General features: G+C 67.8%; 103 protein-coding genes (2 of these 103 cut by a window edge). 50 read left to right on the plus strand and 53 right to left on the minus strand.

Annotated features, from left to right (window positions below; all coding sequences use genetic code 11):
- A protein-coding gene (locus R8G01_10355) for a tetratricopeptide repeat protein (GenBank protein ID MDW3214389.1) crosses the window boundary here: on the minus strand, positions 1–24 show its start. Its footprint begins 1,728 nt before the window's first position; 24 of the gene's 1,752 nt are visible here — the first part of the coding sequence; the start codon lies at positions 22–24; the stop codon falls past the left edge of the window.
- Positions 25–138: 114 nt separating this feature from the next.
- Here R8G01_10355 and R8G01_10360 point away from each other — a divergent pair, with 114 nt between their 5' ends.
- A complete protein-coding gene (locus R8G01_10360; GenBank protein MDW3214390.1) occupies positions 139–1,038 on the plus strand; it encodes a M48 family metalloprotease in 900 nt (299 codons plus the stop codon).
- 22 nt (positions 1,039–1,060) lie between these two features.
- Here the strand turns inward: R8G01_10360 and ybaK are convergent, their stop codons facing one another.
- Positions 1,061–1,552 carry a Cys-tRNA(Pro) deacylase gene (gene ybaK / locus R8G01_10365; protein ID MDW3214391.1) on the minus strand — a complete coding sequence of 164 codons (492 nt, stop codon included), beginning with the start codon at positions 1,550–1,552 and terminating at the stop codon, positions 1,061–1,063.
- Between the two features lie 19 nt (positions 1,553–1,571).
- Here ybaK and R8G01_10370 point away from each other — a divergent pair, with 19 nt between their 5' ends.
- Together R8G01_10370 and R8G01_10375 are read left to right on the plus strand one after the other, a co-directional pair.
- A complete protein-coding gene (locus R8G01_10370; GenBank protein ID MDW3214392.1) occupies positions 1,572–1,994 on the plus strand; it encodes a thioesterase family protein in 423 nt (140 codons plus the stop codon).
- Positions 1,995–2,207: 213 nt separating this feature from the next.
- Positions 2,208–3,629 (plus strand): HNH endonuclease, encoded by a 1,422-nt coding sequence (locus R8G01_10375; protein ID MDW3214393.1) that lies wholly within the window; start codon positions 2,208–2,210, stop codon positions 3,627–3,629.
- A gap of 12 nt (positions 3,630–3,641) precedes the next feature.
- Here the strand turns inward: R8G01_10375 and R8G01_10380 are convergent, their stop codons facing one another.
- Complete coding sequence (locus tag R8G01_10380; protein ID MDW3214394.1) at positions 3,642–4,937, minus strand: DUF480 domain-containing protein; 1,296 nt, start codon at positions 4,935–4,937, stop codon at positions 3,642–3,644.
- A gap of 80 nt (positions 4,938–5,017) precedes the next feature.
- On the opposite strand from R8G01_10380, the gene R8G01_10385 reads away from it, so the two are divergent.
- Together R8G01_10385 and R8G01_10390 are read left to right on the plus strand one after the other, a co-directional pair.
- On the plus strand, positions 5,018–6,067 hold the full coding sequence (locus R8G01_10385; protein ID MDW3214395.1) for a CoA ester lyase: 1,050 nt from the start codon (positions 5,018–5,020) through the stop codon (positions 6,065–6,067).
- Position 6,068: 1 nt separating this feature from the next.
- Positions 6,069–6,935, plus strand: coding sequence for a CoA ester lyase (locus R8G01_10390; protein MDW3214396.1), 867 nt, complete (start codon positions 6,069–6,071; stop codon positions 6,933–6,935).
- 22 nt (positions 6,936–6,957) lie between these two features.
- Here R8G01_10390 and R8G01_10395 read toward each other — a convergent pair whose 3' ends face one another.
- Positions 6,958–7,794: a glucose 1-dehydrogenase gene (locus R8G01_10395; GenBank protein MDW3214397.1), complete on the minus strand. Its 837-nt coding sequence runs from the start codon at positions 7,792–7,794 to the stop codon at positions 6,958–6,960.
- A 35-nt stretch (positions 7,795–7,829) separates the two neighbouring features.
- On the opposite strand from R8G01_10395, the gene R8G01_10400 reads away from it, so the two are divergent.
- Complete coding sequence (locus R8G01_10400) at positions 7,830–8,111, plus strand: hypothetical protein (GenBank protein ID MDW3214398.1); 282 nt, start codon at positions 7,830–7,832, stop codon at positions 8,109–8,111.
- A gap of 72 nt (positions 8,112–8,183) precedes the next feature.
- Complete coding sequence (locus R8G01_10405; protein MDW3214399.1) at positions 8,184–10,859, plus strand: arylsulfotransferase family protein; 2,676 nt, start codon at positions 8,184–8,186, stop codon at positions 10,857–10,859.
- A 7-nt stretch (positions 10,860–10,866) separates the two neighbouring features.
- Here the strand turns inward: R8G01_10405 and R8G01_10410 are convergent, their stop codons facing one another.
- Complete coding sequence (locus tag R8G01_10410) at positions 10,867–11,505, minus strand: class I SAM-dependent methyltransferase (protein MDW3214400.1); 639 nt, start codon at positions 11,503–11,505, stop codon at positions 10,867–10,869.
- Between the two features lie 85 nt (positions 11,506–11,590).
- Here R8G01_10410 and R8G01_10415 point away from each other — a divergent pair, with 85 nt between their 5' ends.
- Positions 11,591–13,954, plus strand: coding sequence for a beta-propeller domain-containing protein (locus tag R8G01_10415; protein MDW3214401.1), 2,364 nt, complete (start codon positions 11,591–11,593; stop codon positions 13,952–13,954).
- On the opposite strand, the gene R8G01_10420 is transcribed toward R8G01_10415, so the two are convergent.
- A complete protein-coding gene (locus R8G01_10420) occupies positions 13,943–14,626 on the minus strand; it encodes a deaminase (protein ID MDW3214402.1) in 684 nt (227 codons plus the stop codon). The two genes, R8G01_10415 and R8G01_10420, sit on opposite strands and share 12 nt — an antisense overlap.
- A gap of 42 nt (positions 14,627–14,668) precedes the next feature.
- Between R8G01_10420 and R8G01_10425 the strand changes: the two genes are divergently transcribed.
- Together R8G01_10425 and R8G01_10430 are read left to right on the plus strand one after the other, a co-directional pair.
- A complete protein-coding gene (locus tag R8G01_10425; protein MDW3214403.1) occupies positions 14,669–15,520 on the plus strand; it encodes an acyl-CoA thioesterase II in 852 nt (283 codons plus the stop codon).
- Positions 15,520–16,818, plus strand: coding sequence for a PQQ-dependent sugar dehydrogenase (locus tag R8G01_10430; protein MDW3214404.1), 1,299 nt, complete (start codon positions 15,520–15,522; stop codon positions 16,816–16,818). The genes R8G01_10425 and R8G01_10430 overlap by 1 nt, the downstream gene beginning before the upstream one ends.
- A 3-nt stretch (positions 16,819–16,821) precedes the next feature.
- Here the strand turns inward: R8G01_10430 and R8G01_10435 are convergent, their stop codons facing one another.
- Together R8G01_10435 and R8G01_10440 are read right to left on the minus strand one after the other, a co-directional pair.
- Positions 16,822–18,210 (minus strand): RNB domain-containing ribonuclease, encoded by a 1,389-nt coding sequence (locus R8G01_10435; GenBank protein ID MDW3214405.1) that lies wholly within the window; start codon positions 18,208–18,210, stop codon positions 16,822–16,824.
- Between the two features lie 58 nt (positions 18,211–18,268).
- Positions 18,269–18,538 (minus strand): hypothetical protein, encoded by a 270-nt coding sequence (locus R8G01_10440; protein ID MDW3214406.1) that lies wholly within the window; start codon positions 18,536–18,538, stop codon positions 18,269–18,271.
- A 162-nt stretch (positions 18,539–18,700) separates the two neighbouring features.
- Here R8G01_10440 and R8G01_10445 point away from each other — a divergent pair, with 162 nt between their 5' ends.
- On the plus strand, positions 18,701–20,110 hold the full coding sequence (locus tag R8G01_10445) for an amidase (GenBank protein MDW3214407.1): 1,410 nt from the start codon (positions 18,701–18,703) through the stop codon (positions 20,108–20,110).
- A gap of 27 nt (positions 20,111–20,137) precedes the next feature.
- On the opposite strand, the gene R8G01_10450 is transcribed toward R8G01_10445, so the two are convergent.
- The 5 genes from R8G01_10450 to R8G01_10470 form a co-directional block, all read right to left on the minus strand.
- Complete coding sequence (locus R8G01_10450) at positions 20,138–22,384, minus strand: xanthine dehydrogenase family protein molybdopterin-binding subunit (GenBank protein MDW3214408.1); 2,247 nt, start codon at positions 22,382–22,384, stop codon at positions 20,138–20,140.
- The gene (locus R8G01_10455) at positions 22,384–22,809 is read right to left on the minus strand and encodes a hypothetical protein (GenBank protein ID MDW3214409.1); all 426 of its coding nucleotides are present in this window, start codon (positions 22,807–22,809) and stop codon (positions 22,384–22,386) included. Before R8G01_10455 ends, R8G01_10450 begins: the two co-directional genes overlap by 1 nt.
- A gap of 743 nt (positions 22,810–23,552) precedes the next feature.
- Entirely contained in the window at positions 23,553–24,566 is a 1,014-nt protein-coding gene (locus R8G01_10460) for a rod shape-determining protein (protein ID MDW3214410.1), read from the minus strand.
- A complete protein-coding gene (locus tag R8G01_10465; protein ID MDW3214411.1) occupies positions 24,547–24,792 on the minus strand; it encodes a hypothetical protein in 246 nt (81 codons plus the stop codon). Before R8G01_10465 ends, R8G01_10460 begins: the two co-directional genes overlap by 20 nt.
- A complete protein-coding gene (locus R8G01_10470; protein ID MDW3214412.1) occupies positions 24,789–25,286 on the minus strand; it encodes a molybdenum cofactor biosynthesis protein MoaE in 498 nt (165 codons plus the stop codon). Before R8G01_10470 ends, R8G01_10465 begins: the two co-directional genes overlap by 4 nt.
- 72 nt (positions 25,287–25,358) lie before the next feature.
- Between R8G01_10470 and R8G01_10475 the strand changes: the two genes are divergently transcribed.
- Positions 25,359–26,090 (plus strand): hypothetical protein, encoded by a 732-nt coding sequence (locus R8G01_10475; protein MDW3214413.1) that lies wholly within the window; start codon positions 25,359–25,361, stop codon positions 26,088–26,090.
- On the opposite strand, the gene R8G01_10480 is transcribed toward R8G01_10475, so the two are convergent.
- The gene (locus tag R8G01_10480) at positions 26,050–27,069 is read right to left on the minus strand and encodes an NAD-dependent epimerase/dehydratase family protein (GenBank protein ID MDW3214414.1); all 1,020 of its coding nucleotides are present in this window, start codon (positions 27,067–27,069) and stop codon (positions 26,050–26,052) included. The two genes, R8G01_10475 and R8G01_10480, sit on opposite strands and share 41 nt — an antisense overlap.
- A gap of 58 nt (positions 27,070–27,127) precedes the next feature.
- On the opposite strand from R8G01_10480, the gene R8G01_10485 reads away from it, so the two are divergent.
- A complete protein-coding gene (locus tag R8G01_10485) occupies positions 27,128–28,357 on the plus strand; it encodes a zinc-dependent metalloprotease (protein MDW3214415.1) in 1,230 nt (409 codons plus the stop codon).
- Here R8G01_10485 and R8G01_10490 read toward each other — a convergent pair.
- The gene (locus R8G01_10490; GenBank protein MDW3214416.1) at positions 28,344–29,525 is read right to left on the minus strand and encodes an MFS transporter; all 1,182 of its coding nucleotides are present in this window, start codon (positions 29,523–29,525) and stop codon (positions 28,344–28,346) included. The genes R8G01_10485 and R8G01_10490 overlap by 14 nt on opposite strands.
- 175 nt (positions 29,526–29,700) lie before the next feature.
- Here R8G01_10490 and R8G01_10495 point away from each other — a divergent pair, with 175 nt between their 5' ends.
- The 5 genes from R8G01_10495 to R8G01_10515 are packed head-to-tail and all read left to right on the plus strand — an operon-like array spanning position 29,701 to position 35,793.
- The gene (locus tag R8G01_10495) at positions 29,701–30,678 is read left to right on the plus strand and encodes a glycosyltransferase (protein ID MDW3214417.1); all 978 of its coding nucleotides are present in this window, start codon (positions 29,701–29,703) and stop codon (positions 30,676–30,678) included.
- Entirely contained in the window at positions 30,675–32,156 is a 1,482-nt protein-coding gene (locus R8G01_10500; protein ID MDW3214418.1) for a lipopolysaccharide biosynthesis protein, read from the plus strand. The genes R8G01_10495 and R8G01_10500 overlap by 4 nt, the downstream gene beginning before the upstream one ends.
- Positions 32,153–33,460 carry a hypothetical protein gene (locus tag R8G01_10505; GenBank protein ID MDW3214419.1) on the plus strand — a complete coding sequence of 436 codons (1,308 nt, stop codon included), beginning with the start codon at positions 32,153–32,155 and terminating at the stop codon, positions 33,458–33,460. Before R8G01_10500 ends, R8G01_10505 begins: the two co-directional genes overlap by 4 nt.
- Positions 33,438–34,625, plus strand: coding sequence for a glycosyltransferase family 1 protein (locus R8G01_10510; protein MDW3214420.1), 1,188 nt, complete (start codon positions 33,438–33,440; stop codon positions 34,623–34,625). The genes R8G01_10505 and R8G01_10510 overlap by 23 nt, the downstream gene beginning before the upstream one ends.
- Before the next feature lie 4 nt (positions 34,626–34,629).
- A complete protein-coding gene (locus R8G01_10515) occupies positions 34,630–35,793 on the plus strand; it encodes a glycosyltransferase (GenBank protein ID MDW3214421.1) in 1,164 nt (387 codons plus the stop codon).
- Here the strand turns inward: R8G01_10515 and R8G01_10520 are convergent.
- From R8G01_10520 to R8G01_10560, 9 genes are all read right to left on the minus strand, one after another.
- Positions 35,754–36,476, minus strand: a complete 723-nt coding sequence (locus R8G01_10520; protein MDW3214422.1) for a response regulator transcription factor — start codon at positions 36,474–36,476, stop codon at positions 35,754–35,756. The genes R8G01_10515 and R8G01_10520 overlap by 40 nt on opposite strands.
- Positions 36,473–37,669 carry an ATP-binding protein gene (locus R8G01_10525; GenBank protein MDW3214423.1) on the minus strand — a complete coding sequence of 399 codons (1,197 nt, stop codon included), beginning with the start codon at positions 37,667–37,669 and terminating at the stop codon, positions 36,473–36,475. Before R8G01_10525 ends, R8G01_10520 begins: the two co-directional genes overlap by 4 nt.
- 2 nt (positions 37,670–37,671) lie before the next feature.
- On the minus strand, positions 37,672–38,397 hold the full coding sequence (phoU, locus tag R8G01_10530; GenBank protein ID MDW3214424.1) for a phosphate signaling complex protein PhoU: 726 nt from the start codon (positions 38,395–38,397) through the stop codon (positions 37,672–37,674).
- The gene (gene pstB, locus R8G01_10535) at positions 38,397–39,263 is read right to left on the minus strand and encodes a phosphate ABC transporter ATP-binding protein PstB (protein ID MDW3214425.1); all 867 of its coding nucleotides are present in this window, start codon (positions 39,261–39,263) and stop codon (positions 38,397–38,399) included. Before pstB ends, phoU begins: the two co-directional genes overlap by 1 nt.
- Positions 39,264–39,304: 41 nt before the next feature.
- Positions 39,305–40,282 (minus strand): phosphate ABC transporter permease PstA, encoded by a 978-nt coding sequence (pstA, locus tag R8G01_10540; GenBank protein ID MDW3214426.1) that lies wholly within the window; start codon positions 40,280–40,282, stop codon positions 39,305–39,307.
- Positions 40,283–40,299: 17 nt separating this feature from the next.
- Complete coding sequence (pstC, locus tag R8G01_10545) at positions 40,300–41,244, minus strand: phosphate ABC transporter permease subunit PstC (GenBank protein ID MDW3214427.1); 945 nt, start codon at positions 41,242–41,244, stop codon at positions 40,300–40,302.
- A gap of 90 nt (positions 41,245–41,334) precedes the next feature.
- Complete coding sequence (locus tag R8G01_10550; GenBank protein MDW3214428.1) at positions 41,335–43,350, minus strand: substrate-binding domain-containing protein; 2,016 nt, start codon at positions 43,348–43,350, stop codon at positions 41,335–41,337.
- A gap of 229 nt (positions 43,351–43,579) precedes the next feature.
- Positions 43,580–45,676, minus strand: coding sequence for a polyphosphate kinase 1 (gene ppk1, locus R8G01_10555; protein MDW3214429.1), 2,097 nt, complete (start codon positions 45,674–45,676; stop codon positions 43,580–43,582).
- Between the two features lie 13 nt (positions 45,677–45,689).
- Positions 45,690–45,959 carry a hypothetical protein gene (locus tag R8G01_10560; protein ID MDW3214430.1) on the minus strand — a complete coding sequence of 90 codons (270 nt, stop codon included), beginning with the start codon at positions 45,957–45,959 and terminating at the stop codon, positions 45,690–45,692.
- Positions 45,960–46,309: 350 nt separating this feature from the next.
- On the opposite strand from R8G01_10560, the gene R8G01_10565 reads away from it, so the two are divergent.
- Positions 46,310–46,585: a WhiB family transcriptional regulator gene (locus tag R8G01_10565; GenBank protein ID MDW3214431.1), complete on the plus strand. Its 276-nt coding sequence runs from the start codon at positions 46,310–46,312 to the stop codon at positions 46,583–46,585.
- A gap of 135 nt (positions 46,586–46,720) precedes the next feature.
- On the opposite strand, the gene tatA is transcribed toward R8G01_10565, so the two are convergent.
- From tatA to R8G01_10580, 3 genes are all read right to left on the minus strand, one after another.
- Complete coding sequence (gene tatA / locus R8G01_10570) at positions 46,721–46,888, minus strand: twin-arginine translocase TatA/TatE family subunit (protein ID MDW3214432.1); 168 nt, start codon at positions 46,886–46,888, stop codon at positions 46,721–46,723.
- A 16-nt stretch (positions 46,889–46,904) separates the two neighbouring features.
- Positions 46,905–47,219 (minus strand): WhiB family transcriptional regulator, encoded by a 315-nt coding sequence (locus tag R8G01_10575; protein ID MDW3214433.1) that lies wholly within the window; start codon positions 47,217–47,219, stop codon positions 46,905–46,907.
- A 235-nt stretch (positions 47,220–47,454) separates the two neighbouring features.
- Positions 47,455–49,467: a hypothetical protein gene (locus R8G01_10580; protein MDW3214434.1), complete on the minus strand. Its 2,013-nt coding sequence runs from the start codon at positions 49,465–49,467 to the stop codon at positions 47,455–47,457.
- 121 nt (positions 49,468–49,588) lie between these two features.
- Here R8G01_10580 and R8G01_10585 point away from each other — a divergent pair, with 121 nt between their 5' ends.
- Entirely contained in the window at positions 49,589–50,134 is a 546-nt protein-coding gene (locus tag R8G01_10585) for an adenylate/guanylate cyclase domain-containing protein (protein MDW3214435.1), read from the plus strand.
- A 68-nt stretch (positions 50,135–50,202) separates the two neighbouring features.
- On the opposite strand, the gene R8G01_10590 is transcribed toward R8G01_10585, so the two are convergent.
- Positions 50,203–51,132 carry a hypothetical protein gene (locus tag R8G01_10590; protein MDW3214436.1) on the minus strand — a complete coding sequence of 310 codons (930 nt, stop codon included), beginning with the start codon at positions 51,130–51,132 and terminating at the stop codon, positions 50,203–50,205.
- Positions 51,133–51,260: 128 nt separating this feature from the next.
- On the opposite strand from R8G01_10590, the gene R8G01_10595 reads away from it, so the two are divergent.
- The gene (locus R8G01_10595) at positions 51,261–51,806 is read left to right on the plus strand and encodes an ATP-binding protein (protein MDW3214437.1); all 546 of its coding nucleotides are present in this window, start codon (positions 51,261–51,263) and stop codon (positions 51,804–51,806) included.
- Between the two features lie 82 nt (positions 51,807–51,888).
- Here R8G01_10595 and R8G01_10600 read toward each other — a convergent pair whose 3' ends face one another.
- Genes R8G01_10600 through R8G01_10610 form a run of 3 tightly spaced genes read right to left on the minus strand, consistent with a single transcriptional unit; the run spans position 51,889 to position 54,376 of the window.
- The gene (locus R8G01_10600; GenBank protein ID MDW3214438.1) at positions 51,889–53,298 is read right to left on the minus strand and encodes a sigma 54-interacting transcriptional regulator; all 1,410 of its coding nucleotides are present in this window, start codon (positions 53,296–53,298) and stop codon (positions 51,889–51,891) included.
- Positions 53,299–53,351: 53 nt separating this feature from the next.
- Positions 53,352–53,669 (minus strand): AzlD domain-containing protein, encoded by a 318-nt coding sequence (locus tag R8G01_10605; GenBank protein MDW3214439.1) that lies wholly within the window; start codon positions 53,667–53,669, stop codon positions 53,352–53,354.
- Positions 53,666–54,376: an AzlC family ABC transporter permease gene (locus tag R8G01_10610; GenBank protein MDW3214440.1), complete on the minus strand. Its 711-nt coding sequence runs from the start codon at positions 54,374–54,376 to the stop codon at positions 53,666–53,668. Before R8G01_10610 ends, R8G01_10605 begins: the two co-directional genes overlap by 4 nt.
- 43 nt (positions 54,377–54,419) lie before the next feature.
- Between R8G01_10610 and R8G01_10615 the strand changes: the two genes are divergently transcribed.
- A complete protein-coding gene (locus R8G01_10615; GenBank protein MDW3214441.1) occupies positions 54,420–56,540 on the plus strand; it encodes a hypothetical protein in 2,121 nt (706 codons plus the stop codon).
- Positions 56,541–56,758: 218 nt separating this feature from the next.
- Positions 56,759–58,099: a D-aminoacylase gene (locus tag R8G01_10620; GenBank protein ID MDW3214442.1), complete on the plus strand. Its 1,341-nt coding sequence runs from the start codon at positions 56,759–56,761 to the stop codon at positions 58,097–58,099.
- Between the two features lie 63 nt (positions 58,100–58,162).
- On the opposite strand, the gene R8G01_10625 is transcribed toward R8G01_10620, so the two are convergent.
- Together R8G01_10625 and R8G01_10630 are read right to left on the minus strand one after the other, a co-directional pair.
- On the minus strand, positions 58,163–58,882 hold the full coding sequence (locus tag R8G01_10625) for an SDR family NAD(P)-dependent oxidoreductase (protein MDW3214443.1): 720 nt from the start codon (positions 58,880–58,882) through the stop codon (positions 58,163–58,165).
- Between the two features lie 20 nt (positions 58,883–58,902).
- Positions 58,903–59,676, minus strand: coding sequence for an IclR family transcriptional regulator (locus tag R8G01_10630; protein MDW3214444.1), 774 nt, complete (start codon positions 59,674–59,676; stop codon positions 58,903–58,905).
- A 409-nt stretch (positions 59,677–60,085) separates the two neighbouring features.
- Here R8G01_10630 and R8G01_10635 point away from each other — a divergent pair, with 409 nt between their 5' ends.
- Positions 60,086–60,778, plus strand: a complete 693-nt coding sequence (locus R8G01_10635) for an acetamidase/formamidase family protein (protein ID MDW3214445.1) — start codon at positions 60,086–60,088, stop codon at positions 60,776–60,778.
- Positions 60,775–61,665, plus strand: coding sequence for an amidohydrolase family protein (locus R8G01_10640; protein MDW3214446.1), 891 nt, complete (start codon positions 60,775–60,777; stop codon positions 61,663–61,665). Before R8G01_10635 ends, R8G01_10640 begins: the two co-directional genes overlap by 4 nt.
- A gap of 22 nt (positions 61,666–61,687) precedes the next feature.
- Here R8G01_10640 and R8G01_10645 read toward each other — a convergent pair whose 3' ends face one another.
- The 4 genes from R8G01_10645 to R8G01_10660 form a co-directional block, all read right to left on the minus strand.
- Positions 61,688–63,196 carry an aldehyde dehydrogenase (NADP(+)) gene (locus R8G01_10645; protein MDW3214447.1) on the minus strand — a complete coding sequence of 503 codons (1,509 nt, stop codon included), beginning with the start codon at positions 63,194–63,196 and terminating at the stop codon, positions 61,688–61,690.
- 80 nt (positions 63,197–63,276) lie between these two features.
- Positions 63,277–64,860: a DUF6605 domain-containing protein gene (locus R8G01_10650; GenBank protein MDW3214448.1), complete on the minus strand. Its 1,584-nt coding sequence runs from the start codon at positions 64,858–64,860 to the stop codon at positions 63,277–63,279.
- Between the two features lie 11 nt (positions 64,861–64,871).
- Positions 64,872–66,527, minus strand: coding sequence for a DUF6605 domain-containing protein (locus R8G01_10655; GenBank protein MDW3214449.1), 1,656 nt, complete (start codon positions 66,525–66,527; stop codon positions 64,872–64,874).
- On the minus strand, positions 66,524–67,558 hold the full coding sequence (locus R8G01_10660; protein MDW3214450.1) for an ATP-binding cassette domain-containing protein: 1,035 nt from the start codon (positions 67,556–67,558) through the stop codon (positions 66,524–66,526). The genes R8G01_10655 and R8G01_10660 overlap by 4 nt, the downstream gene beginning before the upstream one ends.
- Positions 67,559–67,797: 239 nt before the next feature.
- Between R8G01_10660 and R8G01_10665 the strand changes: the two genes are divergently transcribed.
- The gene (locus R8G01_10665; protein ID MDW3214451.1) at positions 67,798–68,172 is read left to right on the plus strand and encodes a hypothetical protein; all 375 of its coding nucleotides are present in this window, start codon (positions 67,798–67,800) and stop codon (positions 68,170–68,172) included.
- Positions 68,173–68,552: 380 nt separating this feature from the next.
- On the opposite strand, the gene R8G01_10670 is transcribed toward R8G01_10665, so the two are convergent.
- From R8G01_10670 to R8G01_10680, 3 genes are read right to left on the minus strand one after another with little or no spacing between them, the layout of a single operon-like run.
- Positions 68,553–69,452, minus strand: coding sequence for an ABC transporter permease (locus R8G01_10670; protein ID MDW3214452.1), 900 nt, complete (start codon positions 69,450–69,452; stop codon positions 68,553–68,555).
- Entirely contained in the window at positions 69,449–70,426 is a 978-nt protein-coding gene (locus tag R8G01_10675; GenBank protein ID MDW3214453.1) for an ABC transporter permease, read from the minus strand. The genes R8G01_10670 and R8G01_10675 overlap by 4 nt, the downstream gene beginning before the upstream one ends.
- A 6-nt stretch (positions 70,427–70,432) precedes the next feature.
- The gene (locus tag R8G01_10680) at positions 70,433–72,178 is read right to left on the minus strand and encodes an ABC transporter substrate-binding protein (protein MDW3214454.1); all 1,746 of its coding nucleotides are present in this window, start codon (positions 72,176–72,178) and stop codon (positions 70,433–70,435) included.
- 410 nt (positions 72,179–72,588) lie between these two features.
- Between R8G01_10680 and R8G01_10685 the strand changes: the two genes are divergently transcribed.
- The 8 genes from R8G01_10685 (at position 72,589) to R8G01_10720 (ending at position 81,179) form a co-directional block, all read left to right on the plus strand.
- Complete coding sequence (locus R8G01_10685; protein MDW3214455.1) at positions 72,589–73,485, plus strand: hypothetical protein; 897 nt, start codon at positions 72,589–72,591, stop codon at positions 73,483–73,485.
- On the plus strand, positions 73,482–74,255 hold the full coding sequence (locus R8G01_10690) for a creatininase family protein (GenBank protein MDW3214456.1): 774 nt from the start codon (positions 73,482–73,484) through the stop codon (positions 74,253–74,255). The genes R8G01_10685 and R8G01_10690 overlap by 4 nt, the downstream gene beginning before the upstream one ends.
- The gene (locus tag R8G01_10695; GenBank protein ID MDW3214457.1) at positions 74,255–75,433 is read left to right on the plus strand and encodes a M20/M25/M40 family metallo-hydrolase; all 1,179 of its coding nucleotides are present in this window, start codon (positions 74,255–74,257) and stop codon (positions 75,431–75,433) included. The genes R8G01_10690 and R8G01_10695 overlap by 1 nt, the downstream gene beginning before the upstream one ends.
- 8 nt (positions 75,434–75,441) lie before the next feature.
- Positions 75,442–76,269, plus strand: a complete 828-nt coding sequence (locus R8G01_10700) for an amidohydrolase family protein (protein ID MDW3214458.1) — start codon at positions 75,442–75,444, stop codon at positions 76,267–76,269.
- On the plus strand, positions 76,266–77,402 hold the full coding sequence (locus tag R8G01_10705) for an enolase C-terminal domain-like protein (GenBank protein ID MDW3214459.1): 1,137 nt from the start codon (positions 76,266–76,268) through the stop codon (positions 77,400–77,402). The genes R8G01_10700 and R8G01_10705 overlap by 4 nt, the downstream gene beginning before the upstream one ends.
- On the plus strand, positions 77,399–78,511 hold the full coding sequence (locus tag R8G01_10710; GenBank protein MDW3214460.1) for an enolase C-terminal domain-like protein: 1,113 nt from the start codon (positions 77,399–77,401) through the stop codon (positions 78,509–78,511). Before R8G01_10705 ends, R8G01_10710 begins: the two co-directional genes overlap by 4 nt.
- Positions 78,512–78,539: 28 nt before the next feature.
- Positions 78,540–79,472, plus strand: a complete 933-nt coding sequence (locus tag R8G01_10715) for a dihydrodipicolinate synthase family protein (GenBank protein MDW3214461.1) — start codon at positions 78,540–78,542, stop codon at positions 79,470–79,472.
- Positions 79,473–79,598: 126 nt separating this feature from the next.
- A complete protein-coding gene (locus R8G01_10720; GenBank protein ID MDW3214462.1) occupies positions 79,599–81,179 on the plus strand; it encodes an ATP-binding cassette domain-containing protein in 1,581 nt (526 codons plus the stop codon).
- Between the two features lie 33 nt (positions 81,180–81,212).
- Here the strand turns inward: R8G01_10720 and R8G01_10725 are convergent, their stop codons facing one another.
- Genes R8G01_10725 through R8G01_10735 form a run of 3 tightly spaced genes read right to left on the minus strand, consistent with a single transcriptional unit; the run spans position 81,213 to position 84,818 of the window.
- Positions 81,213–81,989, minus strand: a complete 777-nt coding sequence (locus R8G01_10725) for a succinate dehydrogenase/fumarate reductase iron-sulfur subunit (protein MDW3214463.1) — start codon at positions 81,987–81,989, stop codon at positions 81,213–81,215.
- Positions 81,990–82,029: 40 nt separating this feature from the next.
- Positions 82,030–83,952 carry a fumarate reductase/succinate dehydrogenase flavoprotein subunit gene (locus R8G01_10730; protein ID MDW3214464.1) on the minus strand — a complete coding sequence of 641 codons (1,923 nt, stop codon included), beginning with the start codon at positions 83,950–83,952 and terminating at the stop codon, positions 82,030–82,032.
- A complete protein-coding gene (locus tag R8G01_10735; GenBank protein ID MDW3214465.1) occupies positions 83,949–84,818 on the minus strand; it encodes a succinate dehydrogenase cytochrome b subunit in 870 nt (289 codons plus the stop codon). The genes R8G01_10730 and R8G01_10735 overlap by 4 nt, the downstream gene beginning before the upstream one ends.
- Before the next feature lie 176 nt (positions 84,819–84,994).
- Between R8G01_10735 and R8G01_10740 the strand changes: the two genes are divergently transcribed.
- Positions 84,995–87,097 (plus strand): sodium-translocating pyrophosphatase, encoded by a 2,103-nt coding sequence (locus R8G01_10740; GenBank protein ID MDW3214466.1) that lies wholly within the window; start codon positions 84,995–84,997, stop codon positions 87,095–87,097.
- Between the two features lie 148 nt (positions 87,098–87,245).
- On the opposite strand, the gene R8G01_10745 is transcribed toward R8G01_10740, so the two are convergent.
- On the minus strand, positions 87,246–88,499 hold the full coding sequence (locus tag R8G01_10745; protein ID MDW3214467.1) for a diguanylate cyclase: 1,254 nt from the start codon (positions 88,497–88,499) through the stop codon (positions 87,246–87,248).
- Positions 88,500–88,692: 193 nt separating this feature from the next.
- On the opposite strand from R8G01_10745, the gene R8G01_10750 reads away from it, so the two are divergent.
- Both R8G01_10750 and R8G01_10755 read left to right on the plus strand, forming a co-directional pair.
- Entirely contained in the window at positions 88,693–89,571 is an 879-nt protein-coding gene (locus tag R8G01_10750) for a ribokinase (protein ID MDW3214468.1), read from the plus strand.
- Positions 89,572–89,631: 60 nt separating this feature from the next.
- On the plus strand, positions 89,632–90,636 hold the full coding sequence (locus R8G01_10755) for a diadenylate cyclase (GenBank protein MDW3214469.1): 1,005 nt from the start codon (positions 89,632–89,634) through the stop codon (positions 90,634–90,636).
- Between the two features lie 24 nt (positions 90,637–90,660).
- Here R8G01_10755 and R8G01_10760 read toward each other — a convergent pair whose 3' ends face one another.
- Complete coding sequence (locus R8G01_10760; GenBank protein MDW3214470.1) at positions 90,661–91,467, minus strand: DUF3097 family protein; 807 nt, start codon at positions 91,465–91,467, stop codon at positions 90,661–90,663.
- Between the two features lie 142 nt (positions 91,468–91,609).
- Between R8G01_10760 and R8G01_10765 the strand changes: the two genes are divergently transcribed.
- The gene (locus R8G01_10765) at positions 91,610–92,596 is read left to right on the plus strand and encodes a DUF4349 domain-containing protein (GenBank protein MDW3214471.1); all 987 of its coding nucleotides are present in this window, start codon (positions 91,610–91,612) and stop codon (positions 92,594–92,596) included.
- A gap of 7 nt (positions 92,597–92,603) precedes the next feature.
- Here the strand turns inward: R8G01_10765 and R8G01_10770 are convergent, their stop codons facing one another.
- Complete coding sequence (locus tag R8G01_10770) at positions 92,604–93,281, minus strand: hypothetical protein (GenBank protein MDW3214472.1); 678 nt, start codon at positions 93,279–93,281, stop codon at positions 92,604–92,606.
- A gap of 19 nt (positions 93,282–93,300) precedes the next feature.
- Here R8G01_10770 and R8G01_10775 point away from each other — a divergent pair, with 19 nt between their 5' ends.
- The 5 genes from R8G01_10775 to R8G01_10795 all read left to right on the plus strand — a co-directional run bounded on the left by R8G01_10775 (position 93,301) and on the right by R8G01_10795 (position 100,041).
- Positions 93,301–93,708 carry an SCP2 sterol-binding domain-containing protein gene (locus R8G01_10775; protein ID MDW3214473.1) on the plus strand — a complete coding sequence of 136 codons (408 nt, stop codon included), beginning with the start codon at positions 93,301–93,303 and terminating at the stop codon, positions 93,706–93,708.
- A gap of 2 nt (positions 93,709–93,710) precedes the next feature.
- A complete protein-coding gene (locus R8G01_10780; protein MDW3214474.1) occupies positions 93,711–94,550 on the plus strand; it encodes a DNA-formamidopyrimidine glycosylase family protein in 840 nt (279 codons plus the stop codon).
- A 54-nt stretch (positions 94,551–94,604) separates the two neighbouring features.
- Positions 94,605–97,781 (plus strand): valine--tRNA ligase, encoded by a 3,177-nt coding sequence (locus R8G01_10785; protein MDW3214475.1) that lies wholly within the window; start codon positions 94,605–94,607, stop codon positions 97,779–97,781.
- 114 nt (positions 97,782–97,895) lie between these two features.
- The gene (locus R8G01_10790; protein MDW3214476.1) at positions 97,896–98,681 is read left to right on the plus strand and encodes a L,D-transpeptidase; all 786 of its coding nucleotides are present in this window, start codon (positions 97,896–97,898) and stop codon (positions 98,679–98,681) included.
- 58 nt (positions 98,682–98,739) lie between these two features.
- Complete coding sequence (locus R8G01_10795; GenBank protein MDW3214477.1) at positions 98,740–100,041, plus strand: LCP family protein; 1,302 nt, start codon at positions 98,740–98,742, stop codon at positions 100,039–100,041.
- 8 nt (positions 100,042–100,049) lie between these two features.
- Here R8G01_10795 and R8G01_10800 read toward each other — a convergent pair whose 3' ends face one another.
- The 3 genes from R8G01_10800 to R8G01_10810 all read right to left on the minus strand — a co-directional run bounded on the left by R8G01_10800 (position 100,050) and on the right by R8G01_10810 (position 103,044).
- Positions 100,050–100,865, minus strand: coding sequence for a VWA domain-containing protein (locus R8G01_10800; GenBank protein MDW3214478.1), 816 nt, complete (start codon positions 100,863–100,865; stop codon positions 100,050–100,052).
- Between the two features lie 119 nt (positions 100,866–100,984).
- A complete protein-coding gene (locus R8G01_10805; GenBank protein MDW3214479.1) occupies positions 100,985–101,905 on the minus strand; it encodes a MoxR family ATPase in 921 nt (306 codons plus the stop codon).
- Between the two features lie 14 nt (positions 101,906–101,919).
- The gene (locus R8G01_10810) at positions 101,920–103,044 is read right to left on the minus strand and encodes an NDMA-dependent alcohol dehydrogenase (protein MDW3214480.1); all 1,125 of its coding nucleotides are present in this window, start codon (positions 103,042–103,044) and stop codon (positions 101,920–101,922) included.
- Positions 103,045–103,104: 60 nt separating this feature from the next.
- Between R8G01_10810 and R8G01_10815 the strand changes: the two genes are divergently transcribed.
- Both R8G01_10815 and R8G01_10820 read left to right on the plus strand, forming a co-directional pair.
- Positions 103,105–103,617: a hypothetical protein gene (locus R8G01_10815; protein ID MDW3214481.1), complete on the plus strand. Its 513-nt coding sequence runs from the start codon at positions 103,105–103,107 to the stop codon at positions 103,615–103,617.
- A gap of 47 nt (positions 103,618–103,664) precedes the next feature.
- Positions 103,665–104,498: a PhzF family phenazine biosynthesis protein gene (locus tag R8G01_10820; protein ID MDW3214482.1), complete on the plus strand. Its 834-nt coding sequence runs from the start codon at positions 103,665–103,667 to the stop codon at positions 104,496–104,498.
- A gap of 21 nt (positions 104,499–104,519) precedes the next feature.
- Here the strand turns inward: R8G01_10820 and R8G01_10825 are convergent, their stop codons facing one another.
- From R8G01_10825 to R8G01_10835, 3 genes are all read right to left on the minus strand, one after another.
- Positions 104,520–107,507, minus strand: coding sequence for an insulinase family protein (locus tag R8G01_10825; protein MDW3214483.1), 2,988 nt, complete (start codon positions 107,505–107,507; stop codon positions 104,520–104,522).
- Between the two features lie 56 nt (positions 107,508–107,563).
- Entirely contained in the window at positions 107,564–109,042 is a 1,479-nt protein-coding gene (locus R8G01_10830) for a DUF2254 domain-containing protein (protein ID MDW3214484.1), read from the minus strand.
- A gap of 109 nt (positions 109,043–109,151) precedes the next feature.
- Positions 109,152–109,424, minus strand: a complete 273-nt coding sequence (locus R8G01_10835) for a hypothetical protein (GenBank protein MDW3214485.1) — start codon at positions 109,422–109,424, stop codon at positions 109,152–109,154.
- Positions 109,425–109,740: 316 nt separating this feature from the next.
- Here R8G01_10835 and R8G01_10840 point away from each other — a divergent pair, with 316 nt between their 5' ends.
- Together R8G01_10840 and R8G01_10845 are read left to right on the plus strand one after the other, a co-directional pair.
- Complete coding sequence (locus tag R8G01_10840) at positions 109,741–109,989, plus strand: DUF6458 family protein (GenBank protein ID MDW3214486.1); 249 nt, start codon at positions 109,741–109,743, stop codon at positions 109,987–109,989.
- A 180-nt stretch (positions 109,990–110,169) separates the two neighbouring features.
- Positions 110,170–110,706 carry a DNA starvation/stationary phase protection protein gene (locus tag R8G01_10845; GenBank protein MDW3214487.1) on the plus strand — a complete coding sequence of 179 codons (537 nt, stop codon included), beginning with the start codon at positions 110,170–110,172 and terminating at the stop codon, positions 110,704–110,706.
- A gap of 85 nt (positions 110,707–110,791) precedes the next feature.
- On the opposite strand, the gene R8G01_10850 is transcribed toward R8G01_10845, so the two are convergent.
- On the minus strand, positions 110,792–112,735 hold the full coding sequence (locus tag R8G01_10850) for an AAA family ATPase (protein ID MDW3214488.1): 1,944 nt from the start codon (positions 112,733–112,735) through the stop codon (positions 110,792–110,794).
- Between the two features lie 102 nt (positions 112,736–112,837).
- Here R8G01_10850 and R8G01_10855 point away from each other — a divergent pair, with 102 nt between their 5' ends.
- The 3 genes in view from R8G01_10855 to R8G01_10865 are tightly spaced (at most 52 nt apart) and all read left to right on the plus strand, a layout consistent with a single transcriptional unit that may run on beyond the window.
- On the plus strand, positions 112,838–113,638 hold the full coding sequence (locus R8G01_10855; GenBank protein ID MDW3214489.1) for an SDR family oxidoreductase: 801 nt from the start codon (positions 112,838–112,840) through the stop codon (positions 113,636–113,638).
- A 52-nt stretch (positions 113,639–113,690) separates the two neighbouring features.
- Complete coding sequence (locus tag R8G01_10860) at positions 113,691–114,461, plus strand: ABC transporter ATP-binding protein (protein MDW3214490.1); 771 nt, start codon at positions 113,691–113,693, stop codon at positions 114,459–114,461.
- A protein-coding gene (locus R8G01_10865) for a hypothetical protein (protein ID MDW3214491.1) crosses the window boundary here: on the plus strand, positions 114,449–115,343 show its 5' portion. 695 nt of this gene lie beyond the right edge of the window; 895 of the gene's 1,590 nt are visible here — the first part of the coding sequence; the start codon lies at positions 114,449–114,451; its stop codon lies off the right edge, out of view. Before R8G01_10860 ends, R8G01_10865 begins: the two co-directional genes overlap by 13 nt.

Below are 115,343 nucleotides of genomic sequence, written 5' to 3' on the forward strand. Positions count from 1 at the left end.
CGCCGCGAGGGCATTCGATTCCACGATTTCACTTCGGCACGATCCGCGGGCGACTTGAAGGGTTCTTGACGCCAACGTGATCGTCAGCATTCTGCAAACCAGCGGTTCGCCGATCGATGAGGCTCGTATCATCGCCGCATGGGAACGGCCGTCGCGGGGAGGAGCCGGCAGATCGACCGATCCGCCGTCGCTGCACTCTTCCCCGTCGCGACCCTCGTGCCGTTCTGGCTCCTGGCCTTGGCGTTGATCTGGGTGCCGGTCTGGCTGGTGACCGGGTTGCCGTACTGGGTGGTCCCTGTGGGGTGGCTGATCGCCGGTGTCGCGCTGTTCGTCCCGAGCGTGCAGGCGCTCGTGCTCAGCCCGGTGTTCGGTGCCCGTCAACCGACGCCCGAGGAACTCGCCGTGATCACTCCGATCTGGCGCGATCTGGCGGTCGCAGCGAATCTTCCGCAGTACCGCTACACGATCCGGGTGGTCGACTCCGACGAGTTGAACGCGTTCGCGTGCGGCGGGCACCTGCTGATCGTCACCTCGTTCGCACTCGAGGAGCTGAGCTCGCGCGAGCTCTCGGGTGTGCTGGCGCACGAACTGAGCCACCATCTCGGGCTCCACACCGCTGCCTTGACGATCGGCCACTGGCTGTCACTCCCCGTGCTCGTGCTCGCCCGCATCGGGTTCTACCTCCAGAACGTCGCGCGAGCGGCGACGGATTCGTTCGCGTCGCACTCGGCGGCGTTGACGGCGGTCGGACGAGTCGTCGCGACGGTCCTGAACGCGGTGGCATGGGTGTTCCTCGCCGCGCTCCACGCGTCGGATGCCCTGTCGAACGTGGTCGCCCACAGCTCGGAGTTCGAAGCCGATCGCCGAGCGGTCCGGATGGGGTACGGGCGGCCGCTCGCCGATGCGCTGCGTCGGGTGATCCGGCTCGGCGGTGGCCACCGGGCGGCTGGGTGGCGCGGCCGCCTGACCTCGTCGCACCCGCCGGCCCGCACCCGCGTCGCCCGCATCGAGGCGATGCTGCGCCACCCGAGCCGCTGAGCCGCTCCAGACCCCGTCGGCTTCAGGCGGCGATGTCGGCGACGGTCGCCTCGAGCAGTGCCACGAGGTCATCGGGCGCCACGGCGATGTCGAGCCCCCGCTTGCCACCGCTGACGTAGATGCTGTCGAACGCGAGCGCCAGCTCGTCGATCACGGTCGGCAGGCGCTTCTTCTGGCCGAACGGGCTGATCCCGCCGCGCACGTAGCCGGTGATCCGCTCCGCGACCGCCGGGTCGCACATCTCGACTCGCTTCGCGCCGAGGGCTCGCCCGACCGCCTTCAGTGCCAGCTTGCCGCTGACCGGCACGATCGCGACCGCCTGCTCACCGTCGGCGGTGACCAGCAGCGTCTTGAAGACCTGGTCGGGGTCGAGGCCCAGCTTGTCGGCGGCTTCGGCGCCGAAGTCGTGCAGCGTGTCGCCGCGTTCGTACTCGTGGACGCTGAACGCGATCTGCGCCGCCTCGAGTTCCAGGATCGCCGGGGTCACGAGCCGAGTATGGCCGGTGTCGGACATCGCCCGTAAGGTCGCGGGCGTGCGCATCACCGACGACCCGTCGACCGACCCGCAGAAGTACGAGTTCACCCATCAGCTCCGCGTGCGGTTCGCCGAGACCGACGCGATGGGGATCGTGCACCACAGCCGCTATCTCCCGATGATGGAGGAGGCCCGCGTCGCCTTCCTGCGACACATCGGGCACCCCTACCAGGAGATCCGCGACGAGGGCATCGAGATGAACGTGCTCGAGGCGTGGGTGAAGTACCGCCGACCGCTGCTGTTCGACGACGTCGTCGACGTGCACGTGCAGCTCACGTCGGCCGAGCGGGCCTCGTTCCAGATGGGCTACCTGCTGACCGTCGACGGCGAGGTGCGGGCGACCGGCATCACCGCCCACGGCGCCGTCACCCCGGAGGGTCGCCCCGTCCGCCTGCCCGAGTGGCTCCGCGCCATGGGCTGAGTCCCACGTCGGGACCGCTACGCAAGCAGCCTCGCTGCAGCGATCGACAAATCTGCCCGGAGCGAGCGGTCCACTCGAACAACACCGGCGGCAGCTTTCTCGGCACTCCTCCCGAGACCAACTCGACCCCATGGTCATCCCGCATGGCGCGGCCCGCCTCACCTGAGAGTGGATCGTCGCAACCTGTTGTGAATCGAACGTATGTTCGATATCATGAGACCTATGTTCGAGTCGGTGATCGAGGACTGCGTGGCACTGCCCGAGTCGTCGCTCGACGAGCGGCTTCGGGCCAACGAGTTGGCCGCCCGGCGGCTGGCGGCCGAGCGGGCGGCGCTCGTCGGGGTGATCGAACAACGCGGCGTGTTCGCCGGCGAGCACCGGACGATGGCGGCGTACCTGCGGGCGACCGTCAACTGCTCGAACGGAACCGCGGCGTGTGACCGCAGACTCGCACGACTGTTGACCACCTATCCAGCGGTCGGCGACGCGCTGCACGCCGGGCACATCACCGTCGATGCCGCACTCCAGATCTGCCGGGTGCACGCCAACCGTCGCATCCGTGAATGGCTGGGTGTCGTGGTCCCGGTGCTCGTGGAGCTCGCCGAGCACACGCCACACCGGGAGTTCGCCGATCACGTCAGCGGGCTGATCGCGCAGCTCGACCAAGACGGTGCGTTCACCGACATGGACGACTCGATCGACGGGCGCAGCGCCACCGTCGTCGAGGTCGGCGGTGAGGTCGCCATCAGAGCGCACGGCGGCGACCCGGTCCAGGCCGCTCAGTTGCAGACGGTGTTCGACGCGTTCGTCGAGGGCGAATACCGCGACGATCTCGCAGCCAGGCGAGCCGAACACGGCGAGGACGCCGATCGGTTCCCACTCTCGCGCACCGGCGCCCAGCGTCGCTTCGACGCACTGGTGGCCATCTTCGCCGCGGCCGCCGGGTCGCCCGATGCGTCCGGACTGCCCGAGCCGGTCGTCCATCTCGTCGTCGACGACCGGACCACCCACGAGACGCTCGTCCGCGCGGGCATCGCCTTGCCCGGCGGCAACCAGATCGAACTCGACGACGACGGCAGCATCGCCGACGAAGCTGCGCTGCTCACCGACCTCGCCGACGAGTTGGCCGACGACCCCGAAGCCTTCCTCTCACGCCGGTGCGAAACGCAGAACGGTTCGCCGATCCATCCGAGCGTCGTACTGCGGGCCTTGCTGACCGGCCACGTCCGCCGGGTCGTCATGGACTCGCGGGGTGTCGTGATCGACTACGGCACGAAACAGCGACTCTTCACCGGGCTCGCCCGGCAGGCGGCGATGGTCATGCACCGCACGTGCGAAGCACCTGGCTGCACGATGCCGGCCGCCTGGTCGCAGGTCGACCACAACACCGAGTGGCACGAAGGCGGCCGGACCGACCAGAGCAACCGGACCATCGGCTGCGGTCACCACAACCGACGGAAACATCGAGAACGATGGCGGGTGCGTCGTGACCGGCGCGGGCGCGCCTACACGCTCCGTCCCGACGGCACGATCCTGCTCCCGGTCGGCGAACGCCCACCCGACCTCAGCGACGACGAGATCACCGAACACATTCGCCGGCGTGTCCGCGATCTCATCGCCGCACGAGCAGCGTGACACCGCAGCGTGCTACTCGGCACCGCGCCCTGACCGGACGACCACGGCGTCGCCGTGTTCGGTCATCGTCAGACCGTGCGGCTCGATCTCCCGGCGGACGTCGTCGGGCGACCAGCACCGGTACGTCGACGTGACGCTCTGTTCCGACACGAGCGTGTCGCCGTCGAGTACCCGATAGGCCATGACCCACCGCATCGTGCGACCGTCGTCCGGTTCACCCGACTGCCAGCCCTCGTAGGTGAAGCGTCCCACCTGGAGGCTCTTGTACAACGTGGGTTCCACCACGATCGGTCGGTACGGCGGCAGGATCTCGACGACCACCGGAGCACCGGCATGCATCCGTTCGGCGGCATACCGCCAGAGCAGCGATCGCTCCGATCGGTCGAGGTGACCGAGTACCGCCGACAGCACGATGGCCGAGGCGCGTTCGGGCAATGCGTCGGCGAGCGGGCGGGGATCGACGGTGACGCGACCGGCCAGAGAAGGGTCGAGGAGCAGACGGGTATGCAGCGCGGTCCGCATCGACTTGCTGGGTTCGATCGCGTAGAGATCGGCGTCGGGAACCGCAGCGCGCAGGTAGGGCAGACCGATGCCGGTGCCCGCACCCACGTCGACGATCGGGCCGGCCGTCGGATCGACACCGTCGAGCAGGTCGAGCAACTCGAGACCGGTTCGCTCCCAGTGCGCCGTCGCCAACAGCTCGTAGAACTCGGCGGTGGCGGTGCCGTAGGGGTCCGACGGATCGGGCCCGGCATCGGCAGGCGCCGGCGATGCGCTGCCCGCCTCGGGTGTGGATTCGACCGGCGACAGGAGATGCACCCATCGCGCATCCTTCTGGCCCGGCCGACGTTCCAGTTGCACCACGAGCGGCTCGTCACGTGCGGCCATCGCGGACAGGACGCCTGCGACCTCGTCGGTCGAGCCGAAGGCGTGTTGCCGTTCGGTCCTGGTCTTGAGTTCGCCGACGGTCTGTTCGCCACGGAGCATCAACACGGCGAGCACCGCCGTCTCCCCCGGTTCGAGCCCGAGCACCTCCGGCACGACGTGGCGGAACTTCATCGCCCGGTTCGAGGTGCTGTGGACCGTGCGGGTCCACCCCCTCGCCCGCAACGACGTCAACGCCTGTTCGACGTCGTGGTCGGTCATCGACATCACCGGGTCACGGCTGGTCGACTGGTTGCACGCGTTGCGCAGGCTGTTCGCCGTGAGCGGATATGCGTCGGGCGTCGTGGACTCCTTCTCGATCAGGCAACCGAGCACGCGTGCCTCACCATCGGTCAGATCGCCGTGGCGGCGCGATTCGTCCATGCCCGGTTATCGGACGTTCCGTCCACGATCTGGAGTCGTCGGCTTGCGACCCTCCTGTTACCGATCGGTAAGGTCGGATCGTGCGCTCACCCAAGGACTTCTTCCAGCCGCTCGCCGTCGGCGCTCCCGCCCCGCTCCGTGAGATCCCGATCCGCCCGAGCCGGATGATCCACTTCTTCCCGTCGTCGAACGAGAAGATGCGCGGCAAGGTGCCGGGCATGGTCGGCAAGGTCGACGTGCTGCTCGCCAACCTCGAAGACGGCGTGCCGGCCACCGACAAGGAGGCGGCCCGGGCCGGCCTGATCGAGGTCGCCAAGACGGTCGACTTCGGTGAGACCCAGTTCTGGACCCGCGTCAACAGCCTCGATTCGCCGTGGGGCCTCGACGACCTGACCGCGGCCGTCCTCGAAGCGGGCGAGGCGCTCGACGTGATCATGATCCCGAAGGTCGAAGGGCCCGAGGACATCCACTACGTCGACCGGCTCCTGGCCCAACTCGAAGCCAAGGCGGGCCTCACCGAGCCGCTGCTGGTGCACGCGATCCTCGAGACCGCACGTGGCGTCGCCAACGTCGAGGAGATCTGCCTGGCGTCGCCACGCATGCAGGGCCTGTCGCTCGGCCCCGCCGATCTCGCCGCCAACCGCCGCATGAAGACGACCCGGGTCGGTGGCGGTCACCCCGACTACGTCGTGCGCGACGACGCGAATCCCGATGCCCCCGACGCGGCGCGGGCGACCCATCAGCAGGATCTGTGGCACTACACGATCGCCCGCATGGTCGACGCCTGCGTCACGGCCGGGATCCTCCCGTTCTATGGCCCGTTCGGCGACATCGCCGACGGCGTCGCCTGCGAAGACCAGTTCCGCAACGCCTACCTGCTCGGCTGCGTCGGCGCCTGGTCGCTGCACCCCAGCCAGATCGACATCGCCAAGCGCGTGTTCTCGCCGCGACCGGCCGACGTGGCCCACGCCCAACGGGTGATCGAGGCGATGGGCGACGGCACCGGGGCGATCATGCTCGACGGCAAGATGGAGGACGACGCGTCGTGCAAGCAGTGCATGGTCGTCGTCGCGTTGGCGAAGGAACTCGCCGCCAACGATCCCGAACTCGCCGAGGCGTACGGGTTCTGACATGAGCGACCTGCGACCCCGCCGCTCCGTCCTGTACATGCCCGCCGCCAACGAGCGAGCCCTCGAGAAGGCCAAGGCGATCCCGGCCGACGCGCTGATCTTCGACCTCGAGGACGCCGTCGCCCCCGACGCCAAAGAGCAGGCGCGGGCCAACGCCGTCGCCGCAGCCGCGTCGGACGACTACGGCCATCGCGAGATCACGATCCGCTGCAACGGTCTCGACACCCCGTGGGGTGCCGACGACCTCGCCGCCGCCGCCACCTCGGGCGCCGCCGCGGTCGTGATCCCCAAGGTCGGGTCGAGCGAGTACCTCGACCAGATCGCACAGCAACTCGACGCGGCCGGCGCCCCGGCCGAGCTCGCGATCTGGGCGATGATCGAGACACCGAGCGCACTGCTCGACATCCGCTCGATCGCGCACCACCCGCGGGTCACCGTGCTCGTGATGGGCACGAACGACCTGATCAAGGAACTCCGCACGGTCGCGCTCGCCGACCGTTCACCACTGATCCCCCACCTGGCGACGGCACTCGTCGGTGCCCGGGAGGCCGACAAGGTGATCCTCGACGGCGTCTACAACGACGTCCGCGACCCCGATGGCTTCCGGGCCGAGGCCGAGCAGGGCAAGGCCTTCGGTTTCGACGGCAAGACGCTCATCCACCCGAGCCAGGTCGAGCCGACCAACGAGGTCTGGGCGCCGACCGACGACGAGGTCGAGTTCTCACGTCGCGTGATCGAAGCATTCGAGGCCGCCGAGGCCGAGGGTCGCGGCGTGATCACCGTCGACGGCCGGATGATCGAGAACCTCCACGTCGACAACGCCAGGCGCGTCCTGGCCGTCGCCGACGCGATCGCCGCGCTCGGCTGACGTCGGGCGAGCGTCGCGCCCGTCAGAGGCGGCGGATGTCGGGCTCGCGGCCGGTGTTGCCGTACGCGATGCCGGTCATCCGCTGGAGGTGCGACAGGTCGTGGTCGACGAGTCGAGGTGTCGCCGCCATCAGGCCGCCGTCGGCGGTGACGGCCTCGCCGGTGACGAACCTCGCCCCGTCACCGCCCAACCAGACCGCCACATCGGCGATCATCTCGGGCTGGCCACGGTCGGGCCACGGCTGGATCTGCTCGCGCCACCGATCGGTGAGTTCGGGTCGACCTCGGTGCAGGAGTTCGGTGTAGACGGCACCGGGGCAGACCGCATTGACGCGGATGCGGTGCGGAGCGAGTTCTGCGGCGGTCGTGCGCGTCAGGCTGATCACCGCCGCCTTGGTCGCGGAGTACGCCTGCGGGCCGCCGCCGCCGCTCAACCCGGCCACCGATGCCGTGTTGACGATCGCACCGCCGGTGCCCTGTTCGATCATCACCCGGGCCGCGTGCTTCGTGCCGAGGAACACCGAGCGCACGTTGATCGCGAACGTCGCGTCCCAGTCGTCGACCGACTGTTCGGTGATCGGCCCGAAGGCGCCACCGATCCCGGCGTTGTTGTACATCGCATCGAGGTGTCCGAAGGTCGAACACGCCGTCGCGACCAGCCGCTCGACGTCGGCCTCGTCCGCGACGTCGACCTGCTCGAATCGCACCGCGTCGGGCCGACCGATCATGTCCAGGGCGTCCCGACCGCGCTGCTCGTTCAGGTCGCCGATGACGACGGCACCCCCGGATTCGACGATCGAACGAGCGATCGCCAGACCGATCCCACCGCCCGCCCCGGTCACGACTGCCACGTTGTCCATCGACACGACCGTAGGCGTCGGCCTACGGTGGACACGTGCCCGACCACGTCCACGACGACGAGTTCACCGACGACGAGCTCGCCGCGTTGGCACTGGCCGCCGATCCCGACACCGTCGTTCCCGACGACGCCGTCCCCTTCACCGGTGTCGACGAACCCGGCCTCGGCCTGCTCCCCGAGTGGTACATGCCGATGCCTGGCGGAGGTCGGTCGACGTCGAAGCGGGTGGTGCTGACCGGCGTGGCGATCGCATTGTTCGTGATCAACGTCGGCGGTGTGTGCGTCACGTACGGCCTGCCCGACCCGGTCTGGAAGTAGTCCACCGAGACCGTCGGAGACCGCCCGAAAAGGCGACGACATCATCGACGGGAACACTGTTACGTTTCGCGGATGTCGTGTCGTCTGGTGATCTCCTGGACGTGCTTCATCACGTCCGTCGTGGCCGTCGGCGTCAGCGCTCCGGCCACCGCTGCCGACCTGGTTTCGCAGACCTGTACTCCCCTCACGTCGGGCTCCGCCGTGCGATCCGACGCGCTCGCGAGCTTCGAGGCGGTCTCCCCGCGTCGACTCGTCGACACCCGCATCGGCACCGGTGGGCGCTCCGCCCCGGTCGAGGCGGGATGCACCCTGCAGCTCGACATCGCGGCGGCATCGGTGCCCGCCGAGGCGGCCGCGGTCGCGCTGTCGGTCACGGCGCTCGGGTCGCAGCCGGGGTTCCTGACCGTGTTCCCGTGCGCGGCCGGTCGACCCGAGACCTCCAACATCAACACCCGGTCCGGCGGCTTCCCGACCCCGAACCTCGTCGTGGCGATCCCCGACGGCGCTCGCCGGGTGTGCATCTACAGCCTGTTCGAGGCCGACGTGATCGTCGACCTGACCGGATGGTGGACGGAGGAGGGCGACCAGCGCCTCACCACGATCGCGCCGGTCCGGGCGGTCGACTCCCGTGACGACCCCGGGCGGGAGCCGTTGCCACCCGGCGCCACCCGCACGATTCCGCTCTCGGCGTTCATCCCGGCCGACGCCACGGCCGTGCTCGGCAACCTCACCGTGACCGAGCCGCAGGCCGACGGCTTCATGACCGTGTTCCCGTGCGGCAGCCCGGTCCCGCTGGCATCGAACCTCAACTTCCGCCGGAACGAGTCGCGTGCGGTTGCGGTCGCCGTCGGGCTGGGCGCCGACGCGCAACTGTGTGTCGAGAGCAGCACCAACGCCCATGTCGTGTTCGACGTCAGCGGCTACTACGCACCCGCACCGCAGTTCGGTCCGGTCGCCGGGCTGCAACCGCTGAGCGGGCGCCGGATCGCCGATTCGAGGACCGGCGAGGGCGGGTGGACCGGCAAGTTCGCGGCCGCGGGCACGCGACGTCTCCGACCGACCGCGGGGCTGGTGAATGACGGACAGAGCACCGCCGTCGTCGTCAACGTGATCGTCACGCAAGCCGACGGCGACGGCTTCGTCACGCTCTATCCCTGTGGCGACGACGTCCCCAACAGCTCCGCGGTGAACTACAGCAGCGCCGGGGAGTCGACGAACATGGTCGTCGTCGACCTGTCGGCGTCCGGCGAGATCTGCGTGTTCGCACTCACGCCGGCCCACGTGGTCGTCGACCTCTTCGGGGTACTCGCGGCCGACACCGGCGAGCTCGTCGAGTCGCTGACCCTCGATGGGTTCACCTGGCCCGCGTACCACCGCGACGCAACCGACTACGCGGTCGAGTGCTCCGGGCCGTCGACCGACATCGGGCTCGAACTGCTGCGCTCGACCACCGCCCGACTCAACGGCGTCCCGGTCGGGTCGGGCTCGATCGATCTCCCGACCTCGGCCGACGACCGGTTCCGACTCGAGTTGCGTCGCGGCTCCACCGTGCAGCAACTGTCGTTCCGATGTGTGCCGGGCGACTTCCCGCGACTCGACGTCGACCGCCCCGGGAGCCCGGCACCTGGCTGGTACGTCACCACCGTGCGCACGCCCGGCACGGGTGGCGGCTACGCCACCGTCCTCGATCGATTCGGAGCACCGGTCTGGTACAAGCGTGTGCCGGGCGACCTGTCCGGCGTCGACCGTCGTGCCGACGGTCGCCTGCTGATGGTGCCGGCGCTCGGCCCGCGGTACGGAGTCGACCCCGACCGCGGTTTCGTCGTCACCAGCTTGTTCGGCACGATCGTGGACGAGATCCTGACCGTGCCTGATCCGCTCGAGCCGGGTGTGTCGTTCCCGACCGACCACCACGACTTCGTGGCGCTCACCGGCGGTGCCCGGGCGATGCTGACGTATCCGCTCCTGGCCGACCAGGACCTGACCGTGCTCGGGCCGGGCTACCTCGCCGACGACGTCATCGCCGACGGCGTGATCCAGGAGATCGCCGCCGACGACACGCTGCTCTGGCGGTGGCGCACCAGCGACCACTTCGGCTACGACGTCTCGTACCCGGTGCGGTGGGGTCCGCTCGAGGGGTACGACGGCAACGAGGTCGACGTCTTCCATCTCAACTCGCTCGAGCAGGTCGCCGACGGCAGCGGCGACTACGTGGTGTCGGCACGGCACCTGGACAACGTGTTCCGGGTCGATCGGGCCACCGGTGGCGTCGACTGGGTGCTCGGCCAGGTCCCGAGCGATTCACCGGCTGCCACGCTCGCCGCGCAGCTCACCATCGTCGACGACCCGCGAGGCGGACCGCGTCGTCCCCACGACGCCCGCCTGAACGGCGACGTCCTCACCCTGTTCGACAATCGCACCGACACCGGCGAGCCGGCGCGCGCCGTCGCCTATCGCATCGACGACGTCGCGGAGACCGCGACGTTGCTCTGGGAGATCGAGCAGGCGGCGGGCCTCACCAGCGTGGGGTTGGGGTCGGCACGGGTGACGACGGCGGGCACGGTGGTGGTGTCGTGGGGCGGGGCGATCCAGCCGGTGTTCGGCGAGTACTCGATCGACGGCGAACCGTTGATCGAGATCACCCAGGTCGCCGGCGGCAACGCCTACCGGATCGTGAAGGAGTCGCCGGGAGCGTTCTCCCTCGACCTGCTGCGGGCGACCGCAGGCGGGTCGATCGACGTCCCCTGAGGAGCGGTCAGCGCACCCGTGTCAGGATCCGCAGCGAGCCCGTGACCGCCGCGAGTTCGAAGCGGCCGCTCTCGATCGCCGGCAGGTAGATCTGCTCGTACGGCGGGCGTCCACCATCCGCCGGGTCGGGGAACACGTCGTGGATCGCGAGCGTGCCACCGGCCGCAACGTGTGGCGTCCAGCCCTCGTAGTCGGCCTGCGCCGGTTCGACCCCGTGGCCACCGTCGACGAACAGGAACGCGAGCGGGGTCGACCACGCGCTCGCGACGGTCGGGGAACGACCGACGACACCGACGACGTGATCCTCCAGCCCGGCATCGTGGATCGCGCACCGGAAGAACGGGAGGGTGTCCATCTTGCCGACCCGATCGTCGACCACGTCGGCGTCGTGGTGCTCCCAGCCCGACTGGTTCTCCTCCGACCCGCGATGGTGATCGACCGCGAACAACGTCGCACCGGTCGTGCGTGCGGCGTCGCCGAGCCAGATCGTCGACCGGCCGCAGTACGAGCCGACCTCGACCCACGGCAGACCCGGGACGGCGGCACCTGCCGCGAGGGCGGCGGCGTGGAGCGCATCGCCCTCGTCCTCGGGCATGAACCCCTTGGTCGCGAGTGCGAGTTCACGCAGGGTCGGGTCGAGCGGCACCGGGCCAGGCTAGGACTCGGGGACGGACATGTGACGAGATCGTGACGTTCGGGAACCGGACGACGGTCGGGCACGTCCAACCCTCATGCGTGCCATTCCTGCCCTCATCGCGTCACTGGCCCTGGCCGCCTCGGCGTGCTCGGCCAACGGCGAGACCGCCGATCCCCGGGTGGTCGGTTCGACGACCCCATCGTCGACCGAACCGGGCGGAACGACGAACAGCCGGACCGACGGCACCCCAGCGTCGGGTGGCACGGGTGGGTCCGCTCGCTTCCCACAGGCGCTGACGCCCTTCTCCGATTGCAGCACGTTCCTCGACCACGTCAAGGCCGAGGCCCGCGAGCGGGTCGGTCCGTACGGCCTGAATGGCAGCCCCTGGGGCTACTGGGGCGGCGAGGACGTGATCATGGACGAGATGGCGACCGCAGACGACGCGGCCGAAACGGCCGAGGCCCCCGTCGGGAACAGCGACACAACCGAGTACTCGGCCGCCGGCGACGACGGTTCCTACACCGGCACCAACGTCCAGGAGCTCGGCGTCGACGAGCCCGACATCGTGAAGACCGACGGCACGCGGATCCTCACGGTCTCCGAGAATCGCCTCAGCTACATCGACGTCACGGGCGACCCCACGCTCACCGACACGCTGGTGGTCCCCGAGGGATGGGGTCATCAGCTGTTCATCAGGGGCGACCGTGCGCTGCTGTTCACCAACGGCGGTCAGTGGGGCTACCCGATGCCGATCGACATCGAAGCGACCGACGACGCCGAGTCCGACTTCGCCTCCGGCGACATCGTCGCGGACATGCCGTTCGAGCAGTTCGGGCCCGCCACGCTGATCCTCGACGTCGATCTGAGCGATCCGACCGACCTGCGGATCGCCGCCACCATGCGGATCGAGGGCCAGTACCTCAGCGCCCGGGCGATCGACGAGCGAGTGCGCCTGGCGGTCACCAGCCCGCCGAGCCAGCTGCCCTGGCTCTTCCCGCAGAACCAGAACGGCGAGGACCGCGCCGAGGAGGCCAACCGGGCGATCATCGACGAGTCGACGCTCGCCGACTGGCTGCCCGACTACGAGCTCGACGCCGACGGTTCGACCATCTCGGGCACCCTGCTGTCGTGCGAACGGGCCCATCGCCCCGCTGAGTTCTCCGGTTTCGACATGGTCTCGATCGTCGACCTCGACCTCGACACCGGGCTCGCCGGCGCCGCCGACCGCATCGAAGCCGTCGGCGTGCTGGCCGGCGGGCAGACCGTCTACTCGTCCACCGACCGGATGTACGTCGCCACGACCAAGTGGATCGGCCAGGACCTGGTCGACGATGCCGACCGCGTCCGGGAGTGGACCGAGGAGTTCGAGACCGAACTCCACTCCTTCGCCATCGCCGCGGGTGAGCCGACCCGCTACGTCGCTTCGGGAGCGATCGCCGGGAGCCTCCTCAACCAGTTCGCACTCGACGAGCACGACGGCTACCTCCGGGCGATCACGACCGACGGCTCGCCGTGGTCCCAGGACGGTGAGAGCGAGACCCATCTCGTCGTGTTCGAGGAGCAGGGCGATCAGCTCGTCCCCGTCGGCGAGGTCGGTGGCCTCGGCAAGGGTGAGCAGCTGTACTCGGCACGCTTGATGGGCGACGTCGGCTTCGCGGTCACGTTCCGCCAGATCGACCCGTTCTACGTCCTCGACCTCAGCGACCCGACCAACCCGAGGGTCACCGGCGAACTCAAGATCCCCGGATTCTCCACGTACCTCCACCCCGTCGGTGACGACCGGGTGCTCGGCATCGGTCAGGCGGCCACCGAGGACGGTCGCACGACCGGCCTCAAGCTCAGCCTGTTCGACGTGTCCGATCCGGCCGACCCCCGCGAGGTCTCGATCTGGACGCAGCCCGACAGCAACTCGCCCGTCGAGTGGGACCACCGGGCGTTCCAGATGTTCGGCTCGACGGCGATCGTGCCGGTGCAGAGCTGGACCGGCGATTTCAACGGCGCCGTGCTCTTCGACATCGGCGACGGCATCACCGAGGTCGGCCGGGTCACCCAGGTGCCCGCCGACACGGCACCGTCATCGGACTGCCGTGAGATCACCAGCGACGACCTGACCCAAGATGCCTCCGAGCTGTACTGGATGACGACCGACGGCCACGCCCACGTGCAGCTCTGCGAGCCCGACGCGATCGGTGGCTGGGGCAGCTGGTACTGCGACCGCCTCCCGGTCGACGAGATCGCCGGGTGGTACGGCGACAGCGAGGCCACCGAACGGGACCTGGACGCGATCGGTGCCGATGGCGACGATGTGATCGAGATCTGCTGGTCGGACGGCGGCTACCAGGAGTCGATCCAGCGCAGCCTGGTGATCGGCGAGACACTCTGGACGCTCACCCCGTCGGCTGCTCAGGCCAACGCACTCGACGGCCTCGGCGTGATCACGCAGATCTCACTGCGCTGACCGCCCGCCGTCCCGAGCATCATCGTCGGCAGCGAGCGCGGCGACCTCGTCGACACACTCCCCCAGCCGGTCCCAGACCCGGTCGGCCGCCTCGACGACCGTTCGGGCGTCGTCGAGCACCCCGGAGGCATCGACCTCGGCCACGAGCTCGGCGATGCCGGGCAGCACCGATACCCAGGCCTCGCCGAGCGTGGGGTGAGGAGCGGTATGGCGCGTCGGCCCCAAGAGCGCCAGCACCGCCCACTCGTCGACCGGTCGCTGTTCGATCGTCGGCCAGCGGCGTGCCAGATACGGCGTCAGCTCCCGCATCCGTTCGATGCCGCGGAACAGCGGGTCGGGAGCGAGGACCTGGACCCACTCGACCGAACTCAGCCGGATCGCGCCGAGGCACTGAACACACGGCTGCAGCGTGGTGTGCAGTTGCAGCCCGTCGTGGGCGCGGAAGGGCAGCTTCGCCAACACGTTCAGCTCGGCGTGGGCCAGCGAGGTACCGGCGAGCACGTCGTCGCCCGGGTCGGTCTCGTGGATCCGGTTCCGACCGACGGCGAGCAGTTCCCCGTCGCGCCCCGCGGCGGCCCCGATCCCGAGGCTGCCGGCTCGGGTCGACTCCCACGCCTGCTCCAGCGCGGCCCGCATCCCCGGATCGAGTGATGCGAACGACTCGGGAGTCATCGGGGAAGGGTAGATCATGCCGTCGCGTGGCAGCATGGCGTCATGTCCGAGGCCTTGCGTGATCTGATCGAACTGCTGGACCTGGAGCCGATCGAGGTCAACATCTTCCGTGGGGTCCAACCCGACGAGGACCGCCAGCGCGTGTTCGGCGGCCAGGTCGCCGGTCAGGCGCTGGTGGCGGCGGCCCGCACCGTCGACGAGCCAGGGCGGCTCGTCCACTCGCTCCACGCCTACTTCCTGCGCCCCGGCGACCCGAGCGTGCCGATCCTCTACGAGGTCGACCGGCTCCGCGATGGCAGGAGCTTCACGACGCGCCGTGTCGTGGCGATCCAGCACGGCCGCCCCATCTTCAACCTCCAGGCGAGCTTCCACGATCCCGAGCCCGGTCTCGACTTCCAGCCGACCGCGCCGACCGACCTCCCGACCCCCGAGTCGCTCCCCGACTACAAGACCCGACTCGAGCCGCACCGGGCCCGGGTCGGCAACTGGATCGACCGACCGCGACCGATCGACACGAGGTACATCCCGCCCGACCCGGCGTTCGAGCCCGGCGTGAAGTCCGACCGCCAACTCGTGTGGATGCGTGCCGACGGCGAACTCCCCGACGACCCCGTACTCCACGCCTGCATCGTCACGTACGCCAGTGATATGACCCTGCTCGACACGGCGCTCCGACCGTCGGGCAAGTCGTCGATGACCGACGATCTGATGATGGCGAGTCTCGATCACGCCATGTGGTTCCATCGACCGTTCCGTGCCGACGAATGGCTGCTCTACGAGCAGACCGCCATGTCGAGTTCGTCGGCGAGAGGCCTCGCCGGGGGTTCGCTCTACACCGCCGACGGCGCACTCGCCGTCAACGTGGTGCAGGAAGGGCTGATCCGGGTCATCTGATGACACGCCGACCGCCCGATGTCGGCCATCTCCTCGTGTTGGTCGGACTCCTCACGCTCGCGGCGTGCGCCGACGACGACGACGCCGGGCCCGCCGGGCCCCCGTCCGCCTCGATCATCACGACCGACACGAACACGACGCCATCGCCCGCGCCGGCATCGTCCGTGACGCCGACATCCGCGCCACCGACATCCGCGCCGACGACACCGGCCGTGGCGACATCCGCGCCGCCGACGGTCGGCGCCCCGGTCGTCGCGAGCGAGGTCGTCGGCGAGTTCGACCAGCCGATCGACCTGGCGGTCCGCTCCGGCGACGACGCACTCTGGATCGTCGAGCAGGGCGGCCGCGTCGTGCGCGCCGACGACACCGCCCGGACGACCGCACTCGATCTGACGGGTCGCGTCAGCACCGCCGGCGAACAGGGCCTGCTGGGACTCGCCTTCAGCCCCGACGGCGGCACCGCGTACGTGAACTTCACCGACGCCGCCGGTGTCACGACGATCGCCGAGTACGCGGTCGCCGGCGACGCCACCCTCGACAGCGGTTCGGAACGGATCGTGCTGCAGGTCTCGCAGCCGTACTCGAACCACAACGCCGGCGACCTCGCCTTCGGTCCCGACGGGATGCTGTACATCCCGCTCGGCGACGGTGGCTCCGGTGGCGACCCCGAACGCAACGGCAGCAACCCCGAGACGCTCCTCGGTTCGCTGCTGCGGATCGACCCGGCACCCAGCGGCGACCGGCCGTACTCGATCCCGCCGGACAACCCGTTCGCGTCGGGCTCGTTCGGCGGTATCGACGGGGCACCCGAGGTGTGGGCCTGGGGCCTCCGCAACCCCTGGAAGATCGCCTTCGATCCGGTGACGGGTGAGCTCTGGATCCCCGACGTCGGCCAGAACGAGTTCGAGGAGATCAACGTGCTCGCCCCGGTCGACGGCACCACGGCTGCCCGCGGCGCCGACTTCGGTTGGAGCGCGTTCGAGGGCACCGAACGATTCGACGCCGACATCGCCGATACGGGTCGCACCACCGCGCCGGTCCTCACCTACAGCCATGCCGATGGCTGCTCGATCTCGGGCGGCGAGCCGTACCGGGGCACGGCGATCCCCGAACTGGAGCCGGCGTTCGTCTACAGCGACTTCTGTACCGGCACCATCTGGGCCCTCGATCTGGCCGGCGGACGCAACCTCACCCTGCTCGACGGGTTCGACAGCGTCGCATCGATCCGCGCGGGGCCTGACGGCGAGTTGTACGTCCTGCAGCGCAGCGGCACGGTGCACCGCCTCGTCGCCGGTTGACGCTCAGCTGACGCGTTCGAAGTCGATCTGGAACCGATCGACGTCGACCGACTCGAGTCGGACGCGCACATCGTCCCCCGGGTCGACACGGCGGGCGCTGAGCCGAGCGAGCACCGCCGGATCGACGATTTGCACCTCGACGCCCCACTCGCCTTCGTCGACGACGACCGCCTCGAAGATCTCGCCCTCGCGCCCGGAGAGCGTCACCGCTTCGGCGAGGTCGAGTGCCTGGCGGTCGGCGCGGTTCGCTCGGTTGTCGGCGGCGGCCATCGCCGACGGCAGGGTGTCGAACGCCGCCGCGATCTCGTCGGGGACCGGCACACCGGCGGCCACCGCGAGTGCGGCCTCGATCACGTAGCGATCCTGGAGCCGACGGAGGGGCGCCGTCGCCTGGGCGTACGTCGCCGCGACCGCCGAGTGCCAGGGGCGTTCGTCGGGGTCGAACGGGGCGTAGCTCGCTCCACCCGCCGCCCGTCGGACGGAGATCAGGAACGCCGACGTGCGCGGGTCGTCTCGCGGCAACGACCGCTGGAACGCGTCGAGCGACACGTCGTCGGGCCAATCGAGCCCGAACGCCCTGGCCGAGTGCTTCAACCGTCGGTGGCGGCGCTCGTCGACGTCGGGCATCACCCGGAACAGCCCGGTACCGGCCTCGTACAGTGCCGCCCCGACCGCCATGTTGGTGGCGAGCGACATCGACGCGTTCTGCTCCTCCGATTCGAGTCGCGGCCGGAACGTCAGCCCGAACGAGCCGTCGGCGTGCCGCTCGATCTCCTGCTCGGGGAACTCGACCCGCGGGGCGCCGCGCTCGATCTCGGCCGCCGTGATGCGTCGGTAGAGCTCGGCGAAACCGTCGGGTACGTCATCGCTGCTGACGGTGTCGTAGGCGAGCTTGGCGCGGTTGCGGATGATCGCCCGCTCGACACCGTCGAGGCGTGGATAACCGGCCGAGTCGACCCGCACCGTGAAGATCACGGCGGGTCGGTCGACGTCGGGCAGCAGGCTCGCCGCTCCCTCCGACAGGATCGTCGGGTACAGCGTCGACCTCTGGTCGGGGAGGTACACGGTGACGCCACGCTCGAACGCTTCGACGTCGAGCAGGTCGCCGGGCCGGACGAACCAGCCGACGTCGGCGATCGCATAGTGCAGGATGATGTCGTCGCCGGCGACCTCGATGTCGAACGCCTGGTCGAGGTCGATCGACGACGCCGGATCGAGCGTCAGGAACCGCCGGTCGGTGCGATCGGCGTGCGCGGCACCGAGCGGCTTGGCCGCGGCGGCCTCGGCCGCGGCGAGCACGTCGGCCGGGAACTCGGTCGGGATCTCGAGCTCGGCACGGATGCGGTCGAGCCCGCGCACCATCGCCTCGGGAGGAGCACCGAGCAACTTCACGACGACTCCTCCACTCCGACGACCATTCCATGTTCGGCCGACCGATCAACCCTCGGTGTCAACACGACGCCGACCCTACGACACCCTCCCGCAATCGACCCAGCGCTGACGCGTTGCGGCCGCACGCGCGCCGGCCGTCCGGCCGCGCCTCGACGTGAGTACGCAGGCGCAGATGCTCAGCCTGCTCGCCGACCTCCAGGACGAATACGGCATGGCCCACGTGTTCGTCGACCTCGACCTCGCTGTCGTGCCTCGCATCAGTGATCGCATCACCATGATGCACCAGGCCGATGTCGTCGAGACCAGGCCGGTCGACGACGTCTACCACGAGCCGATATGTCCAACCGATCTGCCGGGAGCAGACGCCGCAGTTGCGTCCACTCGGTCGGGGCGAAGTGGCCAGCCACGTCGCGGTCGAGCACAATGATCAGCGAACCCAGCAGACCAACGGCGCCGCCGACGCCGCCGACGCCACCGAGAGGACCCGATGATGACCGAAGCACGACCGCTGCTCGACCTGCCGATCGCACGACAGGCCGAACTGGTCCGGACCGGAGAGATCGGACCGAACGATCTCGCCCGGATCGCCCTCGACGAGATCGCCGAGCACGATCCCGCACTCAACTCATACCTGACGGTCGCCGACCAGCCATCGGGAAAGACGGCGGGACCGCTCGCAGGGGTACCGATTTCGATCAAGGATCTCCTGTCGACCGCGGGGATGCGCACCACCTTCGGAAGCAGCGTCTTCGCCTCGCACATTCCCGATCGGGACGCACCCGTCGTCGACCGACTTCGCCGGGCCGGTGCCGTGATCATCGGCAAGAACAACACCCCCGAGTTCGGTCTCGGGGCCGAGACGCGCACGCGCTTCGCTCCGGCCGCCAACAATCCCTGGGACGTTGCTCGAACAACTGGCGGTTCGAGCGGCGGGAGCGCGGCCGCCGTTGCTGCCGGGTTGTGCAGCGCATCAATCGGGTCGGACGCTGGAGGGTCGATTCGGCTTCCCGCCGCCTGGTGCGGTGTGGTGGGCGTCAAACCCACCTATGGACGGGTCCCGTGCGAGGTCCGGCCGGCAGGATCCGACCACCCGACCGAGACGGTCGGACCGATCACTCGCACCGTCGAGGACGCCGCACTCCTCCTCCAGGTCATGGCTGGATTCGACCCTGCGGATCCGAGTTCGGAGCGAGTCGCCGTCCCCGATTACGTCACGAGACTCGACAAACCGAGCGCGCCGCTCCGCGTCCGATGGGGACTAAATCTGGGCATGGGTCCCTGCGATCCCGACATCGGATCGGCGATCACTGCGGCCGTCGCCGCACTCGACGGCGCAGGCGCGTCGGTGACGCCATCGACGCTGGAGCTCGGCGAGCCTCACCCGTTCTTGTGCATGTGGGACATCCTCGCCGGCGCGGCCGTCGGTCGACAGGGCCCGATCGAGTCGACTCATCGGGAAGACCTGGCCGACTACACCGTCGAGTTCGTTGACGCCGGGCGCGATCTCACGGTCGCCGGCTACCTCGAAGCCGTCTATCGGGCCAAAGAGTTGCGCGTGCTGCTCGACGAGGAGCTGCACGACTGCGACGCGCTCCTGCTCCCGGCGACCGCCGTCTCGGCATGGCCGCACGGTCGACCCCCCACGGAGGTCGATGGTCAGCCGATGGCCGCCCGTGGCTTGATCGCGTACGGCGGATTGCCGTATCTCGCACTCGCCAGCGTCACCGGGCACCCGGTCGTCTCCGTGCCGGTCGGGCTCGACGACGACGGGCTACCGGTCGGAGTCCAGCTGATCGGCAGACACTGGGACGAGGCGAGGCTCCTCCAGGCGGCCTTCGCGCTCGAGAGCGCTGTCGGCGGGTTCACCCGACCGCCTGTTCGGCAGTCCGGCGGCGCCTGAGGTCGTGACCGGAGCCGGAGCTGCGAATCAGGTCCGTGCGTCGGTGATCGCCTGCCAGACCCGACCGGCGGTCAGCGGCAGGTCGATGTGTCTGACACCGAGGTGGGTGAGCGCATCGACGACAGCGTTCTGGACCGCGACCGTACTCCCGACGGTTCCCGACTCGCCGACTCCTTTCGCTCCGAGCGGGTTCTTGTGTGTCGGTGTCACGCTCGGAATCAACTCGAAGCTCGGAAGCTCGGGCGCGGAGATCACGGAGTAGTCGGCGAAGTTCGCAGTACGCGGGTTGCCGGCGGCGTCGTAGATCACCTCTTCCATCAGCGCCTGAGCGATGCCTCCGCCGATCCCCCCGTGGATCTGCCCCTCGAAGATGGCCTGGTGCAGGATCGGACCGGCATCGTCGACGGCGATGAACCTCGCGACGTCGACTCCACCCGTCTCGGTATCGACCTCGACGACGGCGATGTGGGCCCCGAACGGGAAGGTGCTGCCCTGCAGGTCGACGTCAGCGGCCTCGACCAATGGCCCGGTGGCGGCAGCCAGTTCGGCCCAGCCGATGCTGATCGAAGGCGATCCGGCGACGTGGAACGATCCCGATTCGAGGTCGAGTACGACGTCGTCGACGGCTGCCTCGAGGAGGCCCGCCGCCGCCGAGCGGGCGGAATCGACGAGCCGACACGCCGCGTCGTCGACCAGCGATCCGATGACTTGACCCGACCGCGAGCCGCCGGTGACGACCCCGTAGGGCACCTGGTCGGTATCCGATGTGACCACATCGATCCGATCGTCGGCAACGCCGAGCCTGCCCCCGATGATTCCTGCCCATACGGTCGCGTGCCCCTGGCCATGCGGTGTTCCGCTGCTGACAGCACGAAAGGTACCGTCGGATCGGAGCTCGACCGAGGCAAACTCGGCAACAGGGGTGGATGCGGTCACCTCGACGTACGAGGAGATACCGACTCCCAACTGTACGGTCGCACCCGCCGCCCGACGGTCCCGCTGCTGCGCTCGAATGCTGTCGTAGTCGACCGCGTCAAGGGCGGCTTCCAGCACCGCGTGGTAGTCGCCGCTGTCGTACTCGGCTCCACTCGCGGTGCGGTACGGGAACGCATCGCTCGGCACGAAGTTGCGCCTGCGGACATCGGCGGGATCGAGGTCACACTCGGCAGCGAACATGTCGACGGCGCGTTCGAGCGCCGTGGTCGCCTCCGGCCGACCCGCTCCGCGATACGCACCGACCGGAGTCGTGTTCGTCACGAACGATTCAGCGGCAAAGGCCGCATCCTCGATGGCATAGACGCCGGTGAGCATCGTCATGGTCAACCGCGGCAAGTACGCGGCGATCAGCGGGTAGGCGCCGGTGTCCTGCAGGACATGGTTCGAGTACTTCTCGATCGTGCCGTCACGACGGCCTCCGAGCGTCACATGTTGGATCTGGCCGCGACCATGCCCCAGACCGACCATGCTCTCCGATCGTGTCTCGGTCCAGGCCACCGGCCGGTCGAAACGTCGTGCGAACCAGCCGAGGAGTGCCTCTTCCGGATAGGCCCGGAACTTCGCTCCGAAGCTGCCCCCGACATCGGGGGAGACCACGCGAACATTCTGAGGTTCGAGCTCGTAGAGCTCGGCGAGGAGGGAACGATTCTCGTGGACCGCCTGGCTCGCGGAGTAGTGCACGAGGCGACCGGACTCCCACCACGCCAGACCGGACCTCGGTTCCATGGGCGCGGCAGAAATTCGCTGGTTGACGAGGCGTTGACGGACCACGACATCGCAGGTCGAGAAGTCGGGCTCGTCTCCGACGGCGCATCGAAAGGCGACCGGGTCGGCGATTCCGGGGAAGAGCGTGGTTCCCGCCTCGCCTGCCGATTCGAGATCGACGAATGGATCGAGATGGTCGATGTCGACGAAGACACGTTGTGTCGCGTCGGCCGCCACGGCCGCGGTCTCGGCGACGATGGCGACGATCGGTTCACCGACGAAACGCACACGGTCGTGTGCCAGCATCGGGCGGATCATCTCCGGATTCATCCCCGGAAACGGATGTGGATAGATCTTGATGTCGATGTCCTCGAAAGTGAAGACACCGAGCACGCCCTCGATCGACGCCTCCGAGACGTCGATCGAGAGGATCCGGCCGTGTGCCTCCGGCGACAGTACGTACGCGACGTGAGCTGCATCCGGACCGACCAGGTTGGCAACGAATGTTCCCTCACCCCGAAGCAGAGCTGGATCCTCCCGTCGCGCGGACGTCAACGGTGATCTCGTCGCCATCAGCCCGACGCCTCGAACTCGCGCAGCGCGGCGATGTCGAGCGTTCGGAGCACCCCGCACGAATGCTCCATCGGTTTCATGATGGGGTGGTACGCCGCATGGGCACTGACGAAGGCACCCGATTCGTAGGCCTCGACCACGTCCATCGCCGGCTCCGGTGTCAGGTTCGCCTCGCTGCCGCTCCCTCCCACGTACACCGCGACACCCGCGGCGCGGAACCGTTCGAGGTGGGCCCTGAACCCATCGTGATCGAGATCGCCAGACCCAGTGAACGGGGTGTGACTGATCACGAACCTATTGCGGGCACCGCGCGTCATGGTGTCGTACATCTGCAATCCTGGCTCCTCGTCTCGGTGGTCGGCATCGGTGTCTCGTGGAGTCCGGAATCGGTCGGCACGATCGGCCGCCAGCTCGTTCACATCCAAAGGAACATGTTGTTGCACACCGGTCGAGCATGGTGCGCAACAATTCGCGAACGCGCCGACACCGAAGTATCGGCAATATCTAAATTATTGCGATATTGACGCTTCGTCAAGGACAGGAACGACTCGGTCTGCAACGTCAACCTCGCCGCAGCGGCGCTGACGACACCCGAGGCCCCTTTCCGACCAAGCGGCGACGCCGCGGTCGCCCTGGTGTTCCCCGCAGCCCGCTCAGCTCCGTCGGCGATGACGGCGATGACGGCGATGAGATTGATGCTTCATCGGTGCTCAGCGATCGATCTCTCACACATCTGCGACTCCGGAGGCGCTCCGATCTCGATCTCCCCACAGCACTGACTTTGGCCCCACCACAGCGCCTCGAGCGCGCCGACCGTCACGCTGCCGCATTCTGCCACCAGCTGCTCGCGAGACTGTCGTGTGACACGGGCGAAGCGGGAAGCCTCGTCCACGAGACGCTCGGAGTCGAGCGACCGTCCACGTCGGGGGCGAGGCCGCCTCGATGACAGCGCCCGCGTTCGGTGCCAACGGATTCTTGTCGTCGGCGGCCAGCATGGCCGCGAGAAAGGCCGTCCTGTCGTAGTTCGGACTGCCCGGCGGCCCACCGCGTTCGTCGCACCTTGCCTTGCCGGCCGCCGAAGTCGAAGAGGTCGCTCGACAGATGGGGAGCTCGGTGTGCCGCACTTCGAGGGCTGGGAGAGCTCGCCGACCCGACTCAGAGCCTCAGCTCAGCGGCGGGCGCCCATGAACATGCCTTTGAGCGCGTCGTAGTGCTCGATCACGTGACCGGCACCCAGCACCACGGCCTCGAGCGGCACGTTCGACATCCGCACGGGCACCTCGGTCTCGCGTTCGATCCGCTCGGCGAGTCCGCGCAGGAGGCCACCACCGCCGACGAGGTACATGCCGCGCACCAGGAAGTCCTGCGACAGCTCGGGCGGCGCCTTGGACAAGCAGCGGATCACCGACGACACGATCGACGACACGACGTCTTCGATCGCGTAACGGACCTCTTCGGGCGTGAGGATGACCGTCTTGGGCAGACCGCTCATGAGGTCGCGTCCGCGGACCTCGGCCTGGGATTCCTGCGGCGTGGGATCGGCCGAGCCGATCGCCATCTTGATCTCTTCCGCGGTGCGTTCGCCGACGGCGATGCCGTGCTCGCGGCGGATGTAGTTCTGGATCGCGGCGTCGATGTCGAACGAACCGACGCGGACCGCCTCGAGTGCGACGATGCCGCCGAGGCTGATGACCGCGGTTTCGCTCGTGCCGCCGCCGATGTCGATGACCATGTTGCCGACCGGCTCGTCGATCGGCAGGTCGGCGCCGATCGCCGCGGCCATCGGCTGCTCGATCAGGTTGGCGTCGGCGGCGCCGGCACGGCGAGCGGCGTCGGTGACCGCGCGCCGTTCGACCTCGGTGATCGCCGACGGTACGCAGATGACCACCTTGGGTCGCGTGAATCGGCTGACGCCGACTCGCTGCAGCAGCAGCCGGATCATGCGTTCGGTGATCTCGAAGTCGGTGATCGCCCCACCACGGAGCGGCCGCACGGCGACGATGTAGCCGGGTGTGCGGCCGATCATCTGCCAGGCCTCGCGGCCGGTCGCGAGCACTTCGCCGGTCTGCCGGTTGAGTGCGATCACCGAGGGTTCGTTGAGGACGATGCCCCGACCCTTCATGTAGACGAGCGTGTTCGCAGTCCCCAGATCGATTGCGAGGTCACGTGCCACGGGCACCATCCTCGTCGTCGGCATCGTCGTCGACCTCATCGTCGGGCGACGCGTGCCGGCCTGCTGCGTTCTGGACCTGGTCGACGACCGGCCGGCGCGCCTCGGGTGACAGCGCGTCGATCTGGCGACGGAAGGAATCGACGCCGTCGTTGGCGCGACGCGACCTGACCAAGGCCGCCACGATGATCACGACCGCGACGGCCGAGATCAGCACCACGATCGTCGTGGTGGTCACTCCGGGGTTCCCCGGCCCGTGGCGGAACGGACCTCGGCGGCGTCGACCAGATCGGCGGCGTTGGTGCCCCAATCGGAGCCGCCCTCCCAGATCTCACGCTTCCAGACGGGCACCGAGACCTTGAGGGCGTCGATCGCGAACCGTGCGGCGGCGAATGCCTCGGGACGGTGCGGCGCCGAGACGGCGGCCACGACCGAACTCTCTCCGAGACCGAGCACACCGATCCGATGAACCAGCGCGATGCGGCCGACGTCGGACCAGCGGGCACGGGTCTCCGCGACGATCTCGGCGAGTTTCGGGACGACCATCTCGTCGTACGCCTCGTATTCGAGTTGGATCACGTCGGAGCGGCCTTCGGCGTGGTCGCGGACGGTGCCGCTGAACAGGACGACGGCGCCGCAGTCGGGTCGGACACACCACTCGTACATCTCGCCGATCGGCAGCTCGGCGTCGGTCAGACCGAGCCAATCGTCGCCGGAGTCAGGTCGTTGCACATCGGCATCGTAGCCGTGCGCGCTGGCGCGCGACGTCCGTGTCCGTTGCGTCTTCACTACGATCTCCTCTCGGTGGAGCCAGGACCCGTACCCCCTCACGAACGAACGTGGCGACACCCGTCGGAAGTCGCCGCCCAGGAACGTGCGCTGCTCGTCGCCGAGCCGTCGCCGCGCGGTGCCCGATTCCTGGCCCTGACGACCGGCGCACTCGGGCTGATCGCCGTCGGTGCGCTCATGATCGCGATCACCCCGAAGCCGTCCGACTCGCCGATCGCGCTGATCGCCAGCACCACGCCGTCGGCCGCCGCACAGGGCATCGGCCGTTCCGTGTCCGCCGCCTCGCTCGAGCCCGTGGCCACCGACCGGGTCGGGCTCCGCGCCGAGCCCGACGGTGTACTCGCCACGCCGATCGGCGACGGACGGTTCGCACTCGTCACGCGAGCCAGCCTGGCCGGTACCGAGCGGACCATCATCGACGTACGACTCCCGTCGGGCCGGACATCGGCCGGATCGATCGTCACCGCCTCGGGCGACACCGTCGTCGTGGCCCTCATGAACGCCGAACCCGGCCACGCGATCGCCAGCGATCGCCCGAGCGGGCGCGAGCTTGTGACCGTGATGGCGACGCCCCCGATCACGGTCGAGTTCGACGATGTCGACACGTTGGCGGTCGAGGAGGGCACGCCGGTGGTCGACCGCGACGGCCATCTCGTCGGCATCTGCAGCCGGCAACGGAATTCCGAGCGGGTCTGGTTGATCGAGGTCAGCGAAGCGCTCGACGACGCCACCAGCGTCGTCCCATGAGCGTCGCCACCACGCCGGCGACCACCGCGCCGCCGATCATCGCACCGAGCGCCAACTCCTGACGGCGCTTCGGCGTCACCATGGTCCACCACTTGGCCTCGGTGCCCTCGACGTAGGCCTGTTCGTTGGTCACGGTCGGCACCCAACCGGCCGCCCTCAATTTGTCGTTGGCGACGACCCACGACGCACGCGTGTACGAGCGGAGACCTGGCGGGATCGGACCGCGCTGGAAACGCCACCTCAGACGGCCGACGACGTCGGCGACCCTCGATGGCAGCGGGAGGCGGAAACGCTGGCCGGTCAGTGCACGGACGCGGTCGCCAGGGATGCTGCCGTCGGGGGCCACGTTGTAGACGTCGTCGAGTCGTTCGGTCACCGCGAGCGCGACGGCACTCGCGACGTCGTCGTGGTGGACGAACTGGGCGTCGGGGTCGGACTCACCGAACGGTTGCCCGTAGCCGGCGGTGAGCGCTCGCGCCAGTGACGATGTCCCGTCGGCGGCGATCGGTACGGCCGGACGCAGCATCGCCACGCTGCGATCGGGCTCGGCGACCCGCCACACGTCGACCGTCTCCTCCGCCGCCGCGAGCTGTCGGGCGTAGACGAACGCCGGCTCGGGACGCAGCACGGCCGCCTCGGTCAGCGGCACCGGGTTGTTGGCGACCGCTCCGTACACCATCGCCGAACTCAGCACCACGAGATGTGTCGCACTGAGGACGGCGGCGTCGGTCAGGAGTTCGGTGGCGCCGGCCGTGACGCTCGCGCCGCGCTGACCGAGCACGTCGTGGTCGGCGATCCCCACATCGACGATCGTGTCGAACGGTCCCATGTCGGGCGTTGCGGGTGAGTCACCGGACGCGATCACGACGTCGAAGCCGTCGAGGGCCGAGAGTTGGTCGGCCACGCGCCAACCCAGGTGTCCACGCACCCCACGCACGTACACCCTCCGTCGCGGTCGGTCGAGCATCGCTCCTGCCACGTCGGCGACGCTACTCCCCCGCGCGGCAAACCATCCGCCGACCCGTAGCATCGATGGCATGGCCGACGGCCCCGACAACCTCCCGAGCGACGATCGAGACGACGAGCGCGGAGACGGAGCGCCGGACCCTTCGCTCAACCCGTTCGCGGCGATGCCCATGTTCGGCGATCTCGCCAAGGCGCTGCAGGGCCAAGGGCCGCTCAACTGGGACGCTGCCCGCCAGTTCGCGATGCTCGGCGCCACCCAGGGCGAGGCCGAGCACAACGTCGATCCGACGGCACGGATCGCCTTCACCGATCTGGCTCGCATCGCGGCGATGCACGTCAACGACGTCACCGGGGCCGACACCGAGTTCCCCGAGCCGCGTGTCGTCACGCGTAGCCAGTGGGCGGCGGAGACACTCGACGCCTATCGACCGCTGTTCACCGACATGGCGACCTCGCTCGGGCAGCAGCCCGGCGGCGACGACACCGACGCATCCGGCGACCCGATGATGCAGATGATGGCCGGCCTCAACCGCATGATGGCGCCGGCGATGATGGGCATGTCGGTCGGGTCGATGGTCGGCACCCTGTCGCAACGCGTGTTCGGGTTGTTCGATCTTCCGATTCCACGTGACCGGCACGAGGTCGTGCTCGTCGGGCGCACGATCGACGAGTTCGCCGCCCAGTGGGAGATCCCGCTCGACGAGATGCGACTCTGGGTACTCGCCCACGAGCTCTCCGGTTTCCGAGTCCTCTCGATCCCGCATCTGCGTGACGAACTGACCAGCCTGGTGCGGGCCCACGTCGGCGGCTTCCGACCCGACCCGTCGGCCATCGCCGACAAACTCGGCGGGTTCGATCCGTTCGGTGGCGGCGACGACCCGATGCAGGCACTGCAGCAGGCGTTCTCCGATCCCGAGATCCTGCTCGGTGCGGTCGAATCCCCGGCGCAACGAGAGCTCCAGCCCCGACTCGATGCCGCCGTCGCTGCGGTCGTCGGCTACACCGACTGGGTGGTCGACGCGGTCGCCGTCCGGGTCGTCGGTGGCGACGCGTTGCGAATCGCCGACGCGGTGCGGCGCCAACGCTCCGGGTCGACGCCCGACGACCAGTTCGTCGAGCGGCTGCTCGGCATCCGTGTCGGCGAGTCGCAGGTCGTGCGCGGCAAGTCGTTCGTCCAAGGCGTGGTCGACCGGGTCGGCGAACACGAACTCACCCGCCTGCTCGATCTGCCCGACTCGATGCCGACACCCAACGAGATCGAGGCGCCGGGGCTCTGGATCGCTCGCGTCAGCGGCGACTGATCGGCGCGCCGGGCGGCACGTTGATCCCGGCCACGTAGTTCACGACCGCGGCGGCACAGACCGCTCCGACCAGCATGAACCCCACGCTTCCCGGCATCTCGAGCAGCACCGGGAGCACCGCGGCGATCACCCAACCGAGCTGGAACCTCGTCTCGAACCGGGCGAACGCCTGACCACGGTTGGTCTCGGGTCCGTCACGCTGCACGATGCTCTCGAACGACAGCCGGCAGATCGCCGCAGCGAAGCTCACGACGGCCGCGACGGCGATGCCTGCGTTCGACCCGCCGATGACCGCGGCCACGAGTCCGGCGACGGCCGGAAGACCGAGTGCGAGCGTGATCATGCGCTCCTCGTGGATCACACGCCTCAGCCGGGGTGCGCTCGCGTTGCCCACCATCGTGCCGAGCGACGACATACCCACCGCGACGCCGAGCAGGAACTTGTCGTCATCGCCCTCCCCACGGAACAGGAAGGCGAGGTGGAACAGCATGAAGCCCGCGGCGCCACGAAGGATGAGCATCGCCACCCAGGCCAACTGCAGGCTCGTCGTCGTGGCCTCGGCACTCGCCGCGGACGGTGCGTCGGGCCGGATCACCAGCTCGCGGGGCAGGCTGAACGAGGTGAACAGCGCCACGCCGAACAACGCGGCGCCGTAGACCAGGGTGGCCGCCGTGCCGACCCCGAACTGCAACGCCGCGGCCGGAGCGACCGCGATCGCACCGGCGACACCGGCGATCAGTCCGAGCTTCGAGTTGGCCTCCACCAGTTCGGTCTCGCTGCGCACGACCGCAGGTACGAGCGCCGACTTCGAGACCACGTACGTCTTCTGCAGCACGAGCGCCACGAACACCAGCGGGAACAGCGCGATCTCGTCGACGAAGCGGATCATCAGCAGCTGGATCACGATCCTGGCGGCTGCGGCCACCTGGACGATGAACCGCCGACCGCCCCGCACCCGATCGATCAGCGGTCCGATCATCGGGGCCACGAGCAGGAACGGCGCGAAGCTCACCAGCAGGAAGGCGAGCACCTTGGAGCGCGCACCATTGGGGTCGACGTCGAAGAAGAACGAGTCGGCGAGGGCGACGACCATCGCGGCTTCGCCGCCCATCATCGCCGCATGTGTGAAGGCGAGGCGCTGGAACCGAGATCGTCCGTGGCGCGTCACGGAAGCGATCGTAGGACCGTGGGAGTCGGCGAGGCGTCATCACCTCGTGTTCGCCCTCCCGTCGATCGGACGTGGTCGTCGCGCCACCGGAACGTCACCGAGTGGCGATCAAGTCTCCATGTCGAGGTTCGAAACTCCACACGTGTCGTTCATCTGAGGACGAGACACTCGTGCCGTGACCGAACGTCGGCTGCGAATCCACTTCGTCTGGACCGGGCGTCACTTCCCCTATCATGCGCGCCTCGCCGTCGAGTCGGCGATCGTGGCCGAACCGGATGCTGCGATCGAAATCCACATCGTCGGCGAGCCGCCGACGACCGTCGACTTCGAGGCCGTGCGGCGCCGCCCCGAGGTGACCACCAGGTGGTACACACTCCCGACGCTGTTCGAGCGCTGCCCGACGGGACAGGGCCCGCTCCTCGACCTCGTCGCCCGTATCCCCGACGGTGCGGCGTCCGCAGTGAGCAACCTCGTCCGGCTGGCGGTGCTGTGGGAGCGCGGCGGCATCTACCTCGACACCGACGTGCTCGTACGCCGGCGCCTGACTCGCCCCGGCGAGGCAGGTTCGTTCGTCGGGTGCGAACTGGTCTGGGGCCAGAATCGACGTCGAGTCGCCGGCGCGTTCGGCACTCGGGAGGCGCTCAGAGCGATCCCCTGGGCAGTCGACTGGACGGGCCGGCGCCTCGATTGCAGGCTGACGCACGGTTCGATCGGCCTCGCCGCCCGGCCCCCCGTCGGCGTGCGGCACCAGGTGAACAACGCGGTGATCGGCGCACCCGCCGGATCGTCGTTCGTCCGCCGGGCGCTCGACGGGGCGCTCGACACCGACCCCACGGTCCGGTACGCACTCGGCCCCTCGCTGCTCGACGACGTCGCCCGCTCTCACCCGGCGACGGTCACGGTCCACCCACCGTCGCGGTACTACGCCGTGCCGCCGGGACAGAGCTTCCGGTGCTTCGAGGATCGTACGCTCACCCTGCCGCCGGACGCCCACGTGATGCACTACGTCGCGAGCAACCACCGACGCCTGCTCCGAGAGCTCAGGAGCGATGATGTGCGATTCGTCAACCGCTCCGAGCCGTTCTGGCGCGAGGCTCGGCGGGTTCGCGAACAGATGCGTCGAACGTCGGACGACCGGATGCTCGTCCGGTGACGAGTGCGTTCGTTCGGCGCACCGGGATGCTGGCCGCCGGCCAGGCGGCCGTCAAGTCGACCCAGTTGGTGTTGGCCGTCGTCCTCGTCAGGATCCTCAGCCCGACGGAGTGGAACGAGACGTCGTTCCTCCTCTCGATCTACCTGGCTGCGACCGTGATCGGTTCGCTGCACCTCCACCACGGGCTCCTGTACGTCGTCCCACGGGTCGACGTCGAACTTCGACGGAGTCTCGTGCTCCGCAACATCGCCCTGCTGCTCGTCGTCGGTGTCGCGATCGCGGTCCTGCTCACCGCCGCCGCCCCGCTGGTCTCCGGCGGTCGGCTCGGCGACGCCGCTCACCTCCCTTGGCTCGGGCTGGCGATCGCGCTCGAGCTACCAGCCGCGAGCGTTGCGATGACGCTGGTCGCCGACCAGCGATTCGGCTCCGCGGCGCTCTGGGACGTCGCCGGCACCGCCCTCGTGATCGTGTCCACCGTCGTCGGCGCCACGATGTGGTCGGGAGCCGGCGGTGTGCTCGGGGGCCTGATCGCTTCAGGGACCGCCCGGCTGGTCGGGGGCCTTTGGTGTGTCTGGAGCGTGCTGCCCCGCGGCGGGCGGGCGCCGACCGCGGTGCTCGCCCGCCAGCTGCTGTACAGCATCCCGCTCGGGCTCACGGCAACCGTCTCGATCCTGAACCGGCTCGTCGACAAGTGGTTCATCGCCGTGTTCGACGCCGGGAACTTCGGCGTGTATGCGATCGCCGCCCAGGAGGTTCCCCTCCTCGCGGTGCTCCCCTACGCCGGCGGCACTGCGCTCGTCACGGCGCTCATCGGGGCGTTCCAGCACGGTGAGATCGGCGTTGCGCGTGCGCACTGGCTCCACCTGACAATGACGATGTCCGCGATCGTGGTCCCCCTCGGAACGGCCATCATCCTGATCGCTCCCGAACTCCTCACGGTCGTGTTCACCAGCGAGTTCTCGACGGGCGTGGTGCCGTTCCAGCTGTTCACGTTCGTCACGCTGCACCGGGTCGCCGAGTACGGGATGCTCCTGCGGGCGGCGGGACGCACGCGTGACCTCCTCGTCGTCGCATCGATCACGCTCGGCAGCAACGTCCTGCTCGCCGGGTTCGGCGCCTGGCTCGGCGGCATGACCGGAGCGTCGATCGGCACCGTGATCGCGAGCGGGATCGGTTGGTGGGTCGCGCTCCGGTTCATCGCTGCGGCGCTCGAGGTCCCCGTTCGCGACGCGTTCGCGTGGCGGGCGTGGTTGAGTTGTGTCGCCATCGCCACGCTGGCGGCCGTTGTCGCCCAAGTCACGGCCGACCTGTGGACCGACGGGGTGGCCGCGCGACTGATCATCAAGCTGGCCATTTTCGTCGCCGTCTTCACGAGCGGCCTTCGGTGGTGGCGAACACAACCCGGTTCCGCGCCGCCCACCGCCGTCACCGCGCCGGAGCTCCCCGACCGACGTGCTCGACCAGGAGTCCCGACATGACCGAGTGCACCCGCGTCCAACGTCGACAGAAGGTCATGCCGCACCGACCTCGGCGCCGCGTCGTCACTTCACGGCGCCAGCCCGGCGTGCTGTTCCAGTTCCTGGCCAGTCAGAGTGTCGGCCAGGCCGCCGACGCGATCACGGCGATCGTCCTCGCCCGCCTGTTGATCACCGGCGACGACGACGGGCTCGACCCGCAGGCGCTGATCCACACCCTCGGCGTGGCCGCTGTCCCGTACGCGATCGTCGGACCCCTGTCCGGCGTCGTCGCCGATCGCTGGAGCCGCCGGCGACTCTTGGGCGGCGCGCACCTTGCCCGTGCGGTGACGACCCTGGCAGCGATCATGGCGATCTCTCTCGACGACAGGGCGATCGGACTCGTGGCCGGCGGTCTGCTCCTTTCGCTCGCTCGGCTCGTCTACACGCTCAGGGCCGCCTCGCTGCCGGCTGTGGCCGCGTCGGGCCGACTCGTCGAGGCCGACGCCCGTTCGCTGCTCGTCGGCATGCTCGCCGTCCTGCTCGGCGCGTCGTTCGGAGCACTCGGCGCAGACGGCGCCCCGGTGCTGATGCTCACGATCGCCTGCTGCGGTCAGCTGATCGGCGCAGCGGGCTTCGTCACGCTCCCACGAGGGCTCGGTGGGCGTTCAACAGGCCCCGATGCGTCGATCGCCGAGATCGCCCGCCGGCTCGGCCGACTCGTCACGTCGGCTCCGACGCGTTTGGCGATCGTGCTGACGAGCCTGCATCGCAGCCTGCTCGGCGCACTGTTCGTCACGTTCGTCCTGCTGGCCGCCTCCGAGCTGGGCATGGGGTCCGACGCCTACATCTTCGCGCTCGGCGTCTCGGGGATCGGCTCGTTCGCCGGCACCCTCACGGCACCGGCCGCAGCCCGCACCCTCGGCTCGCGGCGGCTGGCCATTGCCGCATTCCTGTGCCCCGGCGTCGTGGTCGTCGCGATCACCTCGATGCGGTGGCCGCCGATCATCGCCCTCGCCGTGTGTGCATCGTTCTTCGTGTTCCAGAACCTCCGGGTGAGCACCGATGCGACGGTGCAGGCCCACATCGCGAGCGATGCCCGTGCCCGTGTGTTCTCGATCTACGACGCGGCCTACAACCTCAGCTACTTCGGTGGTGCGCTGGTCGCGGTCACGCTCGGCGCAGCCACGGCTCCGATGACCGCCTTCCTGACGATCGGCAGCATCGATCTGTTGATCGGGCTGACGCTCGCCGCCGGCCGGGTCGAGCTCTTCGTCCCCCGTGTCGCTCCGACGAAAGGAATCCATGCTGCAACGTCGAAAACGTGATCGCCTCGACCGACTCACCGACGGTCCACTCCGGGTCGCGATCGTCTCCGAGTCGTTCCTTCCGTCGGTGAACGGTGTCACCAACTCGGTGCTCCGAGTGATCGAGCACCTCCGTGAACACGGCCACGAGGTGCTCGTGATCGCACCGGGCCCTGGTGAGGAGTGGTACGGCGACGTGCCCGTCGTCCGGGTCAGAGCGTTCGACGTGCCGCGCTACGAGGATCTGCGGGTGGGCATGCCACTGGCGCGTCTGACGTCGGTGCTGCGCGACTTCCGACCCGACGTCGTGCACCTCGCGGCCCCGGCCGTGCTGGGAGCGGCGGGCCTGAGGGCAGCCCGCCGGCTCGGCGTGCCGACCGTGGCCGTGTTCCAGACCGATCTGGCAGGCTTCGCACGACGGCACGGCCTCGGACGGGTCTCGGACGGCATCTGGAACTACCTGCGGTGGGTCCACGGCCAGGCCGACCGAACGCTGGCCCCGTCGACCTCGACCGTGTGGGCCCTGCGAACCCGCGGCGTGCCGAACGTCCATCACTGGGCCAGGGGCGTCGACCTCGAACGATTCGATCCACGACACCGATCGGCCGACCTGCACCGGTTCCTCGCCCCGAACGCCGAGGTGCTCGTCGGCTACATCGGGCGGCTCGCCCGGGAGAAGCAGGTCGAGCGGCTCGCCCCGCTGGCCGACCTCGACGGCGTGCGACTGGTCGTCGTCGGCGACGGTCCGGAGCGAGCCGAACTCGAGCGGGAGCTCCCGACGACCCGCTTCGTCGGCTTCCAGAACGGGGCGGACCTCAGTCGACTCCACGCGACGCTCGACGTGTTCGTCCACACCGGAATCGATGAGACGTTCTGCCAGGCACTCCAGGAGTCAATGGCCTCGGGTGTCGCGGCCGTCGCACCGAGTGCCGGGGGCCCGATCGATCTCGTTCGGCACGGCCAGACCGGCTACTTCTGGTCGCCGGAGGCCCCCGAGACGCTCGTCGGCGCGGTCGCAGAGCTGGCCGGCGATGCCGAGCTCCGTGCCCGATTCGGTGCGGCAGCACGCGCGGATGTCGAACATCGCCCGTGGGGCTCGATCATGGACGAGTTGCTCGGTCATTACCGAACGACCGCCACGGCGGCTCTGGGCGAGGACCTCGACGCCGACTCGTTCGTCGCCTGACACCATGCACATCGTCCAGCTCGCGAACTTCCACGGGCCCCGGTCCGGCGGCTTGCGCACTGCCCTCGACGCCCTCGCCACCCGGTACGCGTCGGCCGGACATCGATGCACACTGATCGTTCCGGCCGCCGAGCATCACGTCTCGGCGACCGCGTGGGGATCGGTGATCGGCGTCGCAGCGCCGGTGATCCCCGGGCTCGGCGGCTATCGCGTGGTCACCGACGTGAAGCGGGTCGACTGGCTCCTGACGCGGCTTGCTCCCGATGTCGTCGAGCTCTCCGACAAGACGACGCTCGTGCGTGCCGCCGGCCGGGCGCGACGACGCGGCGCATCGGTCGTGCTGCTGTCCCACGAACGCCTCGACGCCGTGCTCGGGCACGTCACCCGGCTCGGCGGGTTGGTGAGCGCTCCCGTTCGCCGATTCGACCGCTGCCTGGTCGCCGACGTCGATGCCGTCGTGTGCGCATCGCGATTCGCCGCCGCGGAGTTCGACGGGGTGCCGTGCCAACGGATCGAGCACATACCGCTCGGCGTCGATCTGGAGCGGTTCACACCCCGGACCAACGGCCGGAGGCCCGGCCCGCTCCGCCTCGTCTCGGTGGTCCGCCTCTCCCCCGAGAAGTCGCCCCACCTGCTGGTCGAGACGAGTCGAGCCCTCGTCGAGCGCGGGGTGGAGCACGAATACCTCGTGCTCGGCGACGGCCCCCGTCGACGACGGCTCGTCGCTGCGGCACATGGTCTGCCGATCCGATTCGCCGGTCATTGCGCCGATCGACAGGCGGTCGCAGCGGCGATGTGCGATGCGGACATCGGCATCGCTCCCGGACCGAACGAGACGTTCGGGTTGGCCGCGCTCGAACTCCTGGCATCCGGCACGCCCGTGGTCGTTGCCGACCGGGGGGCGCTCCCCGAGGTGATCGGTACCGGCGTCGGTCTCACGGCGCCGGCGACCGGGGCCGGCTTCGCAGCGGCGATCGCCCGCTTGGCGGCAACCGTGATGTCGCCGACGGCTGAGGAAACGATCCGCGCCGACGCCCGCCGACACGCCGAGCAGTTCGACTGGGACGTGGCCGCCGGTTCGTTCCTCGATCTCTTCGCGCAGTTGCGGTCGGGCACGCCCGACGGGGCTCAGCGGGAGGCGGCGACGGTCGGGCGCTCGTACTTGTAGCCGAGCCCCCGGATCGTCACGATCCGCTGCGGGGAGCCGGGCGAGTGTTCGACCTTCGACCGAAGACGCTTGATGTGCACGTCGAGCGTCTTGGTGTCACCGACGTAGTCCGCGCCCCAGACCCGATCGATCAGCGTCTCGCGCGTCATCACTCGTCCCGCGTTGGCCAGCAGCAGGTGCAGCACCTCGAACTCCTTCAGCGGCAACGAGACCACGTCGCCGTCGACGGTGACGCGATGTTCATCGGGGTCGAGTTCGACCGTGCCGACCCGGATCGCGCTGTCGGACGGGATCTCGAGCTCGCCGGTCGGGTCCGCAGCCGAACGGCGCAGCAGGGCCCGGATTCGGGCGATCAGCTCGCGGATCCGGTACGGCTTCGCGACGTAGTCATCGGCACCGACCTCGAGTCCGACCACCGTGTCGATCTCGCTCGCCTTCGCAGTCACCATGATGATCGGCACCGCGCTCGTCGCCCGGATCTGCCGGCACACGTCGATGCCCGAGATGCGTGGCAGCATCACGTCGAGCAGCACCAGGTCGGGGGTGACCTGTTCGAACCGTTCGAGCGCCATCACGCCGTCGGTGGCGACGTGGACGTCGAATCCCTCACGCGTCAAGCTGATCTGCAGCGCGTCGACGAAGCTCTCCTCGTCTTCGACGATGAGGATCGTGGGCTGGCTCATGCGACTCCTTCTTCGTGGTCGTTCTTCTGGTCGTTCTTCTGGTCGTTCTCGGATTGATGGCTCACGCCGGCGTCGAGCAACGGCAGACGCAGGGTGAAGGTCGAACCTTCACCCTCGATCGAGTCGACCGAGATCGACCCACCGTGGTTGGACACGACATGCCGCACGATCGAGAGACCGAGGCCGGTGCCGCCGGTCGACCTGCTCCGTGCCCGGTCGACCCGGTAGAAGCGCTCGAAGACCCGGTCGAGATCGCGGCGTGGGATGCCCGCACCTTCGTCGATGACGGCGACTTCGACCGTGTCGGCATCCGGCCGAACACGAATCTGGACGACGTCGCCGGGATCGCTGTACTTCACCGCGTTCTCCAGCAGGTTGCCGACCGCCGACGACAGTTGGCGACGATCTCCGTGCACGACGGCGCGTTCGGCGTTCGGTCCATCAGGTCCGACAGAATCGAGCGTCGACAGCGAGATGTCGCTTGCGGCGGCCAGTTCGGCGACACGACCGACTGCGTCGATCACCACGTCGGACATCCGGACCGGACCGAAGTCACGCTGCTCACCACTCTCGATCTGCGACAGCTCGAGCAGATCGTCGATCGTGTGCGACGCCCGATCGGCCTCGCCCTGCATCCGACGGACGACCCGCTGGACGATCTCCGGGTCGTCGGTGCCCACGAGCGTCTCGGCCAACACCATCAGAGCGCCGATCGGTGTCCGAAGTTCGTGCGAGACGTTCGCCACGAAGTCGGTGCGCACCTGGTCGACCCGACGACGCTCCGTGATGTCGGTGACGAACGCGACCGCTCGACCGTCGTCGAGCGGTTCGGTGACGACGTGCACGACCCGGCGGGGTGGACCGAAGAAGTCGAGCACCTCGTCGCTGTGCGCACCGCGGGCGGCGATCATGAGGTGCTGCGTGACCGCGCCGTCGATCAAGGCGCCGACGTGGGTACCGGCCAGCGCCTCGGCGGCCGGGTTCCGGTACTCGACCACGCCGTTGCTGCCGGCGATCACCACACCGATCGGCTGGCGCTCGAGCGCTCGCTGGAAGAGTGTCGGCTCCGCCGGAGGCGGCGACACCGTGACGACCCCCTCGCCCGGGGGCACGGCCATGGTCGCCCTGGCCCACGACCACCCGGCAAGAAAGACGACGACCGCCCCCGCAACCATGAGGACCGCCATCGGCATGGTCAATCGGCGCCTTCGTCCCCTGCGGATGTCGCTGCACCGACTCGCGCCTTGTGACGGAGCGCCGCGTCGTGCTCGGGCAACCATCCGGTCTTGATGTAGAGCACACGCTGACTGATGTTGACCGCGTGGTCACCGAGGCGCTCGTAGAACCGGGCGACCATGGCCATCTGCACCCCGACCTGGAGGTCGATGTGTCCGGCGGCGTGGCTCTCGAAGATCTGCTGGATCAGTTGGCGATGCAAGTCGTCGAGGTACTCGTCCATGTTCGGGATCGCTGCCGCTGCGACCTCGTCGTTGGCCATGTACGCCTCGACGACGTTCTTGTACTCCTGCTGCGCCTGATCGCTCATCCGCTGGATGATGCCGCGCAACTTCGGGTCGAGATCGTGTCCGTAGATGCGGCGCGCCGCCTTGCAGATGTTGCAACACAGGTCGGCGGAACGCTCGATCTCCGGTGCCAGCTTCAACGCAGCTGCGAGGTTTCGGAGGTCGCCGGCCACCGGAGCCTGCAACGCGAGCAACCGGAGCGCCTGCTCCTCGATGTCGATCGCCCTGGCGTCGATCTCGTCGTCGCCGCGCAGGACGTACTCGGCCCCCTCGAGGTCCTGTTGGAGCAGGATCCCGGTGACCCGCGGGATCAGTTCCACCACTGAGGCGCCCAGTCGGGCGATCTCACTCCGCACGCTCTCGAGGTCGCTGTGGAATTCATGTCGAAGGTCGTTCATCAGCCGAACCGTCCCGTCACGTATTGTTCCGTGCGCTCGTCATCCGGGTTGGAGAAGATCTTCGCCGTCGGGTTGAACTCGATGAGCCGACCGGTTCGACGGTCGCTCTCGGCGTTGACTTCGGTGACGAAGAACGCCGTCCGGTCGCTGACCCGGGCTGCCTGCTGCATGTTGTGAGTCACGATCACGATCGTGTAGTCCGACTTGAGTTCCTGCATCAGTTCCTCGATCCGGGTGGTGGCGATCGGATCGAGCGCTGAACACGGCTCGTCCATCAGCACCACGTCGGGGTTCGTCGCGATCGCCCTGGCGATGCAGAGGCGCTGCTGCTGCCCGCCCGACATCCCGAGCGCCGACTCCTTCAGACGATCCTTGACTTCGTCCCAGATGGCCGCCTTGCGCAACGAGCGCTCGACGATCTCGTCCATCTCCGGGCCCTTCTTGGCGAGCCCGCTCAGGCGGGGACCGTAGGCGATGTTGTCGTAGATCGACTTCGGGAAGGGGTTCGGCTTCTGGAACACCATGCCGATCCGCCGGCGCACCTCGACCGCATCGACCTTGGGGTCGTAGAGGTCGACGCCGTGGTAGCGGAGGCCGCCGGTGACCCGCGCCGACTCGATCAGGTCGTTCATCCGGTTGAAGCAGCGCAGCACGGTCGTCTTGCCACAACCCGACGGGCCGATGAAGGCCGTGATCTCGTTCTCGCGGATGTCGAGGTTGACCTCCTTCACCGCCAGGAACTCGCCGTAGTACACCGCGAGGTCTTCTACCCCGAACACGACGCTGTTGTGGTCGGCGGTCTCGTCGGTGGCTCCGTGCCCGATGTCGGGCGCCGGGGCGTGCTGGTTCCGGATTTCCTCGGTCATGTTCACGTCCATCTGTCTTGGTGTCCTTGCTCCAGTGTTGCTCATCCGCGCTTCTTCTCGAAATGGTTCCTCAGGAGGATCGCCGCCATGTTCATCGCGAGGACCAGGCAGAGGAGCACGACGATCGCGCCGGCGGCGGCGCCGAAGAACCCCTCGTCACGGCCACGCTGTCCGACCCAGGTCACGATCTGGATCGGCAGTGCGGTGAAACGTTCACGAAGTTGGGTCGGGTCGGCCAACGACGGGTTGTTCGTCAGGCCACCGCTGATCGCACCGATCAGGATCAGCGGAGCAGCCTCGCCGATCGCCCGCGACATCGCCAGCAAGCTGCCGGTGAGAATGCCGGGGGCGGCGTACGGGAGCACCTGGCTCCGAATCATCTCCGACTTCGTGGCACCGACGCCGTAGGCGCCCTCCTTGAGGCCCTGCGGCACGGAGCGGATCGCTTCCTGGGCGGTGATGATCACGATCGGCAGCACGAGGATGGCCATGATGAGGCCCGCCGACGCGACAGTCGGACCACCGGTGATGGTCACCAACCAGCCGAGCGGGAGGAACCCGAGGATCTCGTTCCGCTCGACGAAGAGGAACAGGCCGAGCAGGCCGTAGACGACCGACGGTACGCCGGCCAGGTTGCGGATCGCGAGCTCGATCATCGAGTTGAGCCGGCTCTTGTGTGCGTACTCCTCGAGATACAGCGCAGCGGCGATTCCGGTCGGGAAGGCGATCACCGCGACGAAGATGCCGATCCACAGCGAACCATACAGCCCCTGGTGGACGCCGAGTTGCTCGTCGATCGAACGAGACCGGAGGGTGCCGTTCAGGAAGTCGATGGGACGGGTGGTCAGGTGGAACCAGCCGTCGTCGACGACGGTGTAGATCAGTACCCCGATGAGGAGCAGCGAGATCAGGAGGCAGAGCGAGATCAGCGAACGAAAGACGACACCGGAGGTGTCACGTTGCTTGCGTTCCAGGGCTTCGAGCCCGCGTCGCGCGCTGCCACCGATGGTGGATGTCATGGCCATCGTCGATCCTCTCAGTACTGCTCGCGGACGCGGGCGACGAACTTGTTGCCGATGATGTTGAGCACCAACGTCATGATGAAGAGCACCAGTCCGACGAAGAACAGGCTCTGGAACGTGAGGTCTTCCCCGACGACGGCGTCGGTTCCGCTGGCCAGCGATGCCATCGCTGCCGTCATCGTCAGGCTGCCGTCATACGGAGATGCCGTGTAGATCGCAGCGTCCGCAGCACCGCCGGCCATGAACACGACCATCGTCTCGCCGAGCGCACGGGAGATGGCGACGATGAACGCCGCGACCAGGCCGGAGACCGAGGCGGGCAACACGACCCGGAGGGTGGTGGTCACCTTGCGAGCGCCGATGCCCGCAGACGCTTCGCGAAGCGCATCGGGCACCGCTTTCATAGCGTCTTCCGAGATCGACGCAACGAGTGGGATGGTCAGGATGCCGACGGCGATGCCGGCTGCCATGATCGAGCCACGGCCGCCTTCGCCACCGATGCGACCGACGACCGTCGGGGCGATCCAGGAGAGAGCGAAGAAGCCGAGCACCACCGACGGGATGCCGGCGAGCACCTCGAGGCAGGGCTTCAGGATGCGGCGGGCGCGAGGCCTGGCGTACTCGGAGAGGTAGATCGCGGAGCCGAGCCCGATCGGTCCGGCGACGAGCATCGCGATCCCGGTGACCCAGGCACTCGCGATCAGGAGCGTCGGCATGTCGTACAGACCACGACGCGGGAACCAGCCAACCTGGCCCCAGGTGGTCGACCAGTCGATGTCACGCATGAACACCCACGCCTCGGCGAACAATGCGTAGATGATGAGGGTGGAGATGACGATCGAGAAGAGCGCCGCCCCGAGCAGGCTGAATCGGATCAGACGTTCACGCCGCAGACGTGGCGCCGACCCCATCAGGGCCGACAGCGTCACGGGACTCGCTGTTTGGGTGATGTCGGACATGTGCGAAGAACCTACTCCTGTCGAAAGTGAGCGTGACCCGAGCCGAGGGGGGACGGCTCGGGTCACGCTCAGGGGACACCGGGGTGTCGGTCAGCCGGCCCAGGCGGCGCGGGTGGCGGCCTTGGCGTCGTCGGCGAGTGCGACGTATCCGACTTCGGCGACGGCCTGGTCGAGACCGTCGGCCATGTAGAAGTCGACGAACGCCTGGACCTCAGGACGCTCCGAAGCACTGGCGTTGTTGACGTAGATGAACAACGGACGAGCGATCGGGTACTCAGCCGACGCAATCGTCTCCGGCGTCGCATCGATACAACCCGACTCACCATCATCGACCTGCAACAACTTCACGCCCTCGGCGTTGGCAGCAAAGGCATACCCGACCCAACCGAGGCTGGTATCGGCACCCTGGATGCCCTGCAGGATCACGTTGTCGTCACCCGACGGGTTGTAATCCGGACGGGTCGTCGCATCCTGACCACGCTCATCGGCGAAGTCCTCCAACACGATCTCCACGAAGCTGTCGAACGTCCCCGACTCCTCACCAGGACCGAAGATGTCCAGCGGCGCATCCGGCAGATCGCCGGCACCACCGAGCTCAGCCGAAATGGCATTGCCATCTGACCAGCTCGTGAACCCGGTCGATTCCGGACCGATCAGCGCATACAGATCAGCGAACGTCACACACTCCACCGGGCTCCCGGTGTGCGTCATCACACCGATGCCGTCGATACCGACCTGCAACTCGGTGAACTCGATGCCATTCTCCGCACACGTCGCAGCCTCTTCGTCCTTGATCGCACGAGACGCATCCGAGATGTCGGTCGCACCATCACAGAACAGCGCGAACCCGTCACCGGTACCAGGACCATCAACCGAGATGTTCACATCCGGATACACCTCATTGAACAACTCCTGCGTCCGAACCGAAATCGGCTCCACCGTCGACGAACCAGAAATCACGATCTCACCCGACAAGTCGGCGGGTGCTGCGTCCTCGGTCATGTCCTCGCTCATGTCATCGGTCGTGTCGTCGGCCGGAGCATCGTCGGCCGGTGCCTCGCCGGCCCAGGCGGCGCGGGTGGCGGCCTTGGCGTCGTCGGCGAGTGCGACGTATCCGACTTCGGCGACGGCCTGGTCGAGACCGTCGGCCATGTAGAAGTCGACGTAGGCCTGCAGCGCCGGGTTGGCAGCGGCATTCGCGTTGTTGACGTAGATGAACAACGGACGAGCGATCGGGTACTCAGCCGACGCAATCGTCTCCGGCGTCGCATCGATACAACCCGACTCACCATCATCGACCTGCAACAACTTCACGCCCTCGGCGTTGGCAGCAAAGGCATACCCGACCCAACCGAGGCTGGTATCGGCACCCTGGATGCCCTGCAGGATCACGTTGTCGTCACCCGACGGGTTGTAATCCGGACGGGTCGTCGCATCCTGACCACGCTCATCGGCGAAGTCCTCCAACACGATCTCCACGAAGCTGTCGAACGTCCCCGACTCCTCACCAGGACCGAAGATGTCCAGCGGCGCATCCGGCAGATCGCCGGCACCACCGAGCTCAGCCGAAATGGCATTGCCATCCGACCAGCTCGTGAACCCGGTCGATTCCGGACCGATCAGCGCATACAGATCAGCGAACGTCACACACTCCACCGGGCTCCCGGTGTGCGTCATCACACCGATGCCGTCGATACCGACCTGCAACTCGGTGAACTCGATGCCATTCTCCGCACACGTCGCAGCCTCTTCGTCCTTGATCGCACGAGACGCATCCGAGATGTCGGTCGCACCATCACAGAACAGCGCGAACCCGTCACCGGTACCAGGACCATCAACCGAGATGTTCACATCCGGATACACCTCATTGAACAACTCCTGCGTCCGAACCGAAATCGGCTCCACCGTCGACGAACCAGAAATCACGATCTCACCCGACAAGTCACCAGCGGGCTCGTCGGTCATGTCGTCGCCGGTGTCCGGCTCCGACGTCTCCTCGCCGGACGGCTCCGCCGCCGGGCTGTCATCGTCGTCGCCACCACATGCGGCGAGGACGAGGGACGCTGCCATCGCACCAGCGAGGAAGCGTTTCGAAGAAAACTTCACGTTGTCACTCCAATCAGGATGTTCACGGGTCGTGAGATCCCATGACCTCACGACGGTGACGCTACGAGTCCAAGGTGAACGGATGCCGGGCGCTCAGGTGAACGCTGACTGAACACACGCGTCGGATCTCGGGCACGCTGACCAGGGGTTCTTCACCCCGAGTTCACCTCCGCCCGCGCAGAGGGCCACGTTGGACGTCGATGCGCCAGAAGATGAACGGACGGTGACGTCAGCGGCGACTCTGGTGTTGGCGTTCGACGGCCCAGCGGTACATCCGCTCCTGGGCGTCGGGCCCGAACTCGTCGGGGTCGCCACATCGCTCCCACGAGTCGTCGGGCTGGAGTTCCCAGCGAACGATGTCGTCGGCCAGATCGAACTCGAGCACCTGATCGAGCCACTCGCGGTGCTTCGGGTGGTCGATCGGCACGAGCACCTCGACGCGACGGTCGAGGTTGCGCGGCATCAGGTCGGCCGAACCGATGAGGTACATCGGTTCGTCATCGGCACCGCCGTGTTCGAACCGGTAGATACGACTGTGTTCGAGATACCGGCCGAGGATGCTCCGGACACGGATGTTCTCGGACAGACCGGGTACACCCGCCCGCATCGTGCAGATCCCGCGCACGATGCCGTCGATGCGCACGCCGGCGTCGCTCGCTTCGTAGAGGGTGTCGATCACCGCGATGTCGGCGACCGAGTTGCACTTGAGCGTGATGCGGCCCTCGGCGCCGAACGACGCCTCGTGCTCGATCAGGTCGATGAGCTGGCGTTTGAGATCGCGGGGCGCCACCAGCAGGGTGCGGTACTCCTCGCTGCGGCTGTAGCCGGTGAGGTGGTTGAACAGCTGCGTCGCGTCGGCGCCGATCTCGTTGTCGCAGGTCAGGAAGCCGAGATCTTCGTAGAGACGGGCCGTCTTGGAGTTGTAGTTGCCGGTGCCGATGTGACAGTAGCGACGCAGCTGATCGCCGTCGTCACGGACCACCAGGATCACCTTCGAGTGGGTCTTCAATCCGACCATGCCGTAGACGACGTGCACACCGGCGCGTTCGAGCTGCTTGGCCCACTGGACGTTGTTGGCCTCGTCGAAGCGCGCCTTGAGTTCGACCAGCACGGCGACCTGCTTGCCGCGCTCGGCAGCACGGATCAGGCTCTTGATCATGTTGCTGTCGCCGCCGGCGCGGTACAGGGTCATCTTGATCGACTGCACCCGCGGGTCCTCGGCCGCCTGCTCGAGGAACGCCTCGACGCTGCTGGAGAAGCTCTCGTACGGATGGTGCACCAGCACGGCACGGTCGCGCATCACCGAGAAGATCGGCCGATCGGTGCCCTCGGCGAGGAACAGTCGACCGGCGGTGACCGGCGGCCACGCACGATCTTTGAGCTCGGGCCGATCGAGGGAGTGCAGCTGCCACAGACAGCTGAGATCGAGCAGGGCGCGGTGACGCGACACGTTGCGCGGGTCGAGTTCGAGCTCGCGGACGAGGAGTTCGAGCAACTCGTCGCCGATCTGCCCTTCGACTTCGAGTCGGATCGCCTTGTTGAACCGGCGCTTGCGCAGCTCGAGTTCGACGGCTTCGAGCAGATCGTCGGCCTCGTCCTCTTCGAGGGTCAGGTCGGCGTTGCGGGTGACCCGGAACACCGCCCACTCCTCGACCACCATGCCGACGAAGAGCGTCGAGAGGTGGGCGCCGATGACCTCTTCGGCGGGCACGAACCGGCCGTCGCCCAGCGGGATCAACCGCGGGAAGACGTCGGGCACCTTGAGCCGGACGAACCGGCGCTCGGCCGTGACGGGGTCGGCGACGTGGGCGGCGAGACTCAGCGCGAGGTTGGAGATGTACGGGAACGGGTGGCCCGGGTCGACCGCGAGCGGGGTGAGCACCGGGAAGATGCGCTGCTCGTAGAACTCGCGCATCGTGGTGCGGTCGACGTCGGACAGACGGTCCCACGAGACGATCTCGATGCCCTCGGCAGCGAACGCCGGCACGAGTTGATCGACGAAGATGTCCTCTTGCCGAGCGAGCATCTCGGGCACCTTGGCCGAGACCTCGACGAGTTGTTCGAGTGGCGTGCGGCCGTCCCACGTGCGGTCGTCGATGCCGGCCGCGACCTGGTCGCGGAGTGCGGCGACACGAACCTGGAAGAACTCATCGAGGTTGGTCGCGAAGATCGCACAGAACTTGGCTCGTTCGAGCAGCGGGATGGTCGGCTCGGCAGCCAGCTCGAGCACCCGCTCGTTGAAGTCGAGCCAGCTCAGCTCGCGATTGAGGACGCGATGGGTCAGATCGCCCATGTCATCGAACGGCGCATCGGCGAGCTCGGTCATCGATGCGTCGGGATCACGCCTCGGCGTCTTCGGGCAGACCGAGTTCCCACTCGAGCGAGATCAACTCGCGCTCGGCGTCACGGTTGATGCGCTCCTTGTTGCGCCGGAACTGCGGATCGTCGCGCGGCAACAGCACCAGCCGGGCCAGCGCCCGAGCTCGGAACTCGTCGAGGACCTGCCGCTCTCCCCAGTCGCCGTAGACCTCCCAGTGCGGTGACACCGGTCCGAGGTAGGCGATGCGGGCGTGCGCACGCGGTGCTGCTTCTTCGACGACGTCGGTCATGGCAGCGAGTGTACCGCTCGGACCGATCGACGGAACAGGGGCCGACACCGGAGGGTTGCCGCTGGCACCATCGGTGTGTTCCGGATGCCCCTTTCGAGGACAACGGCGCCCGAACGGACGGTGACGTATCACCCAGATTGATGACAAAACGATGAACGGCGCGGAAACATCCCCCCAATCGATGGACCATTCTTTACAGTTCTGTTACAGTGCGACGTCAAGCGGGAACCAAGATGCGTGCCGGAACGTCAAGAAGGGTAATCCAACCGGCAACCGGCACCGAAGAAGGTTCGGGGCACCATCACATGAGTCGGCCGAGGCGCCGATCGTCACACCCCAGGAGGCAGTAGATGAACACGAGCCCACTCCCCGATCCCGACTCGGCGACCGCATGGATGGCCGACGGCTCCTGTCGGATGTACCCGCCCGCCACGTTCTTCCCGAGCGACGGCGTCGGCGTCGACAAGGCCCGCAAGATCTGCGCCGGCTGCCCGGTCATCGACACCTGCCTCGAGCATGCGCTCGAGCATCGCATCGAGCACGGCGTCTGGGGCGGCTGCAGCGAACGTGAGCGCCGTCGGATCCTGAAGCGCCGACGTCTCGCCGCCGAGGCCCACACCAACTGACCGGCCGGTCACACCGGACGGCCGGTCACCCCATCGAACCGGCGACCGCGCCGGAACACCCCAGACGCGCAAAACGGCCGGGCGCCCGAAGGTGCTCGGCCGTTGACGTCGGTCGCCGAGGCGACCGGCGGAGGATCAGGCCTCCTTTTCGGCGTCCTTGTTCTCTTCGAGCCCCTCGGACAGACCGTCCTTGAACTCCTTCTGCGCCTTTCCGAGGTTCTTGGCCAGCTTGGGGAGCTGAGAACCACCGAAGACGAGCAACACGATGACGAGGACGATGATCCATTCGGAACCACTAGGCATGCCGACAGCCTAACCCTCAGGCGCCGATGATGCTGCGCGCGGCCTGAGCCCGCTGGCGGCGGATGCGGCGACGCTCGCGCTCGGAGAGTCCGCCCCAGATGCCGAACTTCTCGCCGTTCTGCAATGCGAACTCGAGGCACTGACCGCGCACGACACAACCACGACAGACCTCTTTGGCCTCACGGGTGGATGCGCCACGCTCCGGGAAGAACAGGTCGGGATCGACGCCGAGGCAGTTGGCATCGTCCTGCCAGTTCTCCTCGAGCTCTCGTGGATGGAGCATGTCCTCGGCGATCGCGCCGGGGCTGTTGCCGTTGGTCGTGTTGGTCATGGTTTGGGACCCCCTGCCATGGTTCCCGCTTGCCCACCGGTGATGAGCACGTTCGATTGACCGCCTCGTCGATTGAGGTGACGGTGTAGTTACAACGATGTGATTCTCGCATACCATACCGCCTTCCCGCAAGGGTGCATTTCGCGAGTTCGTGACCTGGGTTGTCGCGCGGTTGTCGATGGTGCCCGTCGGCCTGCCCACTCGAACCCACCCAGCGTGGTCGACTGCGCGCGATCTAGCCGGCGCGCCGGTGCGTCATCCGGCGACGATGCTCGAGAAAGTCGACGAGCACATAGTCACCGAGCGCCTCGTTCGTGGTGTAGAACGCCCGCCCGCCGTTGAGCTGCGTCATCTGCTCGATGAAGGCGGTCAGCGCGCTCGTCGCGTCGAGCACGAACGTGTTGATCCGGATCTGGTCGCGGGTGCAACGCACCACCTCACGCAGGGTGGCCTCGACCGTCTCCCGCACGGGCGGGTAGTTGAAGTACACGTCGCCCTGGGGCGTGATGTGCGCCGTCGGCTCGCCGTCGGTGATCATGATGATCTGCTTGCTGCCACTCTGTTTGGCGAGCAGCTGGCGGGCGAGCGTGAACCCGTGGTGCATGTTGGTGCCGTACACGAAGTCCCACGACACTTCCGGCAGCTGCTCGGGCGTGACCACCCGTGCGGTCTCGCTGAACCCCACCAGCCCCAGGTAGTCGCGTGGGAACTGTGTGGAGATCAGGTGGTGCAGCGCCATCGCGACCTTCTTGGCCGGCAGGAAGTTGTCGCGCATCGGCATCGACATCGACAGGTCGAGCATCAGCACCGTCGACGAACGCGTCAGGTGTTCGGTGCGCTCGATCTCGAAGTCGTCGGGTCGCAGGTCGACGGGCGTGCCCTGGCCACCGCGACGGAGCGCGTTGCGGATGGTCCGGTGCAGATCGAGCTGGAACGGGTCACCGAACTCGTAGGGCTTGGTCTGGTAGGTCCGCTCGTGCCCCTGGCCGAACTGGTGGATCTGGTGCTGGCCGACGTGCTCCTTGTTCAGACTCGTGAACAGGTCGCGCAGCGCGTTCGAACCGATCGCACGCAACCCCCGGGGCGTCAGTTCGAGACGACCCTCCTTGTTCTCGATCAACCCGGACTCCTCGAGCATCTTCGTCAGCTGGCTGAGCCGCTCGAGCGACTTGGCGGCATCGTCACCGAGCAGTTCCCGCACCCGGTCGAGATCCGCCTCGGCCAACGCCCCCGGATTGGTGGCGTTCTGCAAGAGGTGCTCGAGCTGGTCGAGGTCGCCGAGGTCGGCCATCGCCTGCATGGCCTGCGACATCCCCATCGGGTCCTGGCCCTCGAACTCGTAGGACTGTCCCCAGTTCATCTGCGGGAACATCTGCTGCAGATTCGAGCCGAGCTGCTGCATCTGCCACTGGAGGTCCATGTCCTCCATCAGCTGGTCGGAGAGCTGCTGCAGCTGGGCCCGCTGCTCGGGGGACATCGAGTTGAGCATCGCCTGCATGGCCGCCATCCGGCGTGCCATCTGCTCGAGCAGCTCCTCCACGTTCTCCGGGTTCTCGGGGAAGAAGTCGCCGTACTCCTCCATGAACCGGTCGAACGTCTCGGTCGTGTCCTCGCCCGCCTGATGCTGCTCGAGCATCTCGTTGAGGGCCGCCATCATGTCTTTCATCCGAGCCATGTCGTCGGGCGTCATGTTCTGCATCCCGTCCGACATCTGGTCGACCGCCTGCTGCATGAGCTGCTCGCGCAGCTGATCGAGCATCTGCTCGAAACGACGCTGCGCCTCGGCCGACTCGAAGTCGTACGCGCTGAGCTCCCTGACCTTGCCGGCCAGGTCGTTCGGCATCAGGTCGAGGCGCATGTTCCGCTCGGCAGCGGTCGTGCGGGCCGCGTCGGCGCGACGCTCGTCACCGCTCGTCTCGGCGTCACGCACCGCATTGTCGATCGCGTGTCGCTCCTCGTCGATGATGTCGTCGAGTTGATCCGCGATCTCGTCGTAGACGCCACCGAGATTCGAGCGGTCGAGCCGGTCCTGGCGCTCCTCGCGCAGGCGCTCCATCATCTGGCGAAGGCCGTCGAGCCGGTTCCCGTCGGCATCACGCATGCCTTCCTGCATCATGCGACGGAGCGCCGCGTTGACGTCGCCGTGGTACAGCAGCTCATCGGTCAACTGGTCGAAGAGCAGGTCGGCGTCGAGATCGAAGCCGCGCTGCGTCCCGTCCCACCGCGAATAGCTGAACCGGGGTGCCATCCGGCCACCGTACCGCGGCCTGCGACGGTGGACCCGACGGGGCACGGCGGCAGCATGAACCCTGGGTGACGAGCGAATCCGATCGCCCGATCGGCCGTCAGGACTCCCTAGGCTGCACGGCATGCGTGTCCCCCGCACGTTCGCGTTTCTCGACCTGAGCGGCTTCACCAACTACACCGCCGCCTACGGCGACGACGCGGCCGGCCGCATCCTCGGCATGTTCCGCACACTCGTCCGCGAGGTGGCCTCCGACCGCGGGGTCCGAATCGCCAAGTGGCTCGGCGACGGCTGCATGGTCGTCGGGGTCGAGCAACTGGCGGTGATCGAGTTCGTCACCGAGCTCGAACGGCGAGCCTCGTCGGTGTGCGCACCGCTGCAACTCCGGGCGGGCGTCGCCACCGGGCGGGCACTCCTGTTCGAAGGCGACGACTACATCGGGTCTGCCGTCAACATGGCCGCCCGGCTGTGTGACCACGCCCAGAACGTCGACGTGCTCATGCCGACGATGCATCTCGATCGGTTGCCCGAAGGTGTCAGCGCCGAACCGTTCGGCGAGGTCGAGCTGCGAGGGTTCCCGGGCAAGCTCGACATCGTCCGACTGACCGGTGCACCACCGGCGATCGCGATGAGCGACGTGTCCGAACTCTGGACCCGCGACATCCTCTGAACGACGGGTCCGTTCGTTCGGCACCCGCGGCGGTAGCCACGGGCACCGAACGACGAACTCGTGACCGATCAGTCGGTCGTCAGACAGATCGCGTACACGAGGATCCGGTTGTTGTCCGCGATGTTGAACGCGTTCGACGTCGTCCATCCGGCCGGAGCATCACCGTCGGCGCCCGAGGGGTACGACAGGTAGTCCTGATCGGCGAACGCACCGGTCGGCGAGACGCGCGTGGCGGCCCCACCGGTCAGGTGGTCGCCGACGTCGCAGGCGGCCACGGGTGCCGCGTACGTACCGGGTCCGCAGCTCCCAGCGCCTCCGGTGTCGCAGTCGAACATCGCGGTCGAGATGTAGGTGCTCACGCTCCCTCCAGCCGGGATGTCGGCGATCGCATCGTCGACCTCGGACTTCGTGTAGACGTCGGCTTTGGCGTAGACGTCGGCGGCGTCCGCCTTGGCGGCGAACGCATCATCGACCTGGGCCTTGGTGTAGTACCGCTCGTCGAGATCCTGGTCGGACGAGAAGCCGAAGACGTCGATCACGACGTCGACGGTGCCGAACTGGTTGAACAGCGTGATCGCACCGTCGGCGGACAGCGCCGTCGTGATGAAGTTCGGCGTCGGCGGCTGGCCGGCGAGGTAGTTCAGGCTCGAGGTCCCCGGGTTCGAGGCGTCCGACGGCCAGATCGACAGGAACGAATCGTTCGACGGGTTGAGTGCGATCACGTTGATGCTGACCGCGTCGGCCTCGGTCGGGATCGAACACTCGCCGTTGTCACCGTGCACCTGCACGACGACCTCCTCCGCTGCGGCGAGCGGTGTCGCACGCGAGCCGATCTGATCGGGGCCCAGCCGCGTGTCGGTCAGGCGGCAGGGGGTGATCGCCTGGTAGGTCGATGACGTGCCGCTGGTTCCGGCCGCGGCGACGCCGAGTCCGCTGACGGCGAGGGCCGCTGCCAGCCCTCCGACGATCCACTTGGCGGTCCGATCGAATTTCTTCATGGTTCAGTTCTCCTCTGAGGTCGAGGGACGAACGTACGGCCGGGCGACGGCTCGATGGTGGACCCCGAGAATTGAATGCCGACCGCCACGACCTGCTATCGGAGCCCGTCCCCTGACACACTCGGCGGATGCATCCCGCCCGCCTCGTCATCGTCGGTGGCCTGCCCGGGGCCGGCAAGACCACGCGTGCGATCGAGCTCGCCGACCGCTTCGGTGCGGTCCGCCTGTCGCCCGACGACTGGCTCGAACGGCTCGGCATCGACATCTGGGACGAAGGTGCCCGATCGCGCACCGAGCGGATCCAGGCGGACCTGACGGTCGATCTCCTCCGGATCGGGGCGAGCGTGATCATCGAGTGGGGGACGTGGATGCGGTCCGAGCGGGAGGCACTCCGTGACTCGGCACGCCGAGCCGGCGCGCTCGTGCATCTCGAGTTCATGGACGCGCCCCTCGACGTGCTGTGGGAGCGCGTGCGCTCACGCGGACGAGAGCAGGAGGTCGGCGCTCGTGCGATCACCCGCGACGACCTGGTGATCTGGTCGGACCGGGTCGAGCGGCCGGGCGACGACGAGCTGGTCGGCTACGACCCGCTGCCACCGGTCGTCGCCGGCGAACGGCCCGGTTCGGCCGGGTACCCGTACGGCAACTGCCTCCCGCGCAGCCGCGTCCGGTGACGCTCCCCGGCCGGGAGATCCCGCTCCTGCCGGATCCGCGACACCCGCGTTCGCCTCAGGATCGACCCTGAGGCGGACGGTCTCAGCGTCGACCGCGGTAGGTGGCGCTGCTGCCGGAATCGTCCTTGTTGAGGCGCTTGCTCAGATGGAGCCCCTCGAGCACGAACTCCACGGCAGCGGCGATCGACGCAGCCGAGGCATCGCCCGCCGTCAGTGCGCCGACGGGTTCTCGCAGTGCCGGGACCTGCTCGACCAGCGCCGCCAGCTCGTCGCTGGTCATGTCTTCGCCGGTGTGGACGACGAGCCCGGCTTCGAACGCATCGACGATCGGCGTCGTGTGCGACGGGTCGACCCGCTCCTTGAAGACGGTGAGCACCGCGCCCTTGACGAGCGAGTCGAAGATGACGCCTTCGCGCCCGTCTTCGAGCGCCTCGATCTCGATCTTGCCGATCGAACTGGCGGCCAACGCATCGAGATCGTCGACGCGGGCGACGATCGAGTGTTCGCCGCCGCGCAACCCCCGCCGGAGGGCATTGGCGGCGAGCGCCTCGTAGTTGGAGACGCTGAGACGCACGCTCACGCCGCTGCGCTGATTGACGTGGTTGCTGGCCCGCGCGAGCTGGCTGAAGTTGGCGACGACCTCACCCAGGTACTCGGGCACGGTGACGCCGACGGTCTCGCCGATCGACAGCGGGCGCGCCTCCTGGGTCATGATCTCGTACTCCAGCTCGGCGTCGAGCGGGTAGTGCGTACGGATCTGCGAGCCAAAGCGGTCTTTCAGCGGGGTGATGATGCGGCCGCGGTTCGTGTAGTCCTCGGGGTTGGCCGAGGCGACGAGCAGCACGTCGAGCGGCAGACGGATCTTGTAGCCACGGATCTGCACGTCGCGCTCTTCGAGCACGTTGAGCAGACCGACCTGGATGCGCTCGGCGAGGTCGGGCAGCTCGTTGATCGCGAAGACGCCGCGGTTGGTGCGCGGCACCATGCCGTAGTGGAGCGTGAGTTCGTCGCTCAGGTACCGACCCTCCGCGACCTTGATCGGGTCGACCTCGCCGATCAGGTCGGCGATCGACGTGTCGGGGGTGGCGAGTTTCTCGCCGAAGCGTGTGTCGCGGTGCACCCAGTGGATCGGCGTGTCGTCGCCCATCTCCTCGACCAGGTCGCGGGCGTGCTTCGACACGGGCGCGTACGGGTCGTCGTTGATCTCGCTCCCGGCGATGATCGGCATCCACTCGTCGAGCAATCCGGTGAGCGACCGGATCATGCGGGTCTTCGCCTGGCCGCGTTCACCGAGGAAGATGACGTCGTGACCGGCGAGCAGGGCGTTCTCGAGCTGGGGCATCACCGTGTCCTCGTAGCCGAGGACCCCGTCGAACAGCGCCTCACCGGCGCTGATCTTCGCCACCGCGTTGGCGCGAATCTCCTCCTTGACCGGGCGTGATTGCCAGCCGGATGCCTTCAACTCGCCCAACGTGGTCGCGCGTTCTGCCATGCGCCGAACCTAGCCCGAACCATGCCGACACGGAGATCGGAGGATCCGCCGGATCAGATCACTGCCGAAGCCACCCAGAGGGTGATCATCCCGATCCCGAGGGTGGCGAGCAGGTTCTTCTTCCACAGTGCCATCCCGCCGGCGGCGACCAATGCGAGGGCCTCGGCGAGTTCCATGCCGGGGCCGCCTTCACCGCCGGCAGCGAGGTTCAAGGTGAGCGCCGCCAGGACGGCCGGGCCGATGCTGCGGAGGCTCCGTGCCAGCCATCCGGGGATCGTCCGGTTCGCGAGCGCGACGATCACGACCGCCCGCATCGAATACGTCATCAATCCCACCATTGCCACGATCAGCGTGGCCGACCAGACGCTCATGTCCGTGCCTCGGCCGCGCGTGCCTCGTCGCGCCACTCGACGTACGACCCGGCGGCGACACCGACGATCGCCCCGATGAGGACGCCGAGTCGGTCGGACAGACCGGCGGTCGCCAGGCCCACGAGCCCGCCTACGACGGCCGCCGCCGCCTGAGGGCGCTTGTTGATCGACGCCAGCACCAGCCCGAGGAACATGATCGGCGGAGCGAAGCCCAGACGCCACGAGTCGGGAATAACCGGACCGACCACGAGACCGAGCGCGGTCGCCCACTGCCAGTTGAGATAGAAGAACAGTCCGACCGTCAGGTAGTACCGCCTGAACTCGGCCGGTGGCCGGTCGACCTGGAGCGTCACCAGTGCGAAGACCTGATCGATCAGCATGAACGGACCGGCCCACCGCATCCATCTCGGCTGGCGCTGGAACGTCGGGGCGAGCGCCGCGCTGTACATCACGTGGCGCGTGTTGATCACGAGACCGGCGACGATGACGGCCCACACCGACGCGGTGCCGGCCAGTTCGACCACGGCGAGTTGGGCGGCACCGGCGAAGACGAACAGCGAGGTCGCCCACCCGATCGCGATCGGCATCTCACCCTCCGACACGGCGAGGCCAATCACGAAGCCGAACGGGATCGCCGGTACGAACAGCGGAACCGCGTCAGCGACGGCACGGCGGTCGATCCATCCGGCTGGTCGCGGGTCGGTCATCGCGCCGAGGGTACCCACGCACCCCGATCGGTACGATCGCCTGGTGGACCTCAACGGGGTGTGGCGGGTAACAGCCGCCGACGACGAGCAACGGCGCGACGGCATCGGCCTCGCGACCGACGACTCGTCATGGCCCGAGATCACGGTTCCCGGCCACTGGCGGACGCACCCCGAGTTCGCCGACAGCGACGGTCCGCTGCTCTACCGCCGACGCTTCGAACTCGACGAGCTGCCCGAACAGCGACGCCGTTGGCTGACCCTCGACGGCATCTTCTACCAGGCCGACGTGTGGTTCGACGGCGCATATCTCGGCGACGCCGAGGGATACTTCATGCCGCACACGTTCGACGTCACGGCGCTGAGCCAGATCGGTGACGAGCACGTCGTCGCGGTCGAGACGGTGTGCTCACCACAAGACAGCCATCGCGGCAAACGCAACATCACCGGCATCTTCCAGCACTGGGACGGCATGGACCGCGACTGGAACCCGGGCGGCATCTGGCGCCCGGTGCACCTCTACGACACCGGGCCGGCGCGCATCGATCGACTCCGTGTCCTCTGTCGAGACGCCGACGAGGCCCGGGCCCACCTCCTCCTCAGGGCGTCGCTCGACTGCGACCAGAGTCGAGCGGTGGTGGTGCGCACGTTCGTCGACGGCGAGGTCATGACCGAGACCGAACGCCGTCTCGCCGCAGGCGCGAACGAGGTCAACTGGAGCATCGACATCTCCAACCCACAGCTGTGGTGGCCACGTTCGCTCGGCGAGCAGCCGCTCACCACGGTCGAGGTCGAGATCGAGATCGACGGACGGATCAGCGATTCGCGCATCCGCCGGACCGGCCTCCGGGTCGTCGCCTGGAACGACTGGTCGTGCTCGGTGAACGGGGAGCGACTGTTCCTGAAGGGCGCCAACCTGCTCCCCACGCGTGCCGGAATGGCCCACGCGACCACGACCGCTATGCGGCGCGACATCGAGCTCGCCGCCGAGGCGGGGCTCGACGTCCTGCGGGTCCACGGACACATCGCACCGCGTCAGATCTACGACGCAGCCGACGAACTCGGGATGCTCCTGCTCCAGGACTTCCCGCTCCAGTGGGGCTACGCCCGCTCGGTCAGGTCGCAGGCGATCACCCAGGCCCAGGCCGCCGTCGACCAGCTCGGTCACCACCCGTCGATCATCCAGTGGAACGCGCACAACGACCCGGCCGCCGTGGCGATCGGCATCGAGGGCGACAGCACCAGGTCGCGGCTCCGGTACCTCGCTGCGCACCAACTGCCGTCATGGAATCGCACGGTCCTCGACCGGTGGGTGCGCCGGTCGTTCGAGCGAGCCGACCCGACCCGACTGTGCGTGCCCCACTCCGGCGTCCTCCCCCACCTCCCGCTGCTCGACGGGACCGACAGCCACTTCTACTTCGGGTGGTACCACGGCGACGTGCGCGACATCGAACGTCTCGCTTCGACCGTGCCGCGGGTGATGCGGTTCCTCTCCGAGTTCGGCGCCCAGGCGGTCCCCGAGACCGCCGACTTCATCGACGCCGACGCCTGGCCCGACCTCGACTGGGACACCCTCGAAACCCGCCACGGCCTGCAGAAGTGGGTGTTCGACCAACGGGTTCCGCCGGCCGACTTCCCCACGTTCGACGCGTGGCGACAGGCGACGCAGCGGTACCAGGCCGAACTGATCCGACACCACATCGAACTCCTGCGTCGGCTCAAGTATCGACCGACCGGTGGCTTCTGCGTCTTCGCGCTGAACGACCCGGCACCGGTGGTGTCGTGGAGTGTGCTCGACGACGAGCGGGTGCCGAAGCTCGGGTGGGAGGCGCTCAAGCGAGCTTGCGCGCCGGTCATCGTCGTCGCCGACCGTCCGCCCGAGGTCGTCGCTCCGGGCGAACCGCTGGCACTCGACGTCCACGTGGTCAACGACCTGCGCCACACGATCGGCGGCGCCGTCGTCGACGTCACCGCGTCATGGTCGGGCGGCTCGCGGCGATGGCGCTTCGGTGGCGACATCGAACCCGACGACTGCGTGCGCGTCGGCAAGGTCTCGATGGACGTCCCCGACACCCTCGGCGCACTCAACGTCGACATCGTGCTCACGGCCGGCGAGCTGATCCAGACCAACCACTACTCCACCGCGATCACCCACGTCCCGACCTGACCGGGAGCTATCCCACAGCTGCGCACTGAACCTCGCCTCCGACGGCGGGATAATATAGCAATCTCACAGGCAGCCGTCGGTGTGCAAAGGCTTCGGTGGGATCCGGAGAGTACGCAATGCCAGAGCCACATGACCTGATCATCCGAAACGCCCGAATCATCGATGGCAGCGGGGGCCCCTCTCGCTGGGGCGATGTCGCTGTCGATGACGATCGGCTCGTGTCGGTCGGCGAGCAACCGGTTGGCACCGGACGCATCGAGATAGATGCAGCGGGCAAGGCGGTCGCCCCCGGCTTCATCGATGCCCACACCCACGACGACCGCGCCCTCCTGAGCGACCCGGCGATGGCCTGCAAGGTGAGTCAGGGGGTGACGACCGTGATCACCGGGAACTGCGGGATCAGCCTTGCGCCCATCCGGCGTGCCGAACGTCCGCCGGCACCGCTCGACCTGCTCAGCCGCTCGGCGAGTTCCTTCTTCGAGCGCTTCGCCGACTACCTCGACGCGCTGGCATCGGCTCCCGCTGCCGTCAACTCCGTGGCTCAGGTTGGACATTCGACGCTGCGCGTCGCCCACCTCGCCAACCTCGAACGGCCAGCAACCGCCGGCGAGATCCGGCGCATGCGCGCAGACCTGGAGCGTTCGCTGAACGCGGGCGCTGCGGGCCTGTCGACAGGACTCTTCTACCCACCGGCCCAAGCGGCTTCGATCGACGAGGTGGCAGAGTTGGCCTCGGGGTTGGTTCGTTTCGGCGGTTTCCACACGACTCACATGCGCGACGAGGGCGATCGCGTGCATGACTCGCTGGCTGAATCGTTCAAGATCGGGCGACGAGCGGGGGTACCGGTCGTCATTTCGCACCACAAGTGCTCCGGCAGCGCCAACTTCGGGCGCTCTACCGAGACGCTCGCGATGCTCGACACGGCACGTGCCTCCCAGACCGTTGGCTTCGATGTGTACCCGTACTCGGCAGGCTCGACATCGTTGGCCGCTGGACGCCGGCTCGGAGCCGACCGGACGACGATCAGTTGGTCCGAGCCTCACCCGGAGTTCGCGGGTCGCGATCTCGATTCTGTCGCCGCCGAGCTGTCCTTGAGCGTCGACGAAACCGTTGCGGCTCTCAGCCCCGCCGGCGGGATCTTCTACGCAATGGACGAGACGGACGTTCAGCGGATCGTCTCGCATCCTGCGGCGATCATCGGATCGGACGGGTTGCCACATGACACCCACCCACACCCCAGGCTGTGGGGCACCTTCCCGCGGGTCCTCGGTCGCTATTCGCGCGAACTCGGACTCTTCCGGATCGAGGATGCCGTCGCCAAGATGACCTCACGCTCTGCGACCACGTTCGGCATCCGCGACCGAGGACTGTTGCAGACCGGCAACTACGCCGACCTCGTGATCTTCGACCCAGAGTCCGTCATCGACGAGGCAACGTACGCAGACCCGCAACGACAGGCGACCGGCATCGAGTTGGTCGTCGTCAACGGGACCGTCGTCTGGCAAGATCGGAGATCGACCGGTGCCCGGCCCGGGCGTCCACTCCGGCCTACGAGGTAGCCCTCGGTCCACGACCGCGGGACTCTTGCGGAATGTCCCCGCCGCAGAGCCCCTCCGGTCCCCTCAGTAGGTGGCCCGACCACCTGAGATGTCGTGACAGGCACCGGTGGAGAAGCTGCACGCCTCGGAGGCGAGCCACCCCACGAGGTCGGCAACTTCGGTGGCTGTACCCGAGCGTCCCATCGGGATCCGCGACAACATGTAGGCAAGGACGTCGTCATCCGTCCCTGCGTTCATCGGAGTGGCGATCACCGCGGGGGCAATGCTGTGGACGAGCACGCCGTCTGCGGCAACCTCCTTCGCGACCGCCTTGGTCAGGCCGATCACACCCGCCTTCGACGCCGAATACGCTGCCAGATTCGGGTTGCCCTCCTTGCCTGCGATGCTGGCGATGTTGACGACTCGTCCCCAGCCTGCAGCCCGCATCCCCGGGACGAAGGCGCGCATCATGTTGAACGTCCCGGTGAGGTTGACGGCAATGGTTCGCTCCCACGACTCGGTCGACACCTCCCAACTCGGCTGATTCGGCCCGACGACTCCTGCGCTGTTCACCAACACGTCCACAGCGCCGACGGCCTCGCTGAGACGGCTGACATCGGACGCGTCGGAGATGTCCACCGAGTAGAAGGCCTCATACTCCGACGGGCATCCGTCATCGGGCATCCTCAAGTCGGCACCGATGACCGAGTAGCCATCGCGATGAAGTCGAGCGCACGCTGCGAACCCGATGCCCTGTGCGGCACCGGTGACCAGGGCGCGGCGGGCCGGATTCGACGGGCTCATGCTCGGTGAGCCTCCCTCGTTCACGTCGGTTCCGGGGCAGATTCGGCCGACGACGACAGCGCCTGAAATGGCTCGATGATCTTGAGGATCTCCGCTGCCATCGATCGGATGGTCGGCTCCGTGAAGCGTTCGGCCGGTCCGGTGATCGACAGGCAAATCGGCGCTTGCCGATCCCCCTGCAAGTTCAACGCCACAGCGAGAGCGGCCGTACTGTCGAGCGCTTCGCGCACGTTGATGGCGTAGCCGTCGTGCCGGATGTCATCGAGTTGGGCCCGCAACTTCTTCTTCGACGTGATGGTCGTCGGCGTATAGCGCTTCAAGGTGATCCGGTCGAGGATCTCGGTGAGCCGACCCGATTCTTGACATGCGAGGTAGGCCTTGCCGACCGCTGTCGCGTGTAGTGGGTCCTCGGTCCCGAGATTGAAGATCACTCGAAGGACGTTCTGGCTCTCGATCGTCCCGACGATGAGCATCGCATCACCCGCCGGAATCGAGATGTGCACGGTCTCGCCCGTGAGATCACGCAACCGCTCGGCGATGGCGATGGCCTTGTCCATGCGGAAGCCCGCTGAGGCTGCCTCACCGACCCGAATCAGCCCGTGCCCGAGGCGATAACGCCCCTGCTGCTCGTCGACCGCCACCCAATCGAACCTGCGCAACGTTCCGAGGAGGCGCAGTGCGTTGCTCTTGTGCACTTCCAGCTCGAGGGCGACGTCATCGAGCCTCATCGACTTCCGCTCGGCCAACAGTTCGATGACGCGAATGACTCGAGCGGCACTTTGCAGCATCTCCATTGGCGTGTCTCCCTTTCTCTTCGCAGCAGGTCTACCACCGGGATTTCGCTTGACCGGCCCGGACCGTGTTTGACGCCGACCCACACCCGGGGCAGAATAGCGCTACAAGCACCATCATTGCGTTGTACGCAACACACGCTATCAGCCGAACCGACCGTCCAAGGGGACAGATGTGATCACAGTTCCGTCGGAACACCGAGCGTTCGCGTACGACCCGGGATTGTCCCCGGTCGAGTCGGTCGATTCGGGGACCACCGTCATATTCACGACGGAGGACGCTCGGTGCGGCGCGCTCCTCGACCGCGAGCGCGGCGTGTCATATCGATTGCCGCTGCCGACGCCGGGGTCGGGAAACCCTGTGACGGGACCGGTCGCCGTCAACGATACCGAGCCCGGGGACGCCATTGAGGTGTCCATCGACGCCATCGACTTCGACCCGGTCGGATGGTGCGGTGCCCATGCCCACGTCGGGCCCGTCCCGACCGGGCGGGTGCCGGAACCGGTCGGCCGCACCGTCGACGTGGCCCACGGCACGATTCACTTCGGTCCTGATCTCACACTGCCGGTGAGACCGATGGTCGGTTGTGTCGGAACGGCGCCACACGACGGCCCGTGGTCCACCGCTCTCCCCGGTCGCCACGGCGGCAACATGGACCAATCGATCGTCACCGTCGGCGTGCGGGTCCTGCTGCCGGTGTACGTACCCGGGGCACTCGTCTTCGTCGGCGACCTCCACGCCTCGCAGGGTGACGGTGAGCTCTCCGGCGTCGGTCTGGAGATCGGTGGGCGCGTGACCACCACGTTGAGCCGAGTCGCCGATGCCGGCCTGGCATGGCCATGGGCAATCGCTCCCGACCGGCTCGCCGTACTCGTCGCCGGGCAGACATTCACCGAAGCTCGCGAGGCCGCTGTCGACTCGATGATGACCGCCATCGAACATTCATTGGGGATGTCCCCCGGTGAGGCGCTGGCGCTGTTGTCGATCGCCGGCGACTTGCGGATCGGCCAGTCGTACGGCAGCGGCCCCATGACCCTACGCCTCGAGGTCCCCAGAGACCTCGGCGTCTCGCCACTACCGATCACTCAAGGAGTTGCATCATGATCGTTGACATTCACTCGCATCTGGGTTGGTACCCCGATCATCAGACCGAGGAGTTCGCCAGCGAGGCACTGGCTTCGAAGAAGGTCAAGCTCGAACAATCCGGCGGCGCCGCACACGCAACCTGCCTGAACCTCCACTCGTACGACTCACACCCCGAACAACACTGGGAAGCATCCACCAACGCCGACCGGGTCGTGGTCTTCGGCCTCCAAGCCAAAGCCACCGGATTCTGGGTCCCGAACGACCTGATCGCCGACTACGCCGCTGCCCACTCCGACAAGATCATCGGCTGGGCGTCGGTCGACCCGACCGACCCCGGGCATCCCGACGAACTCGAACGCTGCGTCGAAGACCTCAAACTCACCGGTCTCAAACTCGGCCCCGCGTACCAGGGATGGGACCCCACCAACCGCGACTACTGGACCGTGTTCGAACGCTGCCAGCACTACAACATCCCCGTCATCTGGCACCAGGGCACCACCTTCCCCTCCAAAGCCCGCCTACGCGTCTCACCGCCGCTCCTCCTCGAAGACATCGCCATGGAGTTCCCCGACCTCACCATGATCGTCGCCCACCTCGCCCACCCGTGGGAAACCGACCTCATCGTTCTCCTCCGCAAGACACCCAACCTCTACGCGGACATCTCAGCGGTCCACTACCGACCCTGGCGCTACTGGCAAGCCATGGTCACCGCCATGGAATACGGAGCCACCAACAAACTCCTCCTCGGCTCCGACTTCCCATCCGCCACCATCGACCACGTCATCGCCGGCCTCCGAAAAGTCAACGACATCGTCGAGGGCACCAAACTCCCCACCATCCCCACCGAAATCCAAGACCGCATCATCCACCACAACTGGAAACAAGTCCTCCCAGATCTCACCTGACCGGTCGAGCCCGGTTCCCCGGCTAGCCGGCCGAGGTCGCGATCCGTCCGTCGAGCCGCTGCACCGAGCGCCCGACATCGTGACTCAGTTCCTCGGGAAGCAGTTCGGCGGGCATGTTCTGATAGGCGATCGGACGAACCCAGCGTCGGATCGCAGTGGCACCGACCGACGTGTCCGAGGAGGTGGACGCGGGATAGGGCCCGCCGTGGTGCATCGCCCAGGTGACCGCGACACCGGTGGGATAGCCGTTCCAGACGATTCGTCCGGCGCCTGCCTCGAGGATCGGAAGTAGTCGACGGGCGAACTCCCGATCGTCGTCGTCGCACTGGAGTGTTGCCGTCAGGGCGCTCGGGAGCTTCCGCAACGTCGCCTCGAGCTGATCGTGGTCGGAGTAGCCGACCACGATCGTGAATGGCCCGAAGCACTCGTCGGCGAGCAGGTTCGACGGATCGCCGACGAGCTCGGCGATGTCCGCGAAGACCACGGTCGCGCCGTTCGAGCAACCCGAGGCGAGACCGTGCCGAGACGTCACGAGGGAGATGTCACGTGCCCGGAGCTCGTCGACCCGTCGCTCGTAGGCGGCGGCGATTCCTGTGTTCAGCAGCACCCCCGGCGTCTGACCGAGCACCGCCTCGCTGATCGTGTCGCGCACGATCGCCATGGATTCATCCGGAACGAACAACAGACCCGGTTTGGTGCAGAACTGGCCGAGACCGAGAGTGAAGCTTGCGAAGAAGTCGTGTGCGATCGATTCGCCCCGTCGACGGGCGGCCGCCTCACCGACGACCATCGGATTCACACTCCCGAGCTCTCCGTAGAACGGAATCGGCCGTTCTCGCGAGGTAGCCAAGTCGAAGAGCGCTCGACCTCCGTTCAGCGAACCGGTGAATCCGACGCCGGCGATGTCGGGGTGCTCCACCAACAGCGATCCAGCCCGTGCGCCGTGAATCAGCCCGATCGCCTCGACAGGCATGCTCGACCGGTCGAGGCCGACTCTGATCGCTCGTGCGCAACGCTCACTCGTGGCCGGGTGGGACGGGTGGGCCTTGGCAACTACTGCGCACCCAGCGGCGAGAGCCGAGGCGACATCGCCACCCGGTACCGAGAATGCCAGCGGGAAGTTCGCCGCGCCGAATACCGCGACCGTGCCGATCGGGCGCATCATCCGCCTGATCTCAGGGTGACTGTCCGTCTCCGAGTCGATCGCGACCTCGAGGAATGCCCCGTCGTCCAGCACCTCGGCGAAGTGTTCGAACTGAGCCACCGTCCGAGCGAGCTCTCCTCGCAGGCGAGTCTCACCCAACGCTGTTTCCCGGTCCGCCAACGCGACGATGGCTTCGCCGTCCTCATCCAGGGCTCTGGCGACCGCTCGCAACATCAGCGCGCGGCTCCGTCGGTCGAGTGCCATGAGCTGCGGCTGCGCAGCGACGGCTCGCGCCACGACGTCGTCGATGTCCGCGGAGGTCGACTCATCGGCGACCGCCTCCACCGACTCGCGAGTTCGAGCATCGATCGAAAACACTTCGGCCATGTCAATCCTGTCTGTCTCGGGGAGGGCCGAGAACGCCGCGTTCACGGCGATGCCCTCACGTCCTACCGATTTCGACGCCCCTACCCAGCGAGGAAACGCTCGAACACGTTCGACGTGATACGAGCCACGGTGTCGTCGATCGGGATGGCGCTCGGCCAGATGATCGAGCCAACCGAAAACACCGCGCCGCCGGATTCGGTTGTGTAGGTCACGATCTCCCCGCCGCCGTCATCGGGGTTCGCCCCTTTCGCCAGGACCTCGAGACCTTCGGGCGACTGCGGTGTGATCTTGTCGGTCTCGTGCCCGGACGCGCCACCAGGGCAGCGCATGTGCAGACTCTCTTCGCCGAACAGGTCGCCGACCTGCAATCCGGTGCCCTCGAAGATCCAATGATCGGCAGCGATCGTGCGATACGGGGCGCCGGTCATCCCACCCGACTCGGAGTACGCCACGCCGAGCAGGCTGGCCTCGGACTCGTTGTAGATGTGGAACCGGCTGTCGAGCCCCAGCTCGGTCATCTTGCCGGCGTTGCCGTACGCGCCGTTGCGGGCGACCATTGCCCCGTCGTCCGTCAGGATCACCTCGCAGTTGATGCCGTTGCCTCCGAGGTACATCAGACGTCCACCGCGCTCGCGGACCCAGTTCGCAACCTGCGAGTACATGTTCGCGGTCCAATACTCCGGATGGGCGTTGAGCACCAGCACCTTGTATCGATCGAGTTCGAGGTCGCCGGCGTCGAGTTGCGTCTCGGCGTAGAGGTCGAACTCGATACCCTGCTGCTCCATCCACCCGAGCAGCCGCCACTCGGCCGCAGCGAGGTGCGAGGCGGAGCGTCCTTCGATCGGGGAAGTCAGCGTGTCACCGAGAGGAATCGAGTTGAGCGGCTCTGGTCGTTCGAACGACAACGGGGCGTAGGTCTCCTCGGTGTAGAACACGTGGTCCGGGTTCACGTACCGGGCGAGATCCTGGCGACTGTTGACGATCGGCAAGTCCGGCAGCCGGGACATGTTCGCGTAGTTGCTGCGCCCACCGAAGTTGTTGTACGCGTTCCAGTTGATGTCGGATGCCAACACCGCGACGTCATGGCGCGGCTCCGCCGGCGCGACGATCCAAGGCCATCCGAAGAACTTCCCGGTCTCGGTCGTTGCGTGCAGGTAGTAGAGCCCCGAAGGCTCCGGTGCCTCGACGAACTGCAGGAAATGAGGCGCCGAGTAGCCGACCGCGTTCCAGTTCACACCCGTTTGGGAGTAGTCGCCATCCGGGGTGATCTGCATCGTCGCGCGAGGCCCGTGCTCGTCGTACCAACCGATGTGACGAACGAGTTCACGAGTCGCCCCGTACCGCCACAACTCGAGCTTGTAGGGCTCGATGCTGTGAACGCGGAACTCGCTGCGCCCGCCGGATCGAGCACACTTCGGCCACATGTAACCGAGCAAGCCGTCGGAGAGCAGTCGGAACTGGTGCACGTCCGCCCCGCCGGCCTCCACGCTCGACCGCTTGCTGCCGTAGCCGTCCTTGACGAGAATCACGTCGTAGGTCCCCGGCGGCACGTCGGCGTGGATCGCCCCCGATGGCGTCGATGTCACCACGAGGTCGACCGCAAGGCAGTCGCCAGCGATCTCCACCGTGACCCCGTTCAGTGCGACGAATCGTTCGTCGCTCACGTAGCCGACGATCACGACGGGTCTCGCTCGCCGCTGAATCGGCGAATCACGTTGGCCGTGACCGCCGAGACGCCCTCGTCGACCAACAGTGCGGCCGGCCACGAGATCGAACCGACCGAGAACACCGCGCCACCGGAGGGCGTGTCGAAGTGGACCATCTCTCCTCCTCCGTTGTCCGGATTCTCGCCTTTGGCGATCAGCTCGATGTTGGCCGGTGAGAACTCGTTGACTTTGTCGGTCTCGTGACCTGACGCTCCGCCCGGCGGGCACCGTCGATCGAGCGAGTCGAGGCCGAACATGTCGCCTGCGGACACATCGAGTCCAGCGAGAGACCAGTGGTCGGCGTCCAGCACCCGGTACGGGGCCGTGGTATCCATCCCGGTGAGGGTCGTCGACACGCCGAGCAGGTGCGCCTCGTTCTCGACCTGAGCCCCGAACCTGCTCGGCATGCGGGCCTCCGGAACGTCCTCGAACGAGCGCACGTTCACCCATTCCGACACGTCGCCGTTGCGAGCGATCATCGCCGTCCCGTCGTCGGTCAGTTCGACCATGCAGTTGATGCCGTTGCCACCGAGGTACATCAAGTTGCCCCCACGCTCGAAGACCCACTCCTTGGTTCGCGTGTACATCTCGCGTGTCCAGTACTCCGGGTGGGTGTGGATCAGCAAGGCGTCGTAGTCGTCGAGGTCGAGACTCCCGTCGTCGAGTTGGCCGTCGGCGTAGGTGTCGTGTGCGATCCCTTCGCGCTCGAGCCAGGCGAGCATCCGCCACTCCCCAGGAGCGAGGTGCTCGGTGCCGATCCGCCACATCGGGTCGGTGGCCTGCTCGTGCTCGCCGACGCCGTTGAACAATGCCGGCCTGTCGAAACTCAACGGGTCATAGTCCTCGCGATTCCACCATCGACCGCCGGTATCGCGGAACCACGGAGATTCCTGACGTGGCGCAATCGAGGGCCGGTCCGGCAACTGCCCGGCGGCAACGTAGTTGCTGCGTCCGCCGAAGTCGTTGTACGCGTTCCAGTTGTACTCGGAGATCAAGACAGCCAACTTGGCGGTCGGCGCACTCGGCGCCACGACGACGGGGAAGGCGAAGTGGGCACCAGAACGGGCCGACATGTGGAAGAAATACAAGCCTGATTCCTGAGGCGCCTCCCAGAACAGAGCACCGCTGGGAGGCTGAGCGCAGCCGTATCGATTCCACTGCGCCCCGCTCGCCGAGATGTCGCCGTCGGGAATCAACTGGCGGTCGCCGAGTGGCGCAAACGCCTCGTAGTGGCGCGGCTTGCCGACCGGCGCTCGCACGAAGCCGTGACGCATCAGTTGGATCCTGAACGGCTCGGCAGCGTGCAAGCACAGTTCGATCTGCTCGCCGGCACACACCGACTTGGGGCGGGCGTAGCCATACATCCGGTCGGACAGGAGCCGGAGCATCGACGGCTCACCATCAGCGGTCACCGTGATCTCGCTCACCTTCGACCCAAATCCGGGCGCTGCGAGGGAGACCTTCCAGCGGCCTACTGTGAGCGGTGCCGAGACCGCTCCTGAGGGACCGGTGCGGGCGACGAAGGTGTTCGCCGGGTGCTCCGGATCGACAAACTCGACCTGGGCATCGGCGATAGCGACGTACATTTCGTCGCTGACGTACGCGACGATTGGGGGTGCATTCATCGGGTGTCGTGACTCTCTCGGGTGGGCAACATGGCCGGAACTTGGTCGCTGAAGTGACAGGCCGCCGTATGCGGAGACCCCGCGACGACCGGTATCAACGCGGGGTCGCTGGTCGTACACGGCGCAGGATTGTCCAGTGCCGAACGAAGCCAGCACCGAGTGTGGAAGCGGCAACCCGATGGTGGGTTGCTCGGACTCGGAATATCGCCGGTCAGAACGACGCGATCACGTTCTCGCTCGATGTCCGCATCGGGTACCGGTGCCGCAGACATCAACGCCGCCGTATACGGATGGCGCGGCTGCGAATAGACGTCGCTCGCTGCGGCGAACTCTACGATTCGCCCGAGATACATCACTGCGAGATCGTCAGCCATGTGACGCACAACGGCAAGATCGTGAGAGATGAAGAGGTAGGCGACGCCTGTCTCGCGCTGGACCCGCTTGAGCAGGTTGATGATCTGCGCCTGGATCGACACGTCGAGGGCCGACACCGGTTCATCGCAGACGATCAGATCGGGTTCGACGGCGAGGGCGCGTGCGATGCCGATCCGTTGGCGCTGACCGCCACTGAACTCGAACGGATAACGCCGGCTCGCCGAACCGGGGAGACCAACCAACTCAAGGAGCTCGGTGACCCGCGCTGGATGGTTGCCGACCCCCTTACGATGAATACGCAATGGCTCCGTGATGATGTCGCCGACCGTCCACCGAGGATTCAGGCTCGACAGCGGGTCCTGAAAGATGAGCTGGAATGATCGGCGCGCATCGCGCAGTTGACGACCTGTGAGCGCAATCAGGTCGCGCCCGTTGAGTTCGATCGAGCCGCGAGCCACGTCTTGCACCCGAACGATCGCCCGACCGACGGTCGTCTTGCCAGAGCCGGATTCGCCGACGAGAGCGAGTGTCCGACCGGCGTCCAAATCGAGATCGACCCCGTCAACCGCACGAATCGGATCACCGTGCCCGACGAGGCCGTCCGGCGGACCGCGGAAGTGCACTGCCAGGTCGCGGATCTCCAAGAGTCGGCTCATCGGACAGCATCTCTCGGCCGGGCCGGGTTGTGGCACCAGGCCTCTTGGCCGTGATCGAGTAGGTGGACCGGCGGCTCGATCGTGGAGCACACGTCGATGGCGCTGTCACATCGTGGAGCAAATGCGCACCCTCCGATCGTCCGAGTGAGACTCGGCGGCTGCCCTCGAATCGAGTCGAGTTCGCCGAGGATGTCGGCGTCGACTCTCGGAACCGATCGGAGAAGTCCCAAGGTGTAAGGATGATCGGGGCCAGCGAGGACCTCTCGCGTCGGACCTGTCTCGACAACGCGACCGGCATACATCACTCCGACTCGGTCGGTGAATCCGGCAACCACGCCGAGGTCATGCGTGATGATCAAGACGGACATCTGACGTGCCGTCGTCAACTCGGCGATCAGTTCCAGGATCTGTGCTTGCACGGTGACGTCCAACGCTGTGGTCGGCTCATCGGCGATCAGCAGGTCGGGCTCACAGCACAGAGCAATCGCAATCGCCACTCGTTGACGCATCCCGCCGGAGAGCTGGTGCGGGTACTGGTCGAGACGCTCGCGAGCCTGTGGAATTCCGACGGAGTGCAGCAGGTCGACGGCGCGCGTACGGGCGTCCTTGCGTGAGAGTTCGAGGTGCGCTTCCATTGCCTCCGTGATCTGCAGACCGATCGTCAGTACCGGGTTGAGACTCGAGAGCGGATCCTGCGACACCAGAGCGATGCGCTTGCCCCGGATCGTCCTGAACTGCCTCTCGCTCAGCCCGTTCAACTGACGCCCGTCGAAGCGGATCGAGCCGCTCACCTGGGCGCGACGCGGCGACAAGCCCAGGATGCTGCGAGCTGACAGGCTCTTGCCAGATCCCGATTCGCCGACAAGCCCGAATCGCTCGGCGCTGCCGACCTCGAAGTTCAGGCCGCGCACCGCGTGGACGGCAGTCCTGCCTTCAAACGTGACGTGGAGATCGTGGACTCGCAGCAATGGTTCGACCGCTTCGTTTGGTGTCGTCATTCTCGCGACTCCGGATCGACGGCGTCGCGCAGCCCGTCACCGACGAAGTTCACTGCGAGCACGACGAGCGCGATCGCTGCGGCGGGGGGCACCCAGACCCACTGCATGTTCGACAGGACGTCCGCCGCGCGGGCCTGACTCACCATCGACCCCCAAGTCGGCGCCGGGGGGCGGACGCCGAGTCCGAGGAAGCTCAGTCCGGCCTCGGTCAGGATTGCACCGGCCACCCCGAAGGTGGCGGCGACCGAAACCGGTCCGAGCACGTTGGGGAGTAGATGACGGAAGATGATCGCACGGTTGGGTGCACCGATCACACGGGCAGCCACGACGAACTCTGCGTCGCGCAGCGCAAGAAACTGGCCGCGCACCAGCCGCGCTGTAGCCGGCCAGCCCAGCAAGGCGATCACACCGATGATGCTCTTGGTGTTCGGTCCGATCAACGACACGAAGACGACCGCCATCAGGAACGCCGGCATGCTCTGGAACGTGTCGATCAATCGACCGAGGGCACCATCGATGAAACCGCCGTAGTAGCCGGAGAGCAACCCGACCAGGATGCCGATCGTGATCGATAGGGCAACCGCCCCGAAGCCGACGATGAGCGACACCCGACTGCCGTAGACCAAGCGGGACCATACGTCGTACCCGGTGCCGTCGGTACCGAGCCAGTGCGACCCACTCGGCGACTGCCGGATCTCGAGCAGGTCCAACTGTTCGGGATCATGGGTTGCCAACAGCGGTGCGAACACAGCCATCAGAACGAACAGCGTAATGATCACCAGCCCGACCATTGCCAACTTGTGGCGACGGAACCGTGCGAGCGCCTGGCGAGCCGGCGTGAGCGCCGGCTCGGTCGCCAACAGTTCGAGTTGGAGGGCGTCGCGGTCGTCGCTCATCGCTTACGAACCAGCCGGATGCGGGGGTCCGCGACGCCGTACGCCAGATCGGTGACGAGATTGGCGATGAGGACCGTAATCGCCACGACGAGGATGACGCCCATCATCAGGCTGGCGTCGCGGCTGCTGGCGGCTTTGACCGCAAGCTGACCCATGCCGGGCCAGCCGAAGATCGATTCGGTGATCACCGCTCCGGCGACGAGGTCGGGCAGCGCAAGGCCTCCGACGGTGATGATCGGCACGAGCGCGTTTCGGAGAGCATGTCGCAAGATCACCAGACGGACCCCGATTCCCTTGGCTCGGGCGGTGACGATGTAGTCGGCGTTCAACACTTCCAGCATGCTCGCCCTCGCATAGCGGGTCACCGGGGCTGCGAGCGCCAGCCCCAGGATGGTTGCCGGCATCACCATGTGTTTGATGAGGTCGACCTTGGAGTCCTCCATCCCGGGCGTGTGCATTCCCGCGGCCGGCAGCCACTGCAACTTGGCCGCGAAGAAGTAGATGAAGACCAAGCCGACGACAAAGCCGGGAATCGCTACCATCGCCGTAGAGAACCCGGCGATCAGGTAGTCGAGAGCCGAGTACTGCCGGAGCGCGGCGATCACACCCAGCACCGTGCCGACGACCATGCCGATCACCAAGGCGGTTCCCATCAGGAGCAGCGTCGGACCGATCCGCGCCTTGAGCTCTTCGGCGACCGGTCGCTTGTTGACCACCGAGTAGCCGAGATCGCCGCCCGCTACGTCCTGCAACCAGATGCCATATCTGGCGATGACCGGCTTGTCCAGTCCGAGATCGGAGCGAAGGCCCTCGATCTCGGACTGAGACAACTGCGACAGGATCTCCGGACCCACCCGTGCTGTCAGCTGATCACCCGGAGCCATCGCCAAGGTGACGAAGCCGATGACGGTGATGATGAAGACAACGGGGATCGAGATCGCCAGTCGGCGCAGAACGTAGCGGGCGAGCAACATGTTCGGTTACGAGTCGCTCAGCGTCCAGTTCTCGATCTGTGAGAACGACTCGCGGCTGTTCGGGTACATCTCGTAGCCGTCCAGTCTGGTGGAGGCGGCGTGCGTTCCCGACACCGTCCACAGGAACAGGATCGGCAGATCGGCATTGAGGATGGTCGCGACCTCGGCATACAACTCGGCACGCTCCTCCGGCACACCGGTCGAGCGCGCGTCGACGTACAGCTGGTCGAGGTCGCAGTTCTGGTAGAACGTGCCACGAGGCTCGGTGCAGCTGTAGAACCCGCCGCCGACGTTCGGGCTGATGCCGAACGAACCACAGCAGTTCAACGAGATCTCGTAGTCACCGGTGCCCAAGCGATCCTGCCAACCGGCGGAATCCGTCGGGTCGAGCACCGGGTTGAGACCCATGTTGGTCATGTCGTTCGCGAGCGCGGCGGCGATCTCCGGCCAACCCGGCTCTTCGGGGTAGTAGATGATGCGCAGCGGTGCTGACGGGTCGAAGCCGTCCGCAGCCGCTTCCTCGATCAACGCCTTCGCTCGATCGAGATCGAACTCGTACTTGTCGAGGCCGGGAGTGTCCGCATCGAGACCGGGGTCGGTCCAGGCCACCGGGCCGGCACCGGGGAAGATCGCGTCGTGGAGTGTCCATCGGTCGAAGCCAGCGTAGATCGCCTGGCGAACCCTGGCATCTTCGACGAGCGGGTTGTCCACCCGGAACTGGATGAGCTGTGCGCCAACGCCGGGGATCTGCAAGAGATCGAAGCCATCGGTCCCCTGGAGCAGGTCGTAGTCGGTGCCACGGAGGTCGAACACGAGATCGATCTCGCCGCTCTGGATCAGCGCCGGAGCCGTGTCCGGCGTGACGTCGAGACGGTTGTACAGCTTGTCGATCTGCGGAGCGCCCTTGAAATAGTCGGGGTTGGCGTCGAACTCGATCAACTGGTCGGGCGTGAAGCTCGTCAGCTTGTACGGGCCAGAACCGATCGCTTCACCGGCAGTCGCGAACGCCGAAGCCTCCAACGAATCGACCGTCTCACCGTCGAGGATGTGCTGCGGCATGATCATGTACGCCGGATCGGCGAGGCCGGCCAGGAACTCGGCGTTCGACGCTCCGAGCGTCAACGTGATCGTGTGGTCGTCGACGACCTCGATGCCCGTGATCTCGCCGGAGTCGGCTCCTTCGAGCGACAACCAGTTCGTGATGGGGTACCCCGCCACGTATCCGTCCTGGAGTTCGACGGCCTGACGAATCGTGAACTCGACGTCGGCAGCGGTCACCGGTTCGCCGTCGTGCCAAACGGCATCCGGGTTCAGGTTGAACGTGAACGTCGTCGCGTCCGGCGAGACCTCCCATGAGTCGGCCAGGTCGGGAATCACGGTGACTTCGTCCGGTCCGCGCTTGACGAGGGAGTTAAAGATCAGCTGCATCACCATGTGCTGGTTGCCGGTCTCGAAGCAGATCGGGTGGAAGCAGGGTGGGAAGTTGCTGACGCGCGCCCACGTCAGCACCGTCTCCTCGTCCGAGCCAGCATCCGCGTCGTCGTCGTCGGCGGGCGGTTCCGCGTCCGGCTCGTCCGACCCGTCAGACCCCGCGTCGGCATCCTCGGACGTGTCGGCGCCGGAGTTGCTGCCGGAATCTGCGGACGCCTCCGGCGAGTCCCCGCCATCCGCATCGGAGTCGTCCGATGAGCCACAGGCGCTCACCAAGACGGCGAACGCGATCAGCGCTCCCGTTAACTTTCGACGGTTCATGTGTCTCTCCCTTGGTTCCATCGCCGATCCGACGATTGCGTCTTGGCAGTCTGCGTCGAGCCGATCCGCCTTGTCAAGGAAAAACGCAAATGCGTTGCGGCTAGCGCAACGTGCCGAATCACCGGAGAATGAGCGGCCGGCGAGCCCAACATCCCCCCGAAGGCGCATCGGACAGGCGGCGTCGATGTGAGTGCGACAAGCGCAACGTTAGTGCGATCAATGGTGCCATGATGTCGAGCACAGCATCTTCACGCCGCCGAAACAACGGCCGAGATCGCAGCTGACCGAACTTCCGCCAACGGTGCGTTTCGGTACACACCTACCACTTGACGCTCGCGCCGATCCTGTGTACCGTTCGCGCCCACGTTGCGTTGTGCGCAATACAAGTGCGAACACTGAAAGGCCCCACCATGTCACCCGACACGACCCCTGACGCCGACGCGCCGAGCAGCCCTGCGTTCCCCGACGGCGCCGACTTCCGCATCGAGATCCCGTCGGTCGAGGGGCCTCAAGTCTTGACCGACGTGCTGGCCGAGGCGGAGGCGATCGGGGTGACGGTGAATCGCGTCTCGCAGGGTTCTGGAGCCGCGATGCTCAGTCGAGCCGAACTGCGGTCGATGGCACAGATCGCCGCTGACAGCGGCGTCGAGGTCTGCCTGTTCCAGGCGGCCAGAGCCTCCTGGGACATCGGCGTCCTCGCTCACATGCCGGACGGGACCGGGCATGAGGTCGCCGTGCGCGGCGACGCGGCAATGCATCGGGCGATCGCCGACGTGGAACGAGCGGTCGAGTGTGGGATCCGTGGTTTCCTCATCGGCGACCTGGGTCTCCTGACGGAGCTGGTCGACCGACAGCGATCGGGAGATCTCCCGGCTTCGATCACCTGGAAGATCTCCGCTGCCTTAGCCGTGGCGAATGGTGCGATGGCGCGTTTGGTGACCGAGCTCGGGGCCACGACGATCAACATTCCCGCCGACCTACCGGCCGAGATCGTCGGCGAGCTACGCCGATCGACCGTACTGCCGCTCGATCTGTATCTCGAAGGCTCCGATGGCATGGGCGGAACGGTGCGAATCGCCGAAGCCGTCGAGCTGCTGGATGTCGGTGCACCGATGTATCTCAAGTTCGGTCTGCGCAATGCCACCCCCGTCTACCCATCCGGTGTGCACCGTGTCGAGAGCGCTTCGCTGCAGGCACGCGAAAAGGTGCGCCGAGCAGCGGTCGCGTTGGAGTGGATGGAACACTTCGGCTCCTCGTTCGTGCAGTCCGCGCCCGGTGCCGCAGGACTGGCGGTGCCTCAACCATGAACCCTCGGCTGCTCGCCCACCGAACCCGAACTCAGGTCGCCGCCACACCACCCGACGTCGTCGTCGTGCCCGTCGGTGCCCTCGAACAGCACGGCCCACATCTGATGGTCGGGACGGACACGATGCACGCCGAGGCCGTTGCCCTGCGCGCAGCGGAGGCCGCGACCGACGTCGACGTCGTCGTCGCTCCGGCCGTCGCCTACGGCTGCTCGGACCACCACATCCCGTTTGGCGCCACGCTCTCGTTGTCGAGTGCGACGCTGCTGGCGGTCCTTCGCGACGTCGTGCGGTCGGCCGCGGCATCCGGATTCCGACGGGTGTTCTTCCTCAACGGCCACGGCGGCAACCACGAATTGATCCAAGTCGCTGCACGCGACGCAGCCCAAGAGTTCGGCATCGCCGTCGGGGCCGGCTCGTGGTGGGCGATGGCCCGCGATGCGCTGATCGAGGCCGGCGGTGCTGACGGCACTCGCCTGCCGGGCCATGCAGGCGGGTTCGAGACCTCCGTGATCGGAGCGATCCTCGACGAGCGGATCACGGATCTGCCCGGGCCGTCGTCGTCATTCGGCCCGACCGACCCACGCAACCCCGAAGCGGCTTTTCGCACCGAACGACCGGAAGGTTGGAGCGACACGGAGGGGTACACCGACGACCCCGGAGCGCTCGACATCGACACCGGGCGCCGGTTGCTCGAGGTCGCCGGCCGGGCGATCGGCGACGACCTCACCCGCTTCGTTGCGCAAACCCCGATCACCACAGAGGAGCACTGATGTCTCAATCATTGGCGACGCTCGAGTCCGCCCTGGCGGCAGTCGATCATGACCGCACGATCGACCTGGCGACCCAGTGTTGCTCGATCCCGTCGCCGCCTGGTGAGGAAGCGGCGCTGGCCGAGTTCATCGCCGATGTCCTCGACCGCAAGGGAATCGACGTCCACATCGAAGACGTCGTCGCAGGCCGCCCCAATGTGGTCGCCCGTGTACCCGGCGCGGACACCGCCCCGCCGCTCGTCCTCAACGGCCACATGGACGCCACGATCTACCCCGTCGGATGGAGCGGCGATCCGTTTCGGCCATGGCGCGACGGCAACCGGCTCTACGGCGCCGGGATCACCGACATGCAAGGCGCGTTGGCGGCGATGGTTGCAGCTGTCGAGGCTGCGCCCGACGCCGGAACGCTTCCCGGCGACCTGATCCTGCACGCCGTGATGCACCATGACACGATCGGCTTGGGAGCCAAGTTCCTGATGGTGAGCGAAGGTCCGAACAGCGGCTACGGGATCTGCGGGGAACCGTCCGACATGGCGATCCACACCGCCAACGGCGGTGCGATCAAATGGCAGATCCGACTACGCGGCAGTGGCGGGCACATCTCCCGCATGGAATCCGGAGTCGACGCGCTCGCCGCCGCCCACGACGTCTACGCCGCCGTGTCACGCATCGAGTACGAACACGAGCCGTGCGACCGACTGCCGGATCTCCCCCGCTCGCTCGTCGGCATCGTGAAGGGTGGTGTCGCACCGGGAGCGATTGCTGAAGAGGCGTTCATCGAAGGCGACATCCGCACCGTCCCTGGGATGACCCGCGACGGCGTACTCCGGCAAGTTCGCGACGCAGCGCGCGCCGCGTGCGACGACAGGATCGAGCTGCGGGTCCGCTCGACCGCCGTGCAACAGCAGTTCCTGGGAGCGACCGAGGGGCCGCTGATCGATGCGCTGTCGGCCGCGCATGAAGCAGCGCTCGGTGCTGCACCGCGCATCACCAACGAACTGCCGACACAGGCCTTCGTGACCGATGCGGCCGACATGGTGGCCGGGGGGCTGGAGAGCGTCGTATATGGCGTCGGCGCGTGGCACTACGCACCTGACGAGTGGGTCGACGTCGACCAGTTGGTCGGTTCGGCCAGGTCCTACCTCGGCACTGCAATCGGGCTGGGAGCGCGCTCATGATCGTCGACATGCACACCCACCTCTCCGAGCCGGAGCACTACGCCGGCGAGTTCCGACAGGGCATGGAGGCCAGCTGGTCGACCGTGGGGTTCTCGGAGGGCACGCCGGCGGTTCACCAGCCCGCGATGGACGGCGTCGACAGGGCCGTCGTGCTCGCGTTCGACGCCCCGAAGTCGGGCTTCGTCGTACCGAACGAGTATGTCGCCGCCTACGTGGCGACGGATCCCGATCGGTTGATCGGTTTCGCGAGTGTCGATGCGAATCGACCGGACGCGGTAGAAATCCTGCGATGGACCGCTGACGACCTCGGCATGCGAGGACTCAAGATCGGCCCGATCTACCAACACGTCGATCCAACCGGTATCGCCATGGATCGCCTGCTCGGCGAGGCAGTCAGGCTCGGCATGCCGGTCCTCATCCACCAGGGCACCACTTTCGTTCGAGACGCCCCATTGGAGTACGCCCGACCGTGGCTGCTCGACCGGGTCGCCACGCGCCACCCGGACATGAAGATGTACATCGCTCACCTCGGACATCCGTGGTGCGACGAAACCATGGTCGTGATTCGCAAACACCCCGGGCTGTTCGCCGATGTGTCCGCCCTCCACACGCGACCGTGGCAGCTCTACAACGCGCTGCGCTCGGCGATCGAGTACGGAGTCGCCGACAAGCTGCTCTTCGGTACCGACTACCCGTTCGGCACCGCCGAACTCTTGATGGCCGCCATGTACGAGGTGTCGGCGATGGCCGAAAAGGTCGGGCTCCCGCCAGTTCCTCGCGACGTGATCGACGGCATCATCCACCGACCGTCGCTCGAACTGGTCGGCTTGGCATGAGCCCGATCACGATCGCCCGCATCGAGGCCTGGCCCATCGAGGTTCCCATCCTGCCGGCGATGGTGATCTCATCGGCCGCTGGGACACATGCGGCATCGCCGTTCTGCATGGTTCGCCTGACCGACACCGACGGCGTCGTCGGCTACGGCGAAGTGTCGTGCACGCCCGGTTGGAGCGGGGAATGGGGGGTGACAGCGGCCCAGCTGATCCAACATTGCATCGCCCCGGCGGTGGTAGGCGTACCCGTGTCGGGTCCGCTCGCCATCCCGGCGATCCTCGAACGGGCACTCGCCGGTAACCGGTTCACCAAGGCCGCGGTCGAGATGGCCTATTGGGACATCTGGGGCAAGCGCCACAACGCACCCGTTCACGAGATGCTCGGTGGACCGACCAAGAACGTCGTCCGCACCAAGTTCTCGCTGACAGGAATCTCGACCGATGCGGCCGTTGCCATGGCCAAGGACGCCGTCGCGTTCGGTTACACCGCCATGAAGGTCAAGGTGGCCCGCGGGCCACTGGATCAGGATCTGGAACGCCTCGGTGCCGTGATCGATGCCGTCGGACCTGACGTCGCCGTCGGCGTCGACGCCAACGCTGGTTGGAAGCGAGGCGAGGCCCACACCGCAGCGACGGCGCTCGCTGTCGCCGGTGCAGCGTTCGTCGAACAGCCCCTGCCTGCCGACGACCTCGACGGGATGGCCGACCTCAGGCGTTCGTTGGTGGTGCCGTTGGTGGCCGACGAGTCGGTCGGGACGCCGCGGGACGCCGCCCGGGTGATCGCCGCCGGTGCGGCCGACGTCCTCTCGATCTATGTCGGCATGTCGGGTGGACTCGGCCCCGCGGTCTCGATCGCGTCGGCGGCGGCCGCCGCCGGATTGGGTTGGACGATCGGATCCAACATGGAACTGGGTGTCGCCACCGCGGCCCACATCCAACTGGCGCTCGGTGCACCGGGTCTCGCCGACGACCTCGTGCCGTGCGACATCATCAGCCTGTACTATTACGATGAACTGTTGGTGCCCGGCTTGCCCGTGACCGCAGGATTCGTGCGGCCGACCACGGAACCCGGACTCGGCGGAGAACTCGACCTCGCCGCCGTCGACCGGTATCGCTCAACCAGCTCTGCGTCGTGATCGTTACCGACCTGAGGGCAACGGCTGTCTCGGTCCCGCGACGAGCTGAGCTGCTCCCCAAGACCGCGCACGGTGAGGTCGCCACCAGCGAGTACGTCATCGTCGAGGTCTTCACCGACGCCGGCCTCGTCGGACTTGGAGAGGTCACGTGCGCACCTGGCTGGAACGGAGAGGAGCACTCTGGCTCCGTCAGGCTGCTGCGAGGTCCGATCGCCGAGACCCTGCGGGGATCCGACCCGACCCAGTGGCGAGCCGTGCTCAGTTCGATCGGTCGAGCGAGCCGCAATCGGCCGTTCCTCCGCGCAGCGGTCGAGATGGCGTGTCTCGACCTCGCCGGGAAGGCCACGGGTCGCAGCGTGTCAGAGCTGCTCGGCGGCATCCACCGAACTTCGATCGAGACCAAGATCGTCCTGCCTGCGAGGGCGGCAGATTTTGTGGCCAAGGCAGCGATCGTCGCGATCGACAACGGCGCACGGAACTTCAAGGTGAAAGTCGGACTCGACGTCGACGACGATCTGGAACGAGTCCGGGGGGTGAGAGAGATCGTCGGCCCGGACGCACCGATCACAGTGGATGCCAACGAAGGCTGGACCGCCGAGCAAGCCCGCCGGGCCGTCACCGAGTTGGCGGCGTTGGGGGTCGAGGCAATCGAGCAGCCCATCGCTCGTGGCGCTGACATGATGTGTCGCGATCTCCGAACGGCAAGTGCTGCAGCAATCGTCGCCGACGAGTCGATTTGGACGACGGCAGATGCGGTCCGACTCAGCACGCAGCAAGCTTTTGACGTCTGGTCGATCTACCCGGGCAAGCTCGGCGGCAGTGACGTCTGTGCCGCTGTCGCCGAGATCGCCGCCGCAACCGGTGTCGGGATCGCAATCGGATCGAATCTCGAGCTGGGCATCGGTTCGGCGATGATGGCCCACGTCGCAGCGCTTCTTCCAGCGCTGTCGCCCGCCATGCCGGCCGACATCATCGGCCCGTTGTACTTCGAGCACAGCATCATCAGCGACGCCTCGTTCGTCCGTTGGGACGGCGTCAACGTCCCGACCGGGCCCGGTCTCGGCGTCGAAATCGACGCAGATGCTCTCGCCCACTTCGCGATCGAATGAGCGAGCCGTCCGTCTCCAAGGAGGACCGATGACCACACCCGAAATGCGCGGGGTGCTCCCCGTTCTACAAATGCCGTTCGACGACAACGATCAGGCGGATGTCGCGGTCCTGCGTGACGAGATCGACTGGTTGTTCGACCATGGAGTCGACGGCGTCGTGACCGGGATGGTGTCGGAAGTGCTCCGGATGACCGCCGACGAACGCGACGATCTGACTCCTGTGATCTGCAAGGCGGCCGCGGGTCGCGGCGCTGTTGTGATCAGCGTCGGGGCCGAAGCCACGTCCGCGGCGGTTCGGCACGCTCGCGTTGCCGCGGACGCAGGTGCAACGGGCCTGATGGTCGCCCCACCGATGCTCACCCGGCTCGACAGAACGGGCCTCACCGGGTACTTCACTGCGGTCGCCGAAGCGGTTTCAATCCCGATCGTGGTCCAAGACGCCAGCGGGTACGTCGGTGCCGCCTTGCCGATCGACGTCCAAGCGCAATTGTTCCGTGATCTCGGAGACCGGGTCATGTTCAAGCCCGAGGCACCGCCGATCGGCCCACTGCTCTCACAGCTGCTCGCTGCAACCGGCGGCAAGGCACGCATCTTCGAAGGCACAGGCGGACTCCACCTGATCGACAGCTTCCGTCGAGGTGCCGTCGGAACGATGCCAGGGTCCGACGTCGCGTGGGCACTCGTCGACCTCTGGGCGGCGCTTCAGCGCAGCGACCATGCGCGGGCCTACCGAATAGCCGGTCCTCTTGCGCTGCTAATTGCGCTACAGACGAGCCTCGACAGTTACGTATTCGTCGAAAAGACCCTGCTCGTGGCGCAGGGCGTCTTTCGGTCGTCACGCATGCGCGGTCCGGCCGGCCACGCTGCCGATCAACACACGGTCGATGAGGCGATTCGATTGATGGCATTGCTTCGCGACGAGGTCGAACAACCGATCGTCGTCGACGACACCCGAGACTGATGTCAGTTCACGGCCGGCGAGCTGATCCAGACCAACCACTACTCCACCGCGATCACCCACGTCCCGACCTGACCGGGAGCTATCCCACAGCTGCTCGCGTGAGGACGCCACCTAGCATCAGCCGCCGTGGGATCGATCCAGGTGACCGGGCTCGGGTGGAAACTCCCGAGCGGCGACGAGCTGTTCCGTGACATCTCGTTCTCCGTCGGCAACGGCGACCGGGTCGCGCTCGTCGGCGCCAACGGCGTGGGCAAGTCGTCGCTGCTCCGGATCCTGATCGGCGAGCAGGCGGCGACGGCGGGCACCGTCTCGATCGACGGGCGACTCGGCGTGATGCGCCAGCTCGTCGGCATGGGCGACGCCGACGGCGTCGACACCGTGCGGGAGTTGCTGGTCTCGCTCTCCCCCGAACGGATCGTCGATGCCGACCGTCGGCTCGCGTTCGCGACCACCCAGCTCGATGCCGACCCGATGAAGTACGCGACCGCGCTCGGGGCGTGGGGCGACGTCGGTGGCTACGACATCGAGGTCGCGTGGGACGAAGCCTGCGGGCGAGCGCTCGGCGCCGACCTCGCCCAGGTGGCGGATCGGCCCCTCCGCACCCTGAGCGGCGGCGAGCAGAAGCGGCTGGCGCTGGAGTTCCTCCTGCGCGGCGAGTCCGACATCCTCGTGCTCGACGAGCCCGACAACTTCCTCGACGTCCCGGCCAAACGATGGCTGGAACAGCAGCTCATCGCCACCCGCAAGACGGTCGTGTTCGTGAGCCATGACCGCGAACTGCTGGCCGCGGGCGCCACCAAGATCGTCACCCTCGAAGCGTCGGGAGCGTGGACGCACGGCGGCGGGTTCGGCGGCTACGCCGAGGCCAAGGAGGCGCACGCGACCAAGCGAGCGCACGACACGGCACTGTTCGACGACGAGAAACAGCGGCTCGAGGACTACGTGAAGCTGATGCGCCAGCGGGCCTCGATCAGCGAGGCCTTCGCCCCGAAGCTCAAGGCCGCCGAGTCGAAACTCCGACAGTTCCTGGAGAAGAACGAGCGGCCGCCGGAGATGCGCGAGCAGAAGATCGACGTGCAACTCCGCGGCGCCCGGACCGGCAAACGAGCCGTGATCGCCGAAGGGTTGGAGGTCGCCGGTCTGACCGAACCGTTCGATCTCGAACTCTGGTACGGCGAACGCGTCGCCGTGCTCGGTGGCAACGGCGTCGGCAAGAGCCACTTCCTGCGCCTGCTCGGCGGCGACACGACGGTCGAGTCAGCGGGGACCTGGCGGCTGGGCGCCAACGTCGTCGCCGGCCTGTTCCACCAGACCCACGAGCACCCCGAGTGGGTGGGCCGGACGCTCGTCGAGATCCTGCACGACCACGACGTGGTCCTCGCTCCCGCCATGGGCATGCTGCGGCGGTACGAGATCCAGGGGTGCGCCCATCAGCCGTTCGAGACGCTGAGCGGCGGGCAGCAGGCGCGGTTCCAGATCCTGCTGCTGGAGATCAGCGGCGCGACGTTGCTCCTGCTCGACGAACCGACCGACAACCTCGACCTCGTCTCCGCCGAGGCGCTGGAGGTCGGGCTCGCCCAGTTCGACGGCACGGTGATCGCGGTCACCCACGACCGTTGGTTCCTCCGCGGGTTCGACCGTTTCGTCGTGTTCGGTGACGACTGCGCCGTCACCGACCACCCCGAATGTCCACCCGCCTGGCGCTGACCCGAACGGAGCGAACCCGGTTCGCTCCGTTCGTCAGGTGCGGCTGAGCGACTTGCGGTTCTTGAACTTCGACTTCAGGTAGTCGGAGTTCATGAGGGCGATCACGTCGATCGAGATCTCCTTCGGGCACGCCGCCTCGCACTCGCCGTGGTTCGTGCACGAGCCGAAGTGCTCGTCCATCTCCTCGACCATCGCCTCGGCTCGCTGGTAGCGCTCGGCCTGGCCCTGCGGGAGCAGGTTGAGGTGGGCGAGCTTGGCGCCGGTGAAGAGGTTGGCCGCACCGTTGGGGCACGCCGCCACGCACGCACCGCAGCCGATGCACGCGGCCGCGTCCATCGACGCGTCGGCGACCGGCTTGGGGACCGGGATCAGGTTGGCGTCGGGCGCACCACCGGTGGCGCTGGTGATGAAGCCGCCCACCTCGACGATGCGGTCGAACGGCGACCGGTCGACCATGAGGTCCTTGATGATCGGGAACGCCCTGGCGCGCCACGGCTCGATCGTGATCACGTCGCCGCTCTTGAAGGTCCGCATGTGGAGCTGGCACGTGGCCGTGCCCTTCTGCGGACCGTGGGCCAGACCGTCGATCATCAGCGAGCAGGTGCCACAGATGCCCTCGCGGCAGTCGTGGTCGAACACGATCGCCTCCTGTCCGGACTCGATCAGTTGCTCGTTCAAGATGTCGAGCATCTCGAGGAAGGACGCCTCGTCGCTGATCTTCTCGATGACGTGATGCTCGAACTGGCCCGGCGAGTCCGGGCCGGCCTGGCGCCAGATCTTCAGGGTGATGTGCGTCAACGTGTTGCTCATGACTGGTCGCTCCTCCGGGGGGCCGTCTGCGTCGCGGCGTTCACTTGTAGCTCCGGGTCTGGAACTGCACGACGTCGTACTCGAGTTGCTCGCGGTGCTCGATCGGATTGGCCATGTCGCCGCTCCACTCCCAGGCGGTGACGTGGGCGAAGTTCTCGTCGTCGCGCAACGCCTCGCCCTCGTCGGTCTGGTGCTCCGATCGGAAGTGCCCGCCGCAGCTCTCCTCGCGGACCAGGGCGTCCTTGCACATCAACATGCCGAGCTCGAAGAAGTCGTCGATGCGGGCGACCTTCTCGAGCGTCTGGTTGATGCTCGTGGCATCGCCGGTGACCTTGACGTCCTTCTTGAACTCCTCGTGCAGCGCCGGGATCTCCGACATCGCCTTCTCGAGTCCGGCCTGGTTGCGATCCATGCCGCAGTAGTCCCAGATGATCTTGCCGAGCTCGCGATGGAAGTGGTCGGGGCTGCGGGTGCCACCGATGTCGAGGTAGCTCTGGAACCGGCCGGACGCCTCGGCCTCGGCCGCCGCGAACGCCTCGTGCGACTCGTCGGGGATCGGCTTGTTGAGCCACTCCGACAGGTAGGGAGCGATCGTGTACGGCAGCACGAAGTAGCCGTCGGACAGCCCCTGCATGAGGGCCGACGCACCGAGCCGGTTGGCACCGTGATCGGAGAAGTTCGCCTCGCCGGCGCAGAACAGTCCGGGAACGGTGGTCTGCAGCTCGTAGTCGACCCAGAGGCCGCCCATCGTGTAGTGGCTGGCCGGGTAGATCCGCATCGGCGTCTCGTACGGGTTCTCGCCGGTGATCCGCTCGTACATGTCGAACAAGTTGCCGTAGCGCTCACCGATGACGTCGGCGCCGAGCCGCTCGATCGCCGCGGCGAAGTCGAGGTACACGCCGTTCTTCAACGGGCCGACACCCTGGCCGGCATCGACCGCGCGCTTGGCGGCCCGCGACGACACGTCGCGCGGGGCCAGGTTGCCGAAGCTCGGGTAGATCCGCTCGAGGTAGTAGTCGCGCTCGTCTTCCGGCACCTGTGCCGCCGGGCGCGTCTCGTCGGGGTCCTTGGGCACCCAGATGCGCCCGTCGTTGCGGAGCGACTCGGACATGAGCGTCAGCTTCGACTGGAAGTCGTCGGCCTGCGGGATGCAGGTCGGGTGGATCTGCGTGTAGCACGGGTTGGCGAAGGCGGCACCCCGTCGGTGTGCACGCCACGCCGCCGTGACGTTGCACTGCATGGCGTTGGTCGACAGGTAGAACGCGTTGCCGTACCCACCGGTCGCCAGGATCACGGCGTGAGCGGCGTGTGACTTGAGCTCGCCGGTCAGGAGGTCGCGGGTGACGATGCCGGCGCAGCGACCGTCGATGTTCACGACGTCGACCATCTCGACGCGGTTCCAGAGCTTGACGTTGCCGAGCCCGACCTGGCGCGCCATCTGCTGGTACGCACCGATCAGGAGCTGCTGGCCGGTCTGGCCCCGCGCATAGAACGTACGGCTGACCTGGGCGCCACCGAACGACCGGTTGGAGAGCATGCCGCCGTACTCGCGAGCGAACGGCACACCCTGGGCGACCATCTGGTCGATGATGTTGACCGACACCTCGGCGAGGCGGTGCACGTTGGCCTCACGGGCACGGAAGTCGCCGCCCTTGACCGTGTCGTAGAAGAGACGGTGGACCGAGTCGCCGTCGCCCTGGTAGTTCTTCGCGGCGTTGATGCCGCCCTGCGCCGCGATCGAGTGCGCACGCCGAGGCGAGTCGTGGAACGTGAAAGCCTCGACGTTGTAACCGAGTTCGCCGAGCGTCGCGGCCGCTGAGGCGCCGGCGAGACCGGTCCCGACGACGATGATCTTGAACTTGCGCTTGTTGGCGGGGTTCACCAGCTTCTGGCCGGCGATGTAGTTGCTCCACTTGTCGGCGAGCGGCCCGTCGGGGATCTTGGAATCGAGTGTGATGCTCATGCGTCGACCTCCGTCGCGATGATCGTCGTGGTGCCCATGGCGTCGATCTCCTCCATCTCCCGAAGTTCGTGCACCGTGGTGACGTCGGGATCGAAGTCGATCACCCCGGCGAGGGTCATGATCGGGAACGACACGTTGCCGACGACGATCAACGTGGCGACTCCGGCGGCGATGCTCTTGCGCCACTGGTTGAAGCGGGGGTTGTTCCAGCCGATCGACTGGAACAGGCTCCAGGTGCCGTGGAACAGGTGGATGCCGAGTGCGATGTTGGCGACGATGTAGAGGATCGCCACCGGCACCCGGCTGAGGCTGGCGTCGAGGTTGCGGTACACCATGCCGTGTTCGAAGTCGGGGTTGACCCAGCCCCAGGTCAGGTCGGCGAGGTGCCACAAGATGAACAGCAGGACGATGACACCCGTCCAGCGCATCGTGCGGCTGGCGAAGTTGGCGATCTGGTAGTCGCGCTCGGACTGGTACTTGACCGGGCGGGCCGTGCGGTTCATCACGGTCAGCGTGTACGCGGCGTGGATGTGGAGCAGGAGCGCCGCGATCAGCGCGATCCGCATGATCCACAGGAACACGCCGTGCGGCAGGATCGGCACGAGCAACTCACGGAGGAACTCACCGTAGATGTCGATGTCGTACACCTCCTGGCCGTTCTCGGTCACGGTGCCGATGTACGCCTTGAGGTTGCCGACCATGTGGCCGATCACGAAGCCGATCCCGATGATGCCGGTGATCGCCATGACGTATTTCTTGCCGAGGGCGGTCGAGTAGAAGTCGAGCAGGAACGGCTTGCGTTTGCCGCCCTTGCCGGCGGCGGTACCCGACACGGGGCCGCGACTGCGGTTGATGGTCTGTGCCATGCCGCCGACGCTACTCGCCGACACGACACCACCCCGAAACGCGACGTTCACCCATCTCCACGAACGCGAGTCCATCGCTGACTACGATCGGAGCGCTGAAACCCCAGGTTGGAGAGTGGGGGTCTGACCGACCATCATTGTGCGACTTGTATTGACGCCTCAGGAGGCACGCAACCGTGGAAGCAATTCCGTATCTCGCCGCGCTCTCAGCCCTTGCCGGGCTGGTGCTCGCCGGCTACTACTACAAAAAGGTCGAGGAGGCACCGCCCGGCGACGAGCGGATGGTCTTCTTGATGACGGAGATCCAGAAGGGCGCGAAGGCGTTCCTGCAGGCCGAGTACAAGTGGGTCGGCATCTTCGCCGTCTTCATGGCCGTCCTGCTCGCGATCGTGATCGATCCGCTCGCCGCGGTGACGTACCTGCTGGGCGCCGTGCTGTCGGCGGGTGCCGGCTACGCCGGCATGACCGTCGCCACGATGGCCAACGCTCGCACCACCGAGGCTGCCAAGGAGGGTCCGGCCAAGGCGCTGCCCGTCGCATTCCGCGGCGGCGCCGTGATGGGGTTCTCCGTCGCCGGTCTCGCGCTGCTCGGTCTGATGCTGACCTACATGGTCTTCGTCACCTGGCTCGAGGTCGACCAGGCCTTCGAGATCGTCACGGCGTACGGCCTCGGCGCATCCACGATCGCACTGTTCTCCCGTGTCGGTGGCGGCATCTACACCAAGGCCGCTGACGTGGGCGCCGACCTCGTCGGCAAGGTCGAAGCCGGTATCCCCGAGGACGACCCCCGCAACCCCGCGACCATCGCCGACAACGTGGGCGACAACGTCGGCGACGTGGCCGGCATGGGTGCCGACCTCTTCGAGTCGTACGCCGGCTCGATCATCGCCCCGATCTCGTTGATCGCCTTCGCCGGCGCCATCACCGCCGATCAGGCCGGCAACGCCGATGTCCTGCCGTTCTTCGCGTTCCCGATGTTCGTCGCGTTCGTCGGCATGATCGCCTCGATCATCGGTTCGTTCCTCGTCAAGGGAGGCGACTCGACCGACTCGCACTCGCTGAGCAAGGCGCTCCACATGGGCACCAACGTGGCGATGGGCATCACCGTCGTCGGCGTGCTCGCCGGCTCGTTCTGGATCTTCGGTGGCGATGCCTTCCCGGAAGACAAGCCGTGGGGCCTCGCCCTCTCGGTCATCGGTGGCCTGATCGTCGGCTGGGCACTCGGCAAGACCGCCGAGTACTACACCTCCGACCACTTCAACCCGGTCAAAACGATCGCCCAGCAGTCCGAGACGGGCCCGGCCACCACCGTGCTCAAGGGCATCAGCATCGGCATGGTGTCGGTCGCCGCCTCGGTCGCTCTGATCCTCATCGGCATCGGCATCGCCTACTGGGGCGGTCAGCAGACCCTCGGCGACGAAACGACGCTCGGCGGTCTGTACGGCATCGCCGTCGCCGCGATCGGCATGCTCGCCACGACCGGTGTGGTCGTGTCGGTCGACGCCTACGGCCCGATCGCCGACAACGCCGGCGGCATCGCCGAGATGGCCGAGCTCGACCCGTCGGTGCGCGAAGTCACCGACGCCCTCGACTCGCTCGGCAACACGACCGCCGCCGTCGCCAAGGGCTTCGCCGTCGGTTCGGCTGCGCTCACCGCGCTGGCCCTGTTCAAGAGCTTCGAGTTCGCGATCTTCACCGCCTCCGACGGTGAGCAGGCGCTCAACCTGAACATCGGCGACATCGAGGTCTTCATCGGCCTGTTCATCGGTGCCGCGCTGCCGTTCCTGTTCGCCGCACTCACGATCGACGCCGTCGGTCGTGCGGCGACGAAGATGATCGAGGAAGTCCGCCGCCAGTTCCGCGAGATCCCGGGCCTGCGCGAAGGCAAGCCGGGCGTCATCCCCGACTCCGCCCGCTGCGTGGCGATCTCGACGGAGGCCTCCCTCAAGGAGATGGTCATCCCCGGCGCACTCGCCGTGGTCGTGCCGCTCCTGGTCGGCTTCGTCAGCGTCGATGCGCTCGGCGGCCTGCTCGCCGGTGCACTCGTCACCGGCTTCGCCCTCGCCATCTTCATGGCGAACGCCGGCGGCGCCTGGGACAACGCCAAGAAGTACATCGAGGCCGGCGCCCACGGCGGCAAGGGCGGCGACCCCCACAAGGCCGCCGTCGTCGGCGACACCGTCGGTGACCCGTTCAAGGACACCAGCGGCCCGGCGATGAACATCCTGCTGAAGGTCATGACGATCGTCAGCCTGGTGTTCGCCAGCGCCTTCGTGTGATCCACGACTGATCCGAACACCGTTGTGTCGAACGAGCCCGGGCCGAGCGCCCGGGCTCGCTCGCGTCCGGGGTCGGAATTCGTCCGGGCGACACCGGCCGATATGCAAGACGGTACTGCCGGGGCCGACCGCGGCCGACCGAAGAGGCTCAGGCGCCTCGGTGGACCACGCTGCGACGCGACCGCTTGACGGCGTACATCGCTTCATCGGCGGCAGCCAACAGATCCTCGGGTCGACGCCCGACGTCGCGCGTGTCGGCCTGCCCGATGCTGGCCGTGCAGTCGACCGCGAGATCCGGTGAGACGTCGATCGGTACGGCGAGTGCTTCGTCGAGTCGGCGCAGCAGGTCCGCCGAGTCGACCATCATCGGCTCGTAGACGATCGCGAACTCGTCGCCACCGAGACGCGCGACCTGATCGGCGTGCGCGACCGCGCTGCGCAGACGGCGTCCCGTTTCCTTGATGACGGTGTCGCCGGCGCGGTGGCCGAGCTGGTCGTTGACCCGCTTGAGGCCGTCGAGGTCGACGAACGCGACCGCGAGCGGCTCGCCCGTGCGCGCGGTGCGTTCGAGCTCGGCGTCGAGGAACGTGTGGAAGCAGCGGCGGTTCCCGAGGCCGGTCAACGGGTCGCGGACGGCCAACTCGGCGGTGGCCGCCTGGAGACGACGGAGTTCGGTCACGTCGCGGGTCACACCCTGCATCCCGTCGCGGATCGGCCGGATGCTGGTCTCACCGATCACGATCGAGCCGTCGGCGTGACGGAACCGGAGGTCGACGCGACTCGGAACGGCCTCACCTCGCGAGGCCGCGGTGACGAGCTCGATCGCTCGTCCGTCGGTGATCCGATCGATCAGCGCGAAGTCGTCGACCAGCTCGGCCGGCGTGTACCCGAGGATGTGTTCGACCGAGGGGCTCAGGTAGTCGAACCGCACGACGGGGTCGTTGCTGATGCGCCACACGATGTCGGACGACTTGTCGGCCAGGTCTCGGAACCTCGCCTCGCTCTCGACCAGGCTGAGCTCCGCCTGATGCCGGGCCGTGACGTCGCGGCCGATCGAGAGCACCTGCGGCTCGAGATCGGAGTGCAGGTATCGGTCCGCCCATTCGATCCAGCGTTCGACTTCACCGGGCCGCTCGCGAGGTTCGGTGTCGGTCAACAGCGGGCTGTTCGGACCGAGCCGAGCGAGCTGCGATCGGAGCCCGAGCATCTCGTCGGACGACAGGTACGAGTCGAGGCTCGTCCCGACGGCGCGGTCGGGCGTCGTGCCGTACAGCGCCGCCCAGGCCACGTTGCAGTACGTGATCACGTGGTCGGAGACTCGAAACCGGTTCACGAGCTCCGGCAGGAGGTCGAGCATCGCCTCGGCGGCACCGGCACCCTGCCCGAGGGCGGCGCGCTCCACGTCGTCGCGGCGACCATCGTCGAGGGCGCGCTCCGGACCGGAGCTCTCGCCTGCCCATCGTCGAGGCAGGAGTTCGTGGGCGGTCGGAGTACCTATGACTTCGTATCGGAAGGCGGCAGCCGCGAGTTGAGACCAGATCGTCGGTGTCGGAGCACTTCTCGATGCTGCGTCGCGCGGCCTACGCTCGCCGACCATGCGCGGATTCGATGTGGTCGTCGTCGGAAGTCTCAATCTCGACCTGGTGACCAGGACGGAACGGCTCCCGGGACCCGGCGAGACCGTCATCGGCGGCTCGTACGCCGAGTTCCCCGGCGGCAAGGGCCTCAACCAGGCCGTCGCCGCCGCCCGGGCGGGCGCGAGCGTGGCGCTGGTCGGTGCCGTCGGCGGCGACCATGCCGGCGCGCTGCTGCGCGGGGTCGCCACCGACGAGGGCATCGACGTCTCGCACCTGGTGACGATCGACGACGAGCCGACCGGCCGGGCGATCATCTCCGTCGACGAGGCGGGCGAGAACTCGATCATCGTCGTCCCCGGCGCCAACGCACGGGTGGCGCCGCGCGACATCCCCGTCGGTCGGGTCGTGATCGCCCAGCTCGAGATCCCGCTCGGCACCGTCGCCGCCGCGTTCCGACTCGCCCGCGGCCGCGGCGCCACCACGGTGCTGAACCCGGCCCCGGCCGCCGAACTCGCCGCTGAGTTCCTCGCTTCGTGCGACATCGTCGTCCCGAACGAGCACGAGGTCGTCCTCCTCGGTGGCACCGACCGGTTGCTCGACCACGGTGTCTCGCAGATCGTGGTCACACGGGGCGGCGCCGGCGTCGACGTCGTCACTCGTCCCTCCTCGATCCATCTCGACGCATTCCCGGTCGACCCGGTCGACACGACCGGTGCCGGCGACGCCTTCTGTGGCGCCCTCGCCAGCCGGCTCGCCGCGGGCGATCCCCTGCTCGCCGCGGTCCAGTTCGCCGCAGCCGCCGGCGCGCTCGCGACCACGAAGCCCGGCGCGGTGCCGTCGCAGGCGCGCCGCAGCGACATCGAGGCACTGGCCGCCACCCGCACGCCGGCGACCTGACCGCGACCGGGGCGCCGGACGCGCCCGCACCCGGCGCTGTCGTCGTCGTACAGTCGATCCGTGCACGCCGACGCCGAACGCCACGAACTCCCGGTCCTCCCGGGTCGGCTGCAGCGGCTCGCCGACGAACTGCTCGACGAGGGCGTCCCGGCACTCGACGGGGCACCCGATCCGGTCGGCGCGCTCGTCGAACTCGCCTATGCGCTTCGGCCCCAACTGCACGAGGGCCGGGTGCCCACCTACGGGGTCCTGATGCCGCCGATGACCCCGAACTTCGACCGCGACCATCGCATCGGGGCCGACACGATCGATCTCATCGACGTCGCTCAACTCGACGTGCAGTTCGCGAGGAGGTTCGCCGACGGCGTGACGAGCTTCGCCGTGCGTTCGGGTGACACGATCACCCACATCGCCGGCTTCGGCCGCAACATGGCCGATGAGTACGACCTCGTCGGCTTGCAGGCGCGGTTGGGCGGGCTGATTCTCCAGCGACACCCCGGCGGCCAGGTTCGGGTGTTCGGCCCGCACGGCGTCGTCCGCTGGAACGGCATCACCTGGCAGCACGACGCGCCGGTCGACGCCTGGATCGACCGTCTCGCCACGGTGACCGGCGACCTGCCGATCGACGGGGTGCGACCCCTGCTGCGATTCGCGATCCACGAACTCGGCGGACGCCGGATCGGGGCCACGCTGATCTGGCGGCCGACCGAGCATCCGCCACCGGCACGTGGGATCGAAGCGCTGGTCCACCACGCGCCGCGTCTCCGACTCGACCACGTCGGCGAAGAGGCAGCGATCGCCCAGGCGCTCTCCCAGACCGACGGGGCGGCGATCTTCGACGACGAACCGGCCCTCGTCGCGCTCGGTATGCGGCTCGGACCGTCGCCCGAGGCCGAGTCGGCCGTCGCAGCGATGAGCGGCATGCGCCACACGTCGGCCGTTCGCTACTCGTACGACGACCCGCACGCGGTCGTGATCGTCGTCTCGGAGGACGGCCCCGTGACCCTGATGCACGCCGGCAGAGCCATCGCGGCGGCCGACCCGGCAACCGAACAGATCGGCTGACGACGGGCGGTTGGCCGACGGGCGCTACTCCTCGGCGACGAAGTCGATCAGGCGCTCGACGGCGCCGACCAGTTCCGGTTCGAGATCGGCATACGTCGTCACCTGGTTGCGCAACCGCGGCCAGAACCCCTCGAAAGGCACGCCGAGCGCCCGGCACATCCCTTCCTTCCACGGCTGCCCCTTCGGCACGTCGGGCCATGCATCGAGCCCCACAACCTTCGGGCGGATGCCGGCCCAGACGTCGACGAACGGATGGCCGGTGATCAGGACCGAGGGGTGATCGACGGTGGCAGCGATGCGCGACTCCTTGGAGCCGGCGACGAGGTGATCGAGCAACACACCGAGCCGCCGCCGACCGCCCGGACCGAACTCGTCGACCATCGACCGGAGGTCGTCGGCGCCGTGCAGCGGTTCGACGACGATGCCCAACTCGCGCAGATCGTCGCCCCACACGTGTTCGAGCAACTCGGCGTCGTGCTTGCCCTCGACCCAGATCCGGCTCGCCTTGGCGACCTGTGCGACCCGCCCGCGGTCACCGGCGATCGAACCGGACGCGGTCACGCGCTGGGTCGCGGTCGCCTGCTTCGCCGGACGGGAGAGCGTCACCGGCTTGCCGTCGAGCAGGAACCCGCCGGCCTTCCAGGTGAAGTGGCGAAGGTGCTGTTTGCGATCCCGCAACGTGACGGCCTCGTGGTTCCACCTCACCACGTCGCCGCAGAAACCGCTCGCACGGTCTTCGACGACCAGCCCCACCGCCACTTCTACCGACGGGTAGGAGGTCGGACGCTTCGACTCGGCGAAGGCCACGAGGATGTCCTGTTCGTACTTCATTCGACCGTCGAGTGTGCCACGGGAACCAGCGTGCGTCGCGGCACGTCCAACCCACATGGGGAGCACGACGACATCACGAATCCGACGAACACCACGACGAACACCACGACGAACACCACGACGCGGACGATCCGCCCTGATCGTGGCGAGCGCGCTCGCGCTCGCAGCCTGCGGTGGCGACGACGACGCGGCGACCGCCGATACGGCCGAACCCGCGTCGGCGGCGATGTCGGCGGCGGACACCGCCGACGGGGGCGACGGGGGCGACGGCTTCATCGCATCCGACGACGGCGGTGACCGCGCCGCCGCCGATCGACCGAGCGAGGGCGGGTTCGACATCGGTGTCGTCGGCCGCGACGTCATCATCGAGATGCGCGTGGTCGTGAGCAGCGACGACATCGAACGCACCGTGGCGTCGGTCATGGCCTCGGCGGCGACGCTGGGCGGCGGTGTCGCCTCGTCGGACGTGAACTACGGCAACGACGCCGTCGGCGGCTCGGACGGATACGCCGTGCTCGTCGTGAAGGTGCCGCCCGAGTCGGTCGACCGACTGCTCTCCGGCCTCGACGACAGCGGCACCGTGCAATCGATCAACCAGAGCGCCCAGGACGTGACCGAGCAACTCGTGAACCTCGACGTCCGGATCCGGAACGCACGTCAGAGCGTGGCCAACGTGCGCGAGTTCATGGACCGCACCGAGAACCTGAACGAGCTCGTCACCCTGGAGGCCGAGCTGACGCGGCGCCAGACCGAACTCGAACAACTCGAGGCGCAGGAACGCAACCTGACCGATCGTGTCGCGTTGTCGACCATCACGATCGAGGTGATCCCGACGGCCTCGGTGCCTGAGCCACCCGTCGAACCCGAGCCGAACGACGGCATCGGCGACGCGTTCGAGTCCGGCTGGGAGGCCTTCACGGCCCTGCTGTTCGGCATCGGCTTCGTCGTGGCCGCCACGCTGCCGTTCCTGGTCTCGGGCCTCCTGCTCGCACTGCTCGCCTGGGCGATCATCCGGCGCCGCGACGGTCGCCGGCCGCCGGCATCGCACCCGGCAACCGACGAATCGGCGGTCGAGGAGCCGGCCGTCGAGGAGCCGGCGATCGACGACACGCGGACGCCGATCGGCTGAGACCGGCTCAGCGACGTCGCGAGCGCCAACCGTCGGCTGTGAGGACGAGATCCGACGTGGCACCGTCGGGGAACGCGAACGGTGCCCGCAAACCGGTGTGGGCGATGACCGGCTCGAGTTCGATCGGGCCGAGCCGGTCGGCCGTCGTCCAACGGCGCCATCGGTGTGCCGGCACCTCGACGAGTTCGATGTTCGTTCGGTCGAGCATCTCGATCTCGCCGTGCGCGACACCGATCTGCTCGTAGCCGTCGTCGATGCCGGTCACGCCACCGATCGCGTACCACTCGATGTCGGTCGCCATCGGCGTCGGCACGCCGTAGCCGCGCCCGAGCGCTTCGTCGGGCTCGTCGAGCGCCGCGGCGTGCGCCTCGTTGCCGATCGACCATTGCCGCATCGGCGAGACACAGTGGTGCTCGGCCCACATCTCCGGCGCCTTCACCACGAACGGGTCGGCACGCACCTTGACCTCCCACTCGGTCAGGTGCAGGACGGGGAAGCCGTCCTGCACCACCGCCGACCAGTACCAGGCGACCCGTCCGAGCAGTCGGTGGCCCGAGACGAAGCCGACCGATGCGTCGGGCGCCCACGCGGCGAACACCCACTCGTCGACCGTCGCGTCGGCATGAGGGAGCTCGTCGGCGAGCGACCGGGTGCCGCTCGGGGGTGTGATGGGCGGGGTCATCATCGGGCAGACTATGGGTCTCATGAGCGACGACAGCACCGTGCGATACCTCAGCCTGGCCTGGATCCGTGAACTCACCCGCGAAGTGGCCGAGAGCGAGACCCTCGCCGAACTGGCCAGGGATCACACGATCGGCGTGACCCAGGTGGTGACCGACGGCCCGGAGGGCGACGTCACCTACCACCTGCAGATCGCCGAGGGCATCGCGTCGTTCGCCGCCGGCGCGGCCTACCCCGAGGACGTCAAGATGGAACAGGACTGGGCCACCGCCGTCGCTGTCGCGACCGGTGCGTCCAATGCACAGGACGCGTTCATCAACGGCCGGATCCGACTGTTCGGCGACCAGCAGGCGCTCATGGGCGCGCAACCGGTCTTCGCAGCGCTCGACCAGGTCTTCTCCACCGTCCGCGAGCGCACCGCCTACGAGTAGCGATGCCAGAACTGCCCGAGGTCCACGCGCACGCCGAGCGACTCGCCGAGCAGTTCGCGGGTCGCGTCCTCGTCCGGTTCCGGCCGCTGACATTCACGGCGCTGCGCACCGCGGTTCCTCCCCCCGACGACGCGTACGGCCAACCGCTGCTCGGCGTCGGTCGACGCGGCAAGTACATCCTGCTCGAGTTCGAGTCGGTGCAATTCGCCGTCCATCTGATGCAGGGCGGCCGTCTGCTCGTCGACGAGAAGCAGTCGGCCAAACCCCGCGGCGGCCAGGCCCGGTTCGTGTTCGACGACGGCCCGGCGCTCCTGCTCACGGAACAGGGCACCGAACGTCGTGCGGGCGTGTGGTGCCTGCCGCACGACTCGGCGCTCGACACGCCACCGCTCGACGTCCTCGGCCCCGATGCCGACACGGTGACGCCCGAGCGGTTGGCCGAACTGTTCGCGAAGAAGAACCAGCGGATCCACGGGTTCCTACGTGACCAGCGTTCGATCGCCGGGATCGGACGTCGACTCGCGAACGAGATCTGCCATCGGGCGAAGATCAGCCCGTTCGCCATGACCGGCAAGCTCGGCCTCGACGGCGCCACGAAGGTGGCCGAGGCGATTCGCGCCACGATCGACGAGGGCCTCGCGTACGAACGCAGCCGCACCGACATGAGCGCCTCGAAGGACCGGCCGAGCGCGGTGCACGGGCGGACCGGTGATCCGTGTCCGGTGTGCGGCGACGAGATCCGTGCCGTCGAGTACTCCGGCTACACGGTCAACTACTGCCCCACGTGCCAGACCAACGGCAAGGCGCTCGCCGACAACACCACCAGCAGGTTCCTCAAATAGCCGCCGAGGCGGCCAAGGAGCATCCGACTCGCTCGCACTAGCCTGAGCGGCCGAATGAGTGCCACCGATTCACTTCCCGAGCTCGCCAAGGCGTACTCCCCCGCCGACGCCGAACCCGCCGTCAAGGCGGCATGGGCGGCGTCCGACGTGTTCCACGCCGAGCCGGTCGCCGACGATCAGCCCACCTATTCGATCGTAATCCCGCCACCGAACGTCACGGCGGCGCTCCACCTGGGCCACGCACTCAACAACACCCTCCAAGACGTCCTGATCCGGTACCACCGGATGCGCGGCGCCGAGACACTCTGGATGCCCGGCACCGACCACGCCGGCATCGCCACGCAGTCGGTCGTCGAGAAGCGACTCCTCAACGACGGCGTCAAGCGTCTCGAGATGGGACGCCAGGCGTTCGTCGCCCGCACCCAGGAGTGGAAGGACGAGTACGAGCGGATCATCCTCGACCAACTCCTCGCGATGGGCGCCTCGTGCGACTACGAGCGCACCCGCTTCACGATGGACGAGATGTGCGCCACCGCGGTGCGCCACGCGTTCTTCACGCTCTTCGGCGACGGGCTGATCTACCGCGGCAAGCGCCTCGTCAACTGGGACCCGGCGACCCGCACGGCGCTGTCCGACGACGAGGTCGAGAACCAGGAGGTCGACGGTCACATGTGGTACCTGCGGTACCCGCTCGCCGACGGCTCCGGGCACATCACCGTCGCCACGACGCGCCCCGAGACGATGCTCGGCGACTCCGGCATCGCCGTCAACCCGAACGACCCGAGGGCCGACGAACTCGTCGGCAAGACCGTGATCCTCCCGATCGTCGGTCGCGAGATCCCGATCGTCGCCGACGACTACGTCGTGATGGCCGATCCCGAGAGTTCCGACGCCAAGGCCCAGTACGCGTCCGGGTTCCTCAAGGTCACGCCGGCGCACGATCCGAACGACTGGGAGATCGGCCTCCGACACGACCTCGACGTCATCAACGTCATGGGCCCCGACGGCGCGATCTCCGACCAGTACGGCTGGAACGACGTGTCGGCCGAGGCGGGCAACTTCGTCGGGATGTCGCGCGAAGTGGCGCGTGCCGGCATCGTCGAGTGGTTCAGCGAACGAGGGCTACTCGAGAACGTTCGTGACTACACGCACTCGGTCGGCCACTCCTACCGCAGCCACGTGCCGATCGAGCCGTGGCTCAGCGATCAGTGGTACGTCGCGGTCACCGACGACCGCCTGCGTGGTTCGGCGATGCGGGCCCAGGACCCCGACCAGTCGCCGCCGCTGCCCGCCGACGTGGACGCTCGGTCAGAGCGTCCCGGTGACGGCGAACTCCAGATCTTCCCGCCGCGCTACGCGAAGACCTACCACCAGTGGCACGACAACATCCGCGACTGGTGCATCAGCCGTCAGCTGTGGTGGGGTCACCAGATCCCGGTCTGGACGCGGCTGATGCCGCTCGCCGACGCAGATGCCGCCGTCACCGAGGCGCTCGCCGACCGCGAGGTCGACGAGGGTGCGCTGATCCGGAGCCGGTGGACGGCAGCCGGCGCACATCACCTGGTTCGCAGGGTCACCCCCGGCGAGATCGAAGAGGCGATCTGCGTGCCGCCTCCGGCCACGCTCCGCCGTCTCGAGACCGACGAAACCCTCCTCGAGGCCGAGCTGGTCGCCGAGCTCGAGCGCGCCGGATTCGTGCGCGACGAAGACGTGCTCGACACGTGGTTCTCGTCCGGGCTGTGGCCGATGTCGACGATGGGCTGGCCCTGGCCGGAGGACCACCCCGAGACCATCGGACTCCTCGACTCGTTCAACCCGACGTCGCTGCTCACGACGGCGCGCGAGATCATCACGCTCTGGGTGAGTCGGATGGTCATGTTCAACCGCTACTTCCTCGACGGCCAACTGCCGTTCGCCGACGTGTTCATCCACGCGATGATCCAGGACGGCCACGGCCAGAAGATGTCGAAGAGCCTCGGCAACGGTGTCGACCCGCGCGACATCATCGAGGGACACGGCGCGGACGCGATGCGGTTCACGCTCGTGCAGATGACGACCGACACGCAAGACGTCCGGATGCCGGTCGACCTGGTGTGCCCGCACACGGGCGAGGCGTTCACCCCCGAGTTCATCACGACGCCCGCCGGTCACGTCGTCGCCGCCCCGATCCAGACCTCACCCGGCGACCCGACCAAGCGGATGGTGAGCGCGTACGGCGTCGCGTCCGGAACCGCCACCCCGACCGACGACATGCCGCTCGCGCTCAACACCAGCGCGAAGTTCGACCTCGGCCGCAACTTCGCGAACAAGCTGTGGAACGCCACGCGCTTCGCGCTCAAGCGGGTCGACGCGGCCCAGCCGGTCGCCACCCCGGTCGACGTCTCCGAGCGCCCGTTCCCCGACCGGTGGATCGTCGCTCGACTCGCCCGCACCGTCTCCCGTCTCGAGGCGGCGCTGGCCGACTATCAGTTCAACGCATACGCCGACACGCTCTACGACTTCGTCTGGCACGACGTCTGCGATCGCTACCTCGAGATGGTCAAGCCGACGATCGACGACGACCACCAGCAGCAAGCGGTGCTCGTCTCGGTGCTCGACGCCGTGCTGCGCATCATGCACCCGGTCTGCCCCTTCGTCACCGAGGCCCTCTGGCCCCACGTCACCGCCGCGCGGTGCGGCGACGTCGACGGACTCTCCCTGCCGCCGTCCGAACTGCTCGCCGGAGCAGCCTGGCCGGTCGTCGACCCGGCGCTCGACGACAGCGGCGCGATCGACACCTGGCAGCGAGCCGACCAGTTGATCGGTGCGATCAGGACGGTCCGTGGCGCCCAGAGCATCCCGCCTCGCAAACGGATCACCGTGCACGCCCCGTCCGAGACGATGACGTTGATCGCACGCGCCGACGGCGTGGTCGAGGTGTTGGCCGGCGTCGGTGAACTCGTCGACATCGCGGGCGAACGACCCACGGTCGCGAGCCCGATCACGTTCGAGGGCGCCGAGATCCTGCTCAGCGGACTGCTCGACGACGTCGATCTCGACCAGGAACGCGACCGCCTCCAGAAGATCATCGACGGCAAGACCAAGCAGATCGCCGGTTTCCACGGCCGCCTCGCCAACGAGGGGTTCCTCGCCAACGCGAAACCCGAGATCGTGGCCGACACCCGCACGATGCTCGCCGCCGCCGAAGCCGACCTTGCCGCCGCCCGGACGGCGCTCACCAACCTCGGCTGAGCGCGTCGGCCCGCCGGCGGCACTCACGTTTCGGCCGTTTCGTGCCGAAGAACCGGGTGTGGACCGCCAAATTTCCGTTCGACTCTCCCCGAACCCGCCGCTAGCCTTCTCATGATGCGATCAAGGCTGGGGCAGCTCGCGACACTCACCGTCGCCGGGGCGACACTGATCGTGGCCACCGCGTCCGCCGCGGCCGCCGTCCCACCACCCGACTCCGGGTCGACCACGACGACCAGCGTGCCGGCGTCGTCGACCACCACGACCACCGCCACGACGACGACGACCCTGGCGCCGACGACGACCACCACCACCACCACCACGACGAGCACCACGACGACCACGACCACACCACCCGCACCGCTCGTGGTCGAGATCCCGGCCGCCCCGCAGCGCGTCACGCCGAGTCGAGGCACGGCCGCACAGGTCACCGACACGCTGCCGCCGCCTCCGACCACGACGACGACCACCCTGCCCCCCGAGTGGGTGCTGCCCGCCAACTCCGGGACCGGACGCCGCGTCGTCTACTCCAAGTCGCGCATGCGGGTCTGGACCGTCGAGAGCGACGGGTCGGTCTCCAAGACGCACCTCGTGTCGGGCCGTCGCACCTGGAACCAACCGCTGCCGGGCACCTACCAGGTGTTCTCCCGCTCCCGGTACACCTGCAACATCAACAACCCGCACATCTGCTGGCAGTTCATGGTGCGGTTCACCAAGGGGCCGGGCGGCGACAACATCGGGTTCCACGAGATCCCGACCGACACCCGCACCGGCTACAAGCTGCAGTCGCTGAGCCAACTCGGTCAGGCCCTGTCGGCCGGCTGTGTGCGCCAGGCCCCGAGCGACGCCGCGTTCATCTGGGACTGGGCGCCGATCGGCACCCGCGTCGTCGTCCTCGGCTGATCTGCCACCCCGCCTGCACCGGATCGGGCGCCGGCACACGGGTACGCTGGCGTCCGACATGGCCACCTCGAAACCCCGCCGCACCTGGCCGCAACGACTCACGTTCGTCACCGTCATCGTCGCCTCGCTGGCGTGTTTCGCCACCGCCGCTGGCCTCGCGGCCGGACAGTGGGTGCTCTCCCAGCGACGCCTCGTCGACATCGATCCGGTCGATCCCGCCACGCTGAACGCCTCGGGGGACGGCCCGACGATCATCCTGCCCGGAGCGACGACGACGCTGCCGTCAGACGCCGGCGCACCGACGACCAGCATCGTGCTCGCCGAACCCGACGCCGCGAACTTCCTCGTGGTCGGGTCGGACAACGGCGGCTGCAGCGACCAGATCGGCACCGGCGACCGCGACGACCTGGGCGAGCGCAGCGACACGATCATGGTCTGGCGTGCCAACCCCGAGACCAACCAGCTCGCCGTCCTCTCCTTCCCACGCGACCTCTACGTCGACATCGGCGGCCGGCGCGATCGCATCAACACCGCCTATCGCCGCGACGACCCGACTCGACTGATCGAGACCATCGCCGCCAACTTCGGCGTACCGGTCGACCACTACGTGCAGGTCGACTTCTGCGCATTCCGCGAACTCGTCAACTCCGTCGGCGGTGTCGAAGTGCCGTTCGCCATGCCGGCGCGCGACCGCCGCAGCGGCCTGGCGGTGCCCACCACCGGTTGTGTCAACCTCGAGGGCGACATGGCACTCGCGTACGTGCGGTCCCGCCACTACGAGTACGAGGATCCGGCGGGCAGCGGCAACTGGGAACAGGACGGCACGTCCGACTTCGGGCGGATCGCACGCCAGCAGGATTTCCTGCGCCGCGTCGTCGCGAAGGTGATCAACGACGGTCTGACCTCGCCGAGCGTCGCGTCGGCGCTGATCACCACCAACCGGAAGTACCTCGTGACCGACACCGGCCTGACCGTGAACCGGATGCTCGAGTTCGCCAACACGCTGCGGCGGCTCGACCCGGCCGACATCACGACCTACCGCATCGAGTCGTCGAGCGAGACACTCTCCAACGGCGACAAGGTCGAGCGTCCCCGCATCGGTGGCAGCAACATGCAGGCGATCCTGTCGGTGTTCTCCGGACAGGCTCGCCTCGCCGACGCTCCCGATCAGGTCTTCGCGACCACCACCACCGCCGCGCCCCGCACGACGACCACGACCTCACCCGACAACGGGTCGAGTGCCGACGAGACCACGGAGGACACCACCGACGAGAGCGTCACGACGACGACGTTGCCGGTGATCGAAGCCGAGGAGAACACGGTCGGGATCGTTCCCGACCGCGACTCGATCTGCAACTGATCGACGGGTCAGCGTTCGAGCACCCGTGACATCGCAGCGATGATCGTCGAGGGGCCGTCGACGGTCGTCCATCTCGCGCCGACGGCCTCGGCCAGCTCGGCGGCCTCGTCGCTGTCGCCCTCCGGGGCGATCACGATCAACTCGTCGAGGCCCATCGCGGCGCCGACGACATCGCCCGGTTCCGTCGACCGACAATCCGACAGCAGGATCGTGACCTGCCGTGACGCCGACGACGCCCTGAGCTGCGCTCCGGCGGCCAGCAGCGCCCCGGCGACGTCGGTGGTGCCGTGGCCGCGCAGCGCCAGCACACGGTCGATCACATCGTCGACCGACCGGGTCTCCCACATGGCCTTCGGGGCGACGACATCGCGAGCGAAGCACAGCACCGCGTACTCGCCTTCGGCGCGAGCGGCGACCGCTGCGGCCGACAGCGCCGCCGTCGCGAGCGGCGCACCGTGCATCGAACCGCTGCGGTCGACGACGAGACACCATGCGGTGGCCGGCTTCGCCCAGGCTCTGACGAGCAGGTCGTCCGGGTCGATCGCGCGCTGCTCGGCGCGCGCCTGCACGAGCGCATCGAGACTGCCGTCGACGTCGAGATCGCCGCGGTCGGGGCGGTAGCTCATCGAGACGACCTTGCCGATCCCCGGCGCATCGGCGGGCTCGTGGCGCGCCAGGTCGAGGAACAGCCGTGCCGCCAACGAGCGCGCCAGTTCGCGCAGCCCGACGTCGGTGGCTCGGGTCATCTCCGCGAGCAACGCCAGTGCGTCGTCCGGATCGGCGTCGAGTGCCTCGGCGAGCGCCGCCTCGTCGAGTTCGCCCACGTCCGGTGAAACGTCGTCGAAGGTCGGGTTCGCCTCCAACTGGCGACGCGGCGTCGAACTCCGCCGAGCCTCGTCGATGATCTCGTCGGCGTCCTCCCCCGCCGCGACCGGCGGCGGGGTCAGTCCGCCGGGATCGCCCCGCTCGGGGCCGGCGCTTTTCCCGGGTCGGACGGATCGTCGGGCGACGCCTCGAACACCTGCCGCCACAGCTCGGTCACGATCGCCTCGGGATCGCGATGGCACCCTTCACGCACGCGGATCCGACCCGAGAGCGCCACCAGGGCTGCATCGAGCGAGACCTCGGGGTCGGTGATCGGACGGCGACGGACCTGGCCGAGCGAGACAGCGACCGCGCACATGTCGATCGCCCCTCGCACCGACGAGCCGATCCTGACGTCGGCGTGCTCACGGGTCAGACGGACGAGCTCGACCGTGCGCGCGGCCCAGTCGGCGTCGACATCGGGTTGGTGCCGGGTCGTGATCGCCGCCTCGTCGGCCGCGTCCTGGTAGCCCACCGAGAGGCGACACACCCGGTCGTAGATCGCCGAGGAGATCCGCGCCGTCCCGATCGCGTCGAACGGGTTCATCGCCGCCACCAGCCTGAAGCCGGGCTCGGCCCCGATCGTGCCGAGACGTGGCACGTTGATCTCGCGCTCGCTCATCACCGAGACCAGCACGTTGAGGGTCTCCTCGGGAACACGGTTCAGTTCTTCGACGTACAGCAGCGCGCCCCCGCGGAGCGCGGCGACGAGCGGTCCGTCGACGAAGACGTCGGCGTCGTAGCCCTCGGCGAGCACACGCGCGGGGTCGAAGTGGCCGATCAGCCGGGAGGGTGTGAGTTCGGCGTTGCCCTCCACGAACTCGAAGCCGATGCCGAGCTCGCGAGCGACCGCCCGCAGCAGCGTCGACTTGCCGGTGCCCGGCGGACCTTCGAGCAGCATGTGCCGGTCGGCAGCCAGCGCCGCGACGACGAGATCGATCTCGCGTCGCCGCCCCACGACCTGGGTCGTGAGACGGTCGACGAGTTCGTGGTGGTTCACCCGGTGCGCAACCGTCAGTCGAACAGGATCACGCCGCGGATGTTCTCACCGTTGCGCATCGCGTCGTAGCCCTCGTTGATCTGATCGAGGGTGTAGGTCTTCGTGACCAGGTCGTCGAGGTTGAGCTGACCCTGGAGGTACAGCTCCATCAGGCGTGGAATGTCGCGACGCATGTTCGCGGATCCGAACCACGAGCCGACGATCTGCTTCTCGAACGCCGAGAGGAACAGGCCGGGAACGGCGATGCTGCTCTCGGTCACGGGGTGGATGTTGGTCACCACGACGCGCGATCCCTTGCCCGCCATCCAGAACGCCTCGCCGAGCGCGTCGCCGTCGCCGGTGCCCATTGCCATGATCACCTTGTCGTAGCCACGATCCCAGGTGGCGTTGCCGAGGTCGGCGGTCGCCTCGGCCATCGACGCGTACGTGTGCGTCGCTCCGAACTCCATCGCCTTCTCGCGCTTGAACTCCACCGGGTCGATCGCGGCGACGACGCGCGCGCCCGCCATCTTCGCTCCCTGGACGGCGTTCGCCCCGATCCCGCCGACGCCGACGACGGCCACGTAGTCGCCGGGCTGGACGTCGGCGGTGTTGACCGCGGAGCCCCATCCGGTCACGACACCGCAACCGAGCAGGCACGCCTTGTCGAGCGGCCAATCCTTGTCGATCTTCACACAGCTCGCCTCGTTGACGACGGTGTGCTCGGCGAACGTGCCGAGCAGGCACATCAGCCCGAGGTCGTGGCCGTCGTGACTGTGGTGTCGTGCCGTGCCGTCACCGATCTGCATGCCGGCGCCGAGGCCCGCAGCATCGTTGCAGAGATTCGACTTGCCACGCGCACACCATTCGCACCGGCCACAGGCCGGGATGAAGCCGAACACGACGTGGTCACCCGGTTCGAGGCCGCTGACCCCTTCACCCACCTCCAGCACGACGCCGGACCCCTCGTGTCCACCGATCATCGGCGGGCCCGGAGCGGCACCGGCGAGATCGCCGGTGAGAACGTGCTCGTCGGAGTGGCACATGCCCGACGCGGCGAGTTTCACGAGCACCTCACCCTTCTTGGGTGGATCGAGTTCGATCTCCTCGACGCTCCAGGGGGTGTTGAGTTCGCGAAGAATGGCAGCGCGTGTCTTCATGTCGGGACTCCGTCTCTCGATGGGCGTTGTGTTCGGGACTGTAGCCACCATGCTGGAGGCGTGCCGAAGCCAGCCGAACTGCTCGACTCGCTGCGGGCGATGACGTCCGACGAACTGCACGAGATGGCCGAACCGGTTCGCCAGGTGCAGATCGAACGGGCACTCGACCGTGGCGACCACGAGGCGATCATCGCCAGGGCGTTCGAGGTCGGCTTCGGCCGAGACGGGTTGGCCGAACAGCCGTGGATCGAGGCCGACGTCCTCGTCTGCCCCGGCGGCCTGATCGCCAAGTCACGCTCCAGTCACCGATGCCGGTTCGTGAGCGTCGACGACGCATGGGTGTGGGACTCCGGATTGCTGATGCGCGAGGACAAACGCTCGATCCCGGGCGCCCAGGACGGGTTCCGGGCCGTCGCGCTGCTCCCGGTGGTCGACGGCATGGAGCTCGACGTCGTGAGCGGGCGTGCCCGCTCGACGGGCCATTCGGTCGAACACGTCGTGTCGTACGAGGTGCGCGGCGGCGAGCTGGTCGAGGTCGGCCAACGCAACGTCGTCGCTCGCGACATGCGCTGATCCGGAACGTCGGCGGTCGTCGGCGATCGACGTGGCAGGCTGAGCCGATGCAGCGACGATTCGAACAGCTCGACGTGTTCTCCTCCACCCCGTGGTCGGGGAACCCGCTCGCCGTGGTCGTCGACGGTGACGGCCTCTCCGACGACGAGATGCAGCGGTTCGCGAACTGGACCAACCTGTCGGAGACCACGTTCGTCCTGCCGCCGACCACCCCGGACGCCGACTATCGCGTGCGGATCTTCACGACCACCTTCGAGCTGCCGTTCGCCGGGCACCCGACGCTCGGGACGTGCCGGGCCTGGCTCGATCACGGCGGTCGACCGGCCGACGGCGACACGATCGTGCAGGAGTGCGGGGCCGGTCTCGTCACCATCCGTCGCGACGACGACCGCCTGGCGTTCGCCGCTCCCCCGCTCGTGCGATCGGGCCCGGTCGACACCGCACTCCGCGAGCGGATCGAACGCACGCTCCGCACGCCGGTCGTCGACGCCGCCTGGTGTGACAACGGCCCCGGCTGGGTCGCGGCCCTGCTGGCGTCGGGTGACGAGGTGCTGGCGCTCGAACCCGACTTCGGCGACACGCTCGACCTCAAGCTCGGTGTGGTCGGTCCGGCCGGCGATCGAGACCCCGACGGCCACGATGTGGAGGTCAGGGCCTTCTTCCCGGGTCTGACCTCGATGCTGGAGGATCCGGTCACCGGGAGCCTCAACGCGTCGCTCGCCCAGTGGCTGATGGGCCGCGACCCCACGCTCGAGTCGTACGTCGCACGCCAGGGCACCGCCCTGGGTCGAGCGGGGCGCGTCCACCTCCGGCGCGAGGGCGGGGAGATCTGGGTCGGCGGCCGCGTCTCGCGCTGCGTGAGCGGGCACGTCGAGCTCTGACGCGACGCACCGTGTTCCCGATCAGCGCGGGACGACGGTCACCTCGATGTACCGCTCGGGTGACATGTGTGCGTCGATGTACGACCGGACCCGGCCGGCGGTGACCGACTGGAGCTCCTGGTACTCGAAGATGTAGTCGTCGAGCTCGCGGGCCGGATGGATCTCGGCGTCGAGCAACTCCTGGACGAAGGTGCCGTTGTTGACGAAGTTGAGCGATTCCTCAACCTGTGCGTAGGCATTGAAGAATTCCTGGTCGGACGGCCCGTCGGTGCCCAGTTCGTCGAACTCGGCGACCACGAGATCGGCGATGGAACCGACCCGGTCCGGTGATCCGGTGACGAACACGTACGTCTCGATCGCCGGTTCGGGATCGGTGGTGATGTACGACACCGCCGACGGCGAGTAGCTCTCGCCGAGCTCCTCGCGGACCACGTCGGTGAGCCGAGCCCTGATCAACTCGGTCGTCACGTCGGCGGTCACCCGCAGGCCGGCGTCGATGTCGTCGACCGGGCTCGTGAACAGCATCGTCACCGTCGCGGTGTCGCCCGTGCCGGCCGCGACCTCGGCGCTCGCGACGCCCGCCGGCGGCGGGTCTTCGACGTCGATCCACGTCTCCGCCACGCCCGAACCGGGGAGCGACCCGAAGTACGAGTTCGCCAGTTCCGTGACCGCGTCGATGTCGATGTCACCCGCGAACACGAACACCCAGTCGGAGGCGTCGCCGTACCGGTCGCGCCAGACACGCTCGACGCCGTCGAGGTCGAGCGTCGCGAACTGCTCGGGCGTCGGCAGCGAGGCGTAGCGCAACTCGTCGGGATAGCGGAGGTCTCGTACGGCGTCGTCGGCCGCGGCCCGGGCATCGGACGCCGGGTCGGCGACGAGCGGACCGACGCGGTTCTGCAGTTGGCTCAACGCGATCGGGTCGAACCGGGGCTCGGTCATGTAGAGGTGCAGTTTCTGGAACAGCACCTCGATGTCGGCCACGGCTCCCGAGCCGGCGAAGTGGTCGACGTAGGGATCGATCCAGGCGCCGACCGCGGCGTCGGCACCGGCGGTGATCTGCGCGATCTCGGCCTCGTTGAAGTCGGCGACGCCGCTCGACGTGACGATGTCGGCGGCGTACAGCGCGTCGACCACGTCGGCATCATCGACCAGCGACGAACCACCCGGGCTCGCCGCCTGATAGAAGACCTGCCCCTCGACGATCGTGTTGCTGTTGAGAATGACCGTCACCCCGTTCGGGTACACGATCCGCACCGGGTCGAACAGCGAATCGCCCTGCGGGAGCACCGACTCGATCGCGAGCGGAGCCTGCGGATCCGGACGGTCCATGAGCGCTTCTGGCAGGGCGCGTCGGGCGGCACGGGCTTCGACCGGGCGCTCGGAGGTGGCGGCGATCGCCGCCAGCACCTCGGCTTCGGTCGGCATCCGATCGGCGACGCTCTCGGGCGTGGAGATGATCACGTGTGGGGCCGAGTTCGCCCATCGCGCCTGGAACCGGAGCGTCATGGCCTCGGGTGTGATCGCGTCGAGGATCGACGTGACGATCTCGTACTCGTCGGTGATCGAGGGATACGGCGCGTCGTCGAGGAACGCCTGGATCAAGGTGTCGGCGTAGTCACGGTCCTGGTTGCTCTCGCGGCCGTCGTAACGGGAGTCGTAGAACGACCGGAGTGTCTCGCGGGCGAGGTCGGTCTCCTGCTCGGTGAACCCGAACCGGTACGTACGCTCGTACTCGTCGAGCAGTGTGACGAGCGTGTCGCCGACCCGGGCCGCGTCGGTGAACGTGTAGAGCGCCGGAGCGTCGAGCGAATCGACGAAGCTGTTGCCACCGCGGGTGACGGCATCGAAGGGCGCCAGGCCGGCGGCGAGGTCCTGATCGAGCCGTCGTACGAGTGCGTCGTAGATCATCTCGTCGAGCAACGCGGCACGGGCCGCGAGCGTGCCGGAGCCCTCGACCGCCGGCAGCGGCAGTGTGACCTCGACGTCGACGGTCTGCTGGTCGGGGTCGGCGTGGAGAGCGAACGCAGGCTCGAGGTCGACGTCGAACGAGGCGTCGGGGCGTTCGGGCAGTTCCTCGGTCGCGGCGGCCGCTGGGCCGAACAGCCGCTCGATGTCGACCACGATCTCATCGACGTCGATGTCACCGACGACGACGATCGCAGCGTTGTCGGGTCGATACCACTCGTCGTAGTACGAGCGCAGGACGTCGCGCGGCATGGTCTCGATCGAGGTGTTGTCGCCGATCGGCGACCTGCGGTCGTACGGGGTGTCGGCCAGGTACATGTCCTGGGCGACGTCGAACAGCCGCCCCTGGGTGCTCTGCGTTCGCACCCGCCACTCGTCGAGTACGACACCTCGCTCGGCGACCACCTGCGCCTCGTCGAACAGCGCGTGCGAGAGCCACTGCTCGAGCACCGTCAGGCCCAACTCCACGGTCTCGTCCGCGTTCGGCACGGTCAGCGTGTACACCGTCTCGTCGAACGCCGTGTATGCGTTGACGTCGGCACCGAAGGCGGCGCCGAAGCTGCGCAACGTGTCGATCAGTTCGTTCTCCGGGAACTTCTCGGTGCCGTTGAACAGCATGTGCTCGACGAAGTGGGCCACGCCCGTCTGATCGCTCGACTCGTCGACCGACCCCGCCTTGATCGCGAGTCGTACGTCGGCCTTCGAACCCGGATTGTCGTTCTGCCGCACGTAGTAGGTCAGCCCGTTGTCGAGGACGCCGGTGCGGACGGCGTCGTCGTTCGGGATCGGCTCGTCGCTCGTGTCGACCAGACCGGGGAGCTCCGGGCCGACGGGGCGGGCGTCGGGATCACCGGAACCGGGTTCGGTCGTCGTCGTTCGGCTCGGACCGGACGTCCCGGTGCCATCGCCATCGACACCGACATCGCCATCGCCATCGCCATCGATGGCGCTCGTCGTCGTGGACGACGAGTCGTCGTCGCCCGACGAGCACGCCGTCACCGTCAACGCGCACACCAGCAAGATCCCGCCACACCGTCGCATCCGGCGACCTTAGAGGGGGCGGAGCCATCGACCGAAGATGCGCGCCGGTTCGGGCGTCAGCGAGGTCGTGTCACACGGGCGACGGACGACTCGTACCAGGTCGACGCGTCGATCAACTCCCGCGAGCGTGCAGCGGCCGGATCCCCGGCCGGTGGGGACAGGTCGGCTTCGACGAAACGCAGCATCGAGTCGAGCGCATCGATCGCGTCGGGGGTGTCACGTCGTCGGCGTCGGAGTTCGTCACCGACCTCGAGCAGCGTCCTGACCATGACCAGTTGGACCGACGGTTGCCCGATCGCGAAGTGGCGGATCTGGTTGTAGGCGGCGACGACGATGTCGTCGTAGGTCGCGACCCGTGAGCGGAAGAAGTCGCAACCGTCGAGTGTCATCGACGGTTCGTGCAGCCGGCGTTCGAGAACGGCGAGCACGACCTCGCCGAGTTGTTCGATCACCGCGGCGGCGGTGTTCGGGTCGTTGACCCCTGGGGACAGCGCCTTGTTCGCGATGTCCTCGAGCATCGTGAACCCGAACGCGAGATCCTGCTGCATCGAACGCTGTTCGCCGATCGCGAAGGCACCCCGCAGGTCGCGCATGAGCGATGACAGGTCGTCGGCGCTCGGCGGTGGCCAGAGCACGAGCAACGGTGTGCCGGCGCCGACATAGCTCCCGGCCGATACGTCGAGTCGGACCGTACTGTCGTCGTCGATCGATGCCCGGATCGCCTCGAGGCTGATCTGCTGCACCCAGCCGCGACGGTCGGCGGTCAGCACGGCGCCCGGCTCGGTCGGTGGCCGGAGCTCCGACCTGACGCGCTCGTCGGTCGACTTCGCATCGGTGGCCGAACCCGATGGAGGTCGCGTGCCGTCGTCGTCGGCCCCCTCGATCGGCCCGGAGACGTCGAACCGAACCGAGAGTTCCGGGTAGGTCTCCTCCACCAACTGGACCATCTCCTCGACCAACTGCCGCGTCACGGCCGATGCTCGGAGACTCTGCGAGGTGTGGCTGATCGAGGCGAGCAGCGCAAAGACCGCCGCGATCGCGAAGAGGACGGCGAGGAACACCGACAGGCGCGGGATGTAGGCCGATCCCTCGGCGTCGAGCGGGCCGCGCACTTCACGGAGGACGAGCAGGCTGTACGTGAACGTCGCCAGCAGGACGCCGATCATGTTCTGCTGGAACCGGTCGCGGAGGAAGGAGCGAAGGACACGGGACGTGTAGACGCTGCTCGACATCTGGATCGCGACGAGCGTCAGCGAGAAGACGACCGATGCGGCGCCGATCGTGCCGGAACTGATCGCACCGAGCAGGGCTCTGGCGCTCTCGACGGTCGTGTCGAGGAAACCGGGGAACGCGTCGTTCTCCTGGGTGCGCTGGTCGATCCATGTCACCAGCTGGGACAGACCGATCGCCGCGACGATCCAGACGACCGGCACGGCGAACAGGCTCGACCGCGCCGACTCCACGTACGAGCGGATGACGACGAGCACGCGGCCGCCGTCGCGCCAGCCGTCGTTCGCGACTCGTCCGGGCTTCATCGCGCCACCCGGGCGAACGCCCACAATTGACGAACCGACCGGAGGGGCCGGTCGGTTCGTCGGTGGGGTCGGGGATTCGGTGTCGACTCGATGGTCGACGGGATGATGCTCAACTCGCCGTTCGGGGGGAGTCGTCCTGACGGCGACGCTTGATGATCATGGCGACGACGAGAGCGACGGCGACGATCCCGACGACCGAGAACAGGCGGCGACGGCGTGCGGCGGCCCGGTAGTCGTCGAGACCGGGCACGTGGCCCGCTGCGCTGCTGACCGCGTCGGCGGCGTTGCCGGCGAGATCGCGCAGTTCCTCGGCGAAGTTGCTCACGTCAGGCGTGGAGACGTTGGGCATGTCGGGCAGGGAGACCTTGTTGGTGAAGTTCATCGTCGTCACCTCAGACCCGGCGCCGGCCGAAGATGAACAACAGCAGGGCGATGATGGCGAGGACGATCAGGATCGTGTACAGCATGACGGTCGAGTACCCCCGGCGCGACCGGCCCAAACCTGCACCGGGGCACCGACGTCGGGTCGGCTGACGGGTCGGCGTCCGACGGCGGTGACCGGCTTCGACCACTTGGTGTGACGACGGGTGTGACGACGGGTGTGACGATGGGTTTGACGATGGGTTTGACGAGGGGGGTGCTCGGGTACCGACGACGCATCGGACGAGCCGTTCGTTCGCGTCGAAAGGAACCACACCATGTTTGCTGCACTCGGAATCATCCTCCTCGTCGCCGGGGCGATCCTGACCTTCGCGGTCGACCGTCAGGCCGAGGGTGTCGATCTCGCCGCCATCGGCTGGATCGTGATGGCCGGCGGAGCACTCTCGTTGCTGGTCGCCATGATTCAGGGCGCCGGCTGGATGTCGATGAACAAGTCCAAGATGCACACCGAGACCCACGTGTCACCCGACGGTCGACACCAGGTCGAGGAGACCCACACCGCCTGACACACGACACGACACGAGTGCCGTCCCGCTCCCGCCGGGCGGCTGCAACGAGGGACCGGGCAGCCGCCCGGTCCCTCGGTCGTTTTCGGCCCTGGTGTGTCCCCTGGTGCGTCCCCTGTCACGTGACGCGTGAGTATCGGTGTCGTGTTTCGTCCGTCCGCCACGGGGTATGGATCGACCATGACGAACACCGCCACCGACTCGAAACCCACCTCCAAGATCGCCGGTCTCTCCGACGAGCAGTCCGTGTCGATCATCTCCATCCTCCAGGAGCGCCTCGCGTCCCTGCTCGACCTCCAGCTGACGCTGAAGCACATCCACTGGAACGTCGTCGGCGTCAACTTCATCTCGGTGCACGAGTTCCTCGACCCGCAGGTCGACGCCGTGCGCCTGATGTCCGACGCCGTCGCCGAGCGCATCGCCACCCTCGGCGGCGAACCCCTCGGGACGCCCGGTGCGATCATGAAGTTCCGCACCTGGGACGACTACTCGCTCAACCGTGAACCGACCGTCCGGCACCTGTCTGCCCTTGACGACGTCTACTCCGGGGTCGTCGCCGACCATCGCAAGGCGGTCTCACAGCTCGGTGACCTCGACCCGGTGACCGAGGACCTGTTCATCGGCCACCTCGCGGAACTCGAGCAGTTCCAGTGGTTCGTCCGAGCGCACCTGCAGGACGCTTCCGGCGACGTCACGTTCCGTAACACCGAGAGCTGAACGCTCCCCCGACACGCCGGCCCCTCCGGCACACGGATCCCGCAGTGCGAAGCCCGGCTCCGGCCGGGCTTCGTCGCGTCTCCGGTCAACCGATGACCGACGGGGGCTCCCCGTCGGTCACGAACGCCAACTCCTGCACGGCTCGGGTCATCGCCACGTACAGGAGTCGCGCACCGCGCGTCGTCCCGTCGAAGATCTCGTGCGGGTTGGCCACGACCACCCCGTCGAACTCGAGCCCCTTGACCGCCTCGGGGGCGAACAGCGGGACGTCGTCGTGGCCGAGCTCGTGGACGTGATCGACGGCGTCGAGGCCGACCGTCGACAGCGCAGCCCGGATCTCGTCGTGCCGTTCGGGCGGGGCGACCACACCGGTCAACCGATGACGGTGCTTGACCTCGACGACGGTCGCGGCCGCGACCGCACCCACCTCGCCCGGGTCGGCGTCGCTCCAGCTCGGCGGAGATCCGTTCAGGCGCACCGAACGACTCGGGGTCGCATCGACCCCGGTGTGCGGCAGCAGACGATTGGCCACGCGCAGGATCGGCTCGGGCACGCGATAGCCGATCGTCAGGTCGGCGACCGCGCCGTCGGCCCCCAGGTGCCGGAACACGTCGTGCCAGCGCTCCTGACCGGCCGGTGTGGTCGACTGCGCCACGTCGCCGACGAGCGTGCACGAGCCGGTCGGGGTCCGGCGTCCGATGCACCTCAGCGCGACGGCGGAGTGATCCTGTGCCTCATCGACGACGACGTGCGCGTACGTGAACGGGGTGCCGTTCAACAAGGTGTTCGCCTCGTCGACGAGGAACTGATCGGCCGGCGTCCAGGCGCGACGCTTTCCGCGCTGCCCCGGCAGGTACCGGTCGACGAGCGTCACCGGCTTCTGGGTCGGCCATGCCTTGTTGATCGCCGACTTCAGTGCGCTCGCCTCGGTCCACCGATCCTCGCCGCCACAGCGCCGTCGGAGTTCCTGGCGGGCCAGTGCCCGCAGCCGTTCCTTCCGTTCGTTGATCGGCACCTTGCCGCCCTTCGCCGTGGTGATCCAGCGGGCGACCTCGTCGGCGGTGAAGGTGTGCGTCCGAGCGCCGATCGGGACCCGGACGTCGTCGTCGGGCGGTTGGATCGTCGACAGCGCCAGCGCCTCGAGTTCGTCGAGACGATCGGCCGAACCCTTCCAGCGGGCGTCGTCGAGATCGTCGGTGCCGGTCGTGTCGACTCGGGGGATGCAGAGTTCGAGGGCCGTGCACTGCCGGACGCTGCGCTCGCCGAGCGACGGCAGCACGTTGGCGATGTAGTCGAGGAACGCCTGGTTCGGTCCGACGACGAGCACACCGTCGCGGGCCAGCCGAGCACGGTGCTCGAACAGCAGGTACGCCGCTCGGTGCAGCGCCACCGCGGTCTTGCCCGTGCCCGGACCGCCCTGGACGATCAGCGCCTGGTCGATGTCGGAGCGGATCACGATGTCCTGCTCCGCTTGGATCGTGGCGACGATCTCGCGCATCTCGCCGGACCGCGTCGCGCCGATCTCGGCGAGCACCGGGTCGGGAATCCCCGAGGCGACATCGACGGCGTCCGGGTCGTCGAGCTGTTCGTCGAGGTAGGCGGTCAGTTCGCCCTCGTCGAGGGTGAAGCGGCGGCGGAACGCCACACCCAGCGGATCGATCGCGGTCGCCCGGTAGAACGGCGCCGAGATCGGCGCACGCCAGTCGACGACGACCGGGTCGTGACCGTCGTCCTCGATGTGGCGCCGGCCGATGTACCAGCGGTCGACGCCGTCGCCATCGGGCGACGGTTCGTCGATCCGACCGAAGAACTCGCCGGCGCCGGGCGACCGGAGCGAATCGAGCGCCTCCCACACGGTCATCTCGACGTACTCGGCCGTGATCTCGTCGGCGGACGACTGCGGGTCGACGTGCTCCAGCCGGGCGATCATGCGATCGCGACAGTGCCGGGCGAACGCGAGCCGATCGCGCTCCGATCCGAGATCGGGGAACGCCTCCGGGGGCGCGACGGGTGACGGGTCGGACGACATGGGGTCCGTCACCGTAGCGGCCGGCCCGGTCGCGTCCCACGCCGGTTTCGTCGTCACCGTGACCGATCCGCCATCATGCGTGCGACCCGAAAGGACACACCCATGGACATCCAACAACTGTTCTCCGTCGAGGGCAAGATCGTGCTCGTGACCGGCGGTTCTCGCGGCATCGGCGAGATGATCGCGGCCGGCTTCCTGGCCAACGGAGCGAAGGTCTACATCAGTTCCCGCAAGGCCAACGCCTGCCAGGCGACGGCCTTGCGGTTGATGGAGCGCTTCGGCGGCGAGTGCATCCCCGTCCCAGCGGACCTGTCCGGTCTCGAGGGCGCCCAGGCGGTCGCCGCCGCGATCGGCGAGCACGAGGACCACCTCGACGTCGTCGTGAACAATGCCGGCCAGGCCTGGGGTGCACCGCTCGAGGAGTTCCCCGAGAAGGGCTGGGACCGGGTGCTGTCGGTCAACGTGAAGGGCCCCTTCTTCGTGATCCAACAACTCCTGCCGCTGCTCGAGGCGGGCGCGACGGCCGACGACCCGTCGCGAATCGTCAACATCGGCTCGATCGACGGCATCCGTCCGCCGAGCCTGCAGACGTACTCCTACAGTCCGTCGAAGGCCGCGATCCATGCGATGACCCGCCAGTTGGCGGCCGAACTCGCGCCACGCCACGTCCTCGTCAACGCGATCGCGCCCGGACCGTTCCCGACCTGGATGCTGTCGACCGGGGTCGGTGGCGGCGGCGACGTCGAGAACACGGATTGGGAGGCCGTCGGCCAGATGACACCCGTCGGCCGCGTCGGGACGCCCGAAGACATCGCCGGGCTGACGATCTTCCTGTCGAGCCGCGCCGGCGCCTTCACGGTCGGCGAGATCATCACCTGCGACGGCGGCATCGTCGTCGGCTGAACTCGGCCGTGCCGCACCCGCCACCCGGGTGCGGCACGGCAGACTGTCCGCCATGTCGTTGCCGCCCCCCGTGGCATATCCGCTCCGCATCAGCGGACTCACGAAGTGGTTCGGCGAAACGCTCGCCCTCGATGAACTCACGCTCGACGTGCCGCCGGGGAGCTGTTTCGGCCTGGTCGGGCCGAACGGCAGCGGGAAGTCGACGACGTTGCGATCGGTGATCGGGCTCGTCCGGGTCGATCACGGCACGATCGAGGTCGGCGGACACGACGTCGTGACCGACCTCCGGGCCGCGCGAGCCGCAACCGGCGTGGTGCTCGATCCGCTCCAACTCTTCGAACGCCTGACCGCGACCGAGTTCCTGCGCACGATCGGCGAGCTCCGCGAACTCGACCGCGAGCTGGTCGCCGAGCGCACGACGCAGCTGCTGACGACCCTCCAACTCGCGGCCGATGCCGACCGGCAGATCGCCGGCTACAGCCACGGGATGCGCAAGAAGACCTCGCTCGCGGCAGCGCTGCTCCATCGGCCACGCCTCCTGCTGCTCGACGAGCCCTTCGAGGGCGTCGATCCGGTGTCCGCGAGGACGATGCGTTCGATGCTCGATCGTTTCCGCGACGGCGGGGGCACCGTCGTGCTGTCGAGCCACGTCATGGACCTGGTCGAGCGACTGTGCGACCACACCGCCGTCATCCACCGGGGGCGGGTCGTCGCGAGCGGGCCGACCGACGCGTTGCGCGACGGCAGGCGACTCGAGGATGCCTTCATCGACGTGGTCGGTGCGAGCGAGGTCGATCATGATTCGCTCCCGTGGCTCGGCTGATGCACGGACCGGGCGCGACCTTCATCCGACTGCGGTGGCGACTGTGGCGTGGGGCGATCCGCCACGGCGGCACCGAACAGGTGGGAGCCGTCGTCGCCACGATCGCGTCGGCGCTGATGGGGTTCGGCGTGGGCACGGCCGTGTTGATCGCCGGTCGCCGCAGCGACCGGCCGGAGGACCTGGCGGTGCTGTTCTGCTCGCTCGTCCTGGTCGCCGTGGTGGGGTTCGGCATCGTCGCCGGGATCTCGCAACCGATCGATCCGCGTGTGATCGCCGCCGAGCCGCTGTCGGATCGTGACCGTTCGGTCGGCCTGCTCGCCGCCGCGGCAGCGAGCCCGCCCGGCCTGGCCGGCATCGCGATCGGTGTCGGTCTCGGAGCCGGCCAGACCCGCTCGGTCGGCCACCTCCCCGTCGTCGTACTGGCCGTGACGGCGTGGTTGATCTCGCTGCTCCTCGTCGCCCGAACGGCGACCAACCTCCTCGCCATGTTCACCAGTCGCTTCCCTCGTGCCGGCCAACTGGTGGTGGGGTTCGCCGGACTGCTGTTCTACGGCATGTTCCAGTTCGTGCCGGCGCTGCTCGGCCGGCTCGACACCGGCGGACGCGCTCGCCTCGCCGACGGTCTCGCGTGGACGCCACCCGGGCAGATCGGCCGGGCCTTCGGCGGCGGCGGAGGAGCGTGGCTGCACATCGCGGCCGGCGGCGCCTGGTTGCCGATCCTCGGCCTGGCCTTCGTGTGGTCGACGCGCGAGCTGTCGCTGTCGGTCCGGCGTGCGGGTGGGCTCGACACGGGCAACACCGAACGCGGGTGGATCGGTCGGCTCGCCCGGCGATGGTGCGGCAGCGGGCCCGACGGCGCGATCGCGTGGCGCAGCATCCTCA

The sequence above is a fragment of the Ilumatobacteraceae bacterium genome, from assembly GCA_033344875.1.
In the GTDB taxonomy this organism is placed as follows: Bacteria; Actinomycetota; Acidimicrobiia; order Acidimicrobiales; family Ilumatobacteraceae; genus Ilumatobacter.

What these genes read in the sequence shown, in the direction of transcription:
- R8G01_10360 (MDW3214390.1), top strand. Translation starts at nt 139, where the DNA reads ATGGGAACGGCCGTCGCGGGGAGGAGCCGGCAGATCGACCGATCCGCC.
- ybaK (MDW3214391.1), bottom strand. Translation starts at nt 1,552, where the DNA reads ATGTCCGACACCGGCCATACTCGGCTCGTGACCCCGGCGATCCTGGAA.
- R8G01_10375 (MDW3214393.1), top strand. Translation starts at nt 2,208, where the DNA reads ATGAGACCTATGTTCGAGTCGGTGATCGAGGACTGCGTGGCACTGCCC.
- R8G01_10380 (MDW3214394.1), bottom strand. Translation starts at nt 4,937, where the DNA reads ATGGACGAATCGCGCCGCCACGGCGATCTGACCGATGGTGAGGCACGC.
- R8G01_10390 (MDW3214396.1), top strand. Translation starts at nt 6,069, where the DNA reads ATGAGCGACCTGCGACCCCGCCGCTCCGTCCTGTACATGCCCGCCGCC.
- R8G01_10395 (MDW3214397.1), bottom strand. Translation starts at nt 7,794, where the DNA reads ATGGACAACGTGGCAGTCGTGACCGGGGCGGGCGGTGGGATCGGTCTG.
- R8G01_10405 (MDW3214399.1), top strand. Translation starts at nt 8,184, where the DNA reads ATGTCGTGTCGTCTGGTGATCTCCTGGACGTGCTTCATCACGTCCGTC.
- R8G01_10415 (MDW3214401.1), top strand. Translation starts at nt 11,591, where the DNA reads ATGCGTGCCATTCCTGCCCTCATCGCGTCACTGGCCCTGGCCGCCTCG.
- R8G01_10420 (MDW3214402.1), bottom strand. Translation starts at nt 14,626, where the DNA reads ATGACTCCCGAGTCGTTCGCATCACTCGATCCGGGGATGCGGGCCGCG.
- R8G01_10425 (MDW3214403.1), top strand. Translation starts at nt 14,669, where the DNA reads ATGTCCGAGGCCTTGCGTGATCTGATCGAACTGCTGGACCTGGAGCCG.
- R8G01_10430 (MDW3214404.1), top strand. Translation starts at nt 15,520, where the DNA reads ATGACACGCCGACCGCCCGATGTCGGCCATCTCCTCGTGTTGGTCGGA.
- R8G01_10445 (MDW3214407.1), top strand. Translation starts at nt 18,701, where the DNA reads ATGACCGAAGCACGACCGCTGCTCGACCTGCCGATCGCACGACAGGCC.
- R8G01_10450 (MDW3214408.1), bottom strand. Translation starts at nt 22,384, where the DNA reads ATGGCGACGAGATCACCGTTGACGTCCGCGCGACGGGAGGATCCAGCT.
- R8G01_10460 (MDW3214410.1), bottom strand. Translation starts at nt 24,566, where the DNA reads ATGGTGCCCGTGGCACGTGACCTCGCAATCGATCTGGGGACTGCGAAC.
- R8G01_10485 (MDW3214415.1), top strand. Translation starts at nt 27,128, where the DNA reads ATGGCCGACGGCCCCGACAACCTCCCGAGCGACGATCGAGACGACGAG.
- R8G01_10505 (MDW3214419.1), top strand. Translation starts at nt 32,153, where the DNA reads ATGACCGAGTGCACCCGCGTCCAACGTCGACAGAAGGTCATGCCGCAC.
- R8G01_10510 (MDW3214420.1), top strand. Translation starts at nt 33,438, where the DNA reads ATGCTGCAACGTCGAAAACGTGATCGCCTCGACCGACTCACCGACGGT.
- R8G01_10515 (MDW3214421.1), top strand. Translation starts at nt 34,630, where the DNA reads ATGCACATCGTCCAGCTCGCGAACTTCCACGGGCCCCGGTCCGGCGGC.
- R8G01_10520 (MDW3214422.1), bottom strand. Translation starts at nt 36,476, where the DNA reads ATGAGCCAGCCCACGATCCTCATCGTCGAAGACGAGGAGAGCTTCGTC.
- R8G01_10525 (MDW3214423.1), bottom strand. Translation starts at nt 37,669, where the DNA reads ATGCCGATGGCGGTCCTCATGGTTGCGGGGGCGGTCGTCGTCTTTCTT.
- phoU (MDW3214424.1), bottom strand. Translation starts at nt 38,397, where the DNA reads ATGAACGACCTTCGACATGAATTCCACAGCGACCTCGAGAGCGTGCGG.
- pstB (MDW3214425.1), bottom strand. Translation starts at nt 39,263, where the DNA reads ATGACCGAGGAAATCCGGAACCAGCACGCCCCGGCGCCCGACATCGGG.
- pstA (MDW3214426.1), bottom strand. Translation starts at nt 40,282, where the DNA reads ATGACATCCACCATCGGTGGCAGCGCGCGACGCGGGCTCGAAGCCCTG.
- pstC (MDW3214427.1), bottom strand. Translation starts at nt 41,244, where the DNA reads ATGTCCGACATCACCCAAACAGCGAGTCCCGTGACGCTGTCGGCCCTG.
- ppk1 (MDW3214429.1), bottom strand. Translation starts at nt 45,676, where the DNA reads ATGACCGAGCTCGCCGATGCGCCGTTCGATGACATGGGCGATCTGACC.
- R8G01_10560 (MDW3214430.1), bottom strand. Translation starts at nt 45,959, where the DNA reads ATGACCGACGTCGTCGAAGAAGCAGCACCGCGTGCGCACGCCCGCATC.
- R8G01_10565 (MDW3214431.1), top strand. Translation starts at nt 46,310, where the DNA reads ATGAACACGAGCCCACTCCCCGATCCCGACTCGGCGACCGCATGGATG.
- tatA (MDW3214432.1), bottom strand. Translation starts at nt 46,888, where the DNA reads ATGCCTAGTGGTTCCGAATGGATCATCGTCCTCGTCATCGTGTTGCTC.
- R8G01_10575 (MDW3214433.1), bottom strand. Translation starts at nt 47,219, where the DNA reads ATGACCAACACGACCAACGGCAACAGCCCCGGCGCGATCGCCGAGGAC.
- R8G01_10580 (MDW3214434.1), bottom strand. Translation starts at nt 49,467, where the DNA reads ATGGCACCCCGGTTCAGCTATTCGCGGTGGGACGGGACGCAGCGCGGC.
- R8G01_10585 (MDW3214435.1), top strand. Translation starts at nt 49,589, where the DNA reads ATGCGTGTCCCCCGCACGTTCGCGTTTCTCGACCTGAGCGGCTTCACC.
- R8G01_10590 (MDW3214436.1), bottom strand. Translation starts at nt 51,132, where the DNA reads ATGAAGAAATTCGATCGGACCGCCAAGTGGATCGTCGGAGGGCTGGCA.
- R8G01_10595 (MDW3214437.1), top strand. Translation starts at nt 51,261, where the DNA reads ATGCATCCCGCCCGCCTCGTCATCGTCGGTGGCCTGCCCGGGGCCGGC.
- R8G01_10600 (MDW3214438.1), bottom strand. Translation starts at nt 53,298, where the DNA reads ATGGCAGAACGCGCGACCACGTTGGGCGAGTTGAAGGCATCCGGCTGG.
- R8G01_10605 (MDW3214439.1), bottom strand. Translation starts at nt 53,669, where the DNA reads ATGAGCGTCTGGTCGGCCACGCTGATCGTGGCAATGGTGGGATTGATG.
- R8G01_10610 (MDW3214440.1), bottom strand. Translation starts at nt 54,376, where the DNA reads ATGACCGACCCGCGACCAGCCGGATGGATCGACCGCCGTGCCGTCGCT.
- R8G01_10625 (MDW3214443.1), bottom strand. Translation starts at nt 58,882, where the DNA reads ATGAGCCCGTCGAATCCGGCCCGCCGCGCCCTGGTCACCGGTGCCGCA.
- R8G01_10630 (MDW3214444.1), bottom strand. Translation starts at nt 59,676, where the DNA reads ATGGAGATGCTGCAAAGTGCCGCTCGAGTCATTCGCGTCATCGAACTG.
- R8G01_10640 (MDW3214446.1), top strand. Translation starts at nt 60,775, where the DNA reads ATGATCGTTGACATTCACTCGCATCTGGGTTGGTACCCCGATCATCAG.
- R8G01_10645 (MDW3214447.1), bottom strand. Translation starts at nt 63,196, where the DNA reads ATGGCCGAAGTGTTTTCGATCGATGCTCGAACTCGCGAGTCGGTGGAG.
- R8G01_10655 (MDW3214449.1), bottom strand. Translation starts at nt 66,527, where the DNA reads ATGAATGCACCCCCAATCGTCGCGTACGTCAGCGACGAAATGTACGTC.
- R8G01_10660 (MDW3214450.1), bottom strand. Translation starts at nt 67,558, where the DNA reads ATGAGCCGACTCTTGGAGATCCGCGACCTGGCAGTGCACTTCCGCGGT.
- R8G01_10665 (MDW3214451.1), top strand. Translation starts at nt 67,798, where the DNA reads ATGATCGGGGCCAGCGAGGACCTCTCGCGTCGGACCTGTCTCGACAAC.
- R8G01_10670 (MDW3214452.1), bottom strand. Translation starts at nt 69,452, where the DNA reads ATGAGCGACGACCGCGACGCCCTCCAACTCGAACTGTTGGCGACCGAG.
- R8G01_10675 (MDW3214453.1), bottom strand. Translation starts at nt 70,426, where the DNA reads ATGTTGCTCGCCCGCTACGTTCTGCGCCGACTGGCGATCTCGATCCCC.
- R8G01_10680 (MDW3214454.1), bottom strand. Translation starts at nt 72,178, where the DNA reads ATGAACCGTCGAAAGTTAACGGGAGCGCTGATCGCGTTCGCCGTCTTG.
- R8G01_10685 (MDW3214455.1), top strand. Translation starts at nt 72,589, where the DNA reads ATGTCACCCGACACGACCCCTGACGCCGACGCGCCGAGCAGCCCTGCG.
- R8G01_10690 (MDW3214456.1), top strand. Translation starts at nt 73,482, where the DNA reads ATGAACCCTCGGCTGCTCGCCCACCGAACCCGAACTCAGGTCGCCGCC.
- R8G01_10695 (MDW3214457.1), top strand. Translation starts at nt 74,255, where the DNA reads ATGTCTCAATCATTGGCGACGCTCGAGTCCGCCCTGGCGGCAGTCGAT.
- R8G01_10700 (MDW3214458.1), top strand. Translation starts at nt 75,442, where the DNA reads ATGCACACCCACCTCTCCGAGCCGGAGCACTACGCCGGCGAGTTCCGA.
- R8G01_10705 (MDW3214459.1), top strand. Translation starts at nt 76,266, where the DNA reads ATGAGCCCGATCACGATCGCCCGCATCGAGGCCTGGCCCATCGAGGTT.
- R8G01_10715 (MDW3214461.1), top strand. Translation starts at nt 78,540, where the DNA reads ATGACCACACCCGAAATGCGCGGGGTGCTCCCCGTTCTACAAATGCCG.
- R8G01_10725 (MDW3214463.1), bottom strand. Translation starts at nt 81,989, where the DNA reads ATGAGCAACACGTTGACGCACATCACCCTGAAGATCTGGCGCCAGGCC.
- R8G01_10730 (MDW3214464.1), bottom strand. Translation starts at nt 83,952, where the DNA reads ATGAGCATCACACTCGATTCCAAGATCCCCGACGGGCCGCTCGCCGAC.
- R8G01_10735 (MDW3214465.1), bottom strand. Translation starts at nt 84,818, where the DNA reads ATGGCACAGACCATCAACCGCAGTCGCGGCCCCGTGTCGGGTACCGCC.
- R8G01_10750 (MDW3214468.1), top strand. Translation starts at nt 88,693, where the DNA reads ATGCGCGGATTCGATGTGGTCGTCGTCGGAAGTCTCAATCTCGACCTG.
- R8G01_10760 (MDW3214470.1), bottom strand. Translation starts at nt 91,467, where the DNA reads ATGAAGTACGAACAGGACATCCTCGTGGCCTTCGCCGAGTCGAAGCGT.
- R8G01_10770 (MDW3214472.1), bottom strand. Translation starts at nt 93,281, where the DNA reads ATGATGACCCCGCCCATCACACCCCCGAGCGGCACCCGGTCGCTCGCC.
- R8G01_10775 (MDW3214473.1), top strand. Translation starts at nt 93,301, where the DNA reads ATGAGCGACGACAGCACCGTGCGATACCTCAGCCTGGCCTGGATCCGT.
- R8G01_10780 (MDW3214474.1), top strand. Translation starts at nt 93,711, where the DNA reads ATGCCAGAACTGCCCGAGGTCCACGCGCACGCCGAGCGACTCGCCGAG.
- R8G01_10785 (MDW3214475.1), top strand. Translation starts at nt 94,605, where the DNA reads ATGAGTGCCACCGATTCACTTCCCGAGCTCGCCAAGGCGTACTCCCCC.
- R8G01_10790 (MDW3214476.1), top strand. Translation starts at nt 97,896, where the DNA reads ATGCGATCAAGGCTGGGGCAGCTCGCGACACTCACCGTCGCCGGGGCG.
- R8G01_10795 (MDW3214477.1), top strand. Translation starts at nt 98,740, where the DNA reads ATGGCCACCTCGAAACCCCGCCGCACCTGGCCGCAACGACTCACGTTC.
- R8G01_10810 (MDW3214480.1), bottom strand. Translation starts at nt 103,044, where the DNA reads ATGAAGACACGCGCTGCCATTCTTCGCGAACTCAACACCCCCTGGAGC.
- R8G01_10820 (MDW3214482.1), top strand. Translation starts at nt 103,665, where the DNA reads ATGCAGCGACGATTCGAACAGCTCGACGTGTTCTCCTCCACCCCGTGG.
- R8G01_10825 (MDW3214483.1), bottom strand. Translation starts at nt 107,507, where the DNA reads ATGCGACGGTGTGGCGGGATCTTGCTGGTGTGCGCGTTGACGGTGACG.
- R8G01_10830 (MDW3214484.1), bottom strand. Translation starts at nt 109,042, where the DNA reads ATGAAGCCCGGACGAGTCGCGAACGACGGCTGGCGCGACGGCGGCCGC.
- R8G01_10835 (MDW3214485.1), bottom strand. Translation starts at nt 109,424, where the DNA reads ATGAACTTCACCAACAAGGTCTCCCTGCCCGACATGCCCAACGTCTCC.
- R8G01_10840 (MDW3214486.1), top strand. Translation starts at nt 109,741, where the DNA reads ATGTTTGCTGCACTCGGAATCATCCTCCTCGTCGCCGGGGCGATCCTG.
- R8G01_10845 (MDW3214487.1), top strand. Translation starts at nt 110,170, where the DNA reads ATGACGAACACCGCCACCGACTCGAAACCCACCTCCAAGATCGCCGGT.
- R8G01_10850 (MDW3214488.1), bottom strand. Translation starts at nt 112,735, where the DNA reads ATGTCGTCCGACCCGTCACCCGTCGCGCCCCCGGAGGCGTTCCCCGAT.
- R8G01_10855 (MDW3214489.1), top strand. Translation starts at nt 112,838, where the DNA reads ATGGACATCCAACAACTGTTCTCCGTCGAGGGCAAGATCGTGCTCGTG.
- R8G01_10860 (MDW3214490.1), top strand. Translation starts at nt 113,691, where the DNA reads ATGTCGTTGCCGCCCCCCGTGGCATATCCGCTCCGCATCAGCGGACTC.